Source organism: uncultured Eubacterium sp., assembly GCF_937958975.1.
Classification (GTDB): Bacteria; Bacillota; Clostridia; order Lachnospirales; family Lachnospiraceae; genus Eubacterium_G.
Genome location: NZ_CALGRE010000045.1, coordinates 57,672 through 173,014, shown reverse-complemented (window position 1 = coordinate 173,014; position 115,343 = coordinate 57,672). Strand labels below are relative to the sequence as shown.

Here is a 115,343-nt window from a genome sequence, read left to right as displayed (position 1 = left end):
AAACTCTCTCCCGGATATAAAACCTGTCCATTTAACTTTTCTGCACCATTTTTTATATTAAGGTTTCTGTTGTCATAAGCTGTTCCCGTTGTAAAATTTGTTGTCCAGCTTCCCATCGGTTCATCAGAAACTTTTTTGCAATCCTTTGAAGTATACTTAGGTTTTGAAATCTCTGTTATTGTTTCAAAATCAATATCTGATTTTCCATCCCATTTTTCTGTCACATATTCATATAGATTCGATGTGGTCATATCATAGTCCACTACACATCCCTCTTTTTCAGGTATAATCTCAAACCCATGTCCTGTAGCTTTTAAAGAGGCATTTTTTGCTTCTATATTATAAGGAGCACACTGTTTCTCCAATTTTTTCTTTAAAGTATCCTGATTAAAATCCATTTTCAGGTCATATTTCATACCCTCTTTTTTTAAATCCAAATCATCCTTATATCTTTTAATGACATTTCCTGATTTTCCCAATTCTACTGCTTCATCTAATACTTCTTTATTCGCCCATTTGTATCCAAGCTCTTTTAAAGTAGTCTCTACTATATCATTATTTACCTTTAAAGATACTTTTACTCCAGTAGCTTCTTTGACTTTTTTTTGTATTGCTTCTTCCGCTTCCTTATATGTCAGATTACTGACATCCACGTCACCAATGTAAACGCCTTCCTTTATCTCCTCATTGCTTTTCGTATCTGTGCCCCTTGAAGCAGCAAACGTCTGAACTGTACACATAAGCAAGACAACAAACACAATTATAAAACCTAATTGTTTCATCCACTTCATTTTTTCCTCCAAAATATCTTTCAGTTCAAAAAATTTATTATGCTAATCCAATTTAAAATTTATAATTAAAAACTTAATACTGTAGTAACAACCATTGCTGCTACCAAAATAACTGCAATTGCTCCTGCTATTATTTTCTGATTTCTTTTCTTATAAAAAAATTCCATTGTCTTATCTCCTTTACAATCTCCATATTTCAACTGTTTATTTGTACTTTATTTTTTGTGTAGTTCCCCACCATACATTTACAAAGTATAACACAACTCCTAAAAATCTCCTAGTATAAAATTCTTCCTTTTTCCGAAAGAATTTTGTCTATTTTTTTTGATGCTTCGTTTTTTGTAAGCACATCCACATCGAAATCTGCTTCTATTTCATGATACTCCATCAATGCCAGGAGATACTTTTTCTGCTTATCTGTTATTGGCTGCAATTTTTTCACTGTATATGTAAACTCTTTCGGTTCAAACAATACAGGATACTCCTCTCCGAACCTATCCATTAATATATGATATAATTGTGCTGTAACTGTGGCATCGTTTAAAGCCCTATGGTGGTTTTCATCTTTGATGCCAAAATATGTACACAGATAATCCAATGCCCTGCTTCCTAAATTTGCCAGCGTTTTTCTTGCAATTTTTAATGTATCCATTCCACTTTTTTCAAAAGATAGATTTAGATTTAAAGCATTTTGCTTTAAAAATCCGTAATCAAACATTACATTATGTCCCAAAAGATAATCATCTCCTGCAAACTCTATAAATTCCGGTAGAACCACAGATATATCCTGCTCGTTCCCAACCATCTCATCTGTAATACCTGTTAGATTTGTTATATAATCCGGTATATTTACACCTGGATAAACAAGCTTAGAAAACTCCTCCACAATCTGTCCGTCCCTGACCCTCACGGCTCCTATTTCCAATATTTTATTCCACTTGGCATTTGTCCCTGTAGTTTCGATATCCACACATACATAATCTTTTATCATTTTCTTATCCTTCTATGTCTATTATTTCTATTTTCGCCTCTTTATTTAACGGATTTCTTTCTTTATAATCAAACAACACAAATATTTTTTCGCCTTTCTGACTGCCAAACACCTCCACATGTGTCATTTTTTCAGTCTGTCTGCTATCATAATCATCATATCCGGCCAATATCAGCTTTGCCCTGTCTGATTTATAAAAATCTTTTATCACTTTTTTATAATTAGAAATATCTGAAGCAAACTTAGGTCTCGTTTTTGCATTTTCTCTCAAATAAAAATCCAGCGTTAGTAACTCACTATAAGATAATTTATCCGTCCATTTCCCTTCTGTATATCTTCTCGCTTTTGCATACGTTCTGCAAAAATCCAGCAATATTTCATATCGCGTGACTCTGGAATGTTTCTCCCCATTCCGGCTCCTCTCTTTATAAAATTTGCCCAAAGTTTCAAACATAGAAAAGGCAGATTCAAATTCTTTCTCTAAATATCTTATCGTATTTGTAAACTGAAAACTATTGTAATATATTTCCACAACTTCTTCTATCATTTTTAGTTGTAAGATTTCGTCAAAACCTAACCATCTTGTCTGTAACACTTCATAAGGCGGTTTATCACTGTAAACTAATCCATATCGCTCTGCGTTTCTTTCGATTTCTGAACCATGCAGAACTTTCAAAAATCCTAATTGCAATTGGTCCGGTTTCATTGCATATACCTCATTAAAGGATTTTCCAAAAGAATAATAATCTTCGTAAGGTAACCCCGCAATCAAATCTAAATGTTGATGTATATTACCATGTTTTTTTATCTTATTTGTAACATGCTCAATTTTTTCAATACTTGTTTTTCTGTTAATTGACTGTAAAGTTTCACCATTAACCGACTGAACTCCTATTTCCAGCTGAATCAGTCCCCGTCTCATCTTTGCAATTAACTCTATTTCTTCCTCAGTCATAATATCTGCTGCAATCTCAAAATGAAAGTTTGTCACTCCATTATCATTCTCATAAATAAACTTCCATATTTCCATTGCATGTCTATGATTACAATTAAAAGTCCTGTCGACAAATTTTACCTGAGATACTTTATTGTCTATAAAAAATTTCAATTCCTTTTTAACCAATTCCAGATTACGAAACCTTAATTGTTTATCAATAGATGATAAACAATAACTGCATGAAAATGGACATCCTCTGCTCGTCTCATAATAAACTATTTTGTTTTCAAAATCTCTCATATTTTCATATACAAAAGGAATTTCCGACAAGTCTAAAAGCGGCATCGCCCTGTTAATTTTTATTTCCCCATTTTTTCTATATGCCAGACCGTTTATTTCATGAATTTGATTTGTAAGATTATCTTCTGCATAGGCATTTATTACCTGCTCAAATATCTTCTCCCCTTCCCCATACATGACATAACTTATAGCCTTATTTATATTTAATGTTTCTTCTATATTATAAGAAACCTCAGGTCCGCCGACCCATATATCTGTTTGGGGACATATCTTTTTATAGTCATTGACAACATCTTTTATTATGCCGATGTTCCATATATAACACGAGAATCCCACCGCATCCGGTTTTCTTGTATAAATATCCTGTAGTATTTCCTCTTTATATTGATTAATTGTATATTCCGCTATCTCTATCTGAACGTTTTCTAACGCTGTTTCACTTAAGTACGCCTCAGCATAAGCTTTCAGACTGTAAACTGCCAAATTAGAATGAATATATTTTGCATTTATTGCAACTAACAAAAATTTCATCTATAAGTATCTCCTTCAAAAGCTGCTACTCCAACAATAATCTAATTATACAATAATGTCAAAACTTTTGTTTGTGCAGTTGTCAATTATCCATCTATGCAAGCATGATGTCCATTTACCTCGCCGCCAGCTCAAAAAAATGCCGTTGCCCCTTAATAAAAGGACAACAGCATTTGAAATCATATATATAATTACATTTTTACCAGTTGCAATCTGTCTTTGTTATCTTACAATCCGGACAGCCACTTAAACCATACATAGATTGTACTTTTGCATTATTTACAATTACATTCTTAAAATCAAATGAGCCAACAACAGGTCCCTGTCCCTGCTCAGCGCAAATATTAAACTTCACACCGTATCTGCCAGGATTATTGATTGTAATATTTTCAAAGTTTACATTGCTCATAGAGTGCAGCGGTCCTCCCTGATACATTGTCTGAATCATAATGCCGAAGTATGTTGGGTCATTAATATCAATGTTACTCATTTTCACATTTTTAAGTTCCCTGTCACCTGAATATACCCAAATTGCTCCGAAATTCTGATAATCATTAATATGGTCATCTGAGCCGTTACTTGTCCAGTAGTCACCACCACATCTGTCCAATGTAATTCCATCAATATATGTCATCTTATCGCCGAAACCATATGCCTGATAACTAAATGAATAACTGTTAACTGTCAGCCCCGGATAAGTCAAAGTATCTGCCGCATATAAATTCTTAAAAGTATTATCCTCACCGCCATATACGGCAAATGCAGCTGCACGTCTGACACAAACCGCTGTAAGGTTAGAATAAACATTACCTGTATTTATAGAACCGCCGGAGTCAGCAGCGCTGAACAATGCAAACGAGTCATCACCGGTACCCCTCGCATAACAATTGCTGATTACATTATAATTGGAACCGTTTGTCATATTGATACCATCTGCCAAAGTATTTTTCATTCGGCAATTTGTAAATGTATTATGAGAGGCATTTACTCCCCAATATAGACATGTAAAATGCTCTACCCAGACATGGTCTATAGTAATATTGTTTACACCGGATACAGTATTAATAAATTTTCCTTCCGGTCCATCACTTCTGCTTCTTCTCTTGCTCCATGCGGATAATTCACGAATCTTAGTTCCGTCTGTTCCACTCTGTAAGTAGAATCCTGCTGAACTATTTGCATCTTTTGCAATCAGTTTTGTATACCACATTCCTGCACCGACAATATCCAGCCCTTTTCCGTAAAGATAAACGTGACCTGACATTTCCCATTCCCCTGCCGGAATATATACACCAATACAATTATTATCCTGACGCGCTGCATTTACAGCCTGCTCAATGGATGTATATTTTGATGCGTCCACATATCTGCTTGGGTCAGGATTTGCCAAAGGCTCTGCTACTTTTTCAAATTCTACCATATCACAGTAAACCCATGAAACATCATCCGAATCCTTTTGAATCTTTATCTTAGTTCCGGCCGGATATACTTTATCTAAGAGAATCTGTCCGTCATCATATAACCAATATGCAGTGCTTCCATTGTCACCATACCCCAAGTTTCCAAGAGATGTAGGCGACCCCATATGATAAGAATAATTAGTTGTAAGATTTATTTTTCCTACTTTTGAATCATTTGCATAAACACTTACTGTTCCATCTGTTCCTTTTGGAATAGATGCGCGAAGAACAACCGCATTTGCTTCGGAAGGTAATGTAAATTCAACATATTCACCATTAGAATCGAGAAGTACCGCAGAACGTCCCGAAGCCTCACCCGCATAATCGGCAAGATTTCTATTCTGTGCTAATTTCGTTCCATTTGTTCTATTTCCCGGCGCCTCCGCCTCAACAGTTATAAATGGCATATTGGCTCCACGTCCAACATAGAGTGATGAGGACACTGAATTATTATTCCTCTTAACATCTAACTCTCCACTATCGCTGTCTACAGCTGCATCTATCGTATATTTTCCTTCACCTGCTGTCCATTTTCCCATTGTAACAGATACACTGTCATTTACATTAATCCTACCATTTGCTGTCTTTGTAAATGTTTTAACGATGTTTCCACTTTCATCTTTAACTTTTACAGTTACCTCATGACTTGCATCCGAAGTATTCTGATTGCCTCTGTTCGTAATTGTTACAACAAATTCTACCTCATCACCTGTTCCTGGATTTGAAGGAGTCCATGATACAATTGGAACAATGTCAACACTTTCTACTTCCTTAACCGTAATCTTATCTGATAATACAATAGAATTATTATCCTCTCTCTTTTCAATTATGTTATTATCTTCATCAACAATAGCTGAAATTGAATATTCACCTGCATCTAAAGTTCCTATTGGAATTTCAATCGTTGTACTTTCACCTGGTTTCAGCGCCTTTACATCTGCTGTAGCAAATTTTTCTTCCCCAAGATATAGAGATAATTCTGTTGCCGCTGCATCCTTTGTTCCCCTATTTTTCACTACTGCTGAGCAGACAAGATTCTCATTTTCATAAAGTGTTGTCTTATTTGCTGCAATACCTGTAATGGTAAGGTCCGGATTATCCGCCGGAACACCGTAGATTTCTACTTCTGCTGCCTGTCCTGAACCGGAACCCGTGTTAGAAACAAATTTTAATTGAACACTGGATGCTTTTCCGCTGACAGGTATCTTGATTTGATTGCCTGTTGCAGGATTAAACTGATAGTCTGTTGCAGCCACCATTGTTGTATAACCTGTCTCATACTGTGTATGTCCTAAAACCTCTATGCGCTGTGTTCTCGCTGACCACGCATAATCAGGATTTAACTTAATTATAATATAAGATAACTCAGAATCAGACCCCAGATTAATGGATAACGTCTGATTTCCACCCTGACCTTCCCAATATGTATTCACATCTCCGTCAACTGCATTAGACGCTGTGTAATTCCAGACAGTTGAAGAGGCTGTTGCTGTTTTTCCCTGTGAAAGATTACTGATTTCTTCCGGCTCCTCAGGGGATTGTGTTGGTTTCTCTGTAGGCTTTTCTGTTGATTCCTCTGTCGGTTTCTCCGTCTGTATTTCTGTCGGCTTCTCCGTTGGCTTTTCTGTCGTACGGTCTTCATCATCCGGAGACACAATCGATTGATGGTAGTTATAATCTTTTTTTGTATAATTACTATCTGCTATCGACAAAATATTCGTATATAAGTAATTGTGACCTGACGCATTGTTCATCAACATCTTCTGATACAAAACATCTGCCACTTGGAAAATTGTAAGTGTTCTAGCACTGCTATAAATATATGTACCATCCTTGAGCTGTGCATATGCTCTCACATAAAGTTTTGTATTAAAAAATTCTGCTGTGACAGAATCTATAAACTTCATTGTCATAACATATGTCTGCCCGGATTGACTTTTTCCATTAGAAGTAGCCGCATATTTATATATATCCTTATTTGTACTTCCAATGACCATTTCCGTATCAGGATTTGATACATGCCCCTCAATACCATAAAGCATACCTACCTTATCCGTTCCACTTTCATCCTTTGCTATTTCTTTCCCCGGGTCATTAACGGAATACACTGTCCTATAACCGCCAATCGTAGAACTAATCTGGTATCCGTCGATTGTCACTGATGCCCTCACGTCTGTAGCTGCCATAGCTGTAACATCTCCCATAAAAGATGTCATAGGCTGCAACACCATAGCTCCCGCAAGAACCATCGTTAATACCTGTTTCATAAACTTTCTCATCAATATAATTTCTCCTTCCCTTATTTATGAGCATGTTTTTCTCTTGAAATACTTTATGTGCAATATTATAACATTTAACGTTAAACCTTTCTATCTTTTTTACCTTTTTTTAGTATTTTTGTACATTGTATTGTTTTTTTATCTATCAATATATATAAAAAAACATTTTTATAAGAATATTATAGGTCATTTTGCACAAATAGGCTGCGCATTTTAATAATACGTCAGCCTATCACATCTTTTACTTTATAACATAATTCTAATCATACTCTTTAAACAGCTTTGATATTTCCTCAAACAACAATTCCATTCCCTTGATATTCGGATGTGCTTCATCAATTAAATATGCAGAATTATTTTGCATTGTTATTCCACATTTACGAGCATCTATAACTTCTACTCCAAAATAATCACACACTTCTTTTATAACTTTATTATACTTATCCAACCCTTCAGCACTCCACATATAAGGAACTGCATAATAAGGTAAAATAGCAACAATTTTTGCCTTTTTATATGCCTTCTGTAAACGGATTATCATCGTACGATATGCATCTGCAAATGTCTTTACCAACAATTCAGGATTTTTTTCCAAATTCCTTGGGTCACTGGTATTAAAAGTTCCAATGCTTACATTTTTATATATGTCATTAGAACCCATAAAGACTAAAATAAAATCAGGTTCCCCATTTTCGCCAAGATGCTTAATTCTCGTTTTGGATGCACTATGGATGTCCTCACCCACATGAGTATTTGTAGTCACTCCATCCCATGTTACTCTTGACCCTGCCCATGAATCATTGACACCCAGCTTCATATGATACTTTTGAATTAACTTCATCCAATAAGTATCTTCAACGTTTTCTAATTCACCCTTGACAGGATACTTTACCCTGTTTCCTTTATATGTCCATTTACCATCCGACCAATAATTTATTATTTTCTCCCCATTTTCAGATATTTCTTCCGTTTCTTTACACTCTCCGCCAAAGGTAGAAATGCTATCACCCAGGATTGATAGCACTTTTCCGGTCAGTCTTCCACCTTCTTTTGCCTTATTCTGGCGAATCAATGTCAATATCGCAAGTGTATCATCAATTTTCGGATTTCCCGATATATATACATATTTATCTTCATCTTCCTTTCTTATAGTAAATGATACAGAATCCGCATTATCCGGAATTATCAGATAATCTACACCTGCATTTTCCGATGCTTGCACATCAACCACATGTTCTCCATTCTTCCAATATGATATCAGCACACCATTAGGATAAAATGAAGAAAGCCTAAATTTTACTCCCGGATATAACTTTATAGGTTTCGTTGACATAACATTTTCATTTTCTATTAAAACACCTTCATGAAAATACTCTCCATCTATCCATTCCAATTCATTATAATAGTTGTACGGATTTAAAAAGTTACTCACTCCTTTTCTTTTAATAGAAATATTTACACTTTCATCCGGCAGAATTTCCGCCTCACTATCTTTTGCAAGTATGATTCTGAAATATTCGGCATTTACCGGAATATTGTACACTTTGCTTTCAAGATTCCAGCTGCTCAAATCTGAATCAGAAGCCAAAACAGTATATAAAGCTTTTTGAGAAAAGAATAAGATTCTATACTTAAAACCCTCTGCTGGTTTTATATAAAGTTGTTCAATATTTTTTGTGCGGATAAACTCTGATAAAATTGTTGTATTTTTTTCAACCAATTGCGCCGAACTGTTAATGTTATTTCTCGTCCATTCTCCTAATATAGCTGCATCAAAATCCATCAGACTTATTCCATTCTCTAAATCATCTGTTATCTGTTCGATTCTATTAGAAGAGTATGTCAAATAATTACTCTGTGCAATATCATCAATTACTGCTCCAGCCCTCCAGCTGACTTCTGTCTCCGACACATTTACAGCAATATAGGATAATTTTTCCTGCGTATTCACATATATATCGCCAACTTTTACTCCCTGATAGTTTGCTGCCTGTTTACTCGGTTCTGTATTTCCACTAAATATGGTAGCTTTATTCTCTTCTAAATTACCTGACTTTAAATCCTGTTCACGAATCGTTTTCTCCATAATAGATGTCTCACTATTTGCGGCTATTGCCTTATTCATTTTTTCTTTCATTATAATTACCTCTTTCTTTGTAGTTGATTTTAATTCAACATTATTTTTAAAAAATAAATGCACTTATTTAAGTTGATGTTTAATCAACCTACGTCTATAGTATCATATAGTTGATTTATTGTCAACATTCAATTATTTTTTCTACTTTATATTGAATTTAATTCTACCAAATGTTATAATTTGTTATCATACAAAAAGGAGTATCTTACCATGACACTGCAAGAAAGAATTGGTTTAAAAATTAAAAATTTAAGAAAAGAAAATCAGCTATCCCAAACAGAACTGGCATTAAAAGTTGGATATAAGGAAAAGACAGCAATTGCTAAAATTGAAGCCGGGAAAATAGATTTACCTCAAAGTAAACTTTTAGCTTTTTCGGAAATTTTTGGAATCAGCGTTTCTTATTTTTTTGATGAAACACCGAGTATTGAAAAAACAGATGTAACACAATTACCGGTAAATACAATTGCAGCCCACTTTGACGGAGAAGAATACTCTGAAAGCGAATTAGAAGAAATACAAAAATTTGCAGAATTTGTAAAAAGCAGAAGAAAACAATAACTAACTAAAAGGAGATGAATATTTGAATACATATGAAAAACTATTGGATGAATATTCGCATCTATATATTGTAGAGGATTATCATTTTGAAAATGACAGCCGTATAAAAGGATTGTATGCCGATGGTGTAATTGCATTAAGTGACAGCTTAAACACAACAGATGAACGCTCGTGCATTCTGGCTGAAGAAATCGGACATCATGAAACGACATTGGGAAATATATTAGAAACAACAGATTTCAATAACAGAAAGCAGGAACATACCGCCCGCATATGGGCATACCAAAAACTGGCATCACTAAAACAAATAATTTGTGCATTTAATCAGGGCTGTCGCAATATTTATGAATTTGCCGACTATCTAAATGTGACTGAACCGTTTCTACTTGAAGCTCTTAAATATTACAGGCAAAAATACGGAACGCATACTACCATAGATGAATTTACATTTATCTTTTATCCTCATTTGGATATAATTAAAAAAATATAGCAAAAGAGATGACTGTTCAATTTTGAGCAGTCATCTCTTTTTATATTTAATTATTTAACTCTAATTTTTACTGTTTTGCTATATTTGCTGTTTGCTTTCATCTCTCCTTTTATTGCCACAGCTCTAACTTTTATTTTATATCGTTTTCCTTTTGTAAGTCCCTTAATTGTTTTCTTTAATTTCGATGTCGTATAGGTTTTCCACTTATTACCTTTTTTTATTCTTATTTGGTATTTTACAGCTCCCTGTACTTTCCCAATAGTTACCTTCACCTTCTTCTTTCCTGCCTTAACTGTTATGACCGGCTTCTTAAGAATAAGTTTTGGTATGCTCTTACCCTTTACCTCGACAATTCCGCAGTTCTTACATTTTTTATCTCCTGTATATCCTGCACTAAAATAATCTGCTTTTTTCTTATTTATAACAACAAAATTATGACCTAATGCATTCGTTTGCTCAATCGCAATCACACTGTTACATACAGTACAATAACTAATTTTTTCTCCACCATGCACACAATCCGGTTTAATTTGTACTGTTCTTATGTCTGTCGCTTTATGTACATCCACCTCAAGGCTATAACTTGCATCATGATACGATAGGACAACAGTATTTTTTCCATGTTCTCCAGTATACCCCTTTACTTTGCATTCGTTCAAAAGAACTTTTTCTACCTTTCCATTTGTATACTCTGCAAAAATTTCTAACCCACTAAAGTCGAGTTCCTCTCCTTCAATATAATGTTTCTTATAATCTCCCTTTACTTTAAGTCCACTTACCTTCGGTTCGACAACACTATATTGAAATACAGCTGTTTTTCCTGCATATGATATGGTCGCTACCTTCACACCTGCCTCTGCTGTATCTGTATCAGATAAATTATAATCGCTCACAATCTCCTTTGATGCATCATTGTATACCGCCTCAACAATAAGGCCTGACGCATCAAACACATCTCCTGTAAAATATACAATTTTTTTCGGCAATCTCTTTATGTTCAAAGACTCTACTTTTCTTTCCGAAACAGTTATACCGACAGTAGTCGTTGCTCCCTGATACGATATTACTAAGTCACGTTCTCCTACAGTATGTCCTATTTCTTCCACTGTATAATCTGTTACAATTTTTCTTTCTCCATTGTTATACACTGCCTCAACAACCATTCCCGAAGAATCAAATGTCTGACCTTCTATATACGATGTTTTATCTGGAGACTCTTTGACCAAAATAGACACAACTTTTTTCTGTTCCACATGTACGATAAATGTTTTTACCAGATTCCTGTATTTTACTGTAATTTCCTGTTCTCCTGCCACATTTGTATCATAACCGCTTACCATATCTGACTTTATAGCAATTTCCTCTGTAGTCGCATCGCTATAATAAACTTTCAACCTTGCACCTGTAAGAACAAGTTCATCTCCGGTATAGTATGTCTGCTTGTCCGGCAAAGATAATATTTCAATTGAATCTATCTCTCTGAACACATCCTGCCTGTTTTCACGAAGCTGTGGATATTGATAATCCGCTTTTCTATCTATCGTCCAGTTTTTATAAAAATCAAATCCCTCAAACGACTCCCTATTGCTTAACTGCTCTACAGACAAAGGAATTGCACCCTCCTGTTGTTCTCCCTGGCCCTCCAGATAATAACAGTTCTCAACTGTAATAGGGAAAATGAAAACCGAACCTCCAATTGCGGACTTATGTCCTGTACTTTCAAGTTTTCCGATAGAATAACACTTTTGTATTGTCAAATATGTATATATCGAAGCCGCACCTATAATACCACCAACCTGCGCTGATGCCTTTTTTCCTGTCGCATTAGCCGTAATATTTCCTGTATTATAATTATTCGCTAAAACAAACCGATAACCAATTTCTTTATCTCCAACTACGGCTCCACATATTCCTCCAGTCGTGCAGCCTCCTTCGCTTTCATTTAACTCCATTGTTGTTGTAATATTTCCTGTATTATAACATCCCTTGATATCTCCACCTACTTCTTCCCCACAATAAGAACTTCCCGCAATGCCTCCTATATGCACACAAGCCTGGTCAACATAACTTATTGCTTTGATATCAGCTCTGTTATAACAATATTTCAATCTTCCAAAAGTAGTACCAGTAACACCTCCAACGGCAATAGCGCCACCCGATGGTCCTGAACAAACATAAATATCACAATCGCTTCCGCAATTTAATAATGTACCCTGTTCTCCAACTTTTCCAACTATTGCTCCAACATTAGCTCCTCTGTTATCCACTGTAGCCTTAATGAAGCCCTCTACTTTCAAGTTCTTTATTGTTCCTTGACCCAATTTTCCAAATAACCCTAATTCATACTCTCTATTGCTTGCAGCCGAATTATTAATTTCAATCCGCATCCCTTTCACGCTGTATCCATTTCCATTAAAACTTCCACAAAATCCGCTATCTTTAACCGGTTTATATGTGTCATCACAACCAATTGGTCTCCATCCGTTTCCCAGATAATCATATTTTCCACCCTCAGCTGTTGCCTCAGATAAATCAATATCATTCATCAGAATATAGTTTCCGGATAAATTGTTATTCACGTTATACAAATCGTCTACCGTTCTGATTTCTATAACATTTGCTGCCTCTACTTGTACTGATGGTACATACTGCAAACTACAGACTACCATCAATAAACATAGAAATATAGTTCCTATTTTCTTTCCCGCTCCCATTTTTACCTCCTTTTCATATAACTTCCGATTATATGCTAAAAATTATTCAATATCTTTCAAATACAACAATCCGTCCCCTTTTCTATTATTATAATTTATCACTTTTCCTATATCAATTATCATATTTCACGAAATACTTTGAAATGGTATAGCATTTTTACTAAAACAATTTATTAAAACAGTCACGCACCTCGATTCCGCACTTCTCGTGCTACATCTCGGTGTGGCTATTCGCCACATAAAAATAAAAAAGAAGCATTATCTTTGTGAGTAAACTCACACAATAATGCTTCTTTTCTATTTTTGCATGACTCTATAGCAAACAAAAAGCGGGTGATGGGAATCGAACCCACATATCCAGCTTGGAAGGCTGGTGTTCTACCACTGAACTACACCCGCATAATAACTGCCTGGTTCCGGAATCGAACCAGAGACACGAGGATTTTCAGTCCTCTGCTCTACCAACTGAGCTAACCAGGCTCATGATACCTCGCATCACGCACTGTCGATTCTAAACTATTATTATATTTTTGTCAAGACAAACTTTCCATATTTTTACTTAATCCTTTTATTACCCTGCCATAATACAAAATATAATTTATAAAAGTAAATAGCATAATCACCATATTAACCCCGACAAGAATATCGACTATTATAATATTCATAGCCGGATATAAAAGTAGTAAAATCAAGATAATATAGGTACCAAAAGTGCATACCTTTCCATACCACATGGCGCCTTCAACTTTATGCCCTCTCTTTATAGACACCATTCCTGCAATTGCCATAAACCCTTCTTTTACAATATATAAAACAGCCATTGCAATTATAATCCTATATTTAAAACACAGGCTTAAGATAATCGCTCCAATCGTTATCTTATCTGCAATCGGGTCTAACACTTTTCCCCACTCTGTTATCATATTGAACTTTCTTGCAATCTTTCCATCAAAAAAGTCTGTCAGCCCTGAGATAACAATTGTTATAATTACCGGCCAGTAAGGTGCGCCCGACAATGACCGGTAAAACAACACCATATATACAAAAACTAAAAAAATTCTAAAATATCCCATTAAGTTTGGAATAGAAAAATACTCGTGCCAAAAATTCTTGTCCATATTATTTCTCCTCACGGAAATTAGTATACTCCAAATGTTAATATTTTAAAAGAAATGAAATAAAAAAATACCAGACCTGACACATAAATTATATCTTTAAAATTCTTCGTATATAAATACAGGCGCTGCTGCATCCTTTGAGATAATATAATATCCCCAAACCATCATTAGAACAACATATATTACAAGCACCTTACACACAAACCTTGCCTTTTCACTATTTTTTACTTTGTTTATAAAAGTTGTAAATCTGTTCATTAAAACTTACCAGCCCTTTCAATGCCAAATGACTATCATCCTCAAATATATAATCTTTATATTCTAAATGTGTCAAATCTGCCAACTGTATGCTATTTCTTTCCGCAATTGCTTTCACCCTGCCATAAATTTTTTCTCTTCTTTCTGTCGGGTAATTTGCATAATCACTCCATCTTCCATTTAGCGGAAGCATTATCATCAACACTTCAATATTTTCCTGTTTACAAATATCCAAAAAGCATTGTAAGTCCTGAAACTCAATGGATTCGGGAGAATACTTTAAATCACAGATATCATTATTCTCGATTCTTTTTTTATATCTTCTGTTATATACCTTATCGAGCATGCCATATTTATTATTTCCTGTCTTTTTACGCCCCTTCTTATCGGCCTTTTTATAGAGCTTCTTCCAGTCTATCTCCTTTTTTTCTTCGTCATCCTTACACTGATAGAATCCTTTTGAAACAGATGCTAAAAAGAGTTTTGTCTCTGCCTTATCTTTGGCAAGAAAACTGTGGATTCCCTTTCTCATCTTATCAAATAAATTTCCTTCATTCTTCAGATACCACTTTACATCATCCTGAACACGATTCCACATGACAGGGTTTTCATCTGTCAACGTTTGTATTCTGTCAAGGACATATTGTTTTGTCTCATCACGAATATCCTTGTTTTTTAAAAACGCAATCATATTCGTTTCAGAATATGAGGCACCAAAGGCCTCCTTTTTTACTCCATTCGGCTTAAACCATTGCGGAGAGACACTGAGGACGACTTTTTTATTTTTCAATTTATCACCAAGCGACCCCAAAGTAATTGCATGATTCAGGCTCTGGTAACCACCTTTTCCAATAAATACCGGTTTCATATCTGTACTCTTATAAATAGTATCCCCATGAAATCCTGATTTTTGACAATGTCTCAATTCTGAGGAACCAAACACTGTAACAATGCCATCATTATCTAACAACTCTCTCATTCCGGAATTACAGCCAAACTTAGAAGCACTGACCCATGTACCATACCTTGTACTATATTCCGGCATGCCTCGATTTATAGTAATCTTTATCACAGCAACAGTCATGATAAACATAAGGAAAGCTATTCCTATTGCCTTAATGTTTTTCATTAAATTTCACCTCTGTATTACACACTTTAATTCTCACTCTTCTCTTTTACCAGCGCAATAATCTTATTGGCAGTATTTACCTGCTCTCTTACTACCTCAGAAGGAGCAATGATGACACCTAACTCATCTTCTATCATTGTCAATAACTCAGCAAAACCTAAGGAATCTAAGATATCTTCTTCGAATAAGTCCATATCTAAATCCTCTCTCACTACATCATCCTCACACACTTCTTCTAATAAATCTAAAACTTTCTCTTCCATCTTATTCACCTCCAATTATTTTTAATTTCCGGTTCCCCACTAAATAATATGTCCCGAAAATATCAAAAATCCAAACATGACTAAATTCATTGTAACTGCCCATGATAGGACACCATACCACTTTTTCTTTTTATTTCTCTTATAAAACTTAGATTTCTTCTGGTATATTTCTGTCAGTGCCAAAAGCACTCCATGATATAATCCATATAAAATATAGCAGGTTCCAAGCCCGTGCCATACGCCCATAACGAGCATATTGATAATAAAACCTACAGATGCCGTTGTAAGCCGGGTAGGAAAACGCTTCTTTTTCATCGAAGCCATAACAAACCTGGTAAATATGAAATCTCTAAACCACTCTGATAAAGTAATATGCCATCTCGCCCAGAAATCTTTCATATCCTTGCTGAGAAACGGTTTATTAAAATTGTCAGGCACTTTAATACCGAGCATATAACCTGTTCCTACTGCCATAAGGCTATATCCTGCAAAATCAAAGAACATATAGATTCCATATGTATAGGCATAGGCAATTTCATTGAGTAATGTAGGCTCTGTCACTAACATCATCACCTTGTAACCCAATTCCGCTAAAACAAATTTATAGAGCAATCCCCATATCATTTTTTCAAGACCTATTCCAAACAGCTCTAAATATTCACTTCTCTTATAGGTCTTTGTAAAATCACTCTCAAATCTTCTGCTTCTGTCTATCGGTCCACAACTAAATGTGGGAAAGAAAATAAGAAATCCGGTAAACTCAGTAACAGATACACTCTCAATGACTCCATCATAAATTTCTATGATAATCTGAACAACTCTAAATGTAAGATATGATATTCCAATAAACTGAAACCATCCCATCTGACTAAATGTATTCAATTCACATAGTTTACATAATATTAATGGCAATATTGTCAGGAAAACAAACAATCTGTATATCCATAACTTTCTGCCTTTTTTTCTTAATTGTTCATACAATTTCACCAACAGCAATTCCATCAAAAAATAAACGCAAAAATATATCAATGCTGACGGAGTTCCTTCTAAAACCAACACAATAAATAATATCGAAACAGCTATGTTATACCATTTCATCGGTTTTTCTAATAATCCGAGTATCAATGCTCCGACAAGAACCAGTATTAGAACAAGAAAGAAATATTCTCCTGAATAAAAACTCATTATAATAACCCTCCCAGAAACTTACGGTCAGCTTTACCGTTATGATTCATCGGAATTTCTTCGATATATTTTACTTTTTTGGGAATCATATACGTCGGCAGAATATCCTTCAACTGCTTTTTGACTTTCCTTCCAAATTCCTGAGGTGTCTTACCGTCAAGGTCTCCTGTCACAAAAGCAGTCAGGCTTCTCACCTTACCTTCCTTCATATTTGGCATAACAACCGCATGATGAATCTGTGGCAGTCTCAGCATGTTATTTTCTATGTCTTCCACTTCAATTCTATATCCGTTTAATTTTACCTGTAAATCAATTCTTCCATTATAATATAGTTGTCCATCTATTTTATATCCGGCATCTCCCGTGTGATATGCACGATATGTTCTGCCTTCTCTTTCACATTCAAAAAATGCTTTCTTTGTCAGGTCTTCCCTTTGATAATAACCTGTGCTTACGGTATTCCCGATAATAATAATTTCTCCCTGTTCACCCTCAGAAAGGCAATTACCATTTTCATCATGAATTTCTAACCATGTGCCTTTTTTCTCATGTCCTACCGGCAAAGACTTCCCCTTTATCATAGTCGACTCTAAAAGCTTAGATGTTATCAACACATCAGACACAGCGACAGTAGATTCCGTCGGTCCATAAGTATTAATTACTTTCGCACTTGGAAACCTCTCATGCAGTTTTTTTACTGTAGATGTAGTCAGCACCTCACCACAAAATAGAAACATTTCTAAATTTGGCATCATATCACTACAAAACTTTTTGTCCGCAAGACACATATCGGCAAACGACGGTGTCGATACCCATATATTCATATCTGCATTTTCAAAATGCTCAAACATTGCGCCATAATCTTCCTGCATTTTCTTTGTCATTGTATGCAATGTTCCTCCACATGCCAGACATGTATATAAATCCATTACAGATAAATCAAAAGAAAATGGTGCCTGATTTCCAAAATTCTTTCCAATTTTTTCGCTTCTTGTACTTCCAAGTGTTACAGACCAGTCCAGATAATTGTTCAGACAATCAAATGTTATCTGTACACCTTTCGGTTTTCCTGTGCTGCCCGACGTAAATATAATATAATATGTATCCTCAGGCTTTACGCACACAGAAGCATCCACTGCTTCCTTCTCTTTTTCAATAATTTCTTTTACCTGTGAAAGGTTAATTACATTTTGATTTTCCAGGACGATATCTCCTTCAACCTGGAATATTATTTCAGGCTCCACACATTCTACTGTGTCAATCACTCTCGAATCGGGTATAGAAATATCCTGTGGGCAATACGCTTTTCCTGCTTTCACACATGCCAGAAAACAAACAATCATATATGGATTCTTATGACCATAAACCACAACCGGTATTTTACTGTCTCCATAATTCCTGTAAATCCATGCAGCCAGCCGGTCTGAATAACTATTTAACTGACCATAGGAAAGACAGGTATCGCCACTATGAATAGCAATCCTGTCTTCATCTGTCAGCGCAAAATTCTTAATCTCTTCTAATACGTTCATACCTTTTTACCTTTGTAAAAAATATTTTGTAATTATATTGTGAACTTGTAACAATTTTGTATCCATCAAACATTTTGATGTTAATGTGATGGAATTGTGTCGTTTTGACTAATACAAAGTATACAACTTGCATATATGAATTACAAGTGATTTTTTATTAAGAATTTCTTACGTTTTTTTTACAATTATTAATATTTGTTAAAATTATAATAGCTAATGGGATTTTACTTTTGTCCATAAACTTGCACAATACTCTTTTATTTCCTGCTCTCTATCTTTAAACTCTTCATTTTTCTTATTTGTGGTATCCGGTGCACATCCCGGATTCCCCTTATACTCTTCATCTCTAAAATATTCATATACTGACTGCACCGCACTGTCGTAACCAATATATTCTGTATTTTGTATTGCCACATCTCTCTGTAAAAAGAAATCAATAAACTTATGAGCAAGCTCTGTATTTTCACAATGCCTGGTAATTACCATTCCATCTATCCATACATTGCTTCCCTGTTCCGGAACAAAAAATCCCATATCTTCATTTTCAGAAATAATATAAGCTCCATCCCCGGAATAAACGACTGCCATCTCCTTATTTCCGGAAATCATATTATCCATAACGTCATCTCCGACATACACCGGTGCCATTGTCTTCTGCTGCTCTACCAGCCAGGTATATGCCTGATTTAATTCGGATTTATTGTCTGTATTCATAGAATATCCCAGAGCCTTTAGAGCAACCATAAGTGAATCCCTCTCGGAATCATACATATATATTTTGCCCTTATATTTTTTATTTCTAAGAATTTCCCATCCCTGCGACAAATCCTCTTTTGCCACCTTTCTCTTATCATAGACAATTCCGACAGTTCCCCAGTAATAAGGTACTGCATATCGGCTTCCTTTATCAAAATTATTCTGAAGCAAAGACGGCACAATCTTATCCTTATTTGTTATTAAATCCCAGTTTATTTCCTGCAAATAATCTTCTTTTATCAGTCTCTCAATTGTATAATCTGATGGTACCACAATATCGTATTCCGAACCGCTCTGAATTTTTGTATACATAGACTCGTTCGAATCAAATGTCTCGTAAACCACTTCACAATCATTTTCTTTTTCAAACCTGTCTACCAATTCTGTATCAATATATTCTCCGCTATTAAATACTCGAAGTATCGGTTTACTGCTTATAGAAGTAAATTTTGCCACGCAGAATGTTGCAACGGCTATCATCGCAATTATTGCCGTAATTCCGACTACCTTTTTAAAGATTCCATTCCCCGCATCCGCTAATTCAACACGTTTGCCCTTATGCTTTTTCACAATCGCAGGAATTACATTGACAACAACCAAAACTACTACTACAACCAATATCAAAATTGTTGACAGGGCATTGATTGTAGGATTTGTTCTCTTTGTCATGTTATATACCACAATCGAAATATTAGATATTCCATTTCCTGTTACAAAATATGAAATAACAAAGTCATCGATAGACATTGTAAACGCCAACAGCATTCCTGCATAAATTCCGGGCTTTAGCATTGGAATAATAACCTTTGTAAGCGCCTGAAATGGTGTTGCACCTAAATCCATTGCAACGTCCGCCAGGTTATGATTCATACTCCTAACCTTCGGATAAACACTCACAATCACATACGGTGTACAAAAAGCAATATGTGCCAGAAGCATCGTAATATACCCCCGCTCCATTCTTGCAGAAGTAAATAAAATCATCATTCCAATAGCGGTAACGATTTCCGGATTCATAATTGGCATATTATTCACATTCAAAATCCATTCCCGTAAAACTCTCTTGCTCTTTGACAATCCAATTGCCGTAATTGTTCCGAGAATCGTTGAAATAATGGTTGCAATCACAGCTATACTGATAGAGACATAAACCGCCGAAATAATATTTGTATCCGTTAGAAGTTTTTTATACCATCTAAGAGAAAAACCTGCAAAACTTGTCAATGACTTTGAGGAATTAAATGAAAAGAACATCGTCACAAATATCGGAAGATAAAAAAATAAAAACATTAATGCTATGTATAATTTAGAACCTATGGAGACTCTCTTTTTCATTTTTCACCTCCGTTATCATCCGGGTCAATTTTTTTCATTAACCCCATCATCGCAAGGATAACAATTGCAAGAATAACTGATATGGCACTTCCGAAATTCCAATCACCGACAGATATAAACTGATTTTCAATTAAGTTACCAATTAAAACAAACTGATGTCCTCCCAGAAGAACAGGGATAACAAATGTTGAAATAGATAATAAAAATACCATTGTAACACCACTGATAACTCCCGGAAGCGATAATTTCAATATCACCTTAGTAAATGTTTTTAATCGGTTTGCTCCTAGGTCACTGGCAGCCTCTACTAACGATTCATCCATTTTTGCTAATGAAGTATGAATCGGAATCACCATAAATGGAAGTAAATCACACACCAGACCAATAATAACAGAGAAATTTGTATACATCATAGTCACCGGATTTAATCCGATAGCTTTCAATAATGTATTAATAATACCATTATCCGACAAGAGACTAATCCACGCATAAGTTCTGAGCAAAGTATTAATCCACATAGGAATGGTGACCAGTAATATTAAGATACTCTGTGCTTCATCACTAAATTTAGAAATAAAATATGCCATAGGATATGCCAGTATCAGGCAAATCCCAGTCGTAAGCAGCCCCATCTCAAATGACTTTATAAACACATTAAGATATACCGGGTCTGACATTTTCTTAAAATTATCCAATGTAAAATGTATTGTTATAAGTGAATTATCCCCTGTAGTAACCGAGTATAACAAAATCAAAACCAGGGGCAGCGCAATAAGCAAAAATGACCATAAAACATAGGGTTTTACTAAGCCTTTGTAATGACGCATATCTCTCCTCCTAATTATCCATCTTGTGCATAACCTGTATATCATACGGGTCAATTGTTAACCCCACCTCGATACCAAGGTCAATATTTTCCGTAGTATGTACCTTGTAGTTTCTATATTTTGTCTGTGCAAGATATTCGTAATGCACTCCCATAAACACCTTGGATATTATCTTCCCAACAATCTTTCCTTTGTCCGGTGCAACAATATCCATGTCCTCAGGTCTCAAAACCACTTCAATCTCTTCATTATCTTTAAAGCCTTTATCCACACACTCCCACATAACATCATCAAATTTTACAAGACAATCCTTTATCATATTTCCTTGTATAATATTAGACTCTCCAATAAAGTTTGCAACGAATCTATTCTGTGGTTCATTATATATATCAATCGGAGTTCCAATCTGCTGTATTACACCATCATTCATTACCACAATCGTGTCAGACATTGAAAGCGCCTCCTCCTGGTCATGGGTGACAAATATAAATGTAATCCCCACTTCTTTCTGAATCTTTTTCAATTCAACCTGCATGTCTTTTCTCAGTTTCGCATCTAATGCACCGAGAGGTTCATCCAGCAATAAAACCTTCGGTTCATTTACCAATGCTCTGGCAATCGCAACACGCTGCTGCTGTCCTCCGGAAAGACTGGTAACATCCCTCTTTTCAAATCCTTTCATGCCAACTAAATTCAACATTTTTTTTACTTTTTCATCGATAATCTTCTTATCCATTTTCTTTAAATTCAGTCCAAATGCTATATTGTCATATACATTTAAAAATGGAAAAAGCGCATATTTCTGAAATACGGTATTGACTTCTCTTTTATATGGAGGAATTTTGGCAATGTCCTTTCCATGAAACAATACCTGGCCATTGCTGGGGTCTTCAAATCCTCCAATAATTCTGAGAATCGTCGTCTTTCCACAGCCGCTGGGACCTAAAAGTGTGAGAAATTCATTCTCATAAATATTCAAATCTATTCCTTTCAGTACCTGATGTTCCCCAAAATTTTTTGATATATTTTTCAGTTCAATAATCGTATTTCCCATTTCTACCTCCGATATATTTCTTAAAAGCTTGGCGGGCTGCTTACCCATAGCACCCTCGCACCGCCTTTTGATTTCAAATAGTGTTTATACTTTGCCTCATAATAAAACGACTCGCCTTTCTTAGCTTGAAACGAACGGTTCCCGACAATCACCTGAACAGTCCCGGATAGCACATAACCAAACTCTTCTCCCTCGTGTGGATTGTCAGGATATGTAGAGCCACCTGCTTTTAAAGTAATTAAAATCGGCTCCATCATATTTTTTTGTGCATTTGGTATAATCCACTGAATTGTATTTTTCAACTCTTCATCTGTCTTCTCAAAATAATCCTCTTTAGAGAAAACAATCTGATTATCCTCATCATCTCGAAAAAAATACTTCAAATCTGTTCCTAAGCATTGCAAAATATCTACTAAAGTAGCAATCGACGGTGATGTCAGATTATTTTCTACCTGAGATATAAAACCTTTTGACAATTCAGAGCGGTCTGCCAATTCTTCCTGTGTCAGACCGTTGGCTATCCGCAATTCCTTTATCTTACTTCCTATATCCATTGTAATTTATAAACTGCCTTTCTTTGTTTTCAAAAACTAAACAAAATGTTTAGTATTTCTAACCTTAATAAATATATAAAATTATACATAGTATGTCAATAATTTTTTTACACCCACGCATATAAAAAGAAACAAATAAAATCGGTTCAATTGTTATCGATAACATTTTTCCATTGACATGGATTTTTAGCAATGATATATTCAAATTAATAAGAAAAAGGAGGAAACTTATATGACAAAATTCAAAAAAAATTTTTTATCCTTTATAGTGTTATTTGCACTTATTATAACAACTGTTATAAATACATTTATTCAACCTGCAAATGCAGATACCATTGAGACAGCAAATCACACTCTGTCAAATCCAACTACAGACAGCGACGGTAATACTACATGGGATTGTATCTACTTTGGAAACTACTATCAGAATGATATAAACGGTCAAACAAAAGAGCCTATTAAATGGAGGATATTAAAAAAGAACGGAAATGACGTTTTCCTCTTATCAGATAAAGCTCTGGACACAAAGCCTTGGAATGAAACGGCAAACATTGTTACATGGGAAAATTGTACTCTTAGAAGCTGGTTAAATGGCTATGGAAGTAATATGAATAAAAACGGAATTGATTATACTAATAATAATTTTATAAATACAGCTTTTACATTAAAAGAACAAAATGCCATTCAGACAACATTGGTATCTAACAAACAGGACCCATTCCCAGATTCATTTGCTGTGAACGATACTTATGATAAAATTTATTGTTTAGCACATAAAGAGGCATTAAATTCAGAATATGGTTTTACAAATGAACGTTTTGTAACTCCGACAAGAGAGCTTACTGTCACACCATATGCAAATGCAAAATTAGATTGGGAAACCTGTCCTTGGGGAATACCGGGCTGGTGGCTCCGAACTATGGGAGACGATAACTACCGTGACCAATCAGGCGCTGTGTTTGAATGGTACATCGGAAAATATGCCTCATATGTGATGCAATCCGGTTTTGCATACTGCAATGGTTCCCCTGTTGAAGATAGCTTTATGACCGTACGTCCGGTTCTTCATCTAAATATTGAGGATACAAGCGTATACTCCTATGCCGGAACGGTAAACAGTAACGGTACAATGGAGGAAATAAAACCTCCCCAGGAGAAAACATATGACGGTTTTGCACGAATAGAAGCTGAAGATTATTCTGACCAGTACGGTGTTGTCATTGATAAAGACACGGAAGGAAATCTTAAAAATATCGGAGGCACACATAATGATGATTGGACTTTGTACAACAATGTAAAATTTACCAAAGATGCCAAATCCATTGAATTAAACTATTCCTGTCAAAAAGGAAGTGGCGGTTATATCCATGTATATATGGATAATATGAACGGCGAGCCATCAGTAGTGATTCCAATTGAAGAAACCGGTAATGACTGGAATACATATATTACAAAAACAGTTAATCTTACACATATAATAAACAGTGGAACACATAAAATCTTTTTAAAATTTGTTAATGACGGTGGTAATGTAGTCAATGTAGACTGGTTTCAATTCAGCACCGACACAATTAAAAATAATCCTATCACTATCAGTGATGCTGTTAATATAGAAGGATTTCAGATTAGCTCTTTATTAGAAGGTAGTCGTGTCGTAGGTTCTGTAGAACAACAAATTAACGGTCAATCAGTTACCGGGTGGGGATTTATTTATGCTCTTTCCAACATCGATGATAAGACATTTCCTGTGGAAGATGACGATATGTATATCAATTCTGGAAACGAATATGTAAAAACACATGTTTCTACTCCAATCGGAACAGCCAATTATCGATTTGACACAGCCTCACCGACTGCAACATTTTTTGTACAGACAATGCTCTTTACAAATAAAACCAAACAATTATTTAATTCAATTTACAAAGTCCGTGCATATGCGACACTATCTGATGGCAGCTATGTATATAGTAATGTAATTAATTATTCCATCTATAATATTGCTGATAAATTATATCAGGACAAAAAAATGAATACATTGTACTCACACGAATACTTGTATAACAATATTCTAAAAATAGTCGACACAAACTATACAGAGGTAGATTATAATTGGGGAAATATAGTAGTTAAACCTTAACACATAATTAATCAAAAGGCTGTGGTAAATCTTAATGATTCCACAGCCTCTCCTCTTTATATTCTCTTTTTTATTTTCAATGATTTTCCTCTCATTATTATAATACCTCTTGTCCCAAACAAAATGCAACTAATCAATGTAATGATGATTCCGGGGATAATTCCGGGGCTTGCATATTTCACTTTAATGTCATGGTTACCCTCTTTCACCTTTACTCCCATATATCCAATACTGCTGGAAAATGTATGAACCTTTCTATTATCTACATATACACTGTATCCTTTGCTATATGGAAGAGAAAACTGTAATATTTCATCTCTGTCTGCTTTCAGCTTTCCTGTAATTACATTTGTTCCAACCTTTATATCTGTTAACGTATTTCTTTTAAGATTACGAATGCAATTCTCATATTCATCCATAGAAACACTGGCGACATATAAATCATCAAACTGATATTTTCTTTTCTTCCAAAACTTTAATTTACAGGACGTCTGCGGCTCAAAAGAATATCCCAGATTTAAAACACTTCCGGGTTTTGGGAAATAAGAACCTGTAAGCTTTCCTCTGATACGCATCTTACCTCTTCCTCTTTTTCCCTTGAAGGTTGCTGAGTGTGCATCTTTATCTTTATCATTTGCATAAACATTATCCAATGCTAACAACGTCTGACTATTTGCTCCGCTCTTAAACTTGAGTTTTATTTTTCCGCCACGCTTTGATTTTATTTTATCATTCTTAATCTTAACATGTTCCTTTTCCCTGATTTCCGGTTTTGAAATTGTTATGCCCTTTACTTCCGTATTATTTTCAATTCCCTTGATATCCTCATCTACAACGGCACTTGTCAGTAATGCCTGCTCTCTCTGAGCCAATTTCAAACTGTCATACTGTTTTCTGGTCATATATGAAGTGTATGTGACTCCAAGAGGTAAAAAGTTTTTATTTTCATACAAGCAGATTTTTTCACCATTCACTGTCTTCTCTTTAATTTTTTCAAAACCGTATGGTGCATTTTTATCTTCATAATCTGCATAATATTTTACGCTTGCAAGAGACATCATTCCCTGACGTCCTTCCAGACTTTCTAAAACAAACGGTCTGTGAAAATTACTCAGACCTACCGATGAATATAAATCCGTCATCTTTCCGGGAACAATACTATAATAAAAAGTATCACCATAAAAACCAAAGAAAGCAGAACGATTCCTTATCTCACGTTCTCTCTCTGTTCTATAAAATGTATCGTCATCTATCTCCTGTAATAACTTTACGGTATCCGACTTCATGTTTTTTAAGACTTTTCCTCTCGTATAGAAAGAACTGCAATAGTCAAAATATCTACTGCTAAATATAGTCGTACAGTTAAACATAAGATTTATAACTGCAATTACTGTAAATCCATATATTATCCATTCTGTCTTCCTTTTATTTTTGAAAAGATAATATAACAACGCGATAATCAATGATATTACAATCAAAATCAATGCCATACAAAAAACACTTGGTTTCTTCGATGTTGTTGAAATATATCCCAAACACACACTCATAAATACAATAATTCCAGACATTATGATAATCGGGTATTTTTTCATCTCTCGCAAATTATCAATCGCATATACAAGCATAACCGACAGAAGCAATGCCATTGCATAGCTAAACCTCATTGTGGCATAGGAAAAACCATTCATTACCTTTCCGACAAACGGGAAACAAAGCATTGCCAGAACGATAACAAAACCTGCTAACAATTTCCTATCTGACTTTTTATGACTGGCAATTAATACTGCCACAGCAAACATTCCAAGCACACCGAGGCCCGGAACGCTCCAATTATTCAAGGTTCTGTAAGAAATAAAAAAGCTGTTGATTAAGATATTATAATGCCCTGTTGAATAAAATAAGTCGGGCGCCGCCAATGATGTAGTTGCTCTCGCATTATTCAAAAAAGCATACACCGCCGGAAATAAAATGACCGCAGCCATTCCAATCCCCCACAAATACGAGATAACAACTCTGCCTACACTCATAAAAAAGTTTTTGATTCCATTTTGACGATAACTTCCAAATTGTCTTACAAAGAAATAAATTGCAGCCATAATGGTATTCATATACATAAAGTAATAATTGCTGGCAAATGCCAACGCAACACTAATACATAACAGACCGATTTTCTTCTTTTTAATTAGAATCTCCACTCCTGCTATCAATAATGGAAGATACATAATCCCATTAAAAAACAATGGGTGTCTCAGTCCTCCACAAAGTGCGTAATTACAAAATGCATATAATAACGATGCCGGCAGAACAGAACTCACATTTGTTTTACCGAGCGTTTTACACAGATATGCCACAAAAATACCACTCAAATACATTCTAAAAAAGATAAGAAATTCATACATAATTTCAATGGCGCTCTCCGGAAATAACACCGTCAAAAGTGTGAGAGGGTCGCCAAATCCATAATAATTTAAGGTTCCTATCACATCGAAACCTTGTCCCAAAGAATAATCCACCATCGGAGCACTCCCTGTTGTAAAGAACGTAATCAGATAATCCCTTATATATTTTAATGCCACAACATGCTGTGCCATACCGTCCATTGACCAGACAAAAGTCTTTCCTTCTGCCAAAAAAATCCTATCCAGTGTAAACGCAACAATACAAAATGCAATCGTATATAATGCAATAAACCAACCAATTTTCCTAATTTTGCCATGATTCATTTTTAATGAAAAACTCTTCATTTTCTTTGTTCTTCCTTTCGAGGGGATATTATAGCACATATTCTTTTCTTGTCAAAATCAATTACCCTTCGGCAGACCTTACCTGATTTCGTTGCCTGTGGATATAAAAGCTCTATTAAAATATTGTCAAACTAATGTGTACTTTATATACAACGAACAAGAACAAAGTTTTATTGCAAATATTTCCAAAAAATTTTAATTATTTGCACCAAATATATCTGCAACCTCTGTGATGGATATGTATGCATCAGGGTCAATACTATGTACTATGCTTTTTACCTTTCCCACTTGAAACCTATTAATGACAAAATAAATCATCGTCTTTGAAGTATCTGAATAATATCCATGTGCCTCTAGTGTTGTGATACCATTTTCAAAAGCTCCCGATAACTCTTTACATATTTCTTCTGCTTTTTCTGTGACTATCATTGCCGATTTCGACCTGTCAAAGCCCTCAATAATATAATCAACAGTCTTCAAAGCTGCCCCATAAGTAACCATAGAATATAATGGCAGTATCCAGCTTTGAATTATAAATCCACACGCGATATACAATAGGACATTATATATCATAACAAAAGTTCCAACCGTTATTCCAAGACGCTTTGCAAATATGATTGCTATGACTTCAATACCATCCATTGCTCCACCAAATCGAATGGCAAGACCACTTCCAATACCGGAAATGATTCCACCAAAAATTGCACATAAAAACAAATCACTTCCCGCCAATGGTGACATAATACTCACGTTTACAGGCAATACATCTGTAATCAACCATGCACACAATGAATAAACCAATACCGTATATATGGCACATACCGTAAATTCTTTTCCCTGCTTTTTTAATCCATACAAGAACAATGGTATGTTTAATACAATAAGAAAAATGGAAAGCGATAGATACTTCGGCGTAATCTGTGACAAAATCATTGATGTTCCGGAAATCCCACTATCATAAAGTTTCACCGGTGCTAAAAACATTGTAATTCCAAATGCATTAATAATTCCGGCAACTGTCAATGCAATCATGTTTTTTAGCTTTACCTTGCCTATCTGTCTACTCAGTTTTATTATTTCCATTTATTTTCCTCCATTCAACTTTTAAATAATTACCGGAAGCGGCATCACATAAAAACAAAGGAGTCCATAATTTGAACTCCTTTGTACCTATATATTACAGATATTACGTTATATTGTCAAATATTCATTTATAACAATTTATTTTACTAATGAATTATTATGATTAAAATCTTTTTTCAAATAATTACTGTTTACTATCTTTAAGATGTTATCATATAAGTAATTATGTGCGGCTTCCGTACCCATCCTGCTATTTTGATATAATGTATCCGCAATATTAAATATCGAATAGTCCACAGCTTTCGTGTATACATAGCTTCCATCTGAAAGTTTTGCATATGCTTTCACTCTCCAGTTTGCATTATATTCTTTTGCAGTCTTAGAATAAAACTGAACTGTCATTGCATAACTCGAAGCTGTCTTAGAACCCGAGAAGTTTGTTCCACACAATCCGTTCTGTGTGCTTCTGAAATTCTGAACATAAACGCTTTCACTTCCCACATACAATTCATTCTCTCCCACATAATCAGCGATAGAATAAACCAATCCGGATTCCACAACTTCTTTTCCTTTTATTTTGCTTTCCACAGAATATATCGTCCTTACACCCTGTGATACTGTACTAATCTGACAACCATTTACCTCAATGCCATCATTTATAGTATACTCCGTTGTTGTCTCCTCTGTCGGCGCCTGTGTGGTAGTCTCTATCTGGGTAGAACCATTCACAACAATTTCTCCCGATATTCCTGCCGTTTCTTTTCCATCTAATACTGCTGTGACCTTAACTGTATGAGTTCCACTTGTAATTCCTTCTATATCATACTGTCCGCATCCAACCTGCTCTAATTTCTTACTGCCATCCACATATACATTATATTTCTGACCTTTTGCAATCTGTTCTTCATTCTGTCCCCACACAACACTAATCATATTATTTCTTTCACTTGTTAACATAAGTCCGAATACTTCTATCGGTCCATCCGGCTGCACAGTTGTCTCTTCAGATGCCTTTATAAATGTAAAGTAATCTACATTCGCTACATAACCCGCACTACCTGTTGTCACAAATTTTATGTAAACTGTATGTGTTCCACGGCTAATTTGTTTCTCCAGTTTTCCTGTTATCATACTATAATCTGACCAGTTTGAACCGGTATTTGGCAGTGTAACTGTTCCGACTTTATTGTCAAAATTATCCACATAAATCTCTGCATTTCCCTGTGCCTGCCCTGACTTACTGGAATAATAAAGTTTAATAGAAGATGCATTTTCCGAGAATGATACATTATCATATCTTGTATATACCCCATTCACAACACCACCAATATTATGGCCACCACTGGCAGAGCTGTTATTGTCAATTACACCTCCCGACATATAAGAGTAATCCTCAGCTTCAATCGTTGCAAAGCCATTGTATGTTTTCGCCGTTGTTGTTTCCTGTTGAATCGGTATACTGGTGTATGTAAATACAGGATAAGATGCTCCCTGCTTCCATATAGCATTTACTGCATTGAGTGACGATGTCACGGAACCATTCAAAAATTCTGCGGCAGTTTTCTTTACTGCTGTAGTGCTTCCCTGTCCTGCAACACCTTCTCCTGCTGTTCCTTCTAAGAAATAACAACTTGATACAGTACCACCCGGATTGTAACCACATACACCGCCATACCATGAATTTCCTACCGTTATCTTTCCATAGTTAAAGCAGTTATACATTGTTCCGCCTTCCATCCATCCGATGATACCTCCGGATACCTGAGCAGTAGAATGTACTGTACCTAAATTATAACAATCATGTATCGTTCCCGAATTATTTCCTGCAATACCACCTGTTCCGCTTTTTCCCTGTACCTGTCCATTAAAAGAACATCCATAGATAGTCCCTTTATTATTTCCTACGATTCCACCGACATAATATCCGTCTCCCGTGATATTAGCTGATTCTATTGCAAGATTTAAAACACTGGCACTACTTCCGAGTTCCCCAATAAGACCTGTTGTTCCCTCTGAAGAATTTATGTGAATCCCACGAATGATATGTCCATTTCCATTAAATGTACCATTAAACTTTTTCATAACGGAAATATTATCTGTTCCCGAAAGGGTAATATCATTTGCCAGCGTTACAGTCTTACCGGTTGTACTTGCACCTGCTGCTACTCTGGAACAATAACTTTTTAATTGGTCTGCATTATAAATAACCTCATTATCAGATACAGCATTCTCTATTACAGATTTAATTTTATATCGAATCTGTCTTTTACATACTTCACAAAATTCTCTGTTCAAATATCTCATCTCACAGCTCTGATGTGGTCTGTACCATCCTGCTGCCTCATCAAACTCGTAAAGTCCTACACCATTTACACCCACTAAATCTGACCATTTACATTTTGTAGGGTCACTGACCGATGTCCTGTTCGGTGCTTCTCTTCTGTTGGTTGAGTCTGTTGTCGACTCCCAGTATTCATCTGCAAGCGAGCCGCCGGTGTGACCAAATTCGTGAAAAGCAATATCCGATGAACTCTCGTTTGCAGAAATAGTACAGTAACTTCCACCTGCTCCGCCATATTTCGTGCTATTACCTACGATAATAGGAACCTGACAATCCGGCATATACTGATTTACAATTTCCCACACACTCTTGCTGTTATGTGCCCAGATAAGTCTCTCAATACCGTTATTGTTAAATGTTGTTGCAAAAAAAGTATCAAAAGGCTTCGTCGGGTCCAACGAAACACCGGACTCATTTGATGTAACACATACTGCCCTAATGTTTATTTTATTTTTTATGCCCGACTCATTAAATGGTGACCTTGACATAAAATAGTTGGCAATGTTCTGTGCAATCTGAAGAAATTTATCCTGCTCATTTGCGGTATATCCATCGCCGGCAATTAAGATACAATAATTATCCCCATCCGAACCATTATTCACCAAATCTTTATACGCAAAGTTATAAGCGCCTGCACTAGGTGCCGGAGAAACACCACTGACACCTTTTGGCAGATTATCTTCTGCCTTAATATCGGACTTCAGTTCCATATCCGGCGCATCATTGTGTGCCTTCTCATATTCATCTACATCCATAGAGACCTTTTTCATAGAACCATTTTTATTAAATACTTCTATCATCGTAGTCTCTTCTTCCGGAAGCTCACGATAAACTACCTGTTTCTCCTTCGTCTCACTTCCATATGTATGAATTTCTCCTTTTGGGATATACCCCCCCATTAATGCAACAGACAATACCACTGCCATGGCTGCCCTGCTCCATTTTCTCATACCTATCATCTTCTACCTCCCTTTTCATTGATTCATGATTGATATTTTTGGGTAAAAAAAGCACACCTCCCTCCTGGGAAATATGCTTTTCTCCATAATAATAGTCTATAATACTTTCAAAATATAGTCAACTAAATCTTTATCCTCTATTCTGTGCATCTACCAAATTTTTACTATGATAAATCTCTCTGAGTTTTGGTTTCTCGATTTTTCCTGTTGCATTTCTTGGAACCTCAGCAAAAATAATTTTTCTTGGTCTCTTATATCTCGGCAATTCCTTACAGAAATCATTAATTTCCTCGTCACTACATTCTGTATCAGGATTTAATTCAATGATAGCGGCAGAAATCTCTCCCAGCCTCTCATCCGCCAGACCAATTACCGCAACATCTTTAATTTTTGGATGTTTGCTTAAGAAATTTTCAATCTGTACCGGATATATATTTTCACCTCCGCTGATAATAACATCTTTCTTTCTATCTACAAGATAGATAAAACCGTCTTCGTCCATCTCTGCCATATCACCTGTGTAAAGCCATCCATCCTTAAGGCTCTCGGCTGTAGCCTGCTCGTCATTATAATAACACGTCATAACACCCGGTCCCTTGACAATCAATTCACCTACGTCACCCTGTGGTACTTCTTCACCATTCGGAGCAACAATCTTTGTCTCCCAGCCAAATCCCGGAATACCGATTGCTCCTACTTTATGTATATTATCCACACCCAAATGTACACAACCCGGTCCAATTGATTCGCTTAAACCATAGTTTGTGTCATACTGATGATGTGGAAAATATTCTTTCCATCTCTTAATCAAACTCTGTGGAACAGGCTGCGCACCTATATGCATCAATCTCCACTGGTCAAGTTCATAATCCTCCAATTTTATCTCACCTCTGTCGAGCGCAAGCAAAATATCCTGAGCCCATGGGACTAACAGCCACACGATACTGCAATGTTCATTGGACACCGTCTCCATAATCGTCTTCGGTGTCACTCCCTTTAAAAGAACTGCTTTTCCACCTGTTAAAAAACTGCCAAACCAATGCATTTTTGCACCTGTGTGGTAGAGTGGAGGAATACAAAGAAAGACGTCATCCTTAGTCTGACCGTGATGATTTTGTTCTACTTTTGCCGCATGCATTAAACTTTCATGATTATGTAAAATGGCTTTCGGAAAACCTGTAGTTCCGGATGAAAAATAAATTGCCGCATCATCCTCGTCTGTCAGTTTAATATCCGGCGACACAGAAGAACAGTTTGATACCAAATTGTCGTAATTCTCCGCAAATGTAGGACAATCACCACCTACATAAAACAAAATTCTCTTTTCATCTATCTCATCAACAATTTCTTCGATACGGCCTATAAATTCAGGTCCGAAAAATAGCACATCCGTCTCTGAAAGTTCAAGACAATATTTAATTTCCTGTTCATCAAAGCGGAAATTCATCGGCACTGCCAACGCTCCTGTCTTTAATATTCCAAAATAAATCGGAAGCCACTCCAAACAATTCATCATTAAAATTGCAACTTTATCGCCTTTTTGTATGCCTCTGCTTAAAAGCAGGTTTGCAACTCTGTTTGCTTTTTCATTAAATACATTCCATGTAATTTCACGTCTATACTGCTGTCTCATATCCGGCTGAATCAATTCAAATTCCCGCCATGTAACACGTCTTTTTTCCTGTATATCCGGATTTATTTCAACCAATGCTATATCTGTAGCAAACTCTCTTGCGTTTTTTTCTAATATTTCTGTAATCGGCATCTTTTTACCCTTCTTCCTAATGCTTTTTCACTTTAAAGTTATAAAATATTATAAAAAATATGTATAAAGAAGTCAATAAGGCTGTAGAGGTTTTCCTCAATCATTTTAAGGAAAAACAAAACAATGAAATATCGTTTATATAAAATGAAATAACTTATTGGCATTTTCCCCCAAAATTAATTCTTTATTGTCTTTTGACAGCCCTGAGTTTTCAAAATCCTCCAATGCCTGCATTTGATTATACCATGGACTGTCTGTCCCATATAATATCTTATCAGCGCCATGATTTTTAACCATTCTCTGAAACTGCTCATTTTCTAATTTTACAGGAAACAGTCTATTCAGCACGACCGCTGTATCCAAATATACCGGAAGTCCTATAATTTTTTCTTCCACTTCATCCCATAATCTCCAACCGCCCATATGAGCTAAAATCAATTTATCAGGCTGAATATGTTTCCATAAATTCAGCACCATATCCGGCGTGCAATGTATTGTGTCAGGAAGTCCCACATCCTCTCCTGCATGCACAATAATTCCCAGACCTTTATTGGCCGCATAATCTACTATCCTGATATATTTCTCATCATCAAAAAAAGTATTCTGATAATCCGGATGCAACTTAATTCCTTTTAATTCCATCGCCACAATATCATCAATAATTTCTTTATAATTTTCACAATCCGGATGAACCGCTCCAAAATGAAAAACTTTTGTCTCGTCCATACTCTCATTCAGCTCTGCTGATAATCGGTTAATTTTCTCAGGCTGTCTTGTATTTGTTGCCACCGGACATACCACTGACAAATCTATTCCTGCCTTCTTTGTGCTATCGGACAACCCTTCCAATGTCGGAATCCTTGCACATTTCACCTCAAATCCCTGTCCCTTAACAATATCCTTTTCCATATGAGCTATCGCACTATCTGCAATCTTATCCGGAAAAGTATGTGTATGAATATCTATTATCATTTCTATTTCCTAACCTATCCTTTATTTTACATATTTTCATATTGAATCAACAAAACATTTCCCATTTCCTTTGCCAATTTATAACAACGCTCTGTAAATCCTGTCTTTGAAAAAAGAATAAAATAACATTGCTTATAATGAAAGATATTTGCCTGGTCTGCCAGCGCATATATTTCGTCCTCATCAATGTCTTCATTTCTCCATTTACACTCAGCCAAAATTGCATTTCCATCACCATCGTCGGCTACCAAATCAATTTCCTCTTGCGTCTTTGTCTTTGGATTATTTCCCCACCAGCGCCCAATATTTTGAAACTGAATCGGAAGTCTGCCTGAAAGATTTTCTTTCCACAAATATTGCCTGCATATATCCTCAAAAACAAATCCCATATAGGTACTTATCTGTTGTTTATTCTTTAAATAAACAAGCTCCCCTGCTCCTTGCTGTATCAGTGAAAAGTTCGTTGGCACAAAGCGATACCAAAACTGAAACATACTGTCGCTTATTCTATAAATAACTCTTTTTGTTCCTTTTTCTCCATATGGCATCTCTTTTTTAATTAGCCCAAGTGACAACAGTTTTTTCATATATACACTGGTTGTTGCGGTATCCTTAAATCCAGCTTTTGAGGTAATCTCACTTAATTTTGATGCCCCATTTGCTATTGCCGTAATAATTGCATTGTACTGTCTCGGCTCTCTGCACTCCTGCTGTAATAATTTTTCAGGTTCCTCAAATAAATACGATGATGTATTGAAAAAGTTATCAATTATATTTTCACCAATTGTACATCCATCATCTAATTTGGACATATAAAGAGGGATACCTCCTGTAATTCCATATGCTATCGCTAAATCTGTTTTACTAAAATTGTTATAATACTCTTTGCACTCTTCAAAGGAGAACGGAAAAATTTTAATCTGTGTGGTTCTTCTTCCATAGAGCGGACTCTGGTATCCTAACACCTGCTCCTCCATAAAAGACAATGAGGAACCACACAGTATCATATATAATTTTGTATCTAAGAATTTTCGGTCAATCCACTTTGATAAAATCGATGAAATTACAGGATACCCATTCGCTAAATAAGGATACTCATCCATAACTAAAACAATTCTTTCCTTTTTTGCCATCTCATATATCTGTTCCAGCGCATCCTCCCAGGTGCTAAAAACTGTGTTGGCTGATATTCCTTTCATTTCTAAAATGCTTTTACTAAATTGCTCTAAATTTTGTTGTGAATTTGTATCTAATCCGGTAAAAAATATTGTTTTCTTATCTTTCACAAACTCATTTATTAATGTTGTCTTTCCTACTCTTCTTCTGCCATATATGACAACACATTCGAACTTATCCTGTCGATAACATTTTTCCATAGTATCAAGCTCTTTTTTTCTACCAATAAACATATTTATCCTTCCAAGCATAAAGTAAGTTATAATTTACTAAATCACGTTTTAGTAAATTATAACTTACTTTTTCAGTTTTATCAAGTTTTATTTCTATCAAAAACGAGCAGGACCATATCCTACTCGTTTTCATTGTCAGATGCCTCAAAGGCACCCTCTCACTATTTTATGCGATTTCAAAACCACGCTCAAAAGCTGCCACGTTAATATCAATCGTCTTTGGAGGAACCGTATTCTTAATTACCTCTATCCACTGTTCCTTTGGAAAATCCATATGCTTTGCTGCAATACCAAGAATAATCACATTAAATACTCTCGAATTTCCCATAGCCAAAGCTTCTGCCTGCGCATCAACAGATATCACTCTATACTTCTCTGAAAGCTCCTGAATAATATTCTTTGGATATTCTGCCACACCTGTCACAACCGGCATCGGGTCAATTCTCTGGTCATTTACAATAATGACGCCATCGTTCTTTAGAAAGTGTGCATATCTTAATGCCTCAAGCCTTTCAAATGCAATTAATACATCTGCCTGACCTTCCTCTACAATCGGCTCTGAAACTCTTTCTCCATATCTCACATAAGTAACAACACTACCGCCACGCTGTGCCATACCATGTACCTCTGATAACTTTACATCATAGCCTGCTGCTACTGTAATACCACCTAATATCCTACTTGTAAGGAGAGTACCCTGACCGCCAACACCTACTATCATAATATTCTTTGTCTCTGCCATGATTATTCTCCTTTTCTCTTTAATTCGATTGCACGAAACTTACAATTACTCATACAAAGTCCGCACCCATTGCACATTGCTTCATCAATGCTTACCGTTCCGTCTGCATTCTTTGTCATTGCAGGACATCCCGGTACCAAACACTGTCCACACTTCACACACTTTTCAGGAATCGTATAACATTTTCCTTTCGGAACAAATGATTTTAAGAGTGCACACGGTGACTGGGAAATAATAACAGAAACCTCATCTCTGGCAACTTCCTCTTTAACTACCTTTGTCAATTTTTCAACATCAAAAGCGTCAACAACTTCTACATGTTTTACGCCCAGAGCCTTGCACAAATCTACCAAGTCTATCTGGTATGCAGCCTCTCCGGACAATGTTTTTCCGGTTGCCGGATGGTCCTGATGTCCTGTCATTCCCGTAGTAGAATTATCAAGAATAATCACCGTACCGGTGGATTTATTGTAAACCATATTCATCAATGAATTTACACCTGTATGAAGGAATGTACTATCACCAATCACTGCCACCCAGTTTTTAATATAATCTTTGCCTTTTGCCTTTTCCATACCATGCAGCGTAGAAATACTGGAACCCATACAAAGTGTAGTGTCTACTACACCGAGAGGATTCACTGCTCCAAGCGTATAACATCCGATATCTCCAGCAGCATGAATCCTTAATTTTTTTAATACTGAGTATGTACTTCTATGTGGACATCCCGGACATAAAATCGGCGGTCTTGCCGGCGCCTGTGCCGGTGTACTCAGTTCAATTGTTTCACCCAGCAGTTTTTCTCTCAGCATGTTTGCACTGTATTCACCCTGAATCGTAAACAAATTCTTTCCTTCACACCGGATTCCCATTGCTCTGACCTGTTCTTCAATCACCGGTTCCAGCTCTTCTATAATAATAAGTCTGTCAACCTTTGATGCAAACTCCTTAATCAACCCTTTTGCCAGAGGATGTACCAAACCAAGCTTTAAAACAGAAGCATTCGGTAAAGCTTCCTTGACATACTGATATGGAATACCGCTTGTAATAATACCAATACTTGTATCATTATATTCCACCTTATTAATATCTAAACTGCACGCATCCTCTGCCATTCTGTTCATACGCGCTTCCACTTTCACATGAGCCTTAATGGCATTCACCGGCATCATAACATTTTTAGTAATATTTCTCTCATAAGGCTTATCATCTACTTCTATTCTATCCTCAAGATTTACGATTCCCTGTGAATGAGCAAGTCTTGTAGTTGTTCTGAGAATTACCGGTGTGTCATACTCCTCTGATAACTCAAAAGCTCTCTTTGTAAAAACTCTTGCCTCTTCACTGTCTGATGGCTCAATTACCGGAATCATTGCCGCCCGACCTACCATTCTGGTATCCTGCTCATTCTGTGAACTGTAAATACCCGGGTCATCTGCCACAACCACTACCATACCGCCATTTACTCCAATATATGCTCCGGAATAAAGAGGGTCGGCAGCCACATTCAATCCTACCATCTTCATCATACACATAGAACGGCTTCCTGCCATTGATGCACCAATTGCCACCTCTGCTGCGACCTTCTCATTTGGCGCCCATTCCGCATAAACTCCCTCGTATTTCACCATGTTTTCGCTTACTTCCGTACTCGGTGTTCCCGGGTATGCAGATGTTACCTTAACCCCTGCCTCATAAGCACCTCTGGCAATTGCTTCATTGCCTAACATAATCATCTGTTTACTCAATTTTATTTCCTACCTCTCATGAATATTTAAATCACTAATTCTTATATTTTATACATTAATATTATTATTTTGAAGTTCAAATTTTATCGAAAATTAGCACTTTATAGTCATAAAAAGTATTATAAATTATTGTATGTTTTTAGTCAACAAAAGATAAACTTGTTAAAAAAGGCTGACAACTTCTTTGCGAAGTATCTCCTTTTTCTGTATCATTAATAATTTTCTATTATCGAAAACTATTACTTCAAATACATTTTCTCTCTCGGCAAAAGACTCACTGCAATCTCCGTCATTTCCTCCGGAGTTTCCATCATGCCATGCTCTACCCAGTTTTCCACTACTGCAATACACCCAAAAACAATATAATATCGATAATACTCATATTGCTTTAATGTCTTATCCAACAATCTATCCTTCCAACGAAGCATATATTTATTATGTATATAATATCCCATCTTTTCATAACCTGTTTTATTGTTAATACTAAAAGATAAAATATCCGCCCTGATTTTATCACTATAAAAATATTGGAATAAAAGAGAAAAGAAGCCTTTGGCATCTCCGCCTTCTGTTTCCTCCACTATTTTTTGCAAATCAACAGCAATATCATGTTGAAGTTTTTCCAACATTTCTACCGGGTCACGGTAATACTGATAAAAAGTCGTTCTGGTAATATCTGCCTTCTTTGCCAATTCACTGACCGTAACACTCTCAATATTTTTATTTCTTAATAATTCAATCAAAGCATCTGTCAATACTTTTTTAGTCCTTCTGATTCTTCTATCTACCTTTTCCTGGTTTTCCAATTTAATTTCCTCTGCCTGCTACTTTATTTCTTTATACCGGAACAATTATACCTTTTTTTACCCCAAATGTACATTATCCCTGAAACAATTTCTGAATCACCTCATTGACTGTTGTTATTTTTTTCTGCGCATAACTTTTCGCCCCACAAAAAATTAGAGCATTCTCAACATCGCCCTTTGCAGCCTTAATCAATCTCTCCGTAATACAGTACGGTATTTCCGCTGGATTACATTTTTTCAGGCATTGCAGACACTTACCCGGCGGGAATGCCTTTCCCTGAATTACCTCACTCATAAATTTATTTCGAATTGCTCTTCCGGGCATTCCCACAGGACTCTTTACGATAATGATATCATCCTCTTCTGCCTTCAGATATGCTTCTTTATATTTTATATCCGCATCACATTCATTTGTTGTCACCAACGCCGAACCTACCTGTATTCCATCCATTCCCAGTGAAAATGCATGTCTGGTATCTTCACTGGAAATAATTCCTCCCGCTAACACAATTGGTATCTTTTTGGAATATTTTTTTTGATATGCTTCAACGACTTCTTTCATCTGAATAATCTCATTATCATAACTTTCCTGATTAAAATTTTCAATTTCTTTTTTGCGAAAACCCAGATGCCCACCTGCCTGTGGTCCCTCTATCACTACAAGGTCTGCCGTCACTTTATATCTTGTATCCCAATACTTTAATATGACCTCCGCTGATTTTCTGCTCGACACAATTGGTGCAATCTTTGTATTGGAACCTCTGGTCATTTCCGGAAGCTCAACCGGGAGCCCCGCTCCTGAGACAATAATATCTGCTCCGGCTTTTACTGCTGCAAAAACCTGCTCTTTATAGTTTTTAAGTGCAGACATAATATTAAAACCTATAATTCCACTCGGAGAAATACTTCTTGCCTTATCAAATTCATTTTTTATAGCTCTCAGATTGGCTTTTAATGGGTTTTGTTCAAAATCTTTTTCTCTGAAACCGATTTGTGCTGTAGAAATAATTCCTACTCCACCTGCATTTGCCACCGCTCCCGCTAAATTTGCAAGAGAAATTCCTACTCCCATTCCTCCCTGCACTAACGGAATATTTGCTTTTAAATCTCCTATTATTAAAGGCTTAACATCCATTACATTCTCCTAAATCTCTGATATCTGCTCTCTATCATCTCTCTGTCTGTCAATTTCATCTTCTTTTCGAGAAAAATACCAATTGCTCTATCTAACTGTTCGATTACATCTCCCATATTTTCTACAGAATAGTTTTCCGGTTCATTAAAAACCTTCTCTATCACATTTAACTGTCTCAAATCATCTGCTGTCATCTTCATCGTCTCGGCTGCTTTATCTGCCATTTTTCCATTCTTCCATAAAATACTTGCATACCCCTCCGGAGATAAAACAGAGTAAACGGAGTTTTCCAACATCCACACTTCGTCTGCAACCGCCAGAGCCAAAGCGCCTCCGCTTCCGCCTTCACCAATAAAAACAGATAAGATTGGACTTGCAATATTCGACATTTCAAAAAGATTTCTTGCAATTGCCTCACCCTGTCCTCTCTCCTCTGCCTCCAGTCCGCAAAAAGCTCCCGGTGTATCTACAAAACAGATAATTGGACGATGAAACTTCTCTGCCTGTTTCATCAGCCGCAGCGCTTTTCTATATCCTTCGGGAGACGGCATTCCAAAATTTCTATTTATATTCTCCTTAGTGCTATGCCCTTTCACCTGTGCAATTACAGTCACCGGCACTCCTCTAAACAACGCAATTCCGCCCATGACAGCACCATCATCACCATAATATCTGTCACCATGAAATTCTATAAATCCCTGAAATAACTTATTTATATAATCCTCACCGGACGGTCTTTTATTATCCCTTGAAATAAGAACTTTTTCCCAAGGCGAAAGATTACTGTGCTTTATATAGATATCTTCCTGTTTTGCTACACTATCACTACACTTGCATTCACCATAATAATGCATAGATATTATCTTACTCAACTGACTTTTCATCTCATTTCTTTCCACAATTGCATCGAGAAAACCATGCTGTAAAAGAAACTCTGATTTCTGGAATCCCTTTGGCAGTTTTTGACCGATTGTCTGCTCTATTACTCTGGGACCTGCAAAGCCAATCAACGCATCCGGTTCTGCGATTATAATGTCTCCGAGCATAGCAAAACTAGCTGTAACTCCCCCTGTTGTTGGGTCTGTCAATACAGATATGTATAAATTCCCACTGTCACTGTGCCGCTTCAAAGCTGCCGATGTCTTTGCCATCTGCATAAGAGAAACAATACCCTCCTGCATTCTCGCTCCTCCGGAACAGGAAAAAATAATCATCGGGAGATTTTCTCTTGTTGCCCTCTCGACTGTCCCCGTAATTTTTTCTCCGACAATCCTTCCCATGCTCGCCATCAAAAATCTTCCATCCATAACAGCAATCGCTGCAGGATTGCCATCTATCAGAATCTTTCCGGTAATAACTGCCTCATCTAATTTTGTTTTTTCTTTTATCTCTGCCAGCTTTGTCACATAATCCTCATCCCCCAACGGATTACTGATTTTTATTCCCTCAAACCATGCCTCAAAACTCCCCTTATCGGCAATCATCTGGATTCTTCTTTTTGCATGTATTCTAAAATATCCGCCACATTTCGGGCAGATATATCCTTTTTCCTTTACTTCTTCCGAAAGAACCATCGCACCACATTTTCTGCATTTTCTAAATAATCCTTTTGGCACGTCCGGCTTTGGAATTTTTATTTTTACATATTCACTTTTCTGTTTTTTGATTCTCTTTTTTAATTTCAACTTAAAGCTCTCCTGCTTCTATTAAATTTATCAATAAAATCTACATCAAAATTTCCTGAAATATAGTCACTATTATTAATAATTTCATATTCATAATCGACGTTTGTATCAATGCCCTCAATGACCACTTCACCAAGTGCACTGCGCATCTTACGAATTGCCTCATTTCTATTGTCTGCATACACAATGAGCTTTGCCAGCATCGAATCATAATAAGGTGTTACCTCATATCCTGAAAAGATAGCAGAATCTACTCTCACTCCATTACCCCCCGGAAAATGCATCTCCGTAATCTTTCCCGGACATGGCCGAAAACCTTTATCGGGATTCTCTGCATTAATCCTGCATTCTATTGAATGTCCTTTTATCTCTATATCCTTCTGCTCAAAAGGAAGTCTCTTTCCTTCTGCAATTTTTATCTGCTCTTTTACAATGTCAATTCCGGTAATATTTTCGGTAATCGGATGTTCAACCTGGATTCTTGTATTCATTTCCATAAAATAATACTTTCCACTTTTATCCAGCAAAAACTCAATGGTACCGACATTTTCATACCCTGCCGCCTTGGCTGCTCTTACTGCCATTTCCCCCATCTCCTTGCGCAATTCATCTGACAGTGCGCTGGACGGCGCCTCCTCAATAATCTTCTGGTGATTTCTTTGCAGAGAGCAGTCTCTCTCTCCTAAATGCACGACATTGCCATACCTGTCTGCCAGGATTTGAAATTCAATATGTCTTGGATGTTCAACAAAATGCTCGATATACATGGTATCATCTCCAAATGCCATCTCGCTTTCCTTTTGCGCTGCTTGAAATGCATTATCAAATTCCGATTCTTTGTAGGCAACTCTCATACCCTTGCCACCACCGCCGGATGCAGCTTTTATCATAATCGGGTATCCTACTTCTTCCGCAATCTTATTTCCTGTCCTGTAATCCTTTATTCCATCGTTATTACCGGGAATCACCGGTATTCCCGCATTTATCATAGTATTTCTCGCCGCAACCTTATTTCCCATTTTTTCTATCACACAAGATTTCGGTCCAATATAAGTAATTTTGCATTTCTCACACAATTTTGCAAACGTAGGATTTTCAGACAGAAAACCAAATCCGGGATGTATTGCATCTGCTCCGGAAGTTATTGCTGCACTGATGATACTTTCCATATTGAGATAACTCTCGCTAGACTTTGTCTCACCTATACAAATTGCCTCATCTGCCAGCTGTGTATGTAGTGCCTCTTTATCCACAACAGAATATACTGCAACCGTCTGTATTCCCATTTCCCTACAGACCCTTATGATTCTTACAGCTATTTCTCCTCTATTTGCAATTAACATTTTTTGTATCACACAAATCACCTCTACCAATCCATAACGGAATATTTTTATTTGCTCAATCTACCATAAATGTCAGTTCAGCTGATGCCACGACCTTTCCGTCCACACTGGCTACCGCCTTTCCAATTCCTATCGGTCCTTTCTGACGGATAATCTCTGTTTCCAACTTTAATTTATCGCCGGGAGTTACTTTTCCCTTAAAACGACACTTATTAATTCCTCCAAAAAGGGCTGTCTTTCCTCTGTTCTCCTCCTGACTCAATATAGCCACTGCACCGACCTGTGCCAATGCCTCTATCGTTAAAACCCCCGGCATCACAGGCATGCCCGGAAAATGTCCCGCAAAAAAATCCTCTCTATATGTCACACATTTATATCCCACCGCATATTTCCCCGGCTCAAAATCTTCAATATAATCAATTAACAGGAAAGGATGTCTGTGTGGAATTATTTCTTTAATTTGTTCTATATCTAACATACTCACCTCTACTCAATGACAAACAGTTTCTGACCAAACTCTACCGGCTGTCCGTTTGTAACACAGATTTCTTTCACAACACCTTCGTATTCAGACTCGATTTCATTCATAAGCTTCATTGCTTCCACAATTGCCAGAACCTGACCTTTTTTGACATAATCTCCAATGGATACATATGCCTCCTCGTCTTCTGAGGGCGCCATATAAACAGTTCCTACCAGTGGGGACCTGACTGCTTTTTTCTTTTCCTCTGTACATGCCAAAGAAGTATCCACGATACTGTCACTGTCCGTTGTTTTTCTCTCTGAATATTCCCTGACAACACCTTTGGTTCCCTTTGAAAGAGATAACTTTACACCGTTTTCTTCATATTTAAAATCACATATCTCAGATTTTGAAATTGCGGTAATCAATTCTTTCATGTCATTTATATTCATACAATTAGTCCTTTCTTTTCTGACTAAATTTAATTCCCGATATATTTCTTTACTGCCAATGTGGCATTATGTCCACCAAAACCCAGAGAATTAGACAATGCAAAATTGATGTCCTTATGAACACCCTCACCTAAGACATAATCAAGGTCACACTCCTCATCAGGATTTTGTAATCCAACAGTAGGGTGAATATATCCCTCCTGAATGCTCATTATGCATGTGATAAACTCTACACCACCTGCCGCACCCAAAAGGTGGCCTATCATTGATTTTGTAGAATTTATTTTGACATTCTTCGCGGCTTCTCCTAACGCAAGCTTAATTGCCCTTGTCTCAAATAAATCATTGTGATGGGTACTCGTACCGTGTGCATTAATATAATCAACATCTTCCGGTTTCATTCCCGCTTCACTGATGGCAAACTCCATAGCCTTTGCGGCTCCGCTTCCATCCTCTGCCGGAGAAGTAACATGATATGCGTCACATGTGGCTCCATACCCTACCACTTCAGCTAATATTTTTGCCCCTCTATCTTTGGCATGTTCTAATTCCTCTAATACAACAATTCCTGCACCTTCTCCCATAACAAAACCGCTTCTATCTTTATCGAACGGAATCGATGCCTTATATTTGTCTGTTGTTTTCGTCAATGCGGTTAAATTTGTAAAGCCTGCCAGTCCTAAAGGAGTAATAGCGCTCTCCGTACCTCCGGCAACCATGACATCCGCTTCGCCACACTGTATGGAACGATATGCCTCGCCGATAGAATGCGTTCCGGTTGCACAGGCAGTCACCACATTAATACATTTTCCCTTTGCACCGAGAGCAATCGCTACATTCCCTGCTGCCATATTCGTAATCATCATAGGCACCAGCAAAGGTTTTACCCTGTCATTGCCTTTTTCCAGAAGCTTTTTATGTTCTTCTTCCATATCTTTCATTCCACCAATACCGGAACCTACACTGACTCCCACACGATATGGATTCTCTATTGCCATATCTATCCCTGCATGCTCCATTGCTTCTTTCGCTGCACACACAGCATACTGAGAAAATGACGACATCCGCTTAGCCAGCTTAAAATGCATTTTTTCTTTTGGGTTGAACCCCTTTACTTCCGCTGCTAATTTCACTGCGTAATCTGTCGTATCGAATTTTGTAATCTCATCAATTCCAACTTTGTTATCTCTGATACCTTCCCAAAATTCTTCTACACTATTTCCTATCGGTGTAATTGCACCCATTCCGGTTACTACAACTCTTTTCATCTGACACCTCACATTACCATTCCACCATCCAAATGGAATACCTGTCCTGTTATATAGCTACTGTTGTCACCTGCCAAAAAAGCAGTAAGTTCTGCCACTTCTTCCGGTTTTCCAAACCTTCCAAGCGGTATCTGCGATATTGCCTGTTCTCTGACCTTATCCGGTAGCCCGCTTGTCATATCTGTCTCGATAAATCCCGGAGCAATGGCATTTACAGTAATATTTCTGGCAGCCAGTTCCCTTGCCATAGATTTTGTGATACCTATCACACCGGCTTTTGCCGCCGAATAATTAACCTGACCCGCATTTCCTGCGACTCCTGAAACAGAAGACATATTAATTATTTTCCCATATCTTTGACGCATCATTATTCTGGACACAAATCGAATACAATTAAACGTCCCTTTCAGATTTGTCGAGATTACATCATCAAAATCTTCCTCTTTCATCGCCATTGCCAAACCATCTCTCGTAATTCCCGCATTATTTACTAAAATATCAATTCGTTCAAAACGCTTATGTATATTGTCAATAAACTCTTTACACTGATGAAAGTTGGATATGTCGCACTGCAACGCCACTGCACTTCCTCCCATATCCTCTATTTCTTTTACAACACACTCAGCCTTATCTTTGGAACCTGCATAATTCACGACAACTACCGCATTCATTGATGCGAGCCTGATTGCAACTGCTCTGCCAATCCCTCTTGACGCACCGGTAACAACTGCCACTTTTCCTTTTAACATACAAACCTCTGCCTTTAATTCCCAATATCCTTTAATTTTTCTAAATCTTCAAATTTACTAATATTGATACACTTTACTGTTTTATCTATCTTCCTTAAAAATCCGGCAATGGTTTTTCCCGGACCGATTTCTATAAATGTATCTACACCGTTTTCTATCATTTTTCTAACACTCTGTTCCCACTTTACCGGCGAGTACACCTGCCTTGCCAATAATTCTTTTGTGGTATTTATATTCGTAACATATTCTCCGGTCACATTTGTCACATATGGGATTCTCAACGGATGCAACTCTATATCTCTCAAGACCTTTCCCAATTGTTCTCCTGCCTCTTTTAACAATTCCGAATGAAACGGACCACTTACATTTAATTCGACAGTTCTTCTGGCTCCTGCTGTTTCCAACACCTTCATGGCATTGAAAACAGCTTTTTTCTTTCCTGTAATAACAATCTGCCCCGGACAATTATAATTTGCCACAGACACATCTTCTATCCCGTCAATTACATTATCAATTTCCTCTGCCGCCATGCCTAGTATTGCTGCCATTGTACCCTCTCCTGCCGGAACTGCCCGATTCATAAGAATCCCTCTCTGTCTGACCGTCTTTATTGCGTCCTCCTGTGCCATTCCGCCGGCTGCTGCAATTGCTGCATATTCACCAAGACTGAGTCCTGCCGCCACATCAGGATAAATCCCCCTGTGAACTATCTCATCTGTCATCGCAAGATAAGTAGTAACAAGCGCTGCCTGTGTATATTCCGTATTATTTATATTTGAATTTTCTACAAAGCAAATATCCGTAACACTAAAATCCAATACCTCATTGGCCTTTATATATACCACTTTCGCGATGGCGCTGTTTTCAAAAAAATCTTTTCCCATACCGGCAGACTGAACTCCCTGACCCGGATAAACAAACGCAATTTTACTCATGTATCAGACCTCCATTCAACAACTTTTCTGCCTCACAAACTACCTCTTGAATCAATTCTCTGCAACTATATTCTTTCTTAATAAGACCTGCTATCTGACCCGCCATCACACTTCCCTGACTGACATCACCATCTATCACAGCCTTTTTTAATCCTCCGAGCGTCAAAAGTTCCAACTCCTCAAATGTCGCCCCCTGGCTCTCTCTTTTAATATATTCGTTGGACATTTTATTTCTCAATACCCTTACAGGATGACCCGTAGTTCTACCTGTCACTTTAGAATCAATATCTTTCGCCTTTATAATTTTTTCTTTATAATTTTGGTGCACAGCACATTCCTTTGTGACAACGAACTGTGTTCCCATCTGCACAGCTTTTGCACCCAACATAAACGCAGCTGCCACTCCTCTGCCGTCTGCAATTCCTCCTGCTGCTATCACCGGAATATTGACGGCATCTACTACCTGGGGAACAAGAGACATTGTAGTAATTTCTCCAATATGTCCACCTGCTTCTGTCCCCTCAGCAATAACAGCATCTGCCCCACATCGCTCCATCATCTTAGCCAGCGCACAACTAGCCACCACAGGAATCACTTTCACTCCCGACTCTTTCCAGTCTTTTACATATTTTACCGGATTTCCTGCCCCTGTTGTAACTACTTTTACACCTTCCTCAATAATAATTCTTGCAATATCATCCGCTTCCGGATTCATCAACATAATATTCACGCCAAAAGGATTCTCTGTCAATTTTTTTGCTTCACGAATCTGCTCTCTCACCCATTCGGCGGGCGCTCCACCGGCTCCGATAATTCCTAATCCTCCTGCATTAGAAACGGCGGCTGCCAGATGAAAATCTGCCACCCATGCCATTCCTCCCTGAATAATCGGGTACTTTATTTCCAATAACTCGGTTATTTCTGTCTTCATCATGAAAACCTTTCCTTATTCTTTATGTGACTCGATGTATGTTACCACTTCACCCACAGTCTTAATCTTTTCTAAATCCTCTACAGGTATTTTTACATCAAACTCATCCTCAAAAGCCATTACAAGCTCAAATAAGTCCAATGAGTCTGCGCCTAAGTCTTCATTAAATGTAGCATTCTCGACTACTGCACTCTCATCTACTCCCAATTCTTCTACGATTAATTCTTTAATTCTCTCAAACATTTTTATTCTCCTTTTTATTTTTATCCGGTAAAACCGGTAATTCACATTTTAAACTTCCATATAAGTCGCCGCCAAAGTTACACCCGCGCCAAAACCTGAAAGGATTATTTTGTTTCCCTCTTGAAGTTTTTTATTTCGATATAATTCATCTAACAAAATCGGAATACATGCCGACGACACATTTCCATACTCTGATACATTCACCGGTACTTTTTCCATTGGTACCCGTAATCTCTTAGAAATGCTCTGCAATATCCTTAAATTTGCCTGATGAAGTACAAACCAATCTATATCATCTACGGAACAATTCAATTTACCCAGCAGTTCATTAATACATTCCGGTACCTGCTTCACCGCAAATCGAAAAATTTCCTGTCCATCCATCTGTATATATGTATTCAAACTATTTGTATTTTCATTATCTACGACCAATCTCTTGCGATTCACAAATTCATTATGGCAGGTTAATGCGCTTCCCTTCCTTCCATCCGATTTCATTACTGTTTCAAACACAGCCTTTTCGTCTTTCCGTACAATTACAGCACCCGCTCCGTCTCCAAATAAGATACATGTTCCTCTGTCATTCCAATCGACGATTCGGGATAACCCTTCTGCACCGATAATCAAAGCTGTATTTACCAACCCTGCACTCATATACGTCTGTACCGTATTATATGCCATGATAAATCCTGTACACGCTGTGTTTATGTCAAAACAATTAGCATTTTCTGCACCGATACGCTCCTGCACATAACACGCTGTATTAGGAAGAATCAGGTTGGATGAAACAGAAGATACCACAATCATGTCAATCTCTGCCGCTGAAATTCCGGAGTTTTCTAAAGCTTTTTCTGCCGCCTTCACCGCCATATCTGCCGTAGTCTCATCGCCCATTATATGCCTTTTTTTAACCCCCGTTCTCTCAGCAATCCATTCATCACTTGTATCTACAAACTGTGTCAAGTCTTCATTTGTTATAACCTGTTCAGGAATGTATGCACCTGTTCCAATGATTTTACCAAACATATTTATCTCCTTTTTTAACGGTTCAGCCTTGCGGCAAATATAATTTGATTGGGGTAAAAATTGCCGCCGGCTGAACTGTTTTCATGTTTTTGCTGTAAGAACTACTACAGTATAAACATGAAAATTTTTCCGGTCAATAGATTTTGCCAATGCCTTACATCACAAAAAAAGATGTCTGTTATCATACATTTTTTCTTTGTTTGTATGATAACAGACATCTTTTCTTTTATTTGTTTAATAAATTATCACAATTCAGAGTCGAAAATTACAATATTTTATTTTAAATGTTCTTTCGCTATTGCCTCTGTCTTTTCATTATAACAGTCAAATAAATTGTCCAATTCTTTTTGGCTCTGTTTTTTGGTAAACAGACTGACAATTGGAACAATAACCAATCCTCCTACCATCGCAATCACTCCGGAATTAATCGATGACTTAAATATGTAGCCAAGAACAGTTCCCCATCCTGAAATATCATATCCGCTCAGTGTAATAACAAGCTGTACAATGGCAATTCCGCATCCCCACACGAAACATACAACTGTAGCCGCCTTTGTAACACCCTTCCAGTATAATCCATAAAGAAATGGTGCAAGGAATGCTCCGGCAAGCGCTCCCCATGAGACACCCATCATCTGTGCAATAAACGTAACCTCCGGATGTGCATCTTTGAAAATAGCGATTACTGCGGATATTAAGATAAAGAACACGATAAATGCTCTCATAATTGTTACCTGCTTCTTTTCTGTCATTTCTTTCTTAGATGCCGGCTTAATTACGTCAAGTGTAAATGTTGAACTTGATGTAAGTACCAGAGAAGATAAAGTTGACATAGATGCTGAGAGAACAAGCACGATAACTACTGCAATAACAAGTGACGGCAATGTTGAGAGCATTGTCGGAATAATTGTGTCAAACAATGGTTTTCCTGTCACCTCATTAATAGCAACTTTATCGCTGTATAATCTTCCAAATCCACCAAGGAAATAGCATCCACCTGCTACGATAATGGCAAATACTGTAGAAATAACCGTTCCTTTATGTATATCCTTTTCACTCTTAATCGCATAAAACTTTCCAACCATCTGTGGAAGTCCCCATGTGCCAAGAGAAGTAAGTATGACTACAAACAATAATGCCAATGGGTCCGGTCCCAGAAAAGCAACATATGCTCCCTGCCATCCTGCATCACCTGTCTGTGCTGCAAGTGTCTCCGTTGCCTTCAGAAGTCCTCCATTATCTACCAAGACAGCCCCAATGACTGCACAGATACCAAACAACATGATAATTCCCTGAATAAAATCATTAATAGCTGTAGCCATATATCCGCCAAAAATAACATATATTCCTGTAAGAACAGCCATTACTGCGATAACTACCCAATATGGAATATCAAACACAAGACCAAATAAACTGGAAAGTCCATTATACAATGAAGCTGTATATGGAATCAAAAATACAAATACAATAACAGATGCCGCCACTTTCAATGGTGTTGATTGAAATCTCTTTCCAAAAAAGTCCGGCATTGTTTTCGCATCCACATGCTGTGTCATAACTCTGGTTCTTCTGCCGAGTACATTCCATGCAAGAAGTGAACCGATAAAAGCATTTCCAAGACCCGCCCATGTAGAAGCAAGTCCAAAATTCCATCCAAACTGTCCGGCATATCCTACAAAAATAACCGCCGAAAAATAAGATGTTCCAAAGGCAAACGCTGTAAGCCAAGGTCCTACAGAACGCCCTCCGAGAACAAATCCATTAACATCTGTTGCATGTCTTCTTGTGTAAAAACCTACGAAAATCATTACAGCGAAGAAGGCAATTAACATAATTGAACATAAAGTTACTGTCATTGAAAAATCCTCCACTTTTAAAAATATATTTCGCCACCTGAAAGCGTTTCGCTTTAAACCGTAACGCTTTAAAGTATTAAAGTAATTATATAATAAAAAACTGTAGATTGTCAACCTACAGTTTTTTTATCCAGCATCTTCTTCGTCTGTGCTGTATTTTATCAAACCTTTTCCATAAGGAATGTACCTTTATATTATCCTCCAGCATCGGTCCTGTCTCTGCATATTTCATGCCATCTGCAATCGCTGATTTCATACATTCTACTAAAATAACAACCGGCACTCCCTTGTTTTTATACTCGTCTCTAACACAGGCAAAGAACAATTCCAGCATATCGGGCTTTGAAAATGGTGCATATAACATCCTTGCCCAACCAAAAGGAAAAAGCCTTCCTCTCGATTTCTTTGATGCATTCCCCAAAGTCGGCACCGCAAGCCCCATCCCAATCATTTCTTCCTTTTCATCCATTACCATAGTCAAAAACTTCACATTGACTAATAATATAAATTGTTTCACATATTTATCAATCTGTGCCTGACTTAAATCCACTTCACCGTAAAGATGCTTTTCTGTATCATTTATAATATCAAATATTCTGGGAATATATTTTTTTAGTTCTCTCCTATTTTTTACTTTCACAAAATGAAGATTATTATCTCTCAGGACACGCTCCTCCATCTTAAGAAACACTTCCGGAACTTCTCGAGGAATATCAATCCTGTTTTCAATCCAGTCTACAGACTTCGTATATCCAAGCCTTTCCATGTGTTCCTTATAATATGGCGCATTTTGAATTGTAATAAACATGCCGTCATAGTTGTATCCTTCTATCAGCATGCCCTGTTGGTCTAAATCACAAAATCCCATAGGACCATGTATCTCTCTGAGCCCTTCTTTTCTCCCCCACTCTTCTACCGCGTGAAACAATGCTTCAGAAACCTCATAGTCATCTATAAAGTCAACTCTTGTAAAACGTATCCTGTCCCTGTTCCATTTTTTGTTAGCTTTATGATTGATAATAGCGCCAATCCTGCCAACGCATTTACCATTCTTATATGCCAAAAACTGTTTTGACTGTGCATATTCAAATGCCGGATTTTTCTTTGGCATAAAATTTGCCATCTCATCAGAAATTAAATCCGGTTTTGCCTGAGGTACATTTCTGTACATTTTCTCATTAAATGATGCAAATATACGCAAATCTTTTCTTGTTTTTACTTCCTTAATATAAACCCCTGTTCTATCTATTCTCTTTTTCATAATGTTTTCAGATTCAAAATGTAGAAAGCACTACAAAAATTGAATACTGTTTTATCCATCCTTACTATTTATTATATTTCTTTTCGATATCAGAAATCAGGTCAACTCTTCCGGCATGTCTTCCACCCTCAAATTCAGCGCCAAAAAATTCGTCAAGAATCATTTTTGCCAGCTCACTTCCCACGACTCTGGCTCCAAATGCAATGATATTCGCATCGTTATGCTGTTTCGTCAGCCTCGCCGAATATGGTTCACTACAAACTGCTGCTCTCACTCCCGGAACTTTGTTCGCTGACAATGAGATTCCTATTCCCGTTCCACAAATAAGGACACCATAATCTACTTCTTTAGAGACTACAGCCTCTCCCACTTCCTGACCTTTTAACGGATAATCACACTTAATGATTTGTCCATTTTCATCAAAATTTGTTCCATAGTCAATACACTCGTATCCTTTTTCCGTCATATATCCTATCAATTCATTTTTTAACTCAATTGCTGCATGGTCACATCCAAATCCAATTTTCATGATATCTTCCTCTTTTATTCTATTATATTTGCGTTTCCATTGTAACTAAGAAAAAGTGACATGTCAAATAAAGTATTCCTCAATCGAGTAGGCTGACTCTTACTCAATTACGCAAGCGAACATCCTGAAACACAGCTTCCCGTTGTTCTTACACCCGGCAAATGATATTTTGTGCAAGCACAATATCGCTTGCCGGGCTTTTGCTACAAAAAAAGGAGCTTTGTAACCAAAACTCCTTTTCTATGCCGGCGACCGGAATCGAACCGGTACTGTGTTGCCACAACAGGATTTTAAGTCCTGCGCGTCTGCCAGTTCCGCCACGCCGGCTTTTATAACTGTTTTTAATATAATATTAAAACAATGGGCAGAGGTGGATTCGAACCACCGAAGCAAGTTGCAGCAGATTTACAGTCTGTCCCCTTTGGCCACTCGGGAATCTGCCCATTTACAATATATATTTATATCACATTCATCATAAAAGTGCAAACCATATTTTACTTTTTCACTTTAAGCTTTGACATACGCGTTTATAAATAATATACTATTTATTAGTTTACATTTCTTAAAAAAATAGAGAGGTAATACAATGAAAATTAAAAAAATTTTATGGGGAACTATATTTATCATTGCAGTCATTATCTGCATTATATGTGGATATAAGCTTATTTCATATTTTCTAAGCAATGGTGGTGATACCAAACAATATATTAATACAACTTCCCCTGCCACATCACAGCTACAGGCTGCAACTGTGGAAAATCATAATATTAACTGGAATAAAATGAAAGAAGACAATCCGGATATCTACTCCTGGATTTACATTCCCAATACAAATGTAGATTATCCTGTTGTCCAATCATCTAAAAATCAGCCGGACGACTTTTATCTTGACCATAATATCAAAAAACAATGGGAATTTGCCGGCGCCATATATACGGAACGTCACAATACAAAAGACTATTCTGACCCGGTCACTGTTTTATATGGCCATAATATGAATAATGGTTCTATGTTTCATTCATTACATAAATTTGAAGATTCAAAATTCTTCAAAAAAAATAAGTATATTTACATTTATCTGCCGGGACACCGGCTCACCTATAAAATATACTCCGCATATGTATATGATGACAGGCATATCCTAAATTCTTTTGATTTTAGTGATAAAAAAATACTTAAAAAATACTTCGAATACACTACCAACCCTGAATCACTTGCAAAAAACACCAGGAAAGTGAATTTAGATTTGAATAGTAAAATAATAACATTAAGCACATGCACCAATGGTGCTGAAAATACCAGATACTTAGTACAGGGGGTTTTAATCAAAGATGAGCAAACAAACGAATGATTTATACAGTAATATCGAATTAGTCCCTGATGAACCGGACAACAATTCATCTGCTGTATCTGACAACGAAAGCCAAAAACAGTCGAGTCATTCTACCGAACACTCCGGCTCTTCCACACATCATCACTCACACCATAGCAGTGCTGATGTTATCACTGATAATGACGATGGAAACGGATTTGACGTTGACTGGGATACTATCGAAAGAAATTATAGACACAGGCATCATCACAGCTCCTCCGGACATCATCATAGTTCCGGGAGAAATAGCCACAGTAGTCATCATTCTTCCGGCCAGAGACATGACTCTGCCGGTAATCATGGCAAAACAAAAACAGATAAAAAGAAAAAATGGAGTAAAAAGAAGAAAATCATTATTGGAATCTTGTTATTTCTGTTCTGTGTAATCATTGGAATTACGGTTACTTTTTTTATTATGAGATATATGGGACGCGAAGCAATGCTTGATTATACAAATATGCATATGACACTTCCCGAAGATATTGATTATGAAGATAATGGTAAAACTGTATATTATAATGGACATACATATCAGTTTAACGATAATATTGCCAGCGTCTTGTTTATGGGTGTAGACAACCGCGAACTTGTAGAAAATGCCGTTGCCGCAACTGCCGGACAGGCAGATGCACTTTACCTGTTTACTTACGATACTTCAAATGGAAAAATAAAAGTATTAGCGCTAAACAGAGATACAATGGCTGATATCAGCAGATATGATGCAGCCGGACAATATTACGACACCGAGACAACACAGTTATGTCTTGCCTATGCATTTGGTGACGGAAAGAAATTAAGTGCTGAAAACCAGGTAACTGCAGTGGAACGACTCATTTATAATATTCCGATTAACGCCTACTATGCCATTGATTTATCGGCAATCAAGATTTTAAATGATGATATCGGCGGCGTAACACTAACACCGGAATATACTTTTAAAAGCTTTACAAAAGGCCAGCCGATTACAATAAAAGGTGACTTGGCAGAGGAATTTGTTCGTCACAGAGATACCAGTCTTGTGGATGACAACTTAAGACGTATGTCATGCCAAAGACTATATATTAACTCATTCGTAAATCAGATAATTCCCGCTATCAAAAATGATTTTGGATTACCTTTAAAATTGTACCAGGATTCATCAAAATACACGGTTACAAACTTAAATGCTAACATAATGACTTATTTAGCTTCCACGTTAGCTGTTAATTATTCGGGACTGAACATGGTCACAACTGAGGGTAAATACAAAATGGTAAAAGATGATGTCTCTGCCCAGTTCCAATTAAACAAAAAAGATTTCTTTGAAAAAATACTTGATATCTATTATATCCGGGTAAAATAGGATACGAATATTATAAAAAATATTTGATTTTTCATTGTTATAGTGTATAATGATATAAGGTATAGAAAAAATTTCTATTGGAGGTTTAATAATATGAAAAGAAAAATGCTTGCTTTATTAGCTACGGTGATATTGACATTTGCTTATACTGTTAACTGTTTTGCGGCACCAAGCCCAATCGAATCAGTTTTACCAACTAGTGAAGAAACAACTTCATATGACGGTACAGGTGGAGCTACAACACCTTCACCAAAGAATCCATCATCAACATCACCAAAAACTGGCGCTAATCTTGCTTTTGGCTTTATCGCTGTTATTTCAGCAGCCGGAGTTGCATTAGTTTCTAAGAAAAAATATTCAGAAGCTGAATAATCTAATCGCTAAAAGCGGTACAAGCCGCATACAAAAAAACACAAATGAGAACAATCTCACTTGTGTTTTTTTATTGTTTTCAGTTTTTATTTTTATAAATTGCTGCACTCATCGCTTTTACTTTTACATGAAGATTCCCATTATTTTGTGTAAAAGGTATGCGTCCGCAATTATAAAACTCTCTCGAAGTCTCTATCAGCCTTTCCCACTCTGTTTCATCCTCTTTTCCAAGTATAATGACAGGAATATCTATTTCCATATCCTTACCGGATGTATTTATAACAATAGCAACAGCATCTTTATCATCAAATCTTCCATAACACAGTAAATTATCCGCACAGGTAAGCGGAGTATACGAACCCGTTTTTAAAACCCTGTTTTGTTTATGAATACTAATTGCTTCTCTATAAAACTCCATCAACTCAAAATTTTCATTTCCCCAAGGATAAGTTCTTCTATTATCAGGGTCCGTCCATCCACAGACACCTGCCTCATCTCCATAATATAATGTAGGAGCACCCGGCAGTGTCATCTGCATGACTACGCCCTGTTTAAATATTGCCTCATTTATATTTTCGCTTGCCGCCTTTGTACCCACAGTTCCGACTCTGCCAACCATTTTATTTGTTCTCGTCATAAATCTGGAATGGTCATGGTTAGATAGCTCATTCATTGCAACAAGCAGGGACTGATTCTGAAATCTTGACATCTGATATTTCATCGTATTGTTAAATACTTCGGCATTACCAATCATACCCGGATTTGCATTATCAGAATGTTTATCCACACCTGTCAAAAACCATGTGACAGGGTCCATAAACGCATCATAATTCATTATCGTATCCCACTGGTCTCCCAGCAGCCATGCATGTGCATCCCCATAATGTTCTGCAAGAATGATTGCTTCGGGATTCGCTTCCTTTACAACCTTTCTGAATCTTCTCCAAAACTCATGGTTAAACTCCTCACTATGCCCCAAATCGGCAGCAACATCAAGTCTCCATCCATCCACATTATACGGTGGCGATACCCATTTCTTTCCAATATCAAGTATATAATTACAGAGTTTTTCACTCTCTTCGTAATTTAACTTTGGAAGCGTGTCAAAGCCCCACCATCCTTCATAACTACCGTTATCCGGCCAATTTTCATTTCCAAACTTAAAGTATGAATTATATGGACTATCTTTGCACTCATAAGCTCCCGGCTCATAATCACTATTGCCACGGTAGAACCTCTCCCTGTCCATCCATTTATTAAAGGAACCACAATGATTAAACACTCCATCTATAATGACTCTGATTCCTCTTTTATGAGCCTCCTCAACAAAATGAATAAACAATTGATTACTCGCCTCTAAGTTTTCTAAATCCGTTGTCCTGCTTTTATACTTTTCTGCATTAAAATTATTGGATTCATAATGTGCAACTGTCCTTCCCTTATCATTGATTATTTTACCAAAATGAGGGTCAACATAATCATAATCCTGTATATCATACTTATGATTAGATGGAGAGACAAATATTGGATTTAAATAGATAACCTCCACGCCTAATTTACTTAGATACTCCAGTTTATCAATAACCCCCTGAAGGTCTCCACCATAAAACTGCCTTGTTCCATCTGCTGCCGGCGGCTCATTCCAGTCACTCATTGCAGTGACGCCTCTTCCAATATATACATATTCGTCATTTACCACATCATTGGATTTATCACCATTACAGAATCGGTCTACCATAATCTGATACATGACCGCGCCCTTTGCCCAATCCGGTGTCTGAAATCCCGCCGTCAGCTCAAACTCCCATTCATCAGAGCAATAATCGCAGGCGCCTGACATATCATAAAATATGCAGTTATGGGCATTGATAACCTTAAAATGGTATTTTACAACCTTTTCTAACAACGCAATACTCACACTAAAGTAATCAAAGCTTCCTTCATGTCTCCCACAATGCATTTCAATTTCTGTATTATCAATGCACAAAAAAGCCTCATTTACTTCCCCCGACGCTGTTCTCAAGACAAATGTATATGTGCCGTTTTCCTCGTCATATTTACAAAACTGACTTGTTCCATCGTGAAACAAAGCTTCTTTTAGTCTGTTCATTTTCCAATCCTTCTTCTCATCTAAAACAATGCTTCAAATTCTTTCTGTCCTATTTTTTCTTTTTCCATCAAAAGCTGTGCTGAGGCATGTAACTGTTTCATATGTTCTTCAATAATCACTTTTGCCTTATCATAACAATCCTTCACGATATTTCTCACTTCTTCATCAATAGCAGATGCAGTATTTTCTCCATATCCCTTAGAATGTGCCAAATCTCTTCCGATAAACACGTCATCTGAGTCATCATCATAATTGATTAAACCTAACTTATCAGAGAAACCGTATTTTGTAACCATAGCCTTTGCAGCAGCTGTTGCCTGTTTAATATCCTGAGACGCCCCTGTGGTAATATCGTCCAAAATAAGTTCTTCCGCAATACGCCCCCCCAGGCTAACCATAATTTCCTGAAGCATCTTTCCTTTTGTAAGGAACATTTCATCCTTTGCAGGAAGCGGCATAGTATATCCCGCTGCACCGGCTCCTGTTGGAATCACTGAAATAGTATGCACCGGTCCGACGTCCGGTAACACATGGAAAAGTATCGCATGACCTGCCTCGTGATAAGCTGTAATGCGCTTCTCTTTTTCAGATATAATCTTACTCTTTTTTTCTTTTCCGATGCCGACTTTTATCATTGCCTTATTAATCTCATCCTGTGTGAGATAAGCTTTTCCCTGTCTTGCCGCAAGAATAGATGCTTCGTTTAATAAATTCTCTAAATCTGCACCTGTAAATCCTGCTGTAATCTGAGCAATCTGCTGCAAATCAACATCATCCCCGATAGGCTTATTCTTTGCGTGGACTTCAAGTATTTCTTTTCTGCCCTTAACATCAGGTCTTCCAACCATAACCTTTCTGTCAAAACGACCCGGTCTTAAAATAGCAGGGTCTAAAATATCTACACGGTTTGTGGCAGCCATAACAATAATGCCTTCATTAATTCCAAAACCATCCATCTCCACAAGCATCTGATTCAACGTCTGTTCACGCTCGTCGTGTCCGCCGCCCATGCCGGTTCCTCGTCTTCTTGCCACAGCATCTATCTCGTCAATAAATATAATACAAGGTGAATTTTTCTTTGCCTCCGCAAATAAATCTCTGACTCTCGAAGCGCCTACACCTACAAACATCTCTACAAAGTCAGAACCTGATATTGTAAAGAATGGGACTCCTGCTTCCCCTGCTGTCGCCTTTGCGAGAAGGGTCTTACCTGTTCCCGGAGGTCCTTCTAAAAGCACACCCTTTGGTATTCTAGCACCAAGCTGTATATATTTTTTAGGCTCTTTCAGAAAATCAACAATTTCTTCAAGCTCCTCTTTTTCTTCCTCTAAACCTGCTACCTTAGAAAAATCCATGTTTTTGATTTCTACCACCATTTTCGCACGGCTCTTTCCAAAGTTTGCCATTTTTCCGCCGCCCCCGTTGGCATTGGCATTCATCATCATAATTACTACAAGGACCACAACCCCAAGCAGTAGCATCGGTACAATGGTAGTGAGAAAGAAACTGTCCCTGCTGACATCATTCATGTCAGGCTGTATATTTGTTCCGACATTTCCATTGATTTCATCTACATCCTCTATTACTTTATTTACATCAGGGACATAAATAGATTTGGTTTCTTTATTATTTAATTTTATAATAATTCGCCCTGTTGGAATTTCTTTATTTTGTTTTATTGTTATTTCACTAACCTTTTTATCGGTTAAATCATTTAAAAAATCTTTATATTTATAATCACTTGAAATAAAACTTCCACTAAAACTATACATCAAAAGACCAAGCATTAATAACAGCACAATAATGTATATTTTGGAAAATTTACCTTTTTTTAATGTATTCAAAAAACTGCCTCCTTAAAATGTGTAATATTATAATTCTACGATTCCAATATATGGTAAATCCCTGTAACTCTGGTCATAATCAAGACCATATCCAACCACGAATTTATCTTCAATTTCAAACCCTACATAATCAACATCTACTTCTGACTCTCTTCTATCAGGTTTATCTAATAATGTTGTAACTCTCAGGCTTGCAGGTTTTCTCTCTTTTAGCATTGGAATCAATCTGCTGAGTGTATTTCCCGAATCAATAATATCCTCCACGACGATAACATCCAGTCCCTCAATACTCTCATCTAAATCCTTATTAATTTTAATTTCTCCTGAGCTTGAAGTTCCCGAACCGTAACTTGATACACTCATGAAATCAAGCGTAATTGGCACGGTTATTCTCTTTGCCAGCTCACAGGTATAAAAAACACTTCCCTTTAAAATGCAGATTAATCTCACTTCTTTTTTTGCATAATCCTCACTAATCTGCACTGCCAGCTCTCTTATTCTCTTATCCAGCTGTTCTTCACTGATATACTCTGCTATCTTGTGCCTCATATCTTTACTCCTTATCCGTATAACTTGCCCTTGGCTTCTTTTGTTCCAGTCTTATTATATGCTCTGTATTTTCTGTAACTTTATAATAAGCGCTGATTCTATATCCCGGTATCCAGACAATATGACTTCCATCTGCTAAAAGAAGGATATTATCCCGATACTCTCTTGGAATTTTTTCATTGATAAAATATTCCTTTAACTTCTTCTTTTTGCCATTATCGTCAATGACAATATAATCTCCTTCCCTGCGGGTTCTAAGAATTAACTTATCTATTTTATCATAATCCAACCATTTCGTATATACTAATTCTTCTATATTTTTCCTGCCAAACCCGCATTTCTCCAAAGAAATATTTATATACTCATTTGAATATAATTTACCATTTTCAATTAATATCTCTTCAACTACTTTACTTTTATTTATATTCTCCTCTCTATCTTCTTTTTCTATTATAATTCCATCATAATCTCTTCTTGCGCAGAGATTATAAGGAAGATTTACCTTCTTTGATACAGACATTTCAAATAAATCCACAACCTGTTTTATATGAATATTTGTAATATCTTTTAAACATCCTGCCTCTCTCTCTATCATACGTCTGACCATTTGATTTCGTATGGCAGGATGAAGTCTGCCTGCCGCAATCTGCAGTTTATTTCCTCTGACATATCTATCATATTCTATATTTACCTGTCCCTGTAAATAATCACTAATTTCACTTAATTTTTCAGCCGCACTCACAATATTATATTCAGCTTTTTTGTTAATATTTTCCTTAATGTACGGTAAAACATCTAACCGTATTCTATTTCTCGTATATTCTGTAGATTTATTTGTCATATCGTTGCAATACTTCACACAATTGCTTGCAAGATATTTTTCTATTTCATCCCTCGTACAACACAAAAGTGGACGTACAATATCTCCCCTTTTTACCGGAATCCCCGATAGTCCCTTAATTCCTGTCCCTCGGAATAAATTAAATAAGATTGTTTCACTGTTATCATTTAAATTATGTGCTACTGCAATTTTATCTGCGTGATACGTTTCTAAAACAGATTGAAAAATCTGATACCGCTCTTTTCTTCCTGCTTCTTCTTCTGTCATTCCGGTTTTTTCCACTATGTCAGGTACATTAATATGAAATGCCAAAAATTCTATTCCCAAATCATCACAAGTCTTCTTCACGAACATTTCATCATCTTGTGCCTCTTCCCCCCTGATTCCGTGATTGACATGCACCACGCGCAGTGTCAGGTTTAACGTTTTTTTTAGTTTACATAAGATATGCAACATGCAAATGGAATCAGCGCCTCCGGAAACTCCCAGTATGACGCTGTCACCATATTGCAATATTTTGTTTTCTTTTATAAATTTCAATATCTTTTTATCCATGACTCTAATATACTTTATGGTAGTTTTTCTGTCAAACCAATATACCTCGTTTTCATTACAATACCTGTTTCACCTCACTTTTCACTGTATTTTTTCCCATATTCCCGTGCAAAGCACCGTCATGTCATCCTTCGGCACGCCATCTGTCATTGCCAAAGCCTTGCTTAAAATATGTAATGCCATCTCTCTCGGACTCGATGTGTTTATTTCCATAATCAATCTGCCCATAGCCTCCTCTTTATCTTCACACTGCAAGGCATCTACAATTCCGTCAGAAATCATTACCACAAAATCACCATCATATAATTTTTTTGTAATTGTCTCAACATCTACCTCCTCAAACACGCCCATCGGCAGGGATGTAGATTTTATGCATTCTACCCAGTTTCCCCTTTTAATATATGTGCATGCCGCACCCAGTTTTAAAAACTGGCAAATACCGGAATACTGGTCTATCAACGCCATATCTACTGCCGCCGGCTCCTGCCACTGATTTCCTGTAAGCAGAATTGAATTAATTAATTTCAGAGAGGTGCTCTCAGAAAAGCCGCTCTCCAGCAGACGCTCTAACATATCAATTACCATCTCACTATATTGTCTGGCTTTTTTTCCCGAACCCATACCATCACATATACTCATAAAGGTCTGTCCGGTATTCATTTCCATTACAGTAAAATTATCACCGGAACAGTCTTCGTCCTCCCTTGTTCTTCTTGCAGTCCCACTAATCGTGAGGAAATTTACTTCCTCAAAAAAGCAAAACTGATTATATTCGCATGTAACATCCATTAGATTTTCTTTTGAGGCTCTCATCTTTCTTCCTACTGCCTCAGTGACAACGCTCTCCATCATTTCTATTTTTATGTCTGAACGTTTTTTCTTTTTTGCCGTCACTCTGACTTCCAGCCTTCCCTTTCCGTTCTCACTAATAGAAATTTTCCTTGTTATTATTTTTCGCTCCCTGAGTTTATGCCTCAAATAATCATCCATACCAAACAAAACTTTTTTGTCATCATACATAGGCTTTGTATAATATTCCAAAAGATTTGCCATTTCATTTAACTGTATAGCCATTGCCTCCCTTGTCTCCAACATTTTGTTATACCAAAGATAATTTAACCTGGCTCTTTCTAAATACTGAATCTGTCCATTTTCACAACCTCTGCAAATATTACCTTCGATTTCTCTCTCTATCGTACCTTCCATCGTCAATTCCTGGCTGGACTCCATTGCTGACATCTTTTTAATTTCTGTTGCAAGGTTCTTAAACGCCTCCGATGTCCGAATCATTCCCTCATTCTTCGCTATTTCCTGTCTCTTATAATCACCTGAAGCATTTTTGTCCCTTGGAAAATAGAACATTATTTTTTTCACAAAGTATGTAAAAATAATTGTTGTGGACCAGGTCAGCATTACTATAGGTATCAATCCATACAACTCTCTTGTTACCATTCCATTCATCACCCAGTCAATCCCTTCCAAAGCAATTGTCACAACAGAAACTATGATTGCCGCAACATAGGGATTAAATTTAGAAGCTCCCTTCCTATATTGGCTCACACATAATCCTGTTGTTGCCATCATAGTTCCATATTTCATGGCAGCCAACACACCACCATAATTAAATATGGTAAATATCATCAATGGCCATGCAGCAAAAGATATATATTGTATAGAACAAAGTGCTGCATAGTAACTTTCTGCCATTGGATAAAAACCAAGCATTGGAATGACACACATTACCACGCCTATCATTAGTAACAAAATTAATTTTAGTATTTTCTGGCTCATTTCTCCCTCCTCACCATTTTTTACAGATGGTAGTATAACGAGTCTGAAATAATAAATTTGTCAAAAAAAAGGTTGAAAATCATTAGAGTTTTCGACATTAAGTTTATGGAACTTTACAAGAAGAAATTAAAACAAAAGCGTATACAATATGTAATAAAATAACTATCACACATCATATACGCTCAAAACAATTCAATATTTTTTTCTATTCTTCTTCCGGTTTAATAATCACCTCGTTGGGATATAAGAGTCCTAATTTTCTTGCCATTTCTTCTATATAATCATCCGTCTTTACATACTGTTCCTGCTCTTTCAGTTCTTCAGACAACTGAAGCTCTTTCTGATATTTCTTTTCTAACTTTCTCTCCTGTTCCTTTAATTCATTGAGAGTATTATATTCTTTTATCATCTGGGCGCCCATCACAATACAAAACGCAATCACAACAAAAGAAATAGACAATATCATTCTTTTACTTCTGATTCTTTTTTGCCTTATGGTGTTTAACCTTCCGGTTGCCCTGCTTTTGTTTTCTTCCGGCATTCTTTCTTTCCCCTATTTTTTTTATTTTATTCATCCCTTTATTAATTATAAGTTTAACTACTTTGCCCACCTTTTTCAATGGTTTGGCTAAAATTTGAAATACCTTATACAATATTTTTGAAATTTTATCTAAAAAATGTCTTCCTACAAGCCTTTCAAATAGAATCATTGTTCCTATTGTCATTACTATAGAAAAAAATCTTGGTCGTCCATAGTTATACTTTAGAAATATGTTAAACATAAAAATAGAAGCACATGTCCAATATATGATATCTTCCACAATTACCCGAAACATTTTCGCTGGGAATATCCGACGAAATATTCTGATTATGTCATAGCATACAATGAGAACAAGTCCACCGTAAATGCTCATTAAAATAAGCATTGCCTCCTCGCCAATCTGCTGACTCATTACCTGAACATCCTTTTTATCATAGATTTTCCTTTTTCGCCATATGCCTTAACTTCAGAATATGTAATACTGTCAACATTTCCATCAATGTCAACTTCACCTTTTTCGAGACTTAAACGTGTTACTTTAATATCACTTCCTTTTATATGAATCATCCCCAATGTCGATTCTAATAAAATCTGTGTCAAATCAAAAGAAACAACATCCTTGATACCGGTCATTCCTAAACGTTTTCTGTTATCAAGTGACAGTTTATGAGATTTTGAAATTGTATTCTGTTCCATATTATCCTCACCGAAAATATCTTATAGGACAATATATTCAATCAAAAATAAATTATTCCCAAACTCACCTGAATTACCTATGATATATCTTTCATCTCAACTTAAATCTTTATACATTTCCACTGCCGCTTCTTTTTTGACTGTCTCATTTAAATTAAGCACTTCAACCTTTACGGTTCTCTGACCAAATTGTATCTGTATTACATCACCTATTTTCACATCATAAGAAGCCTTGACAACTTTATCATTGACCAATACTCTGCCTGCGTCGCACGCCTCGTTTGCCACAGTTCTTCTCTTGATAATCCTTGAAACTTTTAAAAACTTATCTATTCTCATTGCTTTTCCTCATCGCTATTTCAAAAAGACTGTTACCAACCGGTAACAGTCTTTTATTTACTCTATATAAATTAGTTAAGAGCAGTCTTTAAAGCTGCACCTGCTTTAAATTTAGGAACTTTAGCAGCAGGAATTGTAATCTTTTCCTTTGTTGCAGGATTGATTCCCTGACGTTCTGGTCTTTCTGTTGCTTCAAAAGTACCAAATCCAACTAACTGAATTTTTTCACCCTTCTTCATTTCTGCTACTACAACATCTGTAAAAGCCTTAACTGCTTTGGCTGCATCTGTCTTTGAAATTCCAGCTTCCTCTGCGATAGCTGCTACGAATTCTGTCTTATTCATCGTAATTCCTCCTTGAATATTGTCTTAATTATTAATGAGATACTCTTTCTCATGTATCTATAAAGTTTATACTCTATTTGGTTTTTTTTGTCAAGGATAACAACCCATTTTAAGGCTTTTACAGGTCAATTGATTAGGCCTCCATTTGACGGCCTAAAAACGCTGCCGCAACACCTGCCAGTTTCTGCTCAGTGATACTTACATCCTGCTTTTCATCCTTTGACAAGATAACAACACTGCCTATAATATCCCCCTCACAAATAATAGGATAGATTACCTGACCTGCATCCGGTGCATCTTCTCCCTCAACAACAGGGATACTTTTTGCCACACCATTCTCTGTTGTCAGATTATCTCTTTCATTGATAAGACTCTCTAACTGGCTGCTTATACTTCTTCCAATCAAATCTTTTTTTGCTCCGCCTGCTACTGCTATAATCTGGTCCCTGTCACTTATGATTACTTTATATCCTGAAACCTGAGCCAGACTTTCTGCATACTGCTTTGCAAAATTATCAATTTCTCCTATCGGAGAATATTTTTTTAATATAATTTCTCCATCCCTATTTGTAAAAATTTCCATAGGGTCTCCCTCTCTTATTCTAAGAGTTCTTCTGATTTCTTTAGGAACAACTACTCTTCCCAAATCATCTATTCTTCTCACTATACCTGTCGCTTTCATTTTTCTTCCTCCATTAACAGTTTCTTATGTTAGTATCTGTAAATGATTCAGAATTATACAAGGCTTTTATGAATTGATTTTAACCTTCGACAACGACACTGCTTCCTCCAATTCTATCTTTACTCACAATAATTTTTTTATCAATTTTTTCCTTAAGCTCACTAACATGAGAAATTATACCAACCAACCGGTTACCTTTAGTTAACGAATTTAATGCATTCATAGCCTGATTTAGTGATTCCTCATCTAGCGAACCAAATCCTTCATCCACAAAAAGTGTATCCAATCTAATTCCTCCGGAGGACGCATGAATTTCATCGGAAAGTCCCAATGCCAGGGACAGGGATGCCTTAAATGCCTCTCCTCCCGACAATGTTTTTACACTTCTCGTTGTCCCATTATAATGGTCTATTACACATAAGTCCAAACCACTCTGGCTTCTCTGATTTTCTGCCCCATTTGCTCTGCGTAATTCATATTGCCCTGATGACATCTGGAGAAATCGTATATTCGCCCTGTTTATAATTCGCTCAAAATAATGCATCTGAATATACGTTTCCAAAAAAACCTTTTCCTTACCTGAAATATTTCCGTTCGCTGTATTTGAAAGTGCTTTTACCATTGTCCACCTTTCTTCTACCGCTTTCATCTTTTCATATCTCTTCTCCACAGATAGTCTGGCATTTTTATTGACATCAATTCTCGTTCCCAAAATATTTGCTTCCGTTAATAATATCTTTCTATTCTGCTCTAACATCTCCCGCTCATTTGCCAATTTATTTAAATGAATCTCCTCATCATATTCTAATTGAACATTAATCGTATCAATTATATTTTTTGCCTGCTCAATTTCAGACTTGCACCTCTCATAATTAGTTTCTGCTTTTTTAAAATTTTCAAACATGATAACAAAACAACTTTTCATCTCATCTATTTTATGAGCTGCTTCCTGTTTTGTCTTATATGTAAGTTTTTCTATAATTTGTTTTAGCTCTGTCTCAATTCTTTCAAACTTAATTATATTCTCAGATTTTTTTTCAGAAATCTCTTTTAATTTCTCTTTATCTTTTTCAATCTCCTTCTCCATTTCAGGGATAGATTTTTCCAACTTCTCTCTTTCCTGAATAGAACTGCGCATTTCATTTATTTTATCTGTAACTGTTTTTAATTTTATGCAAAGCTCTTCCTTTTGGGAAACAATCACCTCTTTTGCTCCCTGAATCTCCACATTTCCTAAAACTTTAGGTATTTCCTCTAAAACATTGCCCTCAAAAATTCGAACCTTTTCATGTATTGCCGCTGCTTTCTCACTAAGCTTTGATACTTTACCTCTCTCCTTTTCTAATTTCTTTTTTTCTATATCCAAATTTTCTTTGGATAACGCCTGTCCTACCGGCTCTGCTTTCTTTGGATGACTTGTGGCGCCACACACAGGACACGGCTCTCCTTCTTCCAAACTTTCAGCTAAAATTCCTGCCTGTTGATTCAAGAATATTTTCTCTTTATTCTGATACTGCCTTCCTAATTCTTCCATAAAACTTTGAGCTTTTAAATATTCTTCCTGTGCAAAGGTCAATTGTGATAAACTGTCACTATACTTATCCAGTAAATCCTCTAAATGATTTAAAGTTTCTATTTTCTTTTTTATTCTTTCAAACACTGTTTCTGATTCCACAAGAGCAATACTAATATCTTTCATCTGAGACAGTTTTTTCGTTTTCTCTGTTAAATCTTTTTCTAATGTCTGAATCAAATCACTTAATTCGCTCTCTTTCGTTTCATAATGGTTAATAGCACCCCGAAAATCCGAAGATTTTTCCTGTATCACCGTCATCCTATCATAATCCGGCAGGCTTTCTTCTTCCTTCTTTATTTTAAATTCTAACTCTTTTCTTTCCGGCTCCAGCTCTCTTTCATGTTCTAACTTCTCAAGAAATTCCTGCAATTTTCCTGAATTTTCTTTTAATTTATTTTCTGCCTCCTTTTTCTGTATCATTGCGCTCTGTATTTTTTTTGCCTGACCAATTTTTTCATCCACTCGGGCAATTGAATTTTCAATCTTTCCCACTTTCTTATTTGTCAAAAATAGTGCCTGTTTATCTTCTTTAATTAGTTTCACAAGAACCTCTAAAATATCCTGTATTTCATATTGTAAACCGGATGCTGCAATTTGTTCTGCCTCTTTTCCAGCCTCACTGTCAGAATTATACCTGATACCTGATAAGTATTGATTAATTATTCTTTTCTGTTCATCATATTTGTCATGTAAGCTCTTTGATTCTGCCTTCAACTTATCCTGTAGCCCTTTATAGGGTGTTGTATTAAATATTTGTCTGAAAATTTTAATTCTATCCTCTGTTTTTGCCAACAATAGTTTTAAAAAATCTCCCTGTGCTATCATTGCAACCTGAGAAAACTGTTCTCTGTCAAGACCAACCAATTCTTCAACGGCCTTCGTAACTTCCTTAACTTTTGTCACAATTCCTCTTTCATTAGGATATCGCAAAAAGGCATCCGCAGTCTGTTTCGTCATCCCCTCACCGCGTTTTGACTTTCGTATATACTCTGGATTCCTTCTTATTATATATAACTCATTTCGATATAAAAATTCCATCTCTACAAAGGTAGGAACATCTTCTTTTGCATATTTGCTGCGAAACATTGCAGTTTCCCTGTTATCTCCGCTTGCTTCACCATATAATGCAAAAACAATGGCATCAAAAATAGTCGTCTTGCCTGCTCCCGTATCTCCTGTAATCAGATACAGTCCTCTATCGCCTAATTTATCAAATTCAACGACTTCACAACCGGCATATGGTCCAAATGCCGACATAGTAAGCTTAACCGGTCTCATCTCTCATTTACCTCCCATACTTTTTCAATTAATTCCTCCATAAAAGCAGTCTGCTCCTCACTCATTGGCTGATTGTTCTGCAACTCAAAAAACTCACCAAACAAATCCAATGGTGTTTTTCCCTCAACCTCTTCTGCTCCGCTTATATCTTGATTACTGCGCGTTCTCTGATTGTCATAATCCAACTTCATAATGTTAGGATATACTGTTCTAAGCAATTCTAATGCATTAACAATATCCTCCTCATCCGTCAATGTAATATGCATATAGTCTAATGTATCCATTTTTTTGTAAAAATCTTTAGACATTAACTCGTTATATTTTCCTCGAATCTCCGTCATATCATGCAATGGCACCAAAGGAATTGTCTCTAATTCTATATTTCCCTTCTCCCTGATATCAACAATCAATGCTGACTTTTTATGCTTCACTTCAGAAAAAGAATATTTCAGTGGCGTACCTGAATATCTGATTGCCTCATTTTTAATATATTGAGGTCCGTGCAGATGACCCAATGCCACATAATCGAATTTTAGGAAATTGTCTGCACTCACTTCATCAATTCCACCCACAGAAATATCTTCCGATTCACATCTGCTTCCTCCACTGACAAACTGATGTGCCATCAATATATTTCTTTCCTTCTCATCCACATCTGTTTTTTCCATTACATAAGCCATTGCTTCATTATATCCCGAAATGTCGGCATCTTCATAAATATGTCTCACCATTGCAGGCTTGATAAATGGTAGCATATAAATATGGATTTCTCCAAAACTGTCTTTTAAAGAAACTTTTTCAGGCACACCGCAAAATGGTTTCGACATATACACATGACTCATTCGAATTAAATCAGAACCAAAACTAATTCTCTCCACACTGTCATGATTTCCGCTAATAACAAATACCTTGAGATTCTTCTCTGCCAGACCATTTAAAAAGTCGTTAAAAAGAACTACCGCCTCAGCAGATGGAATCGATTTATCATACACATCACCCGCAATCAGTACGGCATCCACCTTTCTTTCATCTATTATTTTTAATATTTCCTGAAATATATATCTCTGGTCTTCCAACATTGAAAACCCATTTACTTTTTTTCCTATATGTAAATCTGCTAAATGTAAAAATCTCATACCTTCTCCCTTCTGTGTTTTGATAGCTATCATATTTATTGTAACATACTCATATCAACTTTTTTCTTAAATCTAAAATATCCCCTCCAAATAATATATAAACATTTGTTATTTATCTATCTTTGCCTTATACTAAAAATATATAATACTTATGCACTCAATGGAGGTTTTCATGAATATAAGATTTTATAATGGAACAATTCTCACTTTAGAAAACACTGTCGCAGACGAAAGTGGCTGTCTTCCACTTCTTACCGGTGAGGTATGGGTTTTTGATGACACCATTGGCTTTGTCGGAAATCCCGGTAATGACAACATAATGCTTTCCATATTTCAGACAATTCAATGGGATAAACAAATCAATCTAAACGGTAATCTGATTATGCCCGGCTTTAAAAATGCCCATACCCACTCGGCTATGACATTTTTGCGCTCCTATGCCGATGACCTTCCGTTAGAGGAGTGGCTCAATCAAAAAGTTTTTCCTATGGAGGCAAAATTGACAGACGATAAAATGTACGAATATAGCAAAATCGCTATACAGGAATACTTAACTTCCGGAATCACCGCAAATTTTGATATGTATATTAACCCTGCTCCTATAGTTCAGGCATCTATCGATATGGGATTTCGAACAGTAATGACCGGTGGACTAAACAACTTTACCCAATCTGTTCCGGAAATCGAGGAATGTTATAAAAAATATAACGGCTGCAATGATTTAATTTCCTATGAGTTGGGATTCCATGCCGAATACACATGTAATGAAAACCTATTGAGAGATTTGGCCGACCTGGCAAACCAACTACAAGCTCCTGTATACTGCCATAATTCAGAAACAGAAAAAGAAGTCCAGCAATGTATCTCCCGTTATGGTGCTACCCCTACTGTCTTCTTAGACCAAATCGGAATGTTCAATTATGGAGGTGGTGGTTATCACTGCGTTCATATGAATGATGCAGATATTGCTGTTTTTGAGAAAAGAGGCATGTCTATTGTTACCAATCCGGCATCTAATTTAAAGCTTGCCAGTGGTATTGCTCCAATTTCTAAATTTATGAAAAAGAAAATTAATATTGCTATCGGCACAGATGGTCCGGCCAGCAATAATGCCCTTGATATGTTTCGGGAAATGTTCCTGACAACTGCTCTTGCCAAGTATTTTGAAAATGATGCATCTGCTGTAGATGCAAACGAAGTTTTGAAAATGGCAACACTCGGTGGCGCCAAAGCGATGGGTCTTTACAATTGTGATACATTAAGCCGTGGCAAAAAAGCAGACTTAATTGTAATTGACTTAAATCAGCCAAATATGCAGCCGCTAAATAATATCACAAAAAATATTGTCTACAGTGGGTCTAAATTAAACATACTGTTAACTATGGTCAATGGTAAGATATTATATGAAAGAAGATAAAATGACACCGGAAATTCATAATTCCGGTGTCGATATTATACTATTCAAATTTTGCCCCAAGTGTTGCAGCCATAACTGCTTTTATTGTATGCATTCTATTCTCCGCCTCATCAAATACCACGGAATTTTTTGATTCGAATACTTCATCTGTCACTTCCATTTCTGTAAGACCAAACTTTTCATTAATTTCCTTTCCAATTTTTGTATCTAAGTCATGAAATGCAGGAAGACAGTGCATAAATACAACATCCTCATTCGCATTTTTCAATAATTTCATTGTCACTCGATACGGAAGAAGGTCATGGATTCTTTCTTCCCATACTTCGTCAGGCTCTCCCATAGAAACCCATACATCTGTATAAATGGCATCTGCCCCCTTCGTAGCCTCCAGTGGATCTTCTTCAAACTGAAGTGTCGCCCCTGTTTCATTTGCGATTGCTTTACACTGTTCTATCAATTCTTTATCCGGCCAATATTTCTTCGGCGCACACGCCACAAAATGCATCCCCATCTTTGCACATCCAACCATGAGCGAATTTCCCATATTATAACGGGCATCTCCCATATATACGAATTTAAGATTTTCTAATTTTCCAAATTTTTCGCGAAGTGTTAAAAAGTCAGCCAATATCTGGGTCGGATGAAACTCATTTGTCAGTCCATTCCAAACCGGAACTCCTGCATATTTTGCTAATTCTTCTACAATATCCTGTCCAAATCCACGATATTCAATACCGTCAAACATTCTTCCCAGGACTCTTGCTGTGTCCGCAATGCTTTCTTTCTTTCCAATCTGAGAACCGGCAGGGTCTAAATATGTAACCCCCATTCCCAAATCATGAGCTGCCACCTCAAAGGAACATCTTGTTCTTGTGCTGGTCTTTTCAAATATAACAGCTATATTTTTTCCCCTAAGGACATCTACTAACTGACCTGATTTTTTCTTATCCTTTAACTCTGCCGCTAAATCTATTAATTGTCCTATTTCATCCGGCGTAAAATCAAGTAACTTCAAAAAATGTTTTCCTGTAAAATCTGCTTTCATCTTATAATCCTCTTTTCTTAAACTAATGATTTATCTTTGTTCTATTTATTATATCTTTCAAATATTCTTTTATATTAATACTCTTTCCCGATTTATTCAATGTTGGAAGAGCATTTAATACATGTCTGCTTCTGCGCTGGATGTTTTCTATAATAGTATCTCTCTTCACCTCAAGCTCCTGCATCTGCTTAACAAATTTTTCTCTCTGTTCTTCTGTCGCCGCAACAATTCTTTCTTTTCCTATCTCCGCCGCAGTAACTATCTTCTCACGACCAGGCGCCGTTTTCTCATTCCAGATTTCCTTTCCTTCTTCCGCCTTCTCAGCAACTGTAATTGCCGAATTTCCTACGACATCTTTTAACTGGTCCCCTACATTATGAAGTTCCTCCGCTAACCTCTCAAGCTGTCCCAGACTCTTACGAATACCAATTAAATTTTTCAATGTCACAATCATATCTACTATAAATATAACAGAGAAAATTATTATAATAATAATTTTTGCACTCCTTGGTATCTTTTCTACAACCGCCATAATTGGATGATGTACAAATTTAACAGCAAAAACAACTGCAATTCCCCACATAATACTAAATGCAAGACACACATATCCTCCGATATTAAATTTATTCTCGGTATAATCCCACCATCTCATATGGAATATCCTGTCCAAAATCCACCCGCCAAAAAGCTCAATTACAGAACAAATGAAAACTCCACCAATAAATAATAAAATGATATGATTCTCAACCGGCAGCAATGCAAATAAAACCCCCAGCATTCCACAACCATAGATTGGACAAACCGGACCATTCAGAAATCCCCTATTGGAGACTTCGCCCAACGTCACTGCCACAAACGCAACCTCAACACACCAGCCTAAAAAACTATAAATAAAAAATAACAATACTATCTCATCGACAGAAAAAATCATTTTCATCCTCCGATATTTTATAAATTAGTCTTTCTGACAATGTTCATTTTAACAAAACTAAGCCCCTGTAACAAGGGGCTTTTTGTTTCAATCAATATATTTTATCGTTTCACTATACTTCTTTTGTGCCTTTTAATTTTATCCATGCATCTCTTTTTTCAATATATCCATATCTTACTCCGTCTGTAATTTTTACTTTTTTAATCATGCATTTCGTACCTTTCTTTAATGTTCCCATCTTAATGTATTTTTTTGCCGGTTTATCTCTCTCGATAACACCTTTCTTTATCGTAACCGCTTTATAAGGACAATAGCTATTAATTATTCCCTCTGCAATTGCCCTTCCAATCTTTTTGTAATTATATAGTTTTACATCATCAAAATCATCTACAAAACAACACTCTACTATCATAGCAGGAGCTATCGTGGAGTTGAGTATCATTAGCTTCGGTCTGTATTTGATACCTCTATCTCTAAAACCGAGCTCTGATATGGCTTCACACACTGACTCAGCCGCCTTTACCGGTCCCAGTTTTTTGCTATATACTAAAGCTTCTACTCCCCCTGTTTTTCCATCGCCTTTACTATCTTTTCTGCCACTATTAAAATGTATAGAAACATCTAAATCAACTTTATGAGCATTACATTTTTTAATGATTTTTTCTAATACATCATTTTGGTTCTTTCCATCGTCCACCGTACAATCATAAACTTTGCAACCCCAAAGTCTTAAATATTTTATTACCTGTTTTTTTACTTTTCTGGCCTCCGTGGATTCCTTAATCAGTCCTTTTGCACCACTTCCGTTTTTACCATCGGGATTATGTCCCGCATGCACATTTATAGTCCACATAATTCATATAACCTTCTTTTGCTTAATTTATATATATGACCCATATGCAAAAAGTCTACTTTTATTCTGTTTTTACAACATAAAAGTTATAATCTACCTGAATCCAATTCGACCGAAACAACTGCATAATCTGCCAATATGATATCCCCCTCAATCCATATTCATATACCAACTCCATTTTTGCCTGAATACTTCTTGGGTCTTCAAACCACACTTCATGTTCAACTCCATCCTGTATATAACGAAAATATGGTGACTGTGCTGTTTCATCAAAGAAAATTTCAGACCCATTTTGAATTGCAAGCTGTACAGCCTCAACATTTCCAATTGTTTTTGCCCGGGTTACACCTCTCTCATAGGGAAGCGGCCAATCATATCCGTAATTAGGGATTCCCATATTAATTTTTTCAGGGGCAATTTCAGTAATCGCATAATCCAACACCTGACGCACCTTGTTAATCGGAGCCACTGCCATAGGTGGTGCAATGCTCCATTATATATACCTTTTCTCCTTCCTTTGTAAAACCGTGTCGAAATTTGTAACAAATAATTGTTGATTTTTACCTTATATTTCTTTAAATTACTTTAAGGGGGACGAGAAATTATGAAGAATGGGGTGAAAATATGAAAAAATATATGAAACCGACCACACAACTGTTAAGAAAACTAGGTGTGGACGGTTCTTATTCGGGCTTTAAATATACTGTATATGGTATTGACAAAACAATACAAAACCCAGAGCTTATTACTTATATCTGCAAGGGGCTTTATACAGAAATAGCCATAGAATATCAGGTTAATGTAAGTAACGTGGAACGAAATATCAGAACAATAATTGATACCATCTGGAAATCAGGAAATAGAAGATTACTCAATGAAGTTTGTGGTAGGGAACTGACTGAAAGACCAAAAAATGCATTTTTTATTGATGCAATTTCTCAATATATATTAAATTCTTGTGATGAATAACTAAAACTATTACATAAACAAATATAGAAAGACTTTAAACTCACTATCCCCTAAAGTCTTTGAATCCCCCTGCTTGCAAATGTAGGCAGGGGGATTCTATTTATTTTCTTTTTTCAGAAGAACCTTTCTCTTGCCTGGAGTTTTCATATCCCGCAGACTCAAAAAATACCTCGGCTAACTGATTCCATTCGTCTTCTGTCAGCTCCCTTTCCTCTTCATTTATATGATAAATATAATGCATGACCTGCCTCTTAGCGTTTTGTACATTTTATGCACTATAATAAACATTTTTATTAAAAATATAAATAATTTCATTACTTGATTTTTTATCATGTGTGTTTTAGAATATATTTATTAATATTAATATACTTATACTAATCCCATAAAATCAATATAATAAATCTACCAAGGGAACCGAAGGGGACACTGGCTGACTTCTGAATTTTAATGAAAGGAGTGATGCCAATGGTTACATATAATGAGCTTTTTACATTTATACTCATGCTCTGTGCTATTGTTACTCTTGTTTTACACTTTACAAACAAAAAGTAGCACCCTCCGTCTGGTAAACAAAGGTGCTACTTTGTAGTTCTTTACAAACCAGAAGCTAGCTAACACCTAGCTTTCGGTTCTCTTGTTAAATCTATTATATATAATTCTTTTATTAATTGCAATAATAAAAGGAAATACTGACTTATTATAAATTTTATTCATGATAATATAGTAAACTTACCCGGGGAACCGAAGGGGCGATTTGCTTAGCTGCCGGAAATACATATGAAGGGAGCTGATGCTTATGATTACATTTAGTGATTTATTTACTTTTGTAATAATGCTTTGCGCTGTTGTCACTCTTGTTTTAAACATGACACGCAAAAAGTAGTGCCCTCGTCTTGGTAGGATAAGGCACTACTTTGTAGTAATTAACACCACCGACAGTTAGGTCATATCTAGCTTTCGGTTCTCTTGTTAAATTTATTATATAAAATTTTCATTTATAATTCAAGGGCATTCTCCGCTTTTAAACACTCCTATATGTCTTTTTTACTTTTCCATTTCATAAAATACAGAAGGGAGGAATGCTATGTTAAAAGGTGCTGCATATATTCGTGTATCGACTGACAAACAGGATGAATATTCACCTGATGCACAAAAAAGATTAATCTATGAATATGCTCAAAAAAACAATATTCTAATATCCCCTGATGATGTTTATACAGAAATCGGTATTAGTGGAAAACAGGCGGAGAAACGCCCTCGCTTTCTGGATATGATTGCTAAATGTAAAGAAAAATCTCATCCTATTGATGTAATACTTGTCTGGAAATTCAGTCGTTTTGCAAGAAATCAGGAAGAATCTATTGTTTATAAACGAATACTAAAAAAGATTGACGTTGATGTTGTCAGTATTTCTGAGCCGATTCCTGAAGGTTTTATCGGTGAGCTTGTAGAACGTATTTTTGAATGGATGGATGAATACTATTCTATTAACCTTGCAGGCGAAGTTCGACGTGGCATGACACAAAAGGCAATGAGCGGAGGATATATGTCAAAACTGCCCTACGGTTACACAAGAGGAAAAAACGGCATACCTGAAATTAATGTCCAGCAGGCCTCTGTTGTAAAAACCATTTATAACAATTTTGCTTATGAAAACATGGGATTTTCTTCTATTGCCCGTTATCTGAACTCTGCTAATATCAAAACGGGCGCAGGAAACACATGGAGTGCAAAAACCTTGCGCTATCTGTTACAAAATCCATTTTATATCGGAAAAATACGCTGGAATTACCAACCCTCGAATGGTGCCGGAAGACATATTAATAACGACTTTATTCTCGTAAATGGAAAACATTCTCCCATTATTGAAAAACAGACATTTGAGATTTGCCAAAATAAAATCAAATTTTATACTAACCCTGGTACTGCCGGCAAAACATATACCGAAAAACGTAAACACTGGCTATCCGGTTTACTAAAATGTTCCTCATGTGGCGGTTCTATGGGATATGCCTCTAAAGGAAAAAATAAGACAGCATATTTTAGATGTACAAGATATGGCCGTGGTCAATGCAGCTGCAGCAACGGTATCATTGTTCCCAAAATCGAGCAGGCTGTTTATGAAGCCCTCCGCCCTGTTATTGCAACCGATTTGTACCACACAGTTTCTATCCATTCTCACATTACCGAATCGGAAACTATAGAAAATTCTATGCGTCTTATAAATGTGAAACAGGAACGTGTCCATCTTGCATACATTAATGGAATAGATTCATTAGAAGATTATCAATATAATAAAGAACTGTTAAACAGAGAACGTTTGAACCTTGTTAAAAAATTAGAAAACTTAAAGACAACGGAATATAAAACTTGCACAAAAAACAGTACAGAGTTCAATGCTGTCTCTGCTCTTTTGGCAGATAAAAGCATTCCCGAAAATATTAAGTCAGGAGCCATCAGGAGCATCTGTAACAGGATTGTGTATAACAAAGCTACTGAAACTTTAGACTTTTACTTTATCAATCCTAGTATATCTAATAATACATAGGTGGTCCATAGGTATATCCCCACTCATAAGTCATTACCAAAACACTATTTGCAATTTCACCGATTGCCCTATAATTTTTCCCTTCATACAATAATCCGGGCTGGTCCGCACTGGTCTTTGGCGCCAAATCGACTGAGACCGAAAATCCCTGCTGATTCATGCGTTCCGTAACCTGTGCAACAAACTGTACAAATGTCTCTCTATCTTCCGCCTTAATATACTCAAAATCAATATCGATTCCGAGAAATCTTTTCTCTGTCATAACCTGTATCAGATTATTTATCAGTGTATCCACTGCCTGTTGATTATTGATAACGGCAGAAATTAATTCATTGCTAAATCTCCCTGATGCATCTAAAGGGGTTAAAGTTAAAATAGGCTCCGCGTTAAAAGCATATGCCGCATCAATCATAAAGGTATCATCCAAGGGTGGGTAAATAATTTCACCCTCCCGGGTAAATCCATAAGAAAAGACTGCAAGTTCCGACATGGAAGGCAGACTTTGCTCCAGTACATACCTGCTGATAAACGGGTATGCAAACCCTCTTATTACCGCTGTCCTTCTATCCTCTCTCATTCCACCTGTATCTATCAGTAATGCCTGCCCGATTGCCAATCGATACGGATACACCAGTTGGTTATCATATATTATCGATTCAACACTCACTCCATACTGTAGAGCAATATCATCAACATTATCCCCCTGTTTTACTACATATATTTCCATACTCTATACCTATCTTTTCAAAAATTCAAAAACAATCTACAACTTTCGCTTTTTTATAAATATATGCATTAAGGAATTTTAGATAACCTTTTTACTTGAAGTATTTCCTATATATTAAAATCGGTCAGAAAAGTATTTTATGAAACGCTTTTCTGACCGATTATTACAGCTTTTTATTTAAAAAGATAATGATATAACTGTGTTAAATATCCCTGTACCGGAAATGTCATTGCAAATACCAGGGAAACGATTGTCATTAATTTTATTAAGATATTGATAGATGGTCCCGATGTATCTTTAAATGGGTCTCCCACCGTATCACCGACAACTGCCGCCTTGTGAGCTTCACTTCCCTTTCCACCTGCAAATCCACCTTCTATAAACTTTTTCGCATTATCCCATGCACCACCGGAATTTGCCATAAATATTGCCATCATAACACCGCAGACCAATGCTCCGCAAAGCATTCCTCCAAGTGCGGCTGCACCTAGTAAATATCCGACTAACAGCGGCGTTACCACAGCCATTACTCCCGGCAGAATCATCTCATGGAGAGCTGCCTGCGTTGATATTCCTACACAGGATTTATAATCCGGTTTTGAAGTTCCGGCAAGAATCCCTTTATCTGCCTTAAACTGACGTCGTACTTCCTCTATCATCTTATTTGCTGCCTTACCGACGGAACTCATTGTAAGAGCCGAAAACATAAATGGAAGCATTCCGCCTATCAGCAATCCAACTACAACAGTTGCCGAGAGAATATTAATACTTCCAAGCCCTGCGACTTCTGCATAAGAAACAAACAGTGATAATGCCGTAAGCGCCGCTGAGCCAATCGCAAACCCTTTTCCTATCGCCGCTGTTGTATTTCCAACGGCATCCAATTTATCAGTAATATCTCTTACACTCTCATCTAATCCTGACATTTCTGCAATACCACCCGCATTATCTGCAATTGGTCCATAAGCATCTACTGCAATAGTCATACCTGTAGTAGAAAGCATTCCAACTGCTGCAAGTGCAATACCATACATACCAAAGAAAGCATATGACACGAGAACTCCGGCAACAATAAATAAAATTGGAATCGCTGTAGATTTCATTCCGACAGAAAGTCCGCTAATTATGTTTGTAGCCGAACCGGTCTGCGAACTGTCAGCAATTTGTTTTACACTTTTATATTTTTCTGATGTATAAATTTCCGTAACTTTTCCAATGGCAGTTCCGACAACTAAACCTGCAAGAATTGCAAGAAATGCTTTAAAGTTTCCAAAAAATGTATAACTCAAAATAGCAGAAGCAATAATTTCTATTGCCGTCGCGCCATATTCTCCAAAGTTTAACGCTTTTTGCGGGTCTGAATCATTCTTTCCCCTTACAAAAAAGGTAGCCACAACAGATGCTAAGACACCGATAGCAGCAATTACAATAGGAAATACGATATGCTCTGTTCCAAACCTATCTTTTCCGGCCACAACAGATGCCACCGCTAAAGTTATTACAGAAACAATTGCGCCCACATAACTCTCGAATAAATCTGCGCCCATACCTGCTACATCACCAACGTTATCACCGACATTGTCAGCAATTACAGCCGGATTTCTTGGGTCATCTTCAGGGATACCTGCTTCTACTTTTCCCACCAGGTCAGCGCCCACATCTGCCGCCTTTGTATAAATACCACCACCAACTCTTGCAAAAAGTGCAATAGATGATGCTCCTAAACTAAATCCTGTCAGAATACTAACTGCCTCATTTGTAAATCCCGTAGTATGCATGACTATAATGAGAATTACACTCAGTCCTAAAATTCCAAAGCCAACAACACAAAGTCCCATAACTGCACCGCCGGAAAATGCAATAGATAATGCCTTATTCATTCCACTTTCTTTTGCAGCATTTGCAGTGCGGACATTTGCTTTTGTTGCTACATTCATTCCTACATATCCTGCCAAAGTGGATAGAACTGCACCCACAATAAAACATACCGCTGTGAGCCAGTCAATTCCAACTCCCAATATAATAAATAAAATAGCAACGAATATAATTAATATTTTATATTCTGAAAATAAAAAGGCTCTTGCACCTTCTGCAATGGCACTTGAAATTTCTTTCATTTTTTCATTTCCAGCATCACTCCTGCTAATCTGCATAGTCTTAATCAATGCAAATATAACTGCGATAACACCTGCAGCCGGAGCTAAATAAATCAGATTCTCCATAATAAATCCTCCTTTGCCAAACAATGTTTGTTAAAAATATAACAAACTTTTTTAATTATCCACTACCTTACCACTTTTATCCAAATAAATCAATATTTTTTTATCTAAGAAAAAGAGAGTTTTTTCACCATGTTTAGTGAAAATGATGTCTATAAATACTTTATATTTATTATGTTAATAAAATTACTAATTTATTAAAGTTGTTAAAAAATATATAAGTATGTTAAAGTATGAGAAAGTTATTGTATATTTTTTAAAGTATATGATATAATCAAAACGTATATCGTAAATTATTTACTTTACAAAATTAATAACGACTGAAAAATATGATAGAAAGGAGTGCTACTATGAGACATGAATTAGACCACATTGATGAGCAGATTATTAAGCTCCTCCATGAAAATGCCCGCATCCCCCTTAAAACAATTGCGAGCCAGGTTTTTCTATCCTCTCCGGCAGTTTCTGCCAGAATAGAGCGATTAGAACAAGTCGGAATTATAACAGGCTACACCGCCAAAATTAATCCCGCCGAATTAGGATATCACATCAAAGCATTTATTAACCTTGAAGTAAATCCTGACCAGAAAAAGGATTTTTATCCTTATATCAAAAGCTGTAACAATGTAGTTGAATGTAACTGCGTTACAGGAGATTATGCAATGCTTATCGAAGTTATGTTTAAAAGTACCGAAGAACTCGACCACTTTATCGGCGAACTTCAGACTTTTGGAAGTACCAAAACACAAATTGTTTTCTCTACTTCCGTTGAACATCGCGGTATCCCTATTGCCAATGAAGAATAATCAGATTTCAATTAATATTTACGGAGAGACAGTATGATATATAAAAATGAATTTAATTACATATTACAGTTATTAAAATGTGCTGTTTCAGATAGTATACCTCCCAATCCAACGAATAACCTTGATTGGGAGGTTATTTTTAAGATAGCAAAAAAGCACAAAATCTGCTCTACTATATATTTCGGCCTGCAAAAACTTCCTGCATCCACTCAGAATATGATTCCTCACTTTCATGATTATTTTCTAGCATATCAAAAGAATTTAATTTTAGATGCAAACCGTTCTTTTGAAATTGATAACTTAAAAAATGAATTTGAAAATAATAATATTGACTATGTTCTACTCAAAGGAAGCGTTACAAAATATCTTTATCCGGATACGTCTATGCGTGTGATGAGTGATACAGATATATTTTACCGTATTCATGCAGATAAAACAGAGTCCTTAATTTCTATCATGGAAAAGAATGGATATAAAATCTCTGCCAGAGAACCAAAAGAAGTTTCTTTTATTAAGCCACTGATAGCCACCTCACAATATATGAAAATTGAAATGCAGACGGACTTAATTGATGAAGGCTATGAAATCTGGCACACTTATTTGAGTGATATCTGGAATAGACTGATATTAAAAAAAGGACATGAATATATGATGTCTGATGAAGATTTTTATCTATATCATATCATCCATATGGCAAAACATTTTAAAAACGGTGGCATCGGACTTATTCACGTTTTAGATGTATTCATAATCCAAAATGCATATAAAAACTTTGACAGAAAATATATTGAAAAAGAACTAAAAAAGACCGGGTTACTTCAATTTGAACAAAATATAACACTCTTGGCAGATAATTGGTTTCATACCAAATCACCTAAATTAAACAATGACCAGAAAATAACATTACAATTGTTGGAATCCTATATTTTTTCAGGCGGAGCATTTGGAAGTAAGATACAACAGGAAACCAATCATATCGTAGAACGGGATGATACAAAAGTATCTCTTCTAAAAAAAATCTTTCCTACAAAAAATATAATGATTAATTATTATGGAAATATTTTAAATCGACATTCCTGGCTTCTTCCATTTTTCTGGATAAGATTGAATTTTAAAAGATTATTTTTCACCAGAAACGAAGCAAAACTAAATTATAAAGCCATGAATCAAATTACAGATACAAAAATAACAAAAACAAAAGATTTAATGAAACGTTGCGGATTTTAGATTTTCTTTTTATAATATTAATTATCAAAAACGCAGATAGATTTCTTTCTATCTGCGTTTTTATTATACTACTTCTCAGTTAGTTTTTCTCTCTTTTTTGAAAAACTATGAAATTTATTATTTTTTTATACACAGCACGGTAAATTCCAAATCCTATCACAGCCCCTAACGTATTTAGTATAACATCATCAATATCGCAACATCCAAATGCCGTGATATATTGAGTAATTTCAATACCTGCTGACAACAGACATGCTGAACAGACAGTTCTTATCAATAGACAATCTTGTTTCCTTGTCACAATGGGATACAGAAAACCATACGGCATAAACATAATAATATTACACGCAAGATTTTTTACAAACCAATCGGATAATTCATGAGCCTGTTCTATATAAGGAATAATAGTACCAAATGGTACAAATTGTGGCTTTAACCTGATTATCTCACCCCCACCAATCCATGCTTGTACACTCTCGCTTATCATTCCGGTTGGAAACTTTAAAATCAGTACCATAAACAATAGTATCATATAAATAACAAATAATATTATGACATATTTTCTAATTTTATTATAACTCATCTTTTTTATTCTGTCTCTCGGCTTCTAATGCCTTTTTCTGTTCCTCTGTGGTCTCCAGCGCAATATGTTTTGATACTTTTCGTGGTTTTGTCCTAAATTCTTTGTCTGATACTTCCCCATATTCACCATAGCCATATCCGCCATAACTACCATAGCCGTAACCGTAGCCGCCATAACGTTTTCCATAACCATAACCGCCATATTTTCCATAGCCATATGAAAGTTTAAGTCTGCCTACACTTCCATTTAAAATACAACCAATAATAGGTATCCTGGTATAGGAAAACTCCTGAATAGTATCTAAAATTTTATTTACTTTAGCTGTATCCTCTTTTACAACATAAATCACACCGTCACTATATTTTGCCAAAACAGCCGCATCTGAAATTCCGCTGCAGGGAGGTGCGTCAATAATAATATAATCTACAACATCTCTGCCCTCTTTAATAAAGTTTTCCATCGAGGAAGAATTTAAACAATCCACGGTATTCTTAGCCGGCTTATTCGGTGCTAACAAAATAACTCTTGTATCTTTAATATTTGCTATTGCCCTATTGCTCTTAACCTCCCTGTTAAGAAATTGTTCCATACTATAATCTTCTAAATCAGCTCTTATCAATTCCGAGTTAATTTTATTGCGAAGCTCCGGTTTTCTCAAATCTCCATCGATAAGCATTACTTTTTTCTGCAATTTGGATAATGAATACGATAAATTCATTGCAAATGTGCTTTTTCCCTCATTTTCCTGCGTACTGGTAATAAGAATCACTTTGCACTGATTCTTCTCTAATTCTCTCTCACAACGTGATGTAATTGTACGCATTGCCTCAAGGTATCTAAAACCAATCTTTTTATCTAATATAGAGCAGCTTGCATTTTTTTCTTTTCTGTTTACATTCACAACCGGTAATATTCCAAAACATGTAACGCTAAGATATTTCTCTATGTCTTCCTTAGACTTAATGGTTCTTACGAAAAATGCATATGCCACACTTGGCAACAATCCCAAAATAAAACCAATAAATCCATATTTTATAATAGCCTTAGTAGGTTCATACGCATTAATCGCCTCGTCGCTTCCCATAGGCTGCTCTAATATTGTAAGTTTAGTTTCTCCTAATACAAACTCCACAACCTCAGAATAGTTATTGATAATCGAATCTATTACTTTATTGTTTAATTCCGGGTTTTTTCCCAGTGCAATAATACTTAAAATATTTGTATTCGGAACTGCTGAAACAGTTATAATACTCGGTACATAATTTAGTCCCAAGTCTTTTTGAATAATTTCATAAAATACTTCATTGTTAATCAAATAATCAAAACTTACACTTAGTGTTGAAGCTAACTGTGTGTTATCTGTATAGGTTTCGTCCGGTCCATCATATTCCGGCGATGTAATGGAAAAAGTGACTTCTGACTGATACATTGCAACATAATCACTTTTGTATTTAAAATACCCCAACATCCCTGCTAAAATCATTAATACTATAGATATCCACCACAGTTTTGTAAAAGCTCCCATAAAACTTTCCATAATTTCGGCCAGACTTTTTGTCTGTGGTTCACTTGTATTCCCAATGCGGTTTAAATTATCACTCGTCATATATTTCTACCGCCCTTTCATTACTCTGTCCATACCCATAGGCATGTGCTTTAGCATCCACTCTAAATACTTTATAATCATTTAAAATACAACCTAATAACTTTGCATTCGAATCATTCACCAGATTAATACTATTCACAATATCTCTTTCATAAGAATAGTCCTGCCTAATTACGATGGATACAAAGTCGACCACATCACACAATGCCTCCGCATCAGATACTAATGCCATAGGTGGTGTATCAATAACAACATAATCTGCCATCTGGCTGCACTTATAAATCAAGTCTCTCATAGCCCCTGATTTCATCAATTCATGGGTGCTGGCATGTCCTTTTGTAGACATAATAATTCTCAATCCCATTTTTTCTTCTTTATATAGTACCTCGTCTAATCCACATTCGCCCTGCAAAAGTTTTATAAAATCTACAATCTCATCTTTTGGAATATCCAGCATTTTGGCAATAGCCGGCTTTCTCATGTCGGCATCAATCACAATCACTTTCTTTCCTTCTTTTGCAAAAGATAAAGCAATATTCAATGCCACGGTAGACTTTCCCTCATTTTCGCATACACTTGTAATCATATATACATTCTTTTCCGGATGTCTCTCATGTTCATACTCCATCTTAATTCTTATATTATGAATCGATTCGATAAATTTTGTTGAAATAATAGGGCTTGTAATCAACAACACTTTTACCCTCTGTACTATTTTAGCTCTTATTGTTCTGTTCTTATTTTCATGATAAATTGCTCCGAGCAGAGTTGTATCCAGTTGTTCTTCCACAGCACTTTCTGTTTTTATGGTTTTTCTCATTATGCTGATTACTGATAAAATAAGAGCTGTAATAAACGCCGCAAAAAATCCCATTTCCAATGACTTCTTCTGAGGTGTTAACCCATTATCCGGATGTTCTGAAACTACCGGCTCTCGCAGGGTATCAAAAACCGCATCAGAATTCAAATATTCCGATAGTTCGTTATAATTATTCATAATAGCATCTATAATCTTAAAAGATTTCACGGGATTTCCGGAGACAACCGTAATCTTCATTAAGTTTGTCTCTGTAATTAAATCAACAGTAATATTCGCATCATTAATATTTGTATGGAGCTCTTTTCTAATACGGGTGCGCATAATATCAGCATTCATAAGATTTTGAAATACCGTTATAACATTTTCCGCAAATCTTTTGTTCGTATAAACATACCCTGTACTCTGTCTTGGGGTAACCACATAAATGGCTGAACTGCTATATTGAGGCTCATAAGTATCTTTAATGTAGGTATAGGTTAACATAACACCAATGCAACCCACCATAACTACAATCCATAATCCACGCAGTAAATCTTTGCTGAGAGAATACAGGTCTATATTACGTATATTAAATATTTTTCTATTCGACATGCTTAATCCTCCACAATCACGACAAGATTTGTAGTTTCCTCAAAACCCTCCTCTTGGCTTACCGCATATTGTACCATATAACTGCCTGCTGCCTTTGTATTCACTGATGACTTTACAACTTTAACTAAATCTTTTGACAAACTCTTTCCTTTACTATCCCTGACCGACTTAATATAAGATTTCTCATCAAATTTATCCCCTTTTTCCAGATAAACAATGTTTTCCTTTAACTGAATTGTCGGACTTAGGTTATTCCCCTGTCTGATAGAAACAGTTGCCTTCATTTTAGAAGTTGCTCCAAGACTATTCGTAACCTGTGCGGTAATAACATAAGAGCCTGAAACTCTCGTAGAAGCGATACTGGACAAAATTTTAACTTTCTCGTTAATAACACCATCCACGTCATCTACCGCCCCTAAAACATCCGGTACATTTACATCAGAGCCTACATCAAAACATAAGGGCTGTGATAAAGTAAAACGCGGTTTTGAATAATCTTTATATTGAATCTGCCTTGTTTTTTTTACGACATTATTATCAGAATCTGCCACAGCATAAGTTATATTACTGATATGATTTTTCTTGTCGACAAATTTTGAAATTCCTTCAATAACAACTCTGTCTGTAATATCTCCATCCTCAACATCTTTGGCAATAACATCTTTGAGCAAAACATCTTCCTTATCCTTGACAGATACTTCTAATAAATCCTGTCCAAATTCAATTGTCGGTGCTGTATTATTGCTTGCTGTTTTTTCTCTATAATAATTGACCGAAAATACGATAGTAACAGCCAAAAATATGACAACAATTAATGATTTTATTATTCTCATTCTTCCTCCATACATAATAAGACATTATTGTTTATAATTCTCTCAAATAATATACAAGATGTCAACTGGTAGTTATATAAAAGAAAGTGCAGCCATACTGCACTTTTTCTCTTAATTCTTTTTACCTTCCCCAATGAGCATTATTAGAAATCACTTTTCCACTTGCTCCTCCGCCTATAAGAGACTTCTCCGGAAAGTCTTTTCTTATTACAGTCTGAGCTGTGACTAAAGAATCTTTTCCAATTGTTACTCCCTTTAAAACAGTTATATTAGAGGTGAGCCAGACATGGTCCTCTATAACAACCTCTTCCGGCTTTGCGACTTCTCCATTGGAATTATACACCTTGTGGAAATCACTATCATATACAATAATATTTCTCCCCAACATAACATCTTCCCCAAAAGTCATCTTTTTAGCGACAATAATTACACTTCCTCCATTTGCAGTAAAATAACCACTGGAAAAATGAGAATTAGGTTTCATTTCAAAAACTGTATTATAGAACAATCCGCAACCATTATTAGATTCCCACACTGCATTTGCCTCTATTCTAATATGAGTTTCTGCTTTAGAACCTTTTAACTTATTGATTCCAAATTCTATATTTCTACCCCTGACATAAATTTTTGCTGTCTTATCAATATTAATGATTGCATTTTTGTACGGTATTATCTTTCCATTTCCCTCTCTGATAATACTCTTGCAGAAATAATTGTAATAGATATACTTTTTCCAACTAATTTCATCCGGATTTATTATGAATTTTTTCATAATATGCAATGGTCTTTTTAATCTTTTCCACAAAATTCTTATCTTAGAAGGTTGTATGCATTTTCTTACACTTTCACTAAAACTATGTTTTTTAATTAATTTAAAAAATTTATCCTGTTTCTTTGTTCTAACGGGGTTTTTGAGCAATGCCGGATTTCCCGGTAAGACATCTTCCATATCCATTTTATTTATAGTAAATCTATCTTTAACTTCATCTAGCAATTTTTGTCCATTTTCACTATTAACAATTAATACGGATATTCCTTTAAACATATCCTCGTCTGATTTATTTTTAATACCCCAAAAGTCGCCTATCGATATATCAGAAGCAAAACGTGGCAGCTTTTTATACTGACAATGATAACAGGACTCTCTTGTATATAAATCATTCAATATAAAACCTTTTATCCAATAATCCTCATTTCTATCCTTTAAACTAACTTCTCCATTTTCAAACTCTACTCTGGTAGCCAGACTTTGCCAACCTTTTGTCTTATCCTTTAAATGTACATTTACGACTTTAGAATGGTGGTCTCTCTCTAATTCATCAATATATTCCTTAAATGCTTTTGGTGAGTTAATACTTCTGCATATAAAATCTAAATAATATATATTGTTATATTTTCCATTTAAAAAAATATTCAAAGCCGCATTCTGACAAGGTGTTCCGCAGAACAGTACCTTTTTTCCTTCATCTAATTCTTTTTTCACCTCGGAATATATCTGCTCTGTATCACTTTGAAAATATTTTGAACCTTTAATTTTTAAGAGTTCCTCTTCATTATGTGCAATCATATGGTGCGCAGACTTCCAGTCATCACCGTATGTACAACCTGCAACGACACCCCCATTCTCCATAAATTTAAAGGCAATCTCATAAAATGCCCCACCGGATGTACTGGATATCCTAATATCATCATCCTTACTCCATGCAGAATACACCTTAGGCTCATTTTTCCTATCAACTTTTTCTATATTCAATGAGGGACAATACTGTAAACATTTTTTACATTTTACGCATTTATTATAATCAACCTTAGGATACCAAAATCCCTCTTCATCACACTCATAATAAATTGCATTCACCGGACAGATATCTGCACACATCTTGCAGCCTGTACACTTTTCTTTACTAATTTTATCTATCATATGAACCACCTTATAACTTATTAAAATCACAATTTTCAGGGTCGTATCTCAATCTGCTGTTAATATTAATTTTGCTAATTCTTTCAACATCCGCTTGTGTCAATTCGAAATCAAAAACATCTTTGTTTTCTACATAATGTCTATAACTACTTGTGTTAATAATAGGAATATTTCCTAATTGGATATGCCATCGAATAATAATTTGCGTCATTGATTTGCCATAATTTCTTGCTATCTCAGGCAGTATGGTATTTTTTAATCTGTCATCCATTCTTGCCGTGGCTGTATATGCCATAACTTTAATATTATTTTCCTTGCAATATTGTCTAAGTTCATTCTGCGTAAATAAAGGATGACATTCAAACTGATTTATCATTGGCACAATTTCACATTCCCGTTTAATTTCCTCTAAATGATGAATATTACAATTACATACTCCTATTGCTTTTACTTTACCTTTTTTATATAAACTCTCCATTATTCTCCATGTGTCTATATATTTGTTTTCCACCGGCCAATGCAAAAGCAAAATATCAATTACAGTTCTATTAAGAGCATCCAGACTCTTATTAAATCCTAATTCTACACTATTATTAATTTGGTCCTTATTGCATATTTTAGTACACACGATACTTTTTTCATCAGCGCATTGTCCGATAATATTTTCACTCCCTCCATAAGCTCTAGAGGTATCAATTAACATTTGTTCATTTTCTTTTCTTAATATATTTTTTATACCAATATCTTTTTTATATTGATTTCTATCGTTTATATAATTTTTAACGTAATATTTTATTTGACTCTTTTTACTATCACTCCAATATCTATATCTGTCTACAATAGCAGAACCGTATGCTATTGATGGAATATCTAATCCATTTGATAATTTAACTGTATCCATTTCAGCCTCTCTTTCTCAATATCATTCCCTTAAAAATACTTTTTGCACGATTAAACTCACCTGTTCTAAAATAGACCAATACGATAATTGCGTTAGAAACAACAAAACAAACAATACCTTTTATTACGATTTGTGCAATTAGGTTACAATTAATATTAAGGCAAATAAAATATGAAACTACACAGATAATAAAAATCATAAAAAGTAATTTAACTATTTCTTTTAAATATTCCAAATATGACATTTGAAAAACCCTGTGAAATAAATTATATACCAGCCAAGGCATTGAGATTAAAATATAACTTAATATTGTTGATAATAATATACCATATATCCCCATACCAAATGCTTTTACAAATACAATATTCATAAACAAATTTGCCAGGGCTCCAATTAATGGTCGGAATCTATCCTCATGCCAAATTCCTGCTGCATCTTTATATGTTGCCCACACCATAGATATTTCACACACAAAGAAATAAACACAAAATAAAATTATTGTGTCATCCGGGAGCATATTCTCTTTATACTTAACCCACAGCTTCATAAATGGTTGATAAAGGCATAGAAAACATGGTATACAAACGGCCATAATCCATCCCACAATAAAAGACATTAACTTAAAATCATTATAGTTCTTCTCTCGCGATTCAGTCACAATGCTATTGCCTATTCCGGCTAAACATGAATTAAAAATAATAGTAATAAATCCCATAACAGACGACATAATATAGTAATAATTGTTATATACACCCAAAGTTGACAGACCTATAAAGGCGGATATAACAATAGAATCTACGGAACTAACAATAACACTTCCCAATTTTGCAGTAAATAAATCCTTGATTCTTCGATTAATAGCCTTAACTTCCTGCTTCGGCAATTTTCCTTGCGCTTTATATTGAGGATACATTTTATTGACAATGACAGCAGTACAAATATTTCCCAATGCTGTTGTCGCCAAACCTACTATTACATACAAATAATAGTTTTTCAAAAAAATTGCTCCAATTTGAAGAGCATATAACAATGTAGAATTTACAATTGTGACCTTGCTTGTCACATCCAATCTTTGGTGTGCTTGAAGTAAACTGTTTTTATATGCAAACAACCAGTAGGTCAGAACTGTCGTACCTAAATTCAAATAATAGAGTACAATTAAACTAATCCCATCCGGAACAGAACCTTTTACCAGCTGTGGCACTATCGGTGTAATTGCTACACCTACCACTAAAATTACTAATCCAATCACTCGGTAATACAGTTTGTACAAACGCATTAAAGCGCAGATTTTCTCCTCATCGTCCTCTGCAATCGGTTTATACATACTAAATACCATAGCTGCCCCAACACCAAGCTCTGTCAAATTTAAGACAGACAACACTGAGGTGAATAAGCTTCCTAAGCCTAGGTATTTTGTTCCCATAACATAAATCATTGCAGTTCTAACTACAAACGGGACCAACAATTGATAAATTTTCAAAACCACACCATATACTATGTTTCTGGTTGCATTTTTCGTTCTTTCAATTTTCATTTCCTGTGCCTCATCGTTTTAATTATATAGTCTTTCTAATGCTTTAATAGAATCTTTCATTCTATTTTTATATTCCGGCAAAACCTTTTTCAATGTACTTCTAATTTTTGCTTCGTTGTCATATATCCATTGAAACTCTTCCAATAGCTGGTTCTCACTTGTCATTTCTGACACAGGCACTACAAAATGCTCATAAGTTCCAAACAAATCCTTTGCGATTCCTTTAGCCTTGATTGAATATCCCGCCACTAATGTTGGAACCCCCGAAGAATATGCGGCTATTGTCGCATGCGTTCTGGCACCTATAAAAAACCTACAATTAGCAATATATCCTTTTAATTTCTCGCAATTATAATCTTCAATCTGTACTACTCTACCTGTATGTGCATATTTATCATAAATAGTTTTCAATGAAATCCTATCATCATTCCCTTCCCATACGACGTGAGGTATAAGCACAATATTCATGTCCGTTGCTTCCAAAATATACTCTATCATACTGCAATAATTTCTTAGAACTATACCACTTTTATTCTCATTCCCTATAACCATCGGACTTACGTTTATTCCCACAGTGTTTCCCTCAATAAATTTATCAGGTAATAATACTTTTTGTGTATCTAAGAAAAATGCCGAATCACATGTAAGAACTACATTATCTTTCAATCCATATTTTTCAAGATTGTCTTTTGACAATGTCTCTCTCACTGTGATTAAATCAAATTTTTTGATATCTTTTAATAATCTTTCATTTTTTAACGTATCTTCCTCTATAGAGCACCCCCATAAAACGGTTGGTACTCCTCTCCCTACAAAATACTTATGACTGGTTATTAACTCCTCTAATAACCAGTCCACATTGCTGTCTACATAACAATAATTATCTCCACCAATTGACATTGCCACACTATGATTCAATTTTCCTTTTAATTGCCAGCAGGAGGCTGGAAAAGGATTTGCCTGATTCTTCTTTAACCTGTATTTTATAGCATATTTAAAATATTCAACAGTATTCTTTTTATACTTTTTAGAACTATATATGTACTTACATTTTTCACTAGCTTTGTACTTATAATCCTCTTCGATTCTCTCTGTCATAAGTGTTATATCATACTCTTCTTTCAAACATTTTGCCGTACTTCTAACAAGTGCTTCACACCCATGATTACCACTTCCAGCATGTGCATATAAAATTAAATTTCTTTTCATTCTTTTTTCCTTTCAAAATAATGAGAGCTATATCTGAACAAAATACTTATTTCTTAACCTTGAAAGCAATAGGAACATATCTCAAAACAAATAATGTTGTTCTCTTAATTCTTCTGCTTTTTTTCATCTTATCATAATACTCTATAAATTTATCTCTTACCCAAATAAAATCTGCATCTTTATCGGTACCTTTAATAATCTTTATGTAATTCATAAACAAAATCCATAAAAACTCATTCCATACCTCCGTTTCTATCTCAGGACATTTATCTGTCATAAATAATGCCATTTCCTCTTTTGCTCTGATTAAGTCCTTTATCTTTTTTGCACTCATGGCTTCCTGATTCATAAAGCTAAATTCATTTTGATAATAAAAATAATGTAACTCCTCAAGGTTTACTACTTTATTGGCACTGTAAAAAAGCTTGTACATGGTAGCTTCATCCTCAAATCTCCGCTCTAAAGGAAAACGTATCTCTTTCATTAATTCTTTTCTTATTAGTTTGTTCCACGGAACAACACACAATTCGAGATTATGAAAATAAAATTTTAATATTTTTTCTTTTGATTCAATAAGTTTTTCATGATATATATTTTTTGAAATACTATTATTTTCATAAAGGATTTGATATCCGCACTGAACCATATCTGCATTCTCTTTTTTTTGCTCAGAATATAGAGTCTCTATCATATTATCACTTATGTAATCATCACTATCAATAAAAATAATATACTCACCCTTAGCAATCCCTACTCCATAGTTCCTGCAATATGACACTCCTTTATTCTCCTGATTCACCAGAACAATTCTACTATCATTCTTTCTATACTGCTCGCATATCACTAAAGAATCATCTTTAGAACCATCATTTATTAATATTATTTCTAAATTTTTATACGATTGTTTTATAATCGATTCCATGCACCTCGACAAATATTTTTGTGCATTATAAATAGGTATTATAACACTGATTAAACTATCCATTTTTTCACCTACTAAAATGATTTCGTTAAATTAACTCAACTGAAATTTCTCATTATTATATTCTATAAATTTATTATCTATAAAACGCATCCATGATATGTAACGACTTTCTTTCATTTTCAGGCGGTAACTGCATATAATCACCATAAATATTTTTTAATACCTTATCATATTCCAGTGGAACGTTATATTCACAACCTTCAAAGAAAGCTGTTGTTGTTTTATCAAAATACGAACGCTCAAATATTTTTATATCATTATCACGATAACAAGGCATACCAACCAATTCAGACTCATCATAGGAACATTTCTTACATGCCCGAATGAAACTTCTAAATAGATTTTTTTTACCTATTATTTTTAAAATAGTACCTTTAATACCATTGTTTTTAAAGTTAACCGTATAGAGCTGCCATACCCTCCAACACTTAACATTTAAACTCTTTATTGTATCTAATGCTGATTTATAATCATTTCCTAATCCATCTAACGGAAATATATCGACATATACACCAAGATTTCTGATATCTGTATTCTCATATTCCTTTACATATGTTTCTGTATCAACTACCTTGGCGAAAGGATAATTGTACTCTTTATCATTTAACGCTGTTAATACTCTGTACTTTCCCTTATATTTTTGCATAATTTCAACAAATCTATCATAATCCGGTCGCGGCATCCATAAATCAATATCATCATCCCAAGGAATAAAACCTTTATGTCGTATTGCTCCAATCAAAGTTCCATATGCCAGATAATATCTAAGATTGTTTTCATTACATATTTTAACCATTTCATTCAAAACATCGATTAATATTTTTCTACAATCTTCCTGTTCAATCTTCTTCATCATAATCTCTCCTTTATTTTTCATCGAGAATTGTTTCCCATTTTTTAATACTTTTTTTTATATCAAAAAATTCTTTTCTTTTGCACGCCATGCTCTTCAAATCAGCTAGTTTTTCTTTATTTTCTAAAATATCTGCTATTCCATCTCTTAATGCACTTACATTATTGTCAACAAGCAATCCATATTTACCGTTTTCAAGCAATTCTATCGGTCCTGTACATCTGGTTGATATCACAGGCGTTTCAAGGATTAAACTTTCAGCTACCGTAAGACTAAATGATTCATGTCTGGAAGAACATACATACAAATCAGCATTTTTAAGCAGTGGATATGGATTATCGACATGTCCTAAGAGATGGATATTATCTGCGACATCTAAATCTTTCATTAAATTTTGCAAAAGTTTTCTGTCCTCCCCCTCGCCAACAATATAGAGATGTATTTTACTATTCTCCTTTATAATTGACTGAATTGCATTTATTAAATTGTCAAATCCCTTTTGCCATGTCAATCTTCCTATACTAATAATATTAAAATTCTCTGTTTGAAACTTTATATCGATATTTTCCTTAGATTGCCTTATTATGTTATCCGCAGGAACTATGTTATAACATACCTTTGTTTTTTCTTCATACCCAAATTTCTCATTAAACTTTATGGCACAATCATTAGATACACACACAAACTCATCAATTCCCTCAAAATATTCTTCTCCTTCTTCCCTTGAAAGATTTGACACATAATTTCGGTCCAGTGAGACATCCATGTGTATCCATGAGATTTTTTTTGCCTTTTTTGATTTTGCTACTATTTGTGTAGGATAACCATATCCACAAGCTATTTCCACATCCTGTTTATCACCAATAAACAGTTTATGATTTATTGCTATTGGAATTTTATTATATATTTTTCTTGCCCACCAATATAACCGAAATGCCTTTTTGGGGGAAACATGTATAATTTCTTTACATTTAATATTCCTATGAAGTTGCTTGTGATATTTTCCTCCTGGTGCTAACTGTACAACTGTTATCTCATACTTTTCTTTTGATAAATTATTTACCAAATCTAACGTTGCTTTTTCTGTTCCACCACTGTCCATTGAATCACAATAAAAAGTGATTTTTTTCCTCATCATCTATTTCCTTTATTTAAATTATTTTTCATCAATACTATGATATCATTTCTATAAATCTGTTGTAATATTCAGCATATGAATACTCTTTATGTCTTTTAATCTTATCTTTCGCCTTTGCTCCCAACTTTCGACACTTTTCTTTATCAGTCAACAATCCTTCGATTGCATTTTCCAACTCGCAGACAATATTACTTCTTTTTACAATAATTGCACAATCATCATCAAAAATCTCTACAAGTCCTCCTGAATCCGTACTGATAATAGGTAATCCCACAGCCATACCCTCAATTGCTACCAATCCAAAAGGTTCTTCCCACATAGACGGAATCACATGAATATCCGCTATAGAATAATATTTATATATCTGTTCATACGGCACAAAACCTGTCGTTACAATCTTGTCCGGATACTTTGCTATAAAATCTCTTATTCTGTCTGTATATGAATCGCTGGTCGTTTTTCCATAAGACACTGAACCTACAATCAACAGTTTAACTGTATCATATCTTTTACATATATTTTCAAATGCACAAAGCAGCTGCACAACTCCTTTATCTTCACACAATCTCCCTGTATAAATAATTAAACTTTCCTCTTTCTTTATTCCTAATTCACTTCTAATACTTTCCCGTTCTTCATCTGCAATCTGTTTTGAAAACAATTCCAAATCTGTAGCATTACATAATACCTGAATTTTATTGCTGTCGACTCCCTGTATGGTTTCAACTCTGGATTTCATATAATTGCTTATTGCTAATACGCCACCACAATGATTTATCGCATCCCTGAATTTCTTTTGATAATTTTCATTCCAACTGTCATTCACCCAGTCATTATGCAAATGTAAAAATACTTTCTCGCCAAATTCTTTTACAAAATATGGAAACTGCCACGGCGTGTTTTCAATTACAATTTTATCAAAATTTTCCCGCTTAATTAATTTCATGACTTTGCTAAAAGAATATGGTGTTTCTCTGGGAAAGTCTTTCGTTATTCTGCATCTTGCCCTGTCATACACCGTCCTATTCTGCAAAGGTAATTGTACAAACTCTGTCTTAAGATATTCTTCGCCTTTTTTCCTCGCCTCATCATTCTTTATGCAATAGACTACTATCTCATTTTCGGTATTTTCATTTTCATTTAGCAATGCTGTAGTTAATGTTTCAACACCACCGCCTCGTACATTCGGCATAGGCAGACCGCCTTTTGTTATAATAGCAATTCTCATTCTTTAAAACTCTTTCTATCTATGTTTGTGCTTATTTTTATTGATGTATTTCTAACTTTTCACAAAAATACTTATAATAATTTTTTGAATCAAATTCTGAAATGGAGTTCACTCGGGATATGGCATTTCTTTTCATTTTTTCAACAATAATTGGCTCTAAATATATCTTTTCCATTGCCTCATACAAATTTTGTATCAAATCATTTTCTTTTTCTACTACAAATGCACATGTATCGTCGATAACTTCAGTAAGACCACCTGAATCCGTAACAATCAGTGCAAGACCTGCTGCCATTCCCTCCAGGGCAACAACTCCAAAAGGTTCTTCCCATATTGAAGGAACAACTAAGCAATCTGCCATTTTATAATAAAAAGGCATCTTTTCCGGCTTTACAAAGCCTGTAAACACAATCCTGTCTTTTATCTCTCTGCTCTGTTCTTCCACTTCCAGAGAATACGAATCATTTCCTTCTCCTTCATCAAACCATGATTTACCTACAACCAATAATTTAACATTCTCATATTTAAGTCTCTTAAAAGCTTTAATCAATTCTAAAACGCCTTTATATATGTCAATTCTTCCACTAAACATAAACACAAAATCACTATCAGCAATTCCATATTCTTCTTTCATTCGGCATATATATTGGTCATCACAAATATCTCTATATTCTTCTAATTTAACGCAATTATATAAAACATCTATATTCCCATTGCCCGTCAATTTTACAAATTCATTTTTAGAAAAATTACTCACAGCCAAAATTTTTTTTGCTGTTCTTCCAATGAGCTTTGCAATAATAACATGATTTTCGTCATTCACATTAATATCATTATGTAATACATATACAAGATTATCCTTATTTTCGGTTAGTTCATATATATCCCGATATGCCATCAGATTGTTATGCACCACCACGAAATCATATTCCTTATTTCGAAGCTGTTTGATAACTTCTCTTCCATATGATGTTCTCCACTTTTTTCTCTTTGTTATTTGATACAGCTTATTTGTTATACCATTTATAACCTGAGTGTATCTGCTAATTTTTACTTTTATAATATTTGTATTTTTATATGAATAATTATCTAAAGCAATGTTATCATTGGAATATACATCAATTGTATTTTCTTCCCCTTTTTCATTCCCTTCTATCAATCTTTGTATCAATATCTCTACTGCTCCTCCGTTAACGGCCGGAACCGGGAGATATCCCGGAGTTATCATTGCTATCTTCATTTCTATCCCTTTCGTCTACTTATTGCTTCACTTCAGAATAAATTGCCAATAATCTATTCAAATTAAAACAATATAACCACTTAAATATTTTGTAATTTAAATTAATACATTCAGCCTTCTTTATATATTTGAAATAATCAGTATGATGTAATTCTTTTATAATCTGTCTTAATTTGTCTCCTTTATAAATTTGACACAATCGCAAAAAATAATATAACAACTTTTTCCCTATTACTGTCCTATATTTATCTTCCATATTTCTTATGGAATAATTCCTTTCATATTCTTTAAATATCATTAGTAAAGTATCTTTCTGCTTGTCCAATTCAATTTTACTGTTGACCAGGGAACCTTCAACCATATAATGTTTATATAAACATTCCTCTATTACTGTCACTTTATTTATATGCTGCAAATATATCATATTAAACAATGCATCTTCTGACACAGAAATTGTCTCATCAAACCTAATATTATTGTCGTCTAAAATTTGTCTTACATAAAGTTTATTCCATGGGTAATTAACCATATCTTCTGTCTCTCGATTTGATACCATAATATTTAAATACTCTTCCACGGATAAACTTTGATTACTTACACGCTTGTTATTTTCTTCCTTACTATATATCTCCTTATAACCGCAAACAACCAACTCGCTTTTATCTTTATTGATTTCATACAACATTGTTTCCACATATGCTGTTTCATACGCATCATCACTGTCCAGAAAACAAATATACTTTCCCGTAGCCTTAGAAATTCCTGTATTTCTTGCCGCACTTACCCCTTTACCATTCGCCTGATATACTTTTATTCTATTGTCTTCTTTTTCATATTGTTTACATCTATTCAAACTGTTATCTGTAGAATAATCATCTATGATTATAATTTCTATATTTTCATATTTCTGACAAACAACACTCTGAATGCATTGATTAATATATTTATCTGCATTATACACAGGAATAACTATACTCACTTTATCCATTTTTGTGTTAACCTCTTTTTGATATTGCGTCTATACCTGATTTCTTCTGTATTCATGCCGGAAATGACATTATCTATTAAGGATTTTTCTTTTTAAGTCTCCTAATCTCACATACCAAATAAAATACTTAGCCTTTTTATTGACAATACTTTTGTATAGTAACCGTAAATGCCTTCCATTATCTATATCGTCATATAAACAATTAATAAATGGACATTTATCTATTATTTCCTGCATAATTTTCTTTTTTTCTTTGCTGCCTAATTCATCATTCCAAATTATATTTTTTATAATACAATCTGCCAAATAGTGTAAAACTGTCATATTAAAAACTTTACTGTTTACTTTTTCATTTCCCACATCAATATTCTTTATTCTTTTAACGAAATATTCCACACCATCCAGCCTTGCCAAATTTGAATTATGTAACAGGCTTGTATTTCTTTGTAAATATCTATATCCTGAATAATCTAAATATGATATTTTTCTAAAATACTTTAATAATTCCATATTATAGACCAAATCTTCTCTGTCTATTACTTTGGCATCTGCTAACACTTCTGATTTGTCAATGACCGACTTTCTATATAACTTATTCCATGCATATCCAAATGACATTTCCTGTATTGCATTATACAAATAAGATACCATTTCTTTATTGGATAACAATTTGTTCCCCCATACACAAGTTTCCAAAAGATTGCCCTGTTCATCAACTTTATCATATCCATAAATAACCAAATCAGATTCATCACGTTCTATTACTGACACGCATTTCTCAATAATCTCGCTCTTAATCTCGTCATCACTATCAATATACATTAAATACTTGCCCGTTGCGACCTCATATCCCGCATTTCTGGCCGAAGACAATCCTCCATTTTCTTTATGCACAACCCGTATTCTTTTATCTTTTTTTTTCAATTCATCACAAATTTTACCACTGTTATCCTTGGCTCCGTCATCTACTAAAATCACTTCTAAATTATGATATGTCTGACTGAGTACCGAATTTACACACTTCTCTAAATAATTTTCTACATTATATATTGGTAATATGACTGACACTAACTCTTTCATTGATTACTTCCTTTATAATTCCTCTAATAGTTTTTTCCATTGCTCCCCAATGATATTCAACATAAACTTCTCCGTTCCAACCATAGCTCTGTCAGAGAAACTCTTTCTAAGATTACCATCTTCTATTAATAAATTTATTTTTTCTGCCATTTGCTCTATATCAAAACAATCCACTAAATATCCATTCACTTCTTCTTCAATAATCTCTCCCGGTCCGGCAGGGCATCTAAAACTGACACACGGTAAACCCATATTTTTCGCCTCTGTCAATACCAAACCAAACCCTTCAAACCTTGATGTTAAAACGTATATTGCGGATTCCTGGTAATAATCATTAACATTATTCACTTTTCCCATCAACACTATATGTTTTTCAAGCTTCTTTTCTCTTATTTTCGTTTCTAACCAAACTCTTTCCTCCCCTTCACCCAAAATAATCCATTTCCAATCAGTATGCTTTTTAAAGACAATTTCTGCAATATCGATTAACATATCGAAACCTTTTTCCTGATTCAGCCTTCCAACACTAATCAACTGTTTACTTTCCAGATTATATTGGTGTTCGCGCGCATTTCTTTCTATTGGATTATAAATTCTAACAAGCTTTCCCTTTATATTGGTTTCTTTTTCATAGTATCCTCTATCTGTATCTGTTAGAACAACTATGGCATCTGCTTTTCTAGCCGCCCATTTTCTCGTAAACTTTCTATAATTTACATAGGGGTTTTGATAATATCCAAATTGCTCCCATGAAATGAGTTTTACTTTCGTAAACATGAGCGCAGGAATAGAATACATATCCAATATTCCATCAATATCGATTAATATATCTATTTTTTCCCGGATAACGAATCGATGGATTCTATATATATATCCAAAAAAGTGTTTGGCACCGCTTACCTCTTTATCATATAAAGTAAACCTTTTTATTTGTTCCTCCAAAGGAAAAAATGTTCTTTTTCTCTTTTCAAATAAACTTAAAAAACATAAATCAAACTTGTTATACTGCTGCAACTCATTTGCTATTATCGAACTAACCCTCTCTGTTCCACCACTTCTTGTGATATCGCCCGAAAAAAAACACACTCTTTTCTTGTTACTGCTCATAATTATCCTTTTTATACTATAAAACTTGCCAATTTCCATAACTTGTAATTTCTGGTTTTAAAAGCGTCTTCTATATCTCTATGTATAACTTTTCCTTCTACTTTATATCCATCCGGTCTTATTTTATCCAGCATATCACATGCTAAAATAAATGCACTTTCAATAATAGTCTCCTCCATGAGTGACAACCGCCGGTACATTATTGTGGACATATGATTCAAAACCAATTCATATTGTAATGCATCATTTTTTAGACCATTTTTCTCAGCCTGACATAATGCATCTTCCATTACCCAATAATGGTCTATCGTCTTAACGGAATTTCTGGCTGTCTTCGATATTCCCTTTGGATTTACACGATACCCATATACAGGCCGGTCAATCACTGCAATCTTTACATTCATTCTATATAAAACATTACATATAATTGTGTCTTCGTACCATGCTCCCATTGGGAATCTTAAATTATAAAACAATTCTCTTCTACAAACTTTTCCCCATGCAAACCCCATATTACAAACTGCTATATCCGGATTTTTATCTATTACCTGTCTCTCTTTTACAAAATATTGTTTCTCTTTATCCTTTTCTATAAACGTATAATATCCACCAATTGCTATATCGGCCTGATTCATAAAAACAGCATCCATCAACTGATTAATACTATCATCTTCTAAAATATCATCAGAGTCCACAAACATTACATATTTCCCCACTGCTATATTGAGTCCTGTATTTCTGGCCCCTGATAATCCTTGATTTTCCTGGACAATATATCTTATTTTTTTATCTGTGAATGTTTTTATGATACTGTCTGTCCGGTCTGTTGCTCCATCATTTACGATAATAACTTCATAACTATACTTTGATTTTTGACATATTATTGATGAAATGCATTCTTCAATATACTTTTCCACATTGTATGCAGGGACAATAATCGATAAATCCACGCTCTCGTCATTTTGATTATTAATAATCTCACTTTGCATCTCAGGTTTCGGCCTGCTAACCTCCAGCTTCTTCTTCGCCTCTCCTGCATCTAAAGAGCTTTTCTTTCCTTTTATAATAATTCGTCTGAAAATATGATAATAAACTGTTAAAATAGCATATCCTATGTGTGCTAAAATTTTAGCCAATGCTTTACTTTTTGTAATCCTAAAAAAAGTATTCATCATTCTCTGTTTCATGAGCTAACTTCCTCTCTTCAGCTTTCATTTGCAGTATCATATCCTTCGCATTTGTACGCCATAACCTGAAGTAGCGGAAATGTCGCAGCTTCATGTCTTACCCACGAACCAAAATCCGGTTCAAAAATGAAACTACCAAACAGATATGCACTAAAACATGATAAAACTACAAGCATATTACTCTCAACCTTTTTTATACTTCCTAATGTTTTTATAAAATAAATAAGAATAAAAATCTGATATATGAAAAAAGGAATATATAATACACCTTTAAATACCAACTCTATAGGAAACATCATTCTTATAGAATTGATAACATAATCAATTGCAAAATTTCCGTAATTATCCTTTACCTCAACAGGATTTATAATCGCTGTAGATGCATCTTCATTGACAGAAATATCTCTGACATTAATCGCCTCACTATAATCCTCCGGCATAATGTATTGACTCATATACATCATGAATAGCAAAACTGCATAACACATAACTATAGAAATAATAACATCCTTTTTTTTAATTACCACTCTATTCTTCAACCACAAAAAAACAAAATATAAAAAAACTGCCATAGCAGCCATTATAATATAATATCCCCTATAAAATGTACTTTCCCAATAAAAGATTCCTGCACACCCTAATAGCTTTATAAAAGTGCTATTTATTGGTAAACAGATTATAATATATATTGCCATAAAAAATAGAAATTGTATTGTCTCTTTCGTTATACTAAACACATAAATATTTAGTAACCCCATAGCCATTAATGTAAATAATGCTTCCCGAAAACTCATTTCTTTTGTTTTTGAAATCATAAACATAGTAATGGGTGTCATTATAAGACCAATCCCTATACTCCATTGACTAAGAGTTGAAAAACCAAAAATATTGATAGCTTGATAAAAATCTACTGTCGACTGATATCCTGTCCATGCTATCATATTTCCCTCTTCACTCATCATGGACAACATTCTCCAACTGTCAAAATAATATTTATCCGGAAGCAAATATATATGTATAACTTTTGCAATCAGAAATACTACCGGTATTAGTATCAATACAATATCTCTATTTTGTCTTCTTATTTTTTTTTCTGCTAAATCCATCTCTATTTTTCTCTACATCTCAATATTTATAATTGTCTTTCCATCCCAAATTTATATTTTGATTTAATCAACAATTTTGAAATCATACATCCTCTCTCATAATAAGTATACTTTTATTCAATTTTATCATTTTTATAATCAATCCGCAATCACACATATTTTTCCTGACAGCTATCTGCAAACAGAAGTTGCGCGCAATAATCCTCTCAGTATGCGCTATATTTCATCACATTTTCTAACTTTTTCTACTGCTCCCACATAAAACTCCTTCAGCCACTTTGCATTTTCCTTAATGTCAAACCCGGCTTCCACTATTTTCTCATAGGTATCGCTTTTCTCAAAGTTATCAGCCAGCTCACAAATCTTGTCAGCCCATTGTTCCGGACTGTCCTCCAGTTTCACTACCTCCACATTACCCGTGATATCACACTGTATCGGCACTTTATCCGAAATCACACATGGCAGCCCTGCCGCCTGTGCCTCTACCATTGTCACTGGCAGTCCCTCAAACAATGACGGCAATAAAAATACATCGAATGCCTGAACAACACGCTCCACATCTTCTCTGACACCAAGAAATATAACCGCATCTTCCAAACCTAATGTTTTTACCTTTTCCTTTATCTGATTTTTCAGAGCATCATCTGCCTCTCCGCCGCCAACTAACAATAGAATCGTTTCGCTGTCCTTATCATGAACAGCCTTAAAAATGTCAATTAAAAATTCATGATTTTTCTGTGGAAAAAATCTTCCCACATGTCCTATTACCTTTTTTCCCTCAATCCCCAGTTCTTTTCTAACCTCATTCTGAATCTGCTCATTATACCTGTACTGCTGCGCATTAATGGCATTTTTCATAACAATTACTCTGTCACGATTCTTTTTCCCATAAAGCCACTCTCCTGCCTCCTCACCACAGGCAAACATATGGGTATTATAAAACTTGAGCATAAAACGAAAATAATATCTCACGATAAGTTTTAAGTTCACTCCGAGAGGTCTATTGTGGGAATGAGAAATTCTCACCGATACTCCCAGTTTCTTTGCCTCTTTGAGTGCAAAATAACTTCTTTCTTCCAAATTAGAATGTATTATCTTATATTCCGGATGTGCCTTCAAAATCTCACGTACTTCTTTTTTATATTGTCTAAAAAGTTTCGGATACATCGGGCAGGTACGGTAAATCTTTCCTCCTAAAGCCTCTATCTCATCTTCATATGCAGCTTTATAATCCCGGTTCACCATAAAATCAAATTTGATGGTATCTCTATCAATATTTCTCATGTAGTTCATAATCATAGCTTCCGCACCACCGCGGTCCATAACCGTATCTAAAACTAAAACATGTATTGGCTCCATATTCGTTCCTTCCTATACCCTCAATTTGAGTTATCACTGTGGTCTGACAATACTTCCGGCTTCCACATCACCACTCACGACACAACCTGCTCCCACAGTGACATTATCCCCAATATGTACTCCCTTGAGAATCACCACATTACTTCCAATCCAGCAATGTTTCCCTATCACCGTCTCGCCTACGCTGTAGCCTTGACTCTTTATCGTCTCTCCTTCATCCCGAAACCGATGATTGTGGTCATAAACATGGCTGTTCTCGCCAAAAATTGTTCCATCACCAATACTCACATATTGCAGTGCATTTAGCGAGCAATAATTATTGAAAAAACAGTCCCTGCCAATATCAATTCTGCCATTGCCTTCTATTGCAATATGGAACCCATGTCTCCATGTTGTCCCATTCCCAATACTCAGTTTTCTACCAAATAATATTTTATAAATCAATTTTTTAATCAATGCCATTATATGGCACCATAATTTAATAATCTTCATCTAAACACCTTACATTTTATATAAATTTTCCAGCAATTCAGTATTTGCCATGATATCGTATCCCGCAGCAGATACCTTTTGATTCATCTGCATTCTTTTCGTACTGTCTACATCCGTTACAGTAAAAACTTTGTTTTCTTCGTCACCGGATTTTACTCCTGTAAATGATATAATCTTATTTGCCCATTCTTCAGGACCATCCTCCAAAGATTTATATTGAATTTCCTCGGTCATATTCACTTCATAACTAACCCCATCAGACACCAGACATTTTAAGCCTAAAGCCTGTGCTTCTACCAATGTCACCGGAAATCCCTCACTTATCGAAGGCATGACAAATATATCCATTGCCTGCATAATCTCATGAATGTCATCTCTTACCCCTAAAAATTTAACTTTTGTTGTCAGTCCTAATTCTTTTATTTTTCTCTGTATTTCTTCTTTATATTTTAATTCTTCCTTGGGCGTTCCTCCGCCTATTAACAAAAGCGTACTGTTTTTATACCGGTTATTAACATTAAGAAATACATCTATTAAAAAACTTTGGTTTTTCTCACGGGTAAATCTTCCGATATGCCCTATAACCAAAGTACCATCATTCACTTTCAATTTTTTTCTTTCTGCCGTGCGCACCGTCTCTGTATAAGTAAACTTTCGGGTATCAATAGCATTTCGCATAATAATTGCAATATTATTCCCTAAATTTGCTTTATTGCAAACATATTCTTCCATATTAACGATGTGAACATCATCCCCAAACAGCCATTTTGCTGCCTTTTCCCCACACGCCATCTTGTGCGTACAATATTTTTGCATTCTCTTTCTAAAATAGAGTCTGGCAAACATTTTTAAATCATGTCCCTTCGGTGCAGAGTGTGCATGAGCAATCCTCACCGGTATCCCCATTTCCCTGGCGATTCTCAATGCAAAATAACTTCGCTCCTCTAAATTAGAATGTATTATCCGATACTCCGGATGCTCTGTCAGAAACTTTCTAAATTCCCGTTTATATTTACCAAATCTCCCCGGATATAAAGGACACATATGATAGACTTTACTACCCAATTGCTCTATCTCATTCTCATAGTCTGCCCTTTCTTTTCTATTAATCAGAAAATCCATCTGTATTTTGTCTCTATTTATACTGCGAAGATAATTCATTAACATAGTCTCGGCGCCGGCTCTGTCCATGACTGTTATCAACACAAGAACATTTATCTTACTCATTTATTTACACTTTCATTATATAATTCTCTATATCTATTACATAGCCAGTCGCTATTATAATGCTCAATGATTTCACGATATGCATTTTCTACAAGAGTCTTATCTATGCTTTTCTCTAAGTCAGCTATTACATGCACAAACTCGTCCACATGATTGCACACAAATCCTGTCTGACCGTTTTTAACTACATCCTTATTTCCAACAACATTACTTACAACACATATTTTTTTCATATACATCGCTTCTAATAGGGATATCGGAAGTCCTTCATATCGGGACGCTAAAAGAAATACGTCATAATTCATCGCTAGTTTCATAGCTTCACTGTTCTCAAGCCATCCTGTAACTGTAATATTGGGCTGCGTCAATTTATCCCGCATATCGCCATCCCCAATCCACACAAAATGAATATGGGGTAATTTTTCAGCAATTTCATTAAACAATTCCGGCCATTTCTGATGATTAATCCTTCCAACTGTATATACAGTAAATCCCTTTTTGTTTGCAGTATCTATACCACCGCACATATTCACATTTTCCAAATCTTTTTGCATCTTTCTTATATTAATACCATTACTAATAAAAGTGGAATGCTTTGTGACCATTTTACTCTGTTCCCATTCACTCTCACCACATGCAACTGTCAGACAATCTTTCTTTCCACAAAGCTTTTCAGCAAACTTATATATCATCCGTTGCAACGTAAAAACATCATTTCTCAAAAAACTATATCCATGAGGTGTATAAAACATTTTTCTTTCTTTAGAATGAAACAATAAACGTCCTATTGCCCCCGCCTTCGACGAATGCATGTGTATAATATCCGGATTTAACTCTTTTATTATTTTCTTTAATTCCAGATAGGCTTTGAAATCTTTTATAGGGTTTAGATTTCTCGTAAAATTCTCAACTCGAATCATTCCAATATTTTTATTAAAATAGTCAGAATAATTCTGTGGCGTTTCTTTTCGCATGCCAAAAGCGATGGTGATATCAAACTCATCACTCATCTCATCGGCTAATTCAACTAAATATGTAAAAACACCCCCGCCCATAGCTTCCACTATGTGTAAAATCTTTTTTTTATCTTTTCCTGTCATATAGTATCCTCATTCAAAATATTATTAAAACCCTTATAGATACCATTCTCTATATAAAATTAATTAACTTTTGTTTTTCCTCTTTTTATTGTATTTAGAATTTAAATGTTTCTTTAAAGCCCTTCATTTCCCTATCTTTATCACTCAATTTTAACGGTGTCCCATCTTCCATAGTATATCCTTCCGGTGATGCACTGCCCCTATATTCACCGGTTAAATTCGGCCACTCTATAGCAATTTCAGGGTCATTCCATGCAAGTCCGCCTTCATCTCCCGGATGGTAGAAATCCGTAACCTTATAACAAAACTCAGCTTCATCTGACAATACCAAAAATCCATGTGCAAAGCCTTCTGGGATATAAAACTGTTTTTTGTTTTCTGCTGTGAGTTCCACCCCAAACCATTTTCCGTAAGTCTCAGAACCTGTCCTCAGGTCGACCGCCACATCAAATACCGAACCTTTGATTGCTCTTACCAGCTTTCCCTGAGGAAATTGTTTCTGATAATGCAATCCTCTAAGAACCCCTTTTGTACTCATAGACTGATTGTCCTGAACAAACACCATGTCAAGTCCGGCCTCTCTCATATCATTTTGATTATATGTCTCCATGAAATATCCTCTGTCATCACCATGCACGGACGGTTCAATCACGCAAAGTCCCTCTATATCACATCTAGTCACTTTAATTTGTCCCATTTGTTCCTCCAATTTTTAGTTCTAAATATCTGCTAAGAGCATCCTGCCATGTCGGCAGAGGCTCAAATCCCTTTTCTCTTAATTTACTCTTATCCAACCTACTGTTTGATGGGCGTTTAGCTTTTGCAGGATATTCACTGCTGCTAACAGGCGCTACTTCGACATGAGAATATCTATCATCTATTTTACCTGCCTGCTTCATAATTTCCACTGTAAAATCATACCAGCTGATATATCCACCCTCGTTTGTCACATGATATACACCATATTGTTCGCTCTCAGCCATATCTACCAATAACCTTGCCAAATCATATGTATAAGTTGGAGTTCCGATTTGGTCACAGACAACTGTTAATCTGTCGTGACTTTGTCCAAGATGCAACATTGTATTGATAAAATTCTTTCCATTGGTTCCAAAAACCCATGCAATCCTTACAATAAAATATTTCTCTAAAAATTTTTGAACTGCCAATTCACCTAAATATTTAGATTGCCCATATACATTCAACGGCTTTCTTGCATCATCAGGTTCCCAAGGTCTTTCTCCCTCGCCATCAAACACATAGTCTGTACTTATGTAAATCATTTTGCAGTCCAATTCCTTACAAACCTTCACAATATTCTCAGTTCCTTCTGCATTTACCGCTATAACTTTATCTATATTTTCCTCATCTTCGGCAGCATCCACTGCTGTCCAAGCCGCACAATGTATTACCACATCCGGCGCTGCACTTTTTATCACATGTTTTACAGACTCTTTATCTGTAATATCCATTTCATCGATATCTACACCTATCGCCTGATATCCACGTTTTTCCAGTTCATTCATTACGTCAAAGCCCAACTGTCCCTTAACGCCTGTAACAAACACTTTCATAGTCCATCTCCTAAAAATAACTCCATATAGGAAAACTTTATATTCCTACTATTAAGACAACCGCAAGATTATCATTTTCTTACGCTCTCTCTTTTTTCACATACATATTATCAAAATAGTTTTGATATTCACCACTTATGATATTTTCCCACCATTCCTTGTGATTCAAATACCACTCTATTGTCATCTTTATTCCATCCTCGAATTTTGTTTCAGGAAGCCAGCCCAATTCATTATGAATCTTTGTCGGGTCAATGGCATATCTCATATCATGTCCCGGACGGTCAGTTACAAAGGTAATAAGACTTTCCGGTTTTCCGAGCTGTTGAATAACCGTTTTAACAACCTCCAGGTTACTTTTTTCATTATGACCGCCAACATTATATACTTCACCGACACGTCCCTCGCGCATAACAAGGTCGATTGCAATACAATGGTCCTTTACATACAGCCAGTCTCTGACATTCTCGCCCTTTCCATATACCGGCAGGGTCTCGTCTGCCAATGCTCTTGAAATAATAAGCGGAATTAACTTCTCCGGAAAATGATACGGACCATAATTATTACTACATCTGGTAATCGTAACAGGCAATCCGTAAGTTCTGTAATATGCCATAACCAAAAGGTCTGCTCCTGCTTTTGAGGAAGAGTACGGAGATGATGTGTGTATCGGAGTCTGTTCTGTAAAAAATAAATCCGGTCTGTCTAATGGCAAATCACCATAAACTTCATCTGTAGATACCTGATGATATCTTTTAATTCCATACTTTCTACATGCATCCATTAAAACCTGCGTTCCCATAATATTTGTTTTCAAAAATATTCCCGGGTCTTCTATAGAGCGGTCTACATGGGACTCTGCCGCAAAATTTACAACAATATCCGGTTTTTCTTCTTCAAATAACTTTTCAACACATTCTTTATCTGCAATATCACCTTTTACAAATCTAAAATTAGGATTCTTCATTGCCTCCTCTAACGTAGCAAGATTTCCTGCATAAGTCAGCTTGTCCAAGCATATAATTCTATCCTCAGGATGTTTCTCTAATTCTAAATAAACAAAATTACTGCCAATAAATCCGGCTCCGCCTGTTACTATAATATTCATTTTATCCTCCAAAATTTTATTTGAAATATTTTTTAACTTATTTCATTTTGTACTACTTTTAATGCTACTTCCACTACGTTATGCATATCAAAATATTTATACATTCCAAGTCTTCCCCCAAAAATAACATTTTCCTCTTCTTCCGCCAGCTTTCTGTACTTACAATAAAGCTCATTATTCCTATCATTGTTCATTGGATAGTAAGGTTCATCCCCTTTACTCCATGTGGCGGGATATTCTTTTGTAATAATTGTATTAGGAATAGAACCCTCATTGCCGCCCTGGCAGGCAAATTCGAAATGCTTATGTTCGATAATCCTCGTATACGGTATTTCATATTCTGTATAATTTACAACAGCATTTCCCTGAAAATTATCACATTCTAATTTTTCTGTTTCAAATTTCAATGAACGATATTCCAATTCCCCATAACAATAATCGAAATACTCATCTATCATTCCTGTAAATACAATTTTTTTTGCTTCTTTTTTCAAAGTCTCTCTGTTTTCAAAATAATCCGTATTTAACCTTACTTCAATCCCTTCGAGCATTTTCTCAATAATCTGTGTATATCCACCAATCGGTATTCCCTGATACTTATCATTAAAATAATTATTATCATATGTAAATCTGACCGGAAGTCTTTTAATAATAAAACTCGGCAGTTCACTGCAAGGTTTTCCCCATTGCTTTCCGGTATATCCTTGAATCAATTTCTCATAGATATCCTTGCCAACCATAGAAATCGCCTGTTCTTCTAAATTTTTCGGTTCAATAATTCCTGCTTCTTTTACCTGCTCATCTATTTTTGCCTTTGCTTCTTTAGGTGTCTTTACACCCCACATTTTACTAAAAGTATTCATATTAAATGGCAGGTTATAAAGTTCATCTTTATATCTCGCTATCGGTTGGTTTGTGTAATGATTAAACTCTGCAAATTGCTGTATATAATCCCACACCTTTTTATTGCTTGTGTGAAATATATGGGCACCGTATTTATGTACATTGATACCTTCAATATTTTCCGTATATATATTTCCAGCCACGTGAGCTCTCTTATCAATCACAAGGACTTTTTTTCCTGCCTTGTTTGCTTCATATGCAAAAATACTTCCAAAAAGACCTGCTCCAACAATTAAATAATCATACATAACTTCCCTCATCTACTTCATATCGTTTAAAATCTCAATATATTTTCCATCCACAACATCTTTCAGATATTTTCCGTACTCATTTTTCTTCATCAATTCGTAAGCAGCCATAATTTGTTCTTTAGAAATCCAACCATTCACATACGCAATTTCTTCTAAACATCCAATCTTTCTATGCTGGTGTTCCTCTACGGTCTTTACAAAATTTGTTGCCTCAACTAAACTTTCATGAGTCCCCGTATCCAGCCAGGTAAATCCCTGACCTAATACTTCTACCTCCAATTCTCCATCATCTAAATAAATTGCATTCAAATCTGTGATTTCCAATTCCCCTCTTGCTGACGGCTTTAGATTTTTTGCATATTCCACTACTTTATTGTCATAAAAATAGAGACCTGTAACACAATAATTACTCTTTGGATTCTCCGGTTTTTCCTCTATAGATACAGCATGTCCATTCTCATCAAATTCTACAATACCAAATCTTTCCGGATCATCGACGTAATAACCAAAAACCTTAGCACCATTTGTAATCTTTGCTGCTTTTTTCAGTCTCTTCGTAAGTCCATGTCCTGCAAAAATATTATCCCCCAAAATCATTGCCACACTGTCCTCACCGATAAAATCTGCACCAATAATAAACGCTTGCGCCAAACCATCCGGACTCGGCTGCACCGCATATGACAGATTAATGCCAAACTGACTTCCATCCTGCAAAAGTTCTTTAAACCTAGGTGTATCTTCCGGCGTCGAAATAATCAAAATATCTTTAATCCCTGCCGTCATCAAAACCGATAACGGATAATATATCATCGGCTTATCATATATCGGAAGTAACTGCTTTGATGTCACTCTTGTAAGCGGATAAAGCCTTGTACCTGAACCACCTGCTAAAATAATTCCTTTCATAATTGTATAATCTCTCTTTTCTTATTTATAAAAACATTTTTATTGTTTTAACTATTATTTTATTTATTTTATCATTTATAATTTACGGTTTCAATAGCAATACATAAAAAAGCAACACATTCATTTATTAATGTATATGTTGCTTTTCAATATAGCTTATATCTTTTGTTTTATTTTTTTATAAATTTCATACCCAATAAGAGTTCCAATTGTATTCATTATTAAATCTTCAACTTGGCAATTTCCACACCTTAATAGCAATTGACTTAATTCAATAAAAAAACTAAATAAAAACCCCATTGTAATACATGTATAACATTTTTCTGCTTTTCTCCAAACAATTGGAAGCAAAAGCCCGAAAGGGATAAATATAATGGCGTTTGCTGACGCATACAAAACAGTATATCTCGCTCCTCCATATAATTGAAATGGTGTCAAATCAATAACAAATATCTGTCCAATCGGTCTAAAAATTATTGTCATTTGGATGATAATGCTAATATATGCATAAAAAATTGATATATATTTTCTTTTACCATACGATTCAGTACGATAATAGCCTAGTATAACATATGTTATCACTCCTATTAATAAACCTAATGGTAATGTTCGTAAAAATTTAAATAGCATATCATATACGCTTGCCATTAAGCCTCTAATTATTATTTCTCTCATTCCATTGCTCATTATTTTACCTCGTCGCATATACAATAATAAAAGCCGGCATTACGCCGGCCTTTATTTTAATTAGTTATATATCATAAATTATCTGCAAACAATTGTTATTGTCTTTGATATAACTGAATTTCCATTTGCATCTGTTATGATACATCTAAGCTGTCTTCCATTATAAGATGATTTTACATTAAATCCAAACATTGCTGTATTTGCACCAGATGCTGTAGTATTCTTCCATGTCTGTCCATTATCTGTACTCATCTGCCACTGATACTTAAGGTCTTCTCCTTCAGCATCAATGATAAAGAGTGTTGAATTACCTTCTTTTACAATTCTAGTGCTGCTTGGCTGAGACTTGATTACGATTGGCAATCCATTTCCAATACCAATTACAACTGTATCTGAAATAACACTTTCACCGTTTACATCTGTTACTACACATCTAAACTGCATACCAGCATAATTTTCTTTCATCTGGAAACCATACATTCTTGTCTTAGCACTTGCTGATGAAGGATTTCTCCATGTAACACCACCGTCTGTACTCATCTGCCACTGATATGTAAGACCAGTTCCTTTTGCTCTTACTTCAAGGAATGCTGTTGCACCAACTGCAACATAAGTACATTTTGGCTGTACAGTGAAAATAATTGTCTTATCTGTATCTAAGTATAAGATGGCAACATTTGATGTAACTGTTTTACCTGCACTATCTTTTACAACGCATCTAAACTGTCTTGCATCATATTCATTCTTCATATTACATGTGAGCTGTGCAGTCTTAGCACTTGCTGATGAAAGTGCTTTCCATGTAGCTCCATCATCTGTACTCATCTGCCACTGGTATTTGAGACCATCACCCTTTGCAACAACTGTAAATCTTGCTGCCTCACCTTCAGGTACAGTAACATTTGTTGGCTGTGATACAATTGTCAACT

General features: G+C 35.6%; 99 protein-coding genes and 4 tRNA genes (2 of these 103 cut by a window edge). 11 read left to right on the top strand and 92 right to left on the bottom strand.

What is annotated here, in order from left to right; genetic code table 11:
• From Q5O86_RS08610 to Q5O86_RS08590, 5 genes are all read right to left on the bottom strand, one after another.
• Nucleotides 1–791, bottom strand: partial view of a VanW family protein gene (locus Q5O86_RS08610; protein WP_302626734.1) — the 5' portion only. The gene continues 673 nt to the left of window position 1, outside the view; only the first 791 of its 1,464 coding nucleotides appear in the window; its start codon is at nt 789–791; its stop codon lies beyond the left edge, outside the window.
• A 277-nt stretch (nt 792–1,068) separates the two neighbouring features.
• Nucleotides 1,069–1,782, bottom strand: coding sequence for a 3'-5' exonuclease (locus Q5O86_RS08605; RefSeq protein ID WP_302626733.1), 714 nt, complete (start codon nt 1,780–1,782; stop codon nt 1,069–1,071).
• 4 nt (nt 1,783–1,786) lie between these two features.
• On the bottom strand, nt 1,787–3,550 hold the full coding sequence (locus Q5O86_RS08600) for a B12-binding domain-containing radical SAM protein (RefSeq protein ID WP_302626732.1): 1,764 nt from the start codon (nt 3,548–3,550) through the stop codon (nt 1,787–1,789).
• A 199-nt stretch (nt 3,551–3,749) separates the two neighbouring features.
• A complete protein-coding gene (locus tag Q5O86_RS08595) occupies nt 3,750–7,289 on the bottom strand; it encodes a CARDB domain-containing protein (protein WP_302626731.1) in 3,540 nt (1,179 codons plus the stop codon).
• A gap of 259 nt (nt 7,290–7,548) precedes the next feature.
• A complete protein-coding gene (locus tag Q5O86_RS08590) occupies nt 7,549–9,426 on the bottom strand; it encodes an SGNH/GDSL hydrolase family protein (protein ID WP_302626730.1) in 1,878 nt (625 codons plus the stop codon).
• Nucleotides 9,427–9,636: 210 nt separating this feature from the next.
• On the opposite strand from Q5O86_RS08590, the gene Q5O86_RS08585 reads away from it, so the two are divergent.
• A complete protein-coding gene (locus tag Q5O86_RS08585) occupies nt 9,637–9,987 on the top strand; it encodes a helix-turn-helix domain-containing protein (protein WP_302626729.1) in 351 nt (116 codons plus the stop codon).
• 22 nt (nt 9,988–10,009) lie between these two features.
• Nucleotides 10,010–10,477 carry a hypothetical protein gene (locus Q5O86_RS08580; protein ID WP_302626728.1) on the top strand — a complete coding sequence of 156 codons (468 nt, stop codon included), beginning with the start codon at nt 10,010–10,012 and terminating at the stop codon, nt 10,475–10,477.
• A 50-nt stretch (nt 10,478–10,527) separates the two neighbouring features.
• Here Q5O86_RS08580 and Q5O86_RS08575 read toward each other — a convergent pair whose 3' ends face one another.
• The 13 genes from Q5O86_RS08575 to Q5O86_RS08515 form a co-directional block, all read right to left on the bottom strand.
• Nucleotides 10,528–13,191, bottom strand: coding sequence for a bacterial Ig-like domain-containing protein (locus Q5O86_RS08575; protein ID WP_302626727.1), 2,664 nt, complete (start codon nt 13,189–13,191; stop codon nt 10,528–10,530).
• A 328-nt stretch (nt 13,192–13,519) separates the two neighbouring features.
• Nucleotides 13,520–13,590 (bottom strand) — tRNA-Gly (locus Q5O86_RS08570).
• Nucleotides 13,591–13,598: 8 nt separating this feature from the next.
• A tRNA-Phe gene (locus Q5O86_RS08565) sits at nt 13,599–13,671 on the bottom strand.
• Between the two features lie 53 nt (nt 13,672–13,724).
• Nucleotides 13,725–14,309, bottom strand: coding sequence for a CDP-alcohol phosphatidyltransferase family protein (locus Q5O86_RS08560; RefSeq protein WP_302626726.1), 585 nt, complete (start codon nt 14,307–14,309; stop codon nt 13,725–13,727).
• Between the two features lie 96 nt (nt 14,310–14,405).
• Complete coding sequence (locus Q5O86_RS08555; RefSeq protein WP_302626725.1) at nt 14,406–14,567, bottom strand: hypothetical protein; 162 nt, start codon at nt 14,565–14,567, stop codon at nt 14,406–14,408.
• Complete coding sequence (dltD, locus tag Q5O86_RS08550) at nt 14,527–15,696, bottom strand: D-alanyl-lipoteichoic acid biosynthesis protein DltD (protein WP_302626724.1); 1,170 nt, start codon at nt 15,694–15,696, stop codon at nt 14,527–14,529. Before dltD ends, Q5O86_RS08555 begins: the two co-directional genes overlap by 41 nt.
• A gap of 26 nt (nt 15,697–15,722) precedes the next feature.
• Nucleotides 15,723–15,959, bottom strand: coding sequence for a D-alanine--poly(phosphoribitol) ligase subunit DltC (dltC, locus tag Q5O86_RS08545; protein ID WP_302626723.1), 237 nt, complete (start codon nt 15,957–15,959; stop codon nt 15,723–15,725).
• A gap of 39 nt (nt 15,960–15,998) precedes the next feature.
• Nucleotides 15,999–17,144: a D-alanyl-lipoteichoic acid biosynthesis protein DltB gene (gene dltB / locus Q5O86_RS08540; protein WP_302626722.1), complete on the bottom strand. Its 1,146-nt coding sequence runs from the start codon at nt 17,142–17,144 to the stop codon at nt 15,999–16,001.
• Nucleotides 17,144–18,676, bottom strand: coding sequence for a D-alanine--poly(phosphoribitol) ligase subunit DltA (gene dltA, locus Q5O86_RS08535; RefSeq protein ID WP_302626721.1), 1,533 nt, complete (start codon nt 18,674–18,676; stop codon nt 17,144–17,146). The genes dltB and dltA overlap by 1 nt, the downstream gene beginning before the upstream one ends.
• Before the next feature lie 213 nt (nt 18,677–18,889).
• Nucleotides 18,890–20,767, bottom strand: a complete 1,878-nt coding sequence (locus Q5O86_RS08530) for an extracellular solute-binding protein (protein WP_302626720.1) — start codon at nt 20,765–20,767, stop codon at nt 18,890–18,892.
• A complete protein-coding gene (locus tag Q5O86_RS08525) occupies nt 20,764–21,594 on the bottom strand; it encodes an ABC transporter permease (protein ID WP_302626719.1) in 831 nt (276 codons plus the stop codon). The genes Q5O86_RS08530 and Q5O86_RS08525 overlap by 4 nt, the downstream gene beginning before the upstream one ends.
• Nucleotides 21,595–21,604: 10 nt before the next feature.
• Entirely contained in the window at nt 21,605–22,648 is a 1,044-nt protein-coding gene (potA, locus tag Q5O86_RS08520) for a spermidine/putrescine ABC transporter ATP-binding protein (RefSeq protein WP_302626718.1), read from the bottom strand.
• Nucleotides 22,649–22,668: 20 nt separating this feature from the next.
• On the bottom strand, nt 22,669–23,202 hold the full coding sequence (locus tag Q5O86_RS08515) for a helix-turn-helix domain-containing protein (RefSeq protein WP_302626717.1): 534 nt from the start codon (nt 23,200–23,202) through the stop codon (nt 22,669–22,671).
• A 232-nt stretch (nt 23,203–23,434) separates the two neighbouring features.
• On the opposite strand from Q5O86_RS08515, the gene Q5O86_RS08510 reads away from it, so the two are divergent.
• Complete coding sequence (locus Q5O86_RS08510; protein ID WP_302626716.1) at nt 23,435–25,339, top strand: carbohydrate-binding protein; 1,905 nt, start codon at nt 23,435–23,437, stop codon at nt 25,337–25,339.
• Between the two features lie 56 nt (nt 25,340–25,395).
• Here the strand turns inward: Q5O86_RS08510 and Q5O86_RS08505 are convergent, their stop codons facing one another.
• From Q5O86_RS08505 to Q5O86_RS08385, 25 genes are all read right to left on the bottom strand, one after another.
• Nucleotides 25,396–28,083 (bottom strand): YfhO family protein, encoded by a 2,688-nt coding sequence (locus tag Q5O86_RS08505; RefSeq protein WP_302626715.1) that lies wholly within the window; start codon nt 28,081–28,083, stop codon nt 25,396–25,398.
• Between the two features lie 195 nt (nt 28,084–28,278).
• Complete coding sequence (locus tag Q5O86_RS08500; RefSeq protein WP_302626714.1) at nt 28,279–29,166, bottom strand: YitT family protein; 888 nt, start codon at nt 29,164–29,166, stop codon at nt 28,279–28,281.
• 138 nt (nt 29,167–29,304) lie between these two features.
• On the bottom strand, nt 29,305–32,466 hold the full coding sequence (locus Q5O86_RS08495; RefSeq protein ID WP_302626713.1) for a M64 family metallopeptidase: 3,162 nt from the start codon (nt 32,464–32,466) through the stop codon (nt 29,305–29,307).
• A gap of 130 nt (nt 32,467–32,596) precedes the next feature.
• On the bottom strand, nt 32,597–34,231 hold the full coding sequence (locus Q5O86_RS08490; protein WP_302626712.1) for a class I adenylate-forming enzyme family protein: 1,635 nt from the start codon (nt 34,229–34,231) through the stop codon (nt 32,597–32,599).
• A gap of 135 nt (nt 34,232–34,366) precedes the next feature.
• On the bottom strand, nt 34,367–35,203 hold the full coding sequence (locus Q5O86_RS08485) for an amidohydrolase family protein (RefSeq protein WP_302626711.1): 837 nt from the start codon (nt 35,201–35,203) through the stop codon (nt 34,367–34,369).
• Nucleotides 35,204–35,229: 26 nt separating this feature from the next.
• Complete coding sequence (locus Q5O86_RS08480; protein WP_302626710.1) at nt 35,230–36,612, bottom strand: ATP-binding protein; 1,383 nt, start codon at nt 36,610–36,612, stop codon at nt 35,230–35,232.
• Nucleotides 36,613–36,778: 166 nt separating this feature from the next.
• Nucleotides 36,779–37,354: an indolepyruvate oxidoreductase subunit beta gene (locus tag Q5O86_RS08475; protein ID WP_302626709.1), complete on the bottom strand. Its 576-nt coding sequence runs from the start codon at nt 37,352–37,354 to the stop codon at nt 36,779–36,781.
• A 2-nt stretch (nt 37,355–37,356) separates the two neighbouring features.
• Nucleotides 37,357–39,090 (bottom strand): indolepyruvate ferredoxin oxidoreductase subunit alpha, encoded by a 1,734-nt coding sequence (gene iorA, locus Q5O86_RS08470; RefSeq protein WP_368074764.1) that lies wholly within the window; start codon nt 39,088–39,090, stop codon nt 37,357–37,359.
• Between the two features lie 251 nt (nt 39,091–39,341).
• Complete coding sequence (locus Q5O86_RS08465; protein WP_302626707.1) at nt 39,342–39,908, bottom strand: TetR/AcrR family transcriptional regulator; 567 nt, start codon at nt 39,906–39,908, stop codon at nt 39,342–39,344.
• A 73-nt stretch (nt 39,909–39,981) separates the two neighbouring features.
• Nucleotides 39,982–41,043, bottom strand: a complete 1,062-nt coding sequence (locus Q5O86_RS08460; RefSeq protein WP_302626706.1) for a nitronate monooxygenase family protein — start codon at nt 41,041–41,043, stop codon at nt 39,982–39,984.
• Nucleotides 41,043–42,728, bottom strand: a complete 1,686-nt coding sequence (locus tag Q5O86_RS08455) for an acetyl-CoA carboxylase carboxyltransferase subunit alpha (RefSeq protein WP_302626705.1) — start codon at nt 42,726–42,728, stop codon at nt 41,043–41,045. Before Q5O86_RS08455 ends, Q5O86_RS08460 begins: the two co-directional genes overlap by 1 nt.
• A complete protein-coding gene (locus Q5O86_RS08450) occupies nt 42,725–44,083 on the bottom strand; it encodes an acetyl-CoA carboxylase biotin carboxylase subunit (RefSeq protein WP_302626704.1) in 1,359 nt (452 codons plus the stop codon). The genes Q5O86_RS08455 and Q5O86_RS08450 overlap by 4 nt, the downstream gene beginning before the upstream one ends.
• A gap of 43 nt (nt 44,084–44,126) precedes the next feature.
• Complete coding sequence (gene fabZ / locus Q5O86_RS08445; protein WP_368074759.1) at nt 44,127–44,549, bottom strand: 3-hydroxyacyl-ACP dehydratase FabZ; 423 nt, start codon at nt 44,547–44,549, stop codon at nt 44,127–44,129.
• Nucleotides 44,550–44,557: 8 nt separating this feature from the next.
• Nucleotides 44,558–44,986 carry an acetyl-CoA carboxylase biotin carboxyl carrier protein gene (gene accB / locus Q5O86_RS08440; protein WP_302626702.1) on the bottom strand — a complete coding sequence of 143 codons (429 nt, stop codon included), beginning with the start codon at nt 44,984–44,986 and terminating at the stop codon, nt 44,558–44,560.
• Between the two features lie 29 nt (nt 44,987–45,015).
• On the bottom strand, nt 45,016–46,254 hold the full coding sequence (fabF, locus tag Q5O86_RS08435) for a beta-ketoacyl-ACP synthase II (protein ID WP_302626701.1): 1,239 nt from the start codon (nt 46,252–46,254) through the stop codon (nt 45,016–45,018).
• Nucleotides 46,255–46,262: 8 nt separating this feature from the next.
• Complete coding sequence (gene fabG / locus Q5O86_RS08430) at nt 46,263–47,003, bottom strand: 3-oxoacyl-[acyl-carrier-protein] reductase (protein WP_302626700.1); 741 nt, start codon at nt 47,001–47,003, stop codon at nt 46,263–46,265.
• A gap of 14 nt (nt 47,004–47,017) precedes the next feature.
• Nucleotides 47,018–47,938 (bottom strand): ACP S-malonyltransferase, encoded by a 921-nt coding sequence (gene fabD, locus Q5O86_RS08425; protein ID WP_302626699.1) that lies wholly within the window; start codon nt 47,936–47,938, stop codon nt 47,018–47,020.
• Nucleotides 47,931–48,869 carry an enoyl-[acyl-carrier-protein] reductase FabK gene (fabK, locus tag Q5O86_RS08420; RefSeq protein WP_302626840.1) on the bottom strand — a complete coding sequence of 313 codons (939 nt, stop codon included), beginning with the start codon at nt 48,867–48,869 and terminating at the stop codon, nt 47,931–47,933. Before fabK ends, fabD begins: the two co-directional genes overlap by 8 nt.
• 15 nt (nt 48,870–48,884) lie before the next feature.
• Entirely contained in the window at nt 48,885–49,112 is a 228-nt protein-coding gene (locus Q5O86_RS08415; protein ID WP_302626698.1) for an acyl carrier protein, read from the bottom strand.
• A 48-nt stretch (nt 49,113–49,160) separates the two neighbouring features.
• A complete protein-coding gene (locus Q5O86_RS08410) occupies nt 49,161–50,138 on the bottom strand; it encodes a beta-ketoacyl-ACP synthase III (protein WP_302626697.1) in 978 nt (325 codons plus the stop codon).
• A 275-nt stretch (nt 50,139–50,413) separates the two neighbouring features.
• Nucleotides 50,414–51,994, bottom strand: a complete 1,581-nt coding sequence (locus Q5O86_RS08405; RefSeq protein WP_302626696.1) for a sodium:solute symporter — start codon at nt 51,992–51,994, stop codon at nt 50,414–50,416.
• 115 nt (nt 51,995–52,109) lie between these two features.
• Nucleotides 52,110–53,255 carry a hypothetical protein gene (locus Q5O86_RS08400; RefSeq protein WP_302626695.1) on the bottom strand — a complete coding sequence of 382 codons (1,146 nt, stop codon included), beginning with the start codon at nt 53,253–53,255 and terminating at the stop codon, nt 52,110–52,112.
• Between the two features lie 64 nt (nt 53,256–53,319).
• Complete coding sequence (rpiB, locus tag Q5O86_RS08395; protein ID WP_302626694.1) at nt 53,320–53,784, bottom strand: ribose 5-phosphate isomerase B; 465 nt, start codon at nt 53,782–53,784, stop codon at nt 53,320–53,322.
• 243 nt (nt 53,785–54,027) lie between these two features.
• Nucleotides 54,028–54,111: transfer RNA gene (locus tag Q5O86_RS08390), tRNA-Leu, on the bottom strand.
• Between the two features lie 34 nt (nt 54,112–54,145).
• Nucleotides 54,146–54,227: transfer RNA gene (locus Q5O86_RS08385), tRNA-Tyr, on the bottom strand.
• Nucleotides 54,228–54,370: 143 nt separating this feature from the next.
• On the opposite strand from Q5O86_RS08385, the gene srtB reads away from it, so the two are divergent.
• The 3 genes from srtB to Q5O86_RS08370 all read left to right on the top strand — a co-directional run bounded on the left by srtB (nt 54,371) and on the right by Q5O86_RS08370 (nt 56,870).
• The gene (srtB, locus tag Q5O86_RS08380; RefSeq protein WP_302626693.1) at nt 54,371–55,135 is read left to right on the top strand and encodes a class B sortase; all 765 of its coding nucleotides are present in this window, start codon (nt 54,371–54,373) and stop codon (nt 55,133–55,135) included.
• A complete protein-coding gene (locus Q5O86_RS08375; protein ID WP_302626692.1) occupies nt 55,116–56,498 on the top strand; it encodes an LCP family protein in 1,383 nt (460 codons plus the stop codon). Before srtB ends, Q5O86_RS08375 begins: the two co-directional genes overlap by 20 nt.
• Nucleotides 56,499–56,591: 93 nt before the next feature.
• Nucleotides 56,592–56,870 (top strand): hypothetical protein, encoded by a 279-nt coding sequence (locus Q5O86_RS08370; RefSeq protein WP_302626691.1) that lies wholly within the window; start codon nt 56,592–56,594, stop codon nt 56,868–56,870.
• 79 nt (nt 56,871–56,949) lie between these two features.
• Here the strand turns inward: Q5O86_RS08370 and Q5O86_RS08365 are convergent, their stop codons facing one another.
• From Q5O86_RS08365 to Q5O86_RS08305, 13 genes are all read right to left on the bottom strand, one after another.
• On the bottom strand, nt 56,950–58,980 hold the full coding sequence (locus tag Q5O86_RS08365) for a glycoside hydrolase family 13 protein (protein WP_302626690.1): 2,031 nt from the start codon (nt 58,978–58,980) through the stop codon (nt 56,950–56,952).
• A 20-nt stretch (nt 58,981–59,000) separates the two neighbouring features.
• Complete coding sequence (gene ftsH / locus Q5O86_RS08360) at nt 59,001–60,779, bottom strand: ATP-dependent zinc metalloprotease FtsH (RefSeq protein WP_368074763.1); 1,779 nt, start codon at nt 60,777–60,779, stop codon at nt 59,001–59,003.
• Nucleotides 60,780–60,851: 72 nt separating this feature from the next.
• A complete protein-coding gene (gene hpt, locus Q5O86_RS08355; protein WP_302626688.1) occupies nt 60,852–61,373 on the bottom strand; it encodes a hypoxanthine phosphoribosyltransferase in 522 nt (173 codons plus the stop codon).
• Nucleotides 61,374–61,377: 4 nt separating this feature from the next.
• Entirely contained in the window at nt 61,378–62,769 is a 1,392-nt protein-coding gene (gene tilS / locus Q5O86_RS08350) for a tRNA lysidine(34) synthetase TilS (RefSeq protein ID WP_302626687.1), read from the bottom strand.
• Nucleotides 62,770–62,850: 81 nt separating this feature from the next.
• Nucleotides 62,851–64,560, bottom strand: coding sequence for a SpoIIE family protein phosphatase (locus Q5O86_RS08345; RefSeq protein WP_302626686.1), 1,710 nt, complete (start codon nt 64,558–64,560; stop codon nt 62,851–62,853).
• Nucleotides 64,561–64,765: 205 nt separating this feature from the next.
• Complete coding sequence (locus tag Q5O86_RS08340) at nt 64,766–65,026, bottom strand: septum formation initiator family protein (protein ID WP_302626685.1); 261 nt, start codon at nt 65,024–65,026, stop codon at nt 64,766–64,768.
• A 4-nt stretch (nt 65,027–65,030) separates the two neighbouring features.
• Nucleotides 65,031–65,513 carry a spore cortex biosynthesis protein YabQ gene (gene yabQ / locus Q5O86_RS08335; RefSeq protein ID WP_302626684.1) on the bottom strand — a complete coding sequence of 161 codons (483 nt, stop codon included), beginning with the start codon at nt 65,511–65,513 and terminating at the stop codon, nt 65,031–65,033.
• Nucleotides 65,513–65,797 carry a sporulation protein YabP gene (gene yabP / locus Q5O86_RS08330; RefSeq protein WP_302626683.1) on the bottom strand — a complete coding sequence of 95 codons (285 nt, stop codon included), beginning with the start codon at nt 65,795–65,797 and terminating at the stop codon, nt 65,513–65,515. Before yabP ends, yabQ begins: the two co-directional genes overlap by 1 nt.
• Nucleotides 65,798–65,893: 96 nt before the next feature.
• Nucleotides 65,894–66,136 (bottom strand): RNA-binding S4 domain-containing protein, encoded by a 243-nt coding sequence (locus tag Q5O86_RS08325; protein WP_302626682.1) that lies wholly within the window; start codon nt 66,134–66,136, stop codon nt 65,894–65,896.
• Between the two features lie 71 nt (nt 66,137–66,207).
• Complete coding sequence (locus Q5O86_RS08320; protein WP_302626681.1) at nt 66,208–66,480, bottom strand: HU family DNA-binding protein; 273 nt, start codon at nt 66,478–66,480, stop codon at nt 66,208–66,210.
• A gap of 133 nt (nt 66,481–66,613) precedes the next feature.
• Complete coding sequence (spoVT, locus tag Q5O86_RS08315) at nt 66,614–67,162, bottom strand: stage V sporulation protein T (RefSeq protein WP_302626680.1); 549 nt, start codon at nt 67,160–67,162, stop codon at nt 66,614–66,616.
• A 79-nt stretch (nt 67,163–67,241) separates the two neighbouring features.
• Nucleotides 67,242–70,016, bottom strand: a complete 2,775-nt coding sequence (locus tag Q5O86_RS08310; RefSeq protein ID WP_302626679.1) for an SMC family ATPase — start codon at nt 70,014–70,016, stop codon at nt 67,242–67,244.
• On the bottom strand, nt 70,013–71,152 hold the full coding sequence (locus tag Q5O86_RS08305; RefSeq protein ID WP_302626678.1) for an exonuclease SbcCD subunit D: 1,140 nt from the start codon (nt 71,150–71,152) through the stop codon (nt 70,013–70,015). Before Q5O86_RS08305 ends, Q5O86_RS08310 begins: the two co-directional genes overlap by 4 nt.
• Nucleotides 71,153–71,324: 172 nt before the next feature.
• Here Q5O86_RS08305 and Q5O86_RS08300 point away from each other — a divergent pair, with 172 nt between their 5' ends.
• Complete coding sequence (locus tag Q5O86_RS08300) at nt 71,325–72,569, top strand: amidohydrolase (RefSeq protein ID WP_302626677.1); 1,245 nt, start codon at nt 71,325–71,327, stop codon at nt 72,567–72,569.
• Between the two features lie 40 nt (nt 72,570–72,609).
• Here Q5O86_RS08300 and argF read toward each other — a convergent pair whose 3' ends face one another.
• From argF to Q5O86_RS08280, 4 genes are all read right to left on the bottom strand, one after another.
• Nucleotides 72,610–73,614: an ornithine carbamoyltransferase gene (gene argF / locus Q5O86_RS08295; RefSeq protein WP_302626676.1), complete on the bottom strand. Its 1,005-nt coding sequence runs from the start codon at nt 73,612–73,614 to the stop codon at nt 72,610–72,612.
• Nucleotides 73,615–73,636: 22 nt separating this feature from the next.
• Nucleotides 73,637–74,545, bottom strand: a complete 909-nt coding sequence (locus tag Q5O86_RS08290) for a putative ABC transporter permease (protein WP_302626675.1) — start codon at nt 74,543–74,545, stop codon at nt 73,637–73,639.
• 112 nt (nt 74,546–74,657) lie between these two features.
• On the bottom strand, nt 74,658–75,398 hold the full coding sequence (locus Q5O86_RS08285; protein WP_302626674.1) for an N-acetylmuramoyl-L-alanine amidase: 741 nt from the start codon (nt 75,396–75,398) through the stop codon (nt 74,658–74,660).
• Nucleotides 75,399–75,459: 61 nt separating this feature from the next.
• Nucleotides 75,460–75,873 (bottom strand): glycosyl hydrolase family 18 protein, encoded by a 414-nt coding sequence (locus Q5O86_RS08280; protein ID WP_368074758.1) that lies wholly within the window; start codon nt 75,871–75,873, stop codon nt 75,460–75,462.
• A gap of 149 nt (nt 75,874–76,022) precedes the next feature.
• Here Q5O86_RS08280 and Q5O86_RS08275 point away from each other — a divergent pair, with 149 nt between their 5' ends.
• Nucleotides 76,023–76,367 carry a sporulation initiation factor Spo0A C-terminal domain-containing protein gene (locus tag Q5O86_RS08275; protein ID WP_302626673.1) on the top strand — a complete coding sequence of 115 codons (345 nt, stop codon included), beginning with the start codon at nt 76,023–76,025 and terminating at the stop codon, nt 76,365–76,367.
• A gap of 100 nt (nt 76,368–76,467) precedes the next feature.
• Here Q5O86_RS08275 and Q5O86_RS08270 read toward each other — a convergent pair whose 3' ends face one another.
• A complete protein-coding gene (locus tag Q5O86_RS08270; protein WP_302626672.1) occupies nt 76,468–76,608 on the bottom strand; it encodes a hypothetical protein in 141 nt (46 codons plus the stop codon).
• 843 nt (nt 76,609–77,451) lie between these two features.
• On the opposite strand from Q5O86_RS08270, the gene Q5O86_RS08265 reads away from it, so the two are divergent.
• The gene (locus tag Q5O86_RS08265; protein ID WP_302626671.1) at nt 77,452–78,915 is read left to right on the top strand and encodes a recombinase family protein; all 1,464 of its coding nucleotides are present in this window, start codon (nt 77,452–77,454) and stop codon (nt 78,913–78,915) included.
• Here the strand turns inward: Q5O86_RS08265 and Q5O86_RS08260 are convergent.
• Nucleotides 78,902–79,642 carry a glycosyl hydrolase family 18 protein gene (locus Q5O86_RS08260; RefSeq protein WP_302626670.1) on the bottom strand — a complete coding sequence of 247 codons (741 nt, stop codon included), beginning with the start codon at nt 79,640–79,642 and terminating at the stop codon, nt 78,902–78,904. The two genes, Q5O86_RS08265 and Q5O86_RS08260, sit on opposite strands and share 14 nt — an antisense overlap.
• Before the next feature lie 173 nt (nt 79,643–79,815).
• Nucleotides 79,816–81,864 (bottom strand): sodium-translocating pyrophosphatase, encoded by a 2,049-nt coding sequence (locus Q5O86_RS08255; protein ID WP_302626669.1) that lies wholly within the window; start codon nt 81,862–81,864, stop codon nt 79,816–79,818.
• 347 nt (nt 81,865–82,211) lie between these two features.
• Here Q5O86_RS08255 and Q5O86_RS08250 point away from each other — a divergent pair, with 347 nt between their 5' ends.
• Together Q5O86_RS08250 and Q5O86_RS08245 are read left to right on the top strand one after the other, a co-directional pair.
• On the top strand, nt 82,212–82,667 hold the full coding sequence (locus tag Q5O86_RS08250) for an Lrp/AsnC family transcriptional regulator (RefSeq protein ID WP_302626668.1): 456 nt from the start codon (nt 82,212–82,214) through the stop codon (nt 82,665–82,667).
• A gap of 33 nt (nt 82,668–82,700) precedes the next feature.
• On the top strand, nt 82,701–83,894 hold the full coding sequence (locus Q5O86_RS08245) for a nucleotidyltransferase family protein (protein ID WP_302626667.1): 1,194 nt from the start codon (nt 82,701–82,703) through the stop codon (nt 83,892–83,894).
• Nucleotides 83,895–83,973: 79 nt separating this feature from the next.
• Here the strand turns inward: Q5O86_RS08245 and Q5O86_RS08240 are convergent, their stop codons facing one another.
• From Q5O86_RS08240 to Q5O86_RS08100, 29 genes are all read right to left on the bottom strand, one after another.
• A complete protein-coding gene (locus Q5O86_RS08240) occupies nt 83,974–84,477 on the bottom strand; it encodes a VanZ family protein (protein WP_302626666.1) in 504 nt (167 codons plus the stop codon).
• A complete protein-coding gene (locus Q5O86_RS08235; RefSeq protein WP_302626665.1) occupies nt 84,467–86,083 on the bottom strand; it encodes a polysaccharide biosynthesis tyrosine autokinase in 1,617 nt (538 codons plus the stop codon). Before Q5O86_RS08235 ends, Q5O86_RS08240 begins: the two co-directional genes overlap by 11 nt.
• Nucleotides 86,073–87,494: a polysaccharide biosynthesis tyrosine autokinase gene (locus Q5O86_RS08230; RefSeq protein WP_302626664.1), complete on the bottom strand. Its 1,422-nt coding sequence runs from the start codon at nt 87,492–87,494 to the stop codon at nt 86,073–86,075. The genes Q5O86_RS08235 and Q5O86_RS08230 overlap by 11 nt, the downstream gene beginning before the upstream one ends.
• A 2-nt stretch (nt 87,495–87,496) precedes the next feature.
• Nucleotides 87,497–88,327 carry an immunoglobulin-like domain-containing protein gene (locus Q5O86_RS08225; RefSeq protein WP_302626663.1) on the bottom strand — a complete coding sequence of 277 codons (831 nt, stop codon included), beginning with the start codon at nt 88,325–88,327 and terminating at the stop codon, nt 87,497–87,499.
• Nucleotides 88,328–88,448: 121 nt separating this feature from the next.
• Nucleotides 88,449–90,248 carry a Coenzyme F420 hydrogenase/dehydrogenase, beta subunit C-terminal domain gene (locus Q5O86_RS08220; protein WP_302626662.1) on the bottom strand — a complete coding sequence of 600 codons (1,800 nt, stop codon included), beginning with the start codon at nt 90,246–90,248 and terminating at the stop codon, nt 88,449–88,451.
• A 10-nt stretch (nt 90,249–90,258) separates the two neighbouring features.
• Nucleotides 90,259–91,149 carry an aldo/keto reductase gene (locus tag Q5O86_RS08215; RefSeq protein WP_302626661.1) on the bottom strand — a complete coding sequence of 297 codons (891 nt, stop codon included), beginning with the start codon at nt 91,147–91,149 and terminating at the stop codon, nt 90,259–90,261.
• Nucleotide 91,150: 1 nt separating this feature from the next.
• Complete coding sequence (locus Q5O86_RS08210) at nt 91,151–92,686, bottom strand: lipopolysaccharide biosynthesis protein (RefSeq protein WP_302626660.1); 1,536 nt, start codon at nt 92,684–92,686, stop codon at nt 91,151–91,153.
• Nucleotides 92,687–92,704: 18 nt separating this feature from the next.
• Entirely contained in the window at nt 92,705–93,895 is a 1,191-nt protein-coding gene (locus tag Q5O86_RS08205; RefSeq protein ID WP_302626659.1) for a polysaccharide pyruvyl transferase family protein, read from the bottom strand.
• A 46-nt stretch (nt 93,896–93,941) separates the two neighbouring features.
• Nucleotides 93,942–94,880 (bottom strand): glycosyltransferase family A protein, encoded by a 939-nt coding sequence (locus Q5O86_RS08200; RefSeq protein WP_302626658.1) that lies wholly within the window; start codon nt 94,878–94,880, stop codon nt 93,942–93,944.
• Nucleotides 94,881–94,953: 73 nt separating this feature from the next.
• Nucleotides 94,954–95,736, bottom strand: a complete 783-nt coding sequence (locus Q5O86_RS08195; RefSeq protein WP_302626657.1) for a phosphorylcholine transferase LicD — start codon at nt 95,734–95,736, stop codon at nt 94,954–94,956.
• Between the two features lie 10 nt (nt 95,737–95,746).
• Nucleotides 95,747–96,871 (bottom strand): glycosyltransferase, encoded by a 1,125-nt coding sequence (locus tag Q5O86_RS08190; RefSeq protein ID WP_302626656.1) that lies wholly within the window; start codon nt 96,869–96,871, stop codon nt 95,747–95,749.
• A 34-nt stretch (nt 96,872–96,905) separates the two neighbouring features.
• The gene (locus Q5O86_RS08185) at nt 96,906–98,099 is read right to left on the bottom strand and encodes a glycosyltransferase family 4 protein (protein WP_302626655.1); all 1,194 of its coding nucleotides are present in this window, start codon (nt 98,097–98,099) and stop codon (nt 96,906–96,908) included.
• Between the two features lie 37 nt (nt 98,100–98,136).
• Complete coding sequence (locus tag Q5O86_RS08180) at nt 98,137–99,339, bottom strand: glycosyltransferase family 4 protein (RefSeq protein WP_302626654.1); 1,203 nt, start codon at nt 99,337–99,339, stop codon at nt 98,137–98,139.
• 19 nt (nt 99,340–99,358) lie between these two features.
• A complete protein-coding gene (locus Q5O86_RS08175) occupies nt 99,359–100,327 on the bottom strand; it encodes a glycosyltransferase (protein ID WP_302626653.1) in 969 nt (322 codons plus the stop codon).
• Between the two features lie 69 nt (nt 100,328–100,396).
• Complete coding sequence (locus tag Q5O86_RS08170; RefSeq protein WP_302626652.1) at nt 100,397–101,407, bottom strand: glycosyltransferase family 2 protein; 1,011 nt, start codon at nt 101,405–101,407, stop codon at nt 100,397–100,399.
• 12 nt (nt 101,408–101,419) lie between these two features.
• Entirely contained in the window at nt 101,420–102,514 is a 1,095-nt protein-coding gene (locus tag Q5O86_RS08165; protein ID WP_302626651.1) for a glycosyltransferase family 4 protein, read from the bottom strand.
• Nucleotides 102,515–102,525: 11 nt separating this feature from the next.
• Nucleotides 102,526–103,701 (bottom strand): glycosyltransferase, encoded by a 1,176-nt coding sequence (locus tag Q5O86_RS08160; protein ID WP_302626650.1) that lies wholly within the window; start codon nt 103,699–103,701, stop codon nt 102,526–102,528.
• Nucleotides 103,702–103,718: 17 nt separating this feature from the next.
• Nucleotides 103,719–104,807 (bottom strand): hypothetical protein, encoded by a 1,089-nt coding sequence (locus Q5O86_RS08155; protein WP_302626649.1) that lies wholly within the window; start codon nt 104,805–104,807, stop codon nt 103,719–103,721.
• Nucleotides 104,808–105,023: 216 nt separating this feature from the next.
• The gene (locus Q5O86_RS08150) at nt 105,024–106,166 is read right to left on the bottom strand and encodes a glycosyltransferase family 1 protein (protein ID WP_302626648.1); all 1,143 of its coding nucleotides are present in this window, start codon (nt 106,164–106,166) and stop codon (nt 105,024–105,026) included.
• Nucleotides 106,167–106,199: 33 nt separating this feature from the next.
• Nucleotides 106,200–106,658, bottom strand: coding sequence for an acyltransferase (locus Q5O86_RS08145; protein WP_302626647.1), 459 nt, complete (start codon nt 106,656–106,658; stop codon nt 106,200–106,202).
• Between the two features lie 9 nt (nt 106,659–106,667).
• On the bottom strand, nt 106,668–107,885 hold the full coding sequence (locus Q5O86_RS08140; RefSeq protein ID WP_302626646.1) for a glycosyltransferase: 1,218 nt from the start codon (nt 107,883–107,885) through the stop codon (nt 106,668–106,670).
• On the bottom strand, nt 107,882–108,985 hold the full coding sequence (locus Q5O86_RS08135) for a glycosyltransferase (protein ID WP_302626645.1): 1,104 nt from the start codon (nt 108,983–108,985) through the stop codon (nt 107,882–107,884). The genes Q5O86_RS08140 and Q5O86_RS08135 overlap by 4 nt, the downstream gene beginning before the upstream one ends.
• Nucleotides 108,986–109,079: 94 nt before the next feature.
• Nucleotides 109,080–109,682, bottom strand: coding sequence for a dTDP-4-dehydrorhamnose 3,5-epimerase (gene rfbC / locus Q5O86_RS08130; protein ID WP_302626644.1), 603 nt, complete (start codon nt 109,680–109,682; stop codon nt 109,080–109,082).
• Nucleotides 109,669–110,559, bottom strand: a complete 891-nt coding sequence (rfbD, locus tag Q5O86_RS08125) for a dTDP-4-dehydrorhamnose reductase (protein ID WP_302626643.1) — start codon at nt 110,557–110,559, stop codon at nt 109,669–109,671. Before rfbD ends, rfbC begins: the two co-directional genes overlap by 14 nt.
• Nucleotides 110,560–110,638: 79 nt before the next feature.
• A complete protein-coding gene (gene rfbB, locus Q5O86_RS08120) occupies nt 110,639–111,667 on the bottom strand; it encodes a dTDP-glucose 4,6-dehydratase (RefSeq protein WP_302626642.1) in 1,029 nt (342 codons plus the stop codon).
• A gap of 32 nt (nt 111,668–111,699) precedes the next feature.
• Nucleotides 111,700–112,818, bottom strand: a complete 1,119-nt coding sequence (gene glf / locus Q5O86_RS08115) for a UDP-galactopyranose mutase (protein WP_302626641.1) — start codon at nt 112,816–112,818, stop codon at nt 111,700–111,702.
• A gap of 12 nt (nt 112,819–112,830) precedes the next feature.
• Nucleotides 112,831–113,727, bottom strand: a complete 897-nt coding sequence (gene rfbA, locus Q5O86_RS08110) for a glucose-1-phosphate thymidylyltransferase RfbA (protein WP_302626640.1) — start codon at nt 113,725–113,727, stop codon at nt 112,831–112,833.
• A 156-nt stretch (nt 113,728–113,883) separates the two neighbouring features.
• Nucleotides 113,884–114,414: a VanZ family protein gene (locus Q5O86_RS08105; protein ID WP_302626639.1), complete on the bottom strand. Its 531-nt coding sequence runs from the start codon at nt 114,412–114,414 to the stop codon at nt 113,884–113,886.
• Between the two features lie 78 nt (nt 114,415–114,492).
• Nucleotides 114,493–115,343, bottom strand: partial view of a hypothetical protein gene (locus Q5O86_RS08100; RefSeq protein WP_302626638.1) — the end only. Its footprint extends 1,567 nt past the window's final position; the window shows 851 of its 2,418 coding nt (coding positions 1,568–2,418); the start codon falls outside the window, past its right edge; it ends in the stop codon at nt 114,493–114,495.

Excerpts from the sequence above, each read along its gene's own strand:
- Q5O86_RS08605 (WP_302626733.1), bottom strand. The coding sequence starts at position 1,782 with ATGATAAAAGATTATGTATGTGTGGATATCGAAACTACAGGGACAAAT.
- Q5O86_RS08600 (WP_302626732.1), bottom strand. The coding sequence starts at position 3,550 with ATGAAATTTTTGTTAGTTGCAATAAATGCAAAATATATTCATTCTAAT.
- Q5O86_RS08595 (WP_302626731.1), bottom strand. The coding sequence starts at position 7,289 with ATGAGAAAGTTTATGAAACAGGTATTAACGATGGTTCTTGCGGGAGCT.
- Q5O86_RS08590 (WP_302626730.1), bottom strand. The coding sequence starts at position 9,426 with ATGAAAGAAAAAATGAATAAGGCAATAGCCGCAAATAGTGAGACATCT.
- Q5O86_RS08585 (WP_302626729.1), top strand. The coding sequence starts at position 9,637 with ATGACACTGCAAGAAAGAATTGGTTTAAAAATTAAAAATTTAAGAAAA.
- Q5O86_RS08575 (WP_302626727.1), bottom strand. The coding sequence starts at position 13,191 with ATGGGAGCGGGAAAGAAAATAGGAACTATATTTCTATGTTTATTGATG.
- Q5O86_RS08560 (WP_302626726.1), bottom strand. The coding sequence starts at position 14,309 with ATGGACAAGAATTTTTGGCACGAGTATTTTTCTATTCCAAACTTAATG.
- Q5O86_RS08555 (WP_302626725.1), bottom strand. The coding sequence starts at position 14,567 with ATGAACAGATTTACAACTTTTATAAACAAAGTAAAAAATAGTGAAAAG.
- dltD (WP_302626724.1), bottom strand. The coding sequence starts at position 15,696 with ATGAAAAACATTAAGGCAATAGGAATAGCTTTCCTTATGTTTATCATG.
- dltC (WP_302626723.1), bottom strand. The coding sequence starts at position 15,959 with ATGGAAGAGAAAGTTTTAGATTTATTAGAAGAAGTGTGTGAGGATGAT.
- dltB (WP_302626722.1), bottom strand. The coding sequence starts at position 17,144 with ATGAGTTTTTATTCAGGAGAATATTTCTTTCTTGTTCTAATACTGGTT.
- dltA (WP_302626721.1), bottom strand. The coding sequence starts at position 18,676 with ATGAACGTATTAGAAGAGATTAAGAATTTTGCGCTGACAGATGAAGAC.
- Q5O86_RS08530 (WP_302626720.1), bottom strand. The coding sequence starts at position 20,767 with ATGAAAAAGAGAGTCTCCATAGGTTCTAAATTATACATAGCATTAATG.
- Q5O86_RS08525 (WP_302626719.1), bottom strand. The coding sequence starts at position 21,594 with ATGCGTCATTACAAAGGCTTAGTAAAACCCTATGTTTTATGGTCATTT.
- potA (WP_302626718.1), bottom strand. The coding sequence starts at position 22,648 with ATGGGAAATACGATTATTGAACTGAAAAATATATCAAAAAATTTTGGG.
- Q5O86_RS08515 (WP_302626717.1), bottom strand. The coding sequence starts at position 23,202 with ATGGATATAGGAAGTAAGATAAAGGAATTGCGGATAGCCAACGGTCTG.
- Q5O86_RS08510 (WP_302626716.1), top strand. The coding sequence starts at position 23,435 with ATGACAAAATTCAAAAAAAATTTTTTATCCTTTATAGTGTTATTTGCA.
- Q5O86_RS08505 (WP_302626715.1), bottom strand. The coding sequence starts at position 28,083 with ATGAAGAGTTTTTCATTAAAAATGAATCATGGCAAAATTAGGAAAATT.
- Q5O86_RS08500 (WP_302626714.1), bottom strand. The coding sequence starts at position 29,166 with ATGGAAATAATAAAACTGAGTAGACAGATAGGCAAGGTAAAGCTAAAA.
- Q5O86_RS08495 (WP_302626713.1), bottom strand. The coding sequence starts at position 32,466 with ATGATAGGTATGAGAAAATGGAGCAGGGCAGCCATGGCAGTGGTATTG.
- Q5O86_RS08490 (WP_302626712.1), bottom strand. The coding sequence starts at position 34,231 with ATGCCGATTACAGAAATATTAGAAAAAAACGCAAGAGAGTTTGCTACA.
- Q5O86_RS08485 (WP_302626711.1), bottom strand. The coding sequence starts at position 35,203 with ATGATAATAGATATTCATACACATACTTTTCCGGATAAGATTGCAGAT.
- Q5O86_RS08480 (WP_302626710.1), bottom strand. The coding sequence starts at position 36,612 with ATGTTTATTGGTAGAAAAAAAGAGCTTGATACTATGGAAAAATGTTAT.
- Q5O86_RS08475 (WP_302626709.1), bottom strand. The coding sequence starts at position 37,354 with ATGGCAGAGACAAAGAATATTATGATAGTAGGTGTTGGCGGTCAGGGT.
- iorA (WP_368074764.1), bottom strand. The coding sequence starts at position 39,090 with ATGATTATGTTAGGCAATGAAGCAATTGCCAGAGGTGCTTATGAGGCA.
- Q5O86_RS08460 (WP_302626706.1), bottom strand. The coding sequence starts at position 41,043 with ATGGATGTTAAGCCTTTAATAATAGGAGATTTAAAAGCAAATATTCCG.
- fabZ (WP_368074759.1), bottom strand. The coding sequence starts at position 44,549 with ATGTTAGATATAGAACAAATTAAAGAAATAATTCCACACAGACATCCT.
- accB (WP_302626702.1), bottom strand. The coding sequence starts at position 44,986 with ATGAATATAAATGACATGAAAGAATTGATTACCGCAATTTCAAAATCT.
- fabF (WP_302626701.1), bottom strand. The coding sequence starts at position 46,254 with ATGAAAAGAGTTGTAGTAACCGGAATGGGTGCAATTACACCGATAGGA.
- fabG (WP_302626700.1), bottom strand. The coding sequence starts at position 47,003 with ATGTTAAAAGGAAAAGTGGCAGTTGTTACCGGTGCGTCAAGAGGGATT.
- fabD (WP_302626699.1), bottom strand. The coding sequence starts at position 47,938 with ATGAGTAAAATTGCGTTTGTTTATCCGGGTCAGGGAGTTCAGTCTGCC.
- fabK (WP_302626840.1), bottom strand. The coding sequence starts at position 48,869 with ATGAAGACAGAAATAACCGAGTTATTGGAAATAAAGTACCCGATTATT.
- Q5O86_RS08415 (WP_302626698.1), bottom strand. The coding sequence starts at position 49,112 with ATGTTTGAGAGAATTAAAGAATTAATCGTAGAAGAATTGGGAGTAGAT.
- Q5O86_RS08410 (WP_302626697.1), bottom strand. The coding sequence starts at position 50,138 with ATGTTTGGTAAAATCATTGGAACAGGTGCATACATTCCTGAACAGGTT.
- Q5O86_RS08405 (WP_302626696.1), bottom strand. The coding sequence starts at position 51,994 with ATGACAGTAACTTTATGTTCAATTATGTTAATTGCCTTCTTCGCTGTA.
- Q5O86_RS08400 (WP_302626695.1), bottom strand. The coding sequence starts at position 53,255 with ATGAAAAAGAGAATAGATAGAACAGGGGTTTATATTAAGGAAGTAAAA.
- rpiB (WP_302626694.1), bottom strand. The coding sequence starts at position 53,784 with ATGAAAATTGGATTTGGATGTGACCATGCAGCAATTGAGTTAAAAAAT.
- srtB (WP_302626693.1), top strand. The coding sequence starts at position 54,371 with ATGAAAATTAAAAAAATTTTATGGGGAACTATATTTATCATTGCAGTC.
- Q5O86_RS08375 (WP_302626692.1), top strand. The coding sequence starts at position 55,116 with ATGAGCAAACAAACGAATGATTTATACAGTAATATCGAATTAGTCCCT.
- Q5O86_RS08370 (WP_302626691.1), top strand. The coding sequence starts at position 56,592 with ATGAAAAGAAAAATGCTTGCTTTATTAGCTACGGTGATATTGACATTT.
- Q5O86_RS08365 (WP_302626690.1), bottom strand. The coding sequence starts at position 58,980 with ATGAACAGACTAAAAGAAGCTTTGTTTCACGATGGAACAAGTCAGTTT.
- hpt (WP_302626688.1), bottom strand. The coding sequence starts at position 61,373 with ATGAGGCACAAGATAGCAGAGTATATCAGTGAAGAACAGCTGGATAAG.
- tilS (WP_302626687.1), bottom strand. The coding sequence starts at position 62,769 with ATGGATAAAAAGATATTGAAATTTATAAAAGAAAACAAAATATTGCAA.
- Q5O86_RS08345 (WP_302626686.1), bottom strand. The coding sequence starts at position 64,560 with ATGAGCCAGAAAATACTAAAATTAATTTTGTTACTAATGATAGGCGTG.
- Q5O86_RS08340 (WP_302626685.1), bottom strand. The coding sequence starts at position 65,026 with ATGATATTGTCTATTTCTTTTGTTGTGATTGCGTTTTGTATTGTGATG.
- yabQ (WP_302626684.1), bottom strand. The coding sequence starts at position 65,513 with ATGAGTCAGCAGATTGGCGAGGAGGCAATGCTTATTTTAATGAGCATT.
- yabP (WP_302626683.1), bottom strand. The coding sequence starts at position 65,797 with ATGGAACAGAATACAATTTCAAAATCTCATAAACTGTCACTTGATAAC.
- Q5O86_RS08325 (WP_302626682.1), bottom strand. The coding sequence starts at position 66,136 with ATGAGAATAGATAAGTTTTTAAAAGTTTCAAGGATTATCAAGAGAAGA.
- Q5O86_RS08320 (WP_302626681.1), bottom strand. The coding sequence starts at position 66,480 with ATGAATAAGACAGAATTCGTAGCAGCTATCGCAGAGGAAGCTGGAATT.
- spoVT (WP_302626680.1), bottom strand. The coding sequence starts at position 67,162 with ATGAAAGCGACAGGTATAGTGAGAAGAATAGATGATTTGGGAAGAGTA.
- Q5O86_RS08310 (WP_302626679.1), bottom strand. The coding sequence starts at position 70,016 with ATGAGACCGGTTAAGCTTACTATGTCGGCATTTGGACCATATGCCGGT.
- Q5O86_RS08305 (WP_302626678.1), bottom strand. The coding sequence starts at position 71,152 with ATGAGATTTTTACATTTAGCAGATTTACATATAGGAAAAAAAGTAAAT.
- Q5O86_RS08300 (WP_302626677.1), top strand. The coding sequence starts at position 71,325 with ATGAATATAAGATTTTATAATGGAACAATTCTCACTTTAGAAAACACT.
- argF (WP_302626676.1), bottom strand. The coding sequence starts at position 73,614 with ATGAAAGCAGATTTTACAGGAAAACATTTTTTGAAGTTACTTGATTTT.
- Q5O86_RS08290 (WP_302626675.1), bottom strand. The coding sequence starts at position 74,545 with ATGATTTTTTCTGTCGATGAGATAGTATTGTTATTTTTTATTTATAGT.
- Q5O86_RS08285 (WP_302626674.1), bottom strand. The coding sequence starts at position 75,398 with ATGTGGACTATAAATGTGCATGCGGGACATAATCCCGATGGTAAAAAC.
- Q5O86_RS08280 (WP_368074758.1), bottom strand. The coding sequence starts at position 75,873 with ATGGCAGTGGCTCCGATTAACAAGGTGCGTCAGGTGTTGGATTATGCG.
- Q5O86_RS08275 (WP_302626673.1), top strand. The coding sequence starts at position 76,023 with ATGAAAAAATATATGAAACCGACCACACAACTGTTAAGAAAACTAGGT.
- Q5O86_RS08270 (WP_302626672.1), bottom strand. The coding sequence starts at position 76,608 with ATGCATTATATTTATCATATAAATGAAGAGGAAAGGGAGCTGACAGAA.
- Q5O86_RS08265 (WP_302626671.1), top strand. The coding sequence starts at position 77,452 with ATGTTAAAAGGTGCTGCATATATTCGTGTATCGACTGACAAACAGGAT.
- Q5O86_RS08260 (WP_302626670.1), bottom strand. The coding sequence starts at position 79,642 with ATGGAAATATATGTAGTAAAACAGGGGGATAATGTTGATGATATTGCT.
- Q5O86_RS08255 (WP_302626669.1), bottom strand. The coding sequence starts at position 81,864 with ATGGAGAATCTGATTTATTTAGCTCCGGCTGCAGGTGTTATCGCAGTT.
- Q5O86_RS08250 (WP_302626668.1), top strand. The coding sequence starts at position 82,212 with ATGAGACATGAATTAGACCACATTGATGAGCAGATTATTAAGCTCCTC.
- Q5O86_RS08245 (WP_302626667.1), top strand. The coding sequence starts at position 82,701 with ATGATATATAAAAATGAATTTAATTACATATTACAGTTATTAAAATGT.
- Q5O86_RS08240 (WP_302626666.1), bottom strand. The coding sequence starts at position 84,477 with ATGAGTTATAATAAAATTAGAAAATATGTCATAATATTATTTGTTATT.
- Q5O86_RS08235 (WP_302626665.1), bottom strand. The coding sequence starts at position 86,083 with ATGACGAGTGATAATTTAAACCGCATTGGGAATACAAGTGAACCACAG.
- Q5O86_RS08230 (WP_302626664.1), bottom strand. The coding sequence starts at position 87,494 with ATGTCGAATAGAAAAATATTTAATATACGTAATATAGACCTGTATTCT.
- Q5O86_RS08225 (WP_302626663.1), bottom strand. The coding sequence starts at position 88,327 with ATGAGAATAATAAAATCATTAATTGTTGTCATATTTTTGGCTGTTACT.
- Q5O86_RS08220 (WP_302626662.1), bottom strand. The coding sequence starts at position 90,248 with ATGATAGATAAAATTAGTAAAGAAAAGTGTACAGGCTGCAAGATGTGT.
- Q5O86_RS08215 (WP_302626661.1), bottom strand. The coding sequence starts at position 91,149 with ATGGATACAGTTAAATTATCAAATGGATTAGATATTCCATCAATAGCA.
- Q5O86_RS08210 (WP_302626660.1), bottom strand. The coding sequence starts at position 92,686 with ATGAAAATTGAAAGAACGAAAAATGCAACCAGAAACATAGTATATGGT.
- Q5O86_RS08205 (WP_302626659.1), bottom strand. The coding sequence starts at position 93,895 with ATGAAAAGAAATTTAATTTTATATGCACATGCTGGAAGTGGTAATCAT.
- Q5O86_RS08200 (WP_302626658.1), bottom strand. The coding sequence starts at position 94,880 with ATGGATAGTTTAATCAGTGTTATAATACCTATTTATAATGCACAAAAA.
- Q5O86_RS08195 (WP_302626657.1), bottom strand. The coding sequence starts at position 95,736 with ATGATGAAGAAGATTGAACAGGAAGATTGTAGAAAAATATTAATCGAT.
- Q5O86_RS08190 (WP_302626656.1), bottom strand. The coding sequence starts at position 96,871 with ATGATGAGGAAAAAAATCACTTTTTATTGTGATTCAATGGACAGTGGT.
- Q5O86_RS08185 (WP_302626655.1), bottom strand. The coding sequence starts at position 98,099 with ATGAGAATTGCTATTATAACAAAAGGCGGTCTGCCTATGCCGAATGTA.
- Q5O86_RS08180 (WP_302626654.1), bottom strand. The coding sequence starts at position 99,339 with ATGAAGATAGCAATGATAACTCCGGGATATCTCCCGGTTCCGGCCGTT.
- Q5O86_RS08175 (WP_302626653.1), bottom strand. The coding sequence starts at position 100,327 with ATGGATAAAGTGAGTATAGTTATTCCTGTGTATAATGCAGATAAATAT.
- Q5O86_RS08170 (WP_302626652.1), bottom strand. The coding sequence starts at position 101,407 with ATGAAAGAGTTAGTGTCAGTCATATTACCAATATATAATGTAGAAAAT.
- Q5O86_RS08165 (WP_302626651.1), bottom strand. The coding sequence starts at position 102,514 with ATGAGCAGTAACAAGAAAAGAGTGTGTTTTTTTTCGGGCGATATCACA.
- Q5O86_RS08160 (WP_302626650.1), bottom strand. The coding sequence starts at position 103,701 with ATGAAACAGAGAATGATGAATACTTTTTTTAGGATTACAAAAAGTAAA.
- Q5O86_RS08155 (WP_302626649.1), bottom strand. The coding sequence starts at position 104,807 with ATGGATTTAGCAGAAAAAAAAATAAGAAGACAAAATAGAGATATTGTA.
- Q5O86_RS08150 (WP_302626648.1), bottom strand. The coding sequence starts at position 106,166 with ATGGAGCCAATACATGTTTTAGTTTTAGATACGGTTATGGACCGCGGT.
- Q5O86_RS08145 (WP_302626647.1), bottom strand. The coding sequence starts at position 106,658 with ATGAAGATTATTAAATTATGGTGCCATATAATGGCATTGATTAAAAAA.
- Q5O86_RS08140 (WP_302626646.1), bottom strand. The coding sequence starts at position 107,885 with ATGAGTAAGATAAATGTTCTTGTGTTGATAACAGTCATGGACAGAGCC.
- Q5O86_RS08135 (WP_302626645.1), bottom strand. The coding sequence starts at position 108,985 with ATGACAGGAAAAGATAAAAAAAAGATTTTACACATAGTGGAAGCTATG.
- rfbC (WP_302626644.1), bottom strand. The coding sequence starts at position 109,682 with ATGGGACAAATTAAAGTGACTAGATGTGATATAGAGGGACTTTGCGTG.
- rfbD (WP_302626643.1), bottom strand. The coding sequence starts at position 110,559 with ATGAAAGTGTTTGTTACAGGCGTTAAGGGACAGTTGGGCTTTGACGTA.
- rfbB (WP_302626642.1), bottom strand. The coding sequence starts at position 111,667 with ATGAATATTATAGTAACAGGCGGAGCCGGATTTATTGGCAGTAATTTT.
- glf (WP_302626641.1), bottom strand. The coding sequence starts at position 112,818 with ATGTATGATTATTTAATTGTTGGAGCAGGTCTTTTTGGAAGTATTTTT.
- rfbA (WP_302626640.1), bottom strand. The coding sequence starts at position 113,727 with ATGAAAGGAATTATTTTAGCAGGTGGTTCAGGTACAAGGCTTTATCCG.
- Q5O86_RS08105 (WP_302626639.1), bottom strand. The coding sequence starts at position 114,414 with ATGAGCAATGGAATGAGAGAAATAATAATTAGAGGCTTAATGGCAAGC.